The organism is Clostridium fungisolvens, from assembly GCF_014193895.1.
GTDB lineage: Bacteria > Bacillota > Clostridia > Clostridiales > Clostridiaceae > Clostridium_AR > Clostridium_AR fungisolvens.
The window spans coordinates 57,672-173,014 of sequence record NZ_BLZR01000001.1; the positions used below are offsets into that span (position 1 = coordinate 57,672).

The following is a 115,343-nucleotide window of genomic DNA, read 5'->3' on the forward strand; positions in this document are numbered from 1 at the left end:
TATCAGCTCTATCCCATATATCTATTTTTTTGCCAAACAACGAAGGTGAGCTAAGAATAGGTGCTATCAATTCGAGATTTGCCCAGCTACTTATAACAGATATAATATATTTGGGTATAGCAAAAGAGAACTTTGAATTAACAGAACACCATTTAAGAGAAACTAAAAAGATTGTGCAGCCTCTTAAGGAGTAGTAATATCTATACAAATGAAACAGCGTAGTTTTATAAAAGGTTTAAAACTTTTATAAAATTACGCTGTTTTTACCTTATAGAAAATAAAATATTAATACTAGCTAAACCTATGAATTTCAACATTACAATTAAACATACCATAAGTTTAAAAGAGTTCATGTAAAGGAAGATAACTCTACATTGAGAAGATATAAGGGGTTTTTAATTTTAATAATTAGTGCATACATAAATTGGAATAATATCAAAAATAGTAGTTTAAAAAAGATAAGTTAACAATAATTGAAATATTATTTCGTTTACATGAAGAAAAGATTGAAACAAAATTTCTTGTATGTATAATTATAGATATAAGGTAAATGTTTTGGGAGGGTGAGAAATGAGTCTAGATTTGGGAAGCTTGATTACAGAAACTAGAAATAGAAATACATTGGATATAGACAAGGTATCTACTATTGATATGTTAAAAATGATTAATGAAGAAGACAAGAAAGTAGCTTTTGCAGTAGAAAAAGAAATTGAGAACATAGCAATTGCTGTTGATTACATATCCAATGCATTACAATGTGGCGGAAGATTAATTTACTGCGGAGCAGGAACTTCAGGAAGGCTTGGAATTATAGATGCATCTGAATGTCCTCCTACTTATGGAGTAAAAGAAGATCTGGTACAAGGGTTAATAGCTGGAGGATATGGAGCAATATTTAAGTCAAAGGAGGGAGCAGAAGATTCAAAAGAATTATGTGTAGAAGACCTAAAAAACATAGGCTTTAGCGAAAGAGACATTTTAGTTGGTATTGCAGCAAGTGGAAGAACACCATATGTAATAGGTGGACTGGAATATGCTAACTCGCTTGGTGCCATAACCGTAGGACTAACATGTAATCCAGATTCAAGTATCTCACAAGTTGCTAAGGTGTCAATAGCACCTGTGGTAGGACCAGAAGCGATTACTGGATCTACTAGAATGAAGGCAGGGACAGCTCAAAAAATGGTGCTTAATATGTTGTCTACTGGAGCTATGGTTAAGAATGGTAAGGTGTATAGTAACCTAATGGTAGATGTTAAATCAACAAATGAAAAGTTGACAGAGAGAGCACAAAGGATATTGATAGAGGCTACAGGGGTAGCTAGAGAAGAGGTCATAGCTATGCTTGAGCACACTGGATATGATGTTAAATTATCCATACTGATGATTATGTCAGGATTGCAAAAAAAGGATGCTGAGTGTGTACTTGAGAGTAATAAAGGATATATAGCAAAAGCTCTTAAGAATTTAGAAGTTTAATATAAAAGAGAATGGGGGTAAGTTTTATGAATAATAGTATTGATGTTAAAAGTGTTGCTGAGCAAATACTAATAAATGTTGGTGGGAAAGACAATATATCTTCAGTTGCTCATTGTATGACAAGACTCAGACTAGGAATTAATGAGGCCTCTTTATGCAAAATTGATGAAATTAAAAAGATTGAAGGTGTTTTAGGTGTAGTAGAACAACAAGGACAGCTTCAAGTCATTCTAGGGCCTGGTAGAGTAAATAAAGTCACTGAAGCTTTTGGAGCAATTACAGGGATTAGTATAGGTGAAGTAGATGATGCTAAAGCCTTAAAAGAAGAGATAAATAGGAAGAATGCAACTCCATTTAAATTATTTTTAAAGAAATTATCTAATATTTTTATACCATTAATACCGGCTTTTATAGCATGTGGACTTGTAACTGCAATATTAAATATCGTCTTAAAGATAGATCCTAACTATGGCAATACAACTATTGGTGGAATACTAAAGATAACTGGTAATGCAGTTTTTTATGGTCTTAATTTATTTGTTGGTGTCAATGCTGCTAAAGAGTTCGGAGGATCAGCTATGCTTGGTGGTACTATGGCAGCTATAATATCACATCCGGACTTAGCAAAGGTTACCATAGGAGGCACAGCACTTCTACCTGGAAGAGGTGGAATAATTGCTGTTTTATTAGTAGTCGCATTCTCAAGCTGGTTAGAAAGAAAGTTGAGAAAAGTTATTCCGGAAACATTGGACTTATTTTTGACTCCTCTTACAGTAATACTTATTTCAGCCTTTGCTGCTTTATTTGCACTTCAACCTTTAGGTGGAATGATATCAGATGGAATTGGATATGCTGCTAAAACAGCTATATCTGGTGGTGGAGCAATTACAGGATTCATATTAGGCGGATTATTTTTGCCATTAGTTATGACTGGATTACATCAAGGGTTGACACCAATACATGTAGATTTGCTTAAAACTGCAGGTATTAACATATTACTTCCTATACTAGCTATGGCGGGTGCAGGTCAAGTAGGTGCTGCAATAGCAGTATATTTTAAGACTAAGAATAAAAGACTTAAGAAGACAATAATATCAGCGCTTCCAGTAGGAATGATGGGAGTTGGAGAACCCCTTATATATGGAGTTACTTTACCGCTTGGAAAACCTTTTATAGGAGCGTGCATAGGAGGAGCTTTTGGTGGTGCAGCACAAGCTTTATTTAAGGTTGGTTCAACATCAATGGGGCTATCAGGTATACCTCTTGCAGCAATAACTAATAAACCAATACTATTTATTGTGGGGTTAATCGTTGCTTATATTGCAGGGTTTATAGCTACCTATTTACTTGGTTTTGATGATCCTGTTGAGGAATAGAGTAATAATTTTAACATTGAAGTTTATCCATATATAATGTTTTATGTATAAGAAAGGGAGTAATCATGGGAAAAGGAATATCTGTATTTTTAGGTATGGAGTATTCTTTAGATAACATACTGCATAATATAAGATTGTCTAAAGAAAATGGCTTTGATAGAATCTTTACGTCTTTTCATATACCAGAAGCGAACTATGATATCGTATTAGGACAATTTAGTGAAGTATCAAAATTGGCTCATAATCTAAATATGAAGATAATTGCTGATATATCTCCTAATGCGTATAAGTTTCTTAAAATAGATGAGGATGAGTTAGCAAGAGTTAAGGATTTAGGGGTAGACGTCTTAAGATTAGATTTTGGATATTCTGAAGAATTTATAGCAAATTTAAGTAGGAATAACTTTGGACTAAAAGTAGAAATAAATGCATCAACTGTTACAGATAGGTTTTTTGATGAGTTAGAAAAGTATAGTCCTAACTATAAAAATATTCAAGCATGCCATAACTATTACCCCAGAAAAAATACAGGGATTTCTGAAACTTTACTTGTAAGAAAGAATCAGCTGTTAAGAAGATACGGAATTAGAATTTCAGCATTTATACCTTCGTTATCAGGAAAAAGAGGACCGATTTATGAAGGGCTTCCTACACTTGAAGTTCATAGACACTTATCTCCATATACAAGTGCCAGGCATTTAATTGCTTTAGGAGTAGATGACATTTTCTTCGGCGATGGGAATCCTACCAAAGATGAGATAATATCAGTAGGATCTATTAAAGATATTGGTATTGAATTAAGAGCAGTAGTTTCTGTAAGAGATTATATTACAGAAAGATATATGAAATTTCCTTGTTATACAAATAGAGCTGATTGCGCAGAAGATGTAGTTAGAGCAGTAGAAAGCAGGAGTTTGCTTATAAATAGTGAAATTATAAAAGCTGATAATTGCGTAAATAGAGAAAAAGGTTCCATAACTTTAGATAATGAAGGTTATATGAGGTATATGGGAGAACTTCAGATAACTAAGAAGGCACTACCTAAAGATGACCGAATTAATGTTATTGGAAAGGTGTTGAAAGAAGATTTATTTCTCTTAGACTATATAAATGAAGAAACTAGCTTCTATTTTAAGATTATAAACAATTGATTTTAAATATATTAATTTTAACCTCTAAAGCTTATTATTGGCCTTAGAGGTTTTTCATTATAATAAATTAGTTTAGATAACCTCAATTGGAATATGAATTTATATTTAAATATAAACTAATTGATTATGAAACTAAAAATAAAACTCTCTATGATATCATGAATTTCTATTGGTAAATTTATGTTTTTTTGTTTGTAAAAATTAATAACTAAAAGTTGACTTATAAATTGTAAAGAATTAAAATAGTTACATGCGAACTTATGTTCAAAAAGAATAGCATTAGCAATATTGACTAGAATATATAGATAGACTAATTTAGCATATAAAGTAGTTTACCTATAGATAGATTGTGTTGATAATTATTTAAGTTCATGCAATTTAGACATAAATGGATAGATAATCATAAGATAAATTTACGCACTGTTAAAGTGCTCTGTTTAAATTAATAATCGGATTCAATATATAAGTAAGGAGAAATGATATGAAGGATAAGATAGTAATAAAAGGTGCAAAAGTACATAATTTAAAAAACGTATCCTTAGAGATTCCAAGAGATAAGCTTGTGGTATTTACAGGTCTATCAGGATCGGGAAAATCATCATTAGCTTTTGATACACTGTATGCTGAAGGCCAAAGACGATATGTAGAATCTCTTTCAGCATACGCTAGAATGTTTTTAGGTCAAATGAATAAACCAGAAGTTGAGTCAATCGAGGGATTATCACCAGCTATATCTATTGATCAAAAGACTACTAGTAAAAACCCCAGATCAACAGTAGGGACTGTTACTGAGATATATGATTATTTGAGACTGCTTTATGCTAGAGTTGGTGTACCACATTGCCCAAAGTGTGGTAAAGAAATAACTCAGCAAAGCATAGATCAAATAGTGGATAAGGTTATGAGTTTTGAGGAAAAAACAAAGATACAGATATTGGCCCCTATAATTAGAGGTAGAAAAGGTACTCATGAGAAAGTTCTAGAGAATATAAAAAAGAATGGGTATGTAAGAGCAAGAATAGATGGTGAAATATATGATCTTTCTGAAGATGAAGTAACTTTAGAAAAGAATAAAAAACATAATATAGAAGCTGTAATAGATAGATTAGTTGTGAAGTCAGATATAGAAAGCAGACTTACTGATTCTTTGGAGACTGCGTTAAAGCTAGCAGAAGGATTAGTAATAGTGAATATATTAGGAGAAAGAGATATACTTTTTAGTGAAAAGTTTGCTTGTGCAGAATGTGGCATAAGTATAGATGAATTGGCACCAAGATTATTTTCATTCAATTCACCTTTTGGAAAGTGTGATCACTGTGATGGTCTAGGAACCTTAATGGAGATTGATGAAGATTTAGTTATACCTAATAAAGATTTAAGCGTTATGGAAGGTGCTATAGCTTCATGGGGGGAAGGAAGATTAGCAGAAGGAGCTTGGACTTATGCTGTCCTTAAAGCTTTAGAGAAAAAATATAAATTTGATTTAAATACTCCTATTAAAGATCTTCCTAGAAATATAGTAGAATTATTATTATATGGAACTAATGGAGAAAAGGTAGAAGTCGATTATACTAAAGAAGGAATTTTGGGAAGATATAAGCATGCCTTTGATGGAGAAATAAATTCATTGAAGAGAAGATATATGGAAACTGGTTCAGATATCATAAAAACTGACATTGAACAATATATGAGTAATAATCCTTGCCCTAAATGTAAAGGTGCTAGGTTAAAGCCAGAAGCTTTAGCTGTTACTGTAGGAGATAAAAATATAAATCAATTCACTAAATTAAGTATTAGGGATGAATTAGATTTTATAAACTCTATAGAGTTTTCAGAGAAAAATAAGATAATAAGCCAGCAAATAGTTAAAGAGATAAATTCAAGACTAAAGTTTTTAATTGATGTTGGACTAGATTACCTGGATCTTGCAAGAAACTCAGGAACTTTGTCTGGTGGAGAATCTCAAAGAATAAGACTAGCAACTCAGATAGGTTCGCAGCTTATGGGAGTGTTGTATATATTAGACGAACCAAGTATAGGGCTTCATCAGAGAGATAATGATAGGCTTATAGCAACATTGAAGCATTTGAGAGACCTGGGAAATACTCTTGTTGTAGTTGAACATGATGAAGATACTATGAGAGAAGCTGACTTTATAGTTGATATAGGTCCTGGTGCTGGAGAACACGGAGGACAGATAATTGCTGCAGGTCCTCTAGATGTTATAGAAAATACTGAAGAGTCTATAACTGGTCAATATCTCACTGGTAGAAAGAAGATTGATATTCCTACTGAGAGAAGAAAAGGTAATGGCAACTTTATAACAATTAAAGGGGCTAAAGAAAATAACCTAAAGAATGTAAATGCTAAGTTCCCTCTTGGAACCCTTACTATGGTTACAGGGGTGTCTGGATCAGGTAAGAGTACATTAGTCAATGAAATACTATACAAGGGACTTTATAAAATTGTAAACAAGTCTAGAGTTATTCCAGGAGAACATAAAGAAATAACAGGGTATGAAAACATTGATAAAATAATTGATATAGATCAAAGCCCTATAGGAAGAACTCCTCGTTCGAATCCAGCTACTTATACTGGTACTTTTGATATAATAAGAGAACTGTTTTCTAATACAACTGAAGCCAAGATGAGAGGGTATAAACAAGGAAGATTTTCCTTCAATGTTAAAGGTGGAAGATGTGAAGCGTGTAGCGGAGATGGAATCATAAAAATAGAAATGCAATTTTTATCCGACGTTTATGTTCCTTGTGAAGTATGTAAGGGTAAAAGATATAATAGAGAAACACTAGAAGTTAAATATAAGGGCAAGAATATAGACGATGTATTAAATATGACAGTTGAAGAAGCTCTTGATTATTTTGAAAATATTCCAAGAATACATAACAAACTTAAGACGCTTCACGATGTAGGACTTGGATATGTAAGGCTAGGTCAGCCATCAACTCAGTTATCTGGTGGAGAAGCGCAAAGAATTAAACTTGCATATGAACTTTCAAAGAGAAGTACAGGAAAGACTTTATATATATTAGATGAGCCTACAACAGGACTACACGTGGCTGATGTAAGCAGACTTATAGAGATACTTCAACGACTTGTTGATTCAGGTAATACAGTTGTTGTTATTGAGCATAATCTTGATATGATAAAGTGTGCAGATCATATAATAGATCTTGGTCCAGAAGGCGGAGACAAAGGTGGTACTATATTGTGTACTGGTACTCCAGAAAAAATAGCAGAAAATGAAGATTCGTACACAGGTAAATATCTAAAAAAATACTTATAATTATTACACTAAAGGGTTCAGTATTAATACTGAACCCTTTAATATATTAAAAGGAATGTAGACAATATCTTAGGCACAAGTTAGATAATCAATCATCTTGATTAAGCTCGATTAACATCGATACTTGATTCAAGTTCATAGGTCAGGACCCTCGAGGGTTTTGAGATATTTCATCGTCAAAGTGTTCATACTTCAGATCCATGTTTCAAATGACAGTAAGATCAATTGGTGCTTTTGAGTTTAACTGCAGTCAAAATCAACTTCAGTTTTTATATTGTCACATTCCTTATGATATTAATATAACCGCCCATAAAGAATTAATTCCTTTATGGGCGGTTTAATATATAGAAATACAGGAATTATATAACTATAAGGAGTTTAGATTAATCCTTTACGAAATGTAATTAAAAACAAAAAATTATGAAAACTCTGATATGAACAGATATAACCTTATATTGACAGAGGATAATTTTTATAGTAGTATTATTTTAATGATTTAGAGTTTTAATGTTTTACTTGGTTAAAGTAATGAAGTATTTAAAGGTGGGCTATAAAATGAATATATGGAGAAATTATGCTATTGAAGGAACTCAAGATCTTTTATTTGAACAGTGTGAAATAAAAAATGACATAATATCGAAAAGCAGAAAAGTATTTAAAAGATTTGGTTTTAACGAGGTACAAACACCAACCTTAGAATTCTATGATGTTTTTAATTTTTCAAATCATCCAATAGAGGATGAAAAGATATATAAGCTAATAGATTTTAAGGGAAGAATACTTACCTTAAGACCGGATTTAACAATTCCTATTGCTAGAGTTTATTCTACTAAAATTAAGAGCGGAACTGCTATGCTTAGCTATGTTGGGGATGTGTATAGGGCTAATGAGCATAATCATGGTAAAAATAATCAAATAACTCAATGTGGAATTGAAATAATAGGTATTTCAAATATCAAAGCAGAAATACTATTACTTATAACTGCTATTAATACTATAAAAGAAATAGGAATAGAAGAGTTTAAGATTGAGATAGGACAATGTAAGTTTTTTGAAGGAATACTTGAAGCCATAGATTTTGATAATGAAGAGATTAGTGAGCTTGAGAATTTGATAATGAATAAAAATCTAGGATCACTATATTCCTTTTTAAATAAAAAGAAAAATAAATTAAACGAAGATCAGTATAAAATCTTAAGAGCTTTACCTCAACTATTTGGAGGAAAAGATGTAATTGATGAAGCGCAAGAACTTGTAAAGTCGGAAAAAGCCATAAATGCGTTAAGAGATTTAAGTTATATATACAATACATTAGAATCCTTAGGATATTCAGAATATGTTTCAGTAGATTTAGCTATGATTCAAAGTTTTAATTATTACACAGGTGCTATATTTAAAGGTTATACAAAAGAAGTAGGTGAAGAAATACTAAGTGGTGGAAGATATGATGGTTTAGTTGGAGAATTTGGAGAAGAAAGTGCAGCGGCAGGTTTAGCTATAAATGTAGATGCTATTCAAAAGCTTATATATGAAAAAACTAAAACCGAAAAAACTGATGAGGTGACAGGCGTAATATTTTTTGAAAAAGACTCTTATGCTAATGCTATAAAAATAATGAATTTATTAAATAAAGGTAACGTAAATTGGCAGCTTAATATACAAGAAAGTTTTGAGGAAGTGGCTGATTATTGTAGGGGTAAAGGAATAAAAAGGATAATGAAAGTTAACAGAAATGAAGTTATTGAATATAGGTTAAGCCCTACAGGAGTATTTATAGGAGAGATGTTTAAAAATGGAAAATATTAGAATAGCACTTACTAAGGGGCGTCTAGAGAAGGATGCTATAGGGATTTTTGATGGTATTGGTATAGACACTACGGAGCTCAAGAATAAGGGAAGAAAGCTTATACTACGAAGTGATAACTACCCTGTGGAATTTGTTTTAGCAAAGGCACAGGATGTTATAACATACGTGGAGCATGGAGTAGTTGATATGGGTATAGTGGGGAAAGATACCATACTTGAAAATACACCTGATTTTTATGAAGTAATAGACTTAAATAAAGGAAAGTGTTTTTTTGCATTAGCATCATTAGAAAGCTTTAGATTTATTCCTAACTTTAAAAGAAAAGTTATAGCAACTAAATACCCTAAGGTAGCGCATGATTACTTTAGAGAAAAAGGTGAAGATGTTGAGATAATAAAAATTGAAGGCTCAGTAGAACTTGCACCAATTTTAGGGTTAGCAGACGCTATCGTAGATATAGTTGAGACAGGAACAACCTTAAAGGAAAATGGCCTTATAATTTTTGATAAGATTTGTGATATAAGTGCTAGATTAATTGTTAATAAAGCTAGTATGAAAATGAAGAAAAATATAGTTTTAGATTTAGTAGATAAGATTGAAAAGTTTTTGAATTCAAGTGAAGGAGAAGCTAATAATGATTAAAATATACGAAGATAATGATTCTATTGGGCTGTTTCTTCAATTAATGCAAAGAAGAAGTGAAGAGGATAGCAAAGATGCTTTAGAAGCAGTGGAAGGCATAATAGGTGCTGTAAGAAAAGAAGGAGATGCTTCTATCAAAGCTTTCACTGAAAAGTTTGATGGAGTGACATTAGAACAGTTAAAAGTTAATGAAGTTGAAATAGAAGATGCTTTTAGCAAAGTATCTAGCAATATAAAGAATGCCTTAGAAAAAGCAATAACAAATATAGAATACTTTCATAAAAAGCAAATAAGACAATCATGGGTAAGCACTGAAGAAAACGGAGTAATCATGGGACAAAAAATATCTGCTTTGGAGAAGGTGGGCGTATATGTTCCTGGTGGCAGTGCGGCTTATCCATCATCAGTTCTGATGAATGTAATTCCAGCAAAGCTAGCTGGAGTAAAGAAAATAGTTATGGTAACTCCACCAAAGAAAGATGGAAGTATAGATTCTAATATATTAGTAGCGGCAAAGTTAGCTGGGGTAAGTGAAATATATAAAGTGGGTGGGGCTCAAGCTATAGCAGCCCTTGCTTATGGAACAGATACTATTCCTAAGGTTGATAAAATAGTAGGACCAGGAAATATATATGTTGCTTTGGCAAAGAGGGTTTGCTATGGCAAGGTGGATATAGATATGATAGCCGGTCCTAGTGAAATAACTATAGTATGTGATGAAAAAGCTAATCCTAGGTTTTTAGCTGCAGATTTAATGTCTCAAGCGGAGCATGATAAACTTGCTTCATCTGTGCTAATAACAACTAGCAAAACTTTAGCAGAGGAAGTTAATAAACAAATAAATATACAAATTCAGAATCTAAATAGAAAAGAAATTATAGAGGCTTCGCTTAAGAATTATGGGGGAATATTAGTTGTTAAATCATTAGAAGAAGCTATAGATATGGCAAATACTATCGCGCCAGAACATCTGGAATTAATGATAGAAAATCCTATAGCATACCTTGGGAAAGTTAAAAATGCAGGCTCAATATTCCTAGGGCAATATAGCCCGGAACCTCTAGGTGACTATATGGCTGGTCCAAATCACGTGCTACCTACAAATGGTACAGCAAGATTTTTTTCACCTTTATCTGTAGATGACTTTATAAAAAAATCTAGTTATATATATTATACAGAAGATGCCCTTAGAGAATTAAGTGAAGATATAATGATTTTAGCTAAGGCAGAAGGTTTAGATGCTCATGGAAATTCCATAAAAGTGAGGGTTGAGAATGAATAGTTTGTTTAGAAAAGATTTAAGCGATTTTAAACCCTATGAAGCAGAAGTAAATAACTGCAAAGTAATTTTAAATGCGAATGAAAGTTTTATAAATATAGAAAAGCAACTAGAAGATGAAATAATTAGTGTAATCAAAGATATAGAGATAAATAGATATCCTGATCCAACTGGAGAAAAGTTAAGAAAAATTTATGGAAGCTACTCAGGGACGGATAAAGAAAAGATAATGATAGGTAATGGATCTGATGAGCTCATATCAATAATTTGCAACACTTTCGTAAATAGTGGAGATAAAATAGTTAAGTTAAATCCAGATTTTTCAATGTATAAGATTTATGGAGTTTTGCATGGAGCCGAGGTTCTTGAATATGATCTGAAGGAAGATTTTACTTTAGATATTGATGATTTTATTGATTTTATAAACTATGAGAAACCTAAGGTTGTGTTTGTTTCAGTACCAAATAATCCAACAGGTGGAATTGTTAAAAAAGAAGATATATTAAAACTTATAAAATCAGTGAATTCTATAGTTGTTATAGATGAAGCTTACTTTGAATTTTACGGAAATACAGTCATAGATGAGATAGACAATTATGACAACTTAATAATACTCAGAACCGCATCGAAGATAGGGTTAGCAGCATTAAGGTTAGGATTTTTAATAACTAACTCAACTTTATTAATGGAATTATACAAGGTAAAACCACCTTACAATGTAAATTCTATCACACAAGAAATAGGCGCTTTGATATACGAAAATAAACAGGTAATAGAAGATAATATATCAAGAATTCTAAGAGAAAAATCTTCATTGCAAATAAGTTTGTTAAGTTTATCTGAGAGAATAAACTTTAAGCTTTATCCTAGTGGTACTAACTTTATTTTAATCGAAATTTATGAGGCGAAAGAACTTTATGAATATCTTAAAAATAATGGGGTTTCAGTAAGGTTTTTCGGAAAAGGAAGACTAGAAAATTGCATAAGGATAACTGTTGGAAATAGAGATGAGAACAGACTTCTACTTGAGGCGATAAATAAATTTCTAGGGGATAGATAATATGAGAAAGTCAGATATAAAAAGAAAAACTGGTGAAACAGATATAGAGGTTAGTTTGACAATCGATGGAGAAGGTAAATATGAGGTGGACACAGAAATAGGGTTTTTCGATCATATGCTCACTTTGATGTGTAGACATTCTCTTATGGATATGAAGATAAAAGCAAAGGGAGACCTTTATATAGATGGACATCATACTGTAGAAGATGTTGGTATAACACTTGGAATGGCACTTAAAGAAGCACTAGGGGATAAATCTGGCATTAAAAGATATGGAACATCCTATGTTCCTATGGATGAAGCCTTAGCATTGGTATCCTTAGACTTAAGTGGCAGAGATTACTTGGTTTTTGATGCTCCAATAGATACAAGTAAGACTTTAGGTAATTTTGATGTGGAACTGACAGAGGAATTCTTTAGAGCTGTAGCAACGAATTGTGGAATAACCTTGCATTGTAAGGTGTTATACGGAAAGAATAATCACCATATGATTGAAGCACTATTTAAAGCCTTTGGAAGAGCGCTTAGAGAAGCAACCTCTTATGATGAAAAGATAAAAGGTGTTATGTCCACAAAGGGTGTATTGTAGTTCATAAAGATGAAACACTTCAATCCCAAATCTATTTTCAAAACTCCTCTGGGTTCTGAGAGGAGAGTTTGAAAATATAAGTTGAATTATGAAGTGGTTCATCCATAGATAAAATGAGGTGAAGATATGATTTCAATAATAGATTACGGAATTGGAAATTTAAGAAGTGTTGAAAAGGCTCTTTGGAGTTTAGGTATAGAGTCAAAGATAACTAGTAATAAGGATGAGATAAAATCTAGCAGTGGAATAATACTTCCAGGTGTAGGAGCTTTTCCAGCTGCAATGAAAAATCTTAGAGAAAGAGAATTGGATGAACTTTTAAAGGAAGAAGTGAAAGAAGGAAAACCTCTTATAGGGATATGTCTTGGGATGCAGTTGCTTTTTCAATCTAGTGATGAAGTTCAGTATACCGAAGGATTGGGTTTTATAGATGGACAGGTGAAAAAGTTTGAGATAAAAGAAAAGGTTCCTCATATGGGATGGAATAGACTTAAGTTCAATGTTCCAAGTGATACCTTAAAAGGAATAGATGAAGGTAGCTATGTTTACTTTGTTCACTCTTACTATGCACAGACAGGTAAAGAAAATGTAAATGCTTATGCTGAATATGAAGTGGATGTTCCAGCAGTAGTTTCAAAAGATAATGTAATAGGATTTCAATTTCACCCTGAAAAGAGTGGAGATGTGGGGCTTAATATATTGAAGAACTTGAAGGGGCTGATAAAGTGATAGTAATACCTGCTATAGATTTGAAAGATGGAAAGTGCGTAAGGCTTTATAAAGGTGAGGAAGATACAACTCATGTAGTTGCAGAGAATCCAGTAGAGGTAGCAAAGTCCTTTGAAAACAAAGGTGCAGAATTTATCCATATTGTTGATCTTAATGGAGCTTTTAGTGGTAATCAAGTAAATCTATCAATAATAGAAGAGGTTGTAAAAAGTGTAAGTATACCTATAGAGGTAGGTGGCGGAATAAGATCCATTGAAGCTATTGATAATTTGATTTCAATAGGGGTTAAAAGAGTTATACTAGGAACTTCAGCGATTAACGATAGTAAATTATTAAAATCAGCTGTTGATAAATACGGGGAAAAGATAGCAGTAGGAATTGATGCTGCTAATGAGAAAGTTGCAATTAAGGGCTGGGTTGAAGTAACAGAAAAAAACTATATAGATTTTGCTAAGGAGTTAGAAAACATCGGTGTAAAAACATTTATAGTTACTGATATTTCAAAAGATGGAACTCTAGAAGGCCCAAATATAGATATGCTGAAAGCATTAAAAGAAAATGTAGCTAATGCCAATATAATAGCTTCTGGAGGAATAAAAGATTTAGGACATATAAGTGAACTAAAGAAATTGGGGATTTATGGAGCTATAACAGGAAAAGCTATTTACTCAGGAAATCTTGACTTAAAAGAGGCTATAGCGCTTTCAAAAAATTAGGTTTTGTGATGTCAACATGGTACTTAACAGTACCTAGATTTTACGTAGAAAGGGGCTGGGATATTGATAACGAAGAGAATAATACCATGTTTAGATGTAAAGATGGGAAGAGTGGTTAAGGGAATAAATTTCGTTGGATTAAAAGATGTAGGCGATCCTGTTGAAATAGCTAAATTTTATAATGATGAAGGTGCAGATGAATTAGTCTTCCTTGATATAACTGCTAGTCATGAAGGTAGAAAAACAATGTTAGATGTAGTTGAAAGAACTGCAAATGAAGTGTTCATTCCTTTAACAGTAGGAGGAGGAATAAGTACAATTGAAGATATTAAGGCAATACTTAGAGCTGGTGCTGATAAGACTTCAATTAATTCTGCTGCTATAAAAAATCCTAAGCTAATTTCTGATGGTGCAGAACTTTTTGGTGAGCAGTGCATCGTTGTTGCTATAGATGGAAAGATGCGAGAAGATGGCAGTGGATGGAATGTATTTATAAATGGCGGAAGAATAGATACAGGTATTGATGCCGTAACCTTTGCTAAAGAAGTAGCTAAAAGAGGCGCTGGGGAAATACTTTTGACAAGTATGGATGCAGATGGTACAAAAAATGGATATGATATAGACTTTTTAAATACTATTTGCAGTACTGTCAATATACCTGTAATAGCATCTGGAGGTTGTGGAAATATGTCGCATATAAGAGATGTTTTTAAAAATACAAATTCTGATGCTGCGTTAGCCGCTTCAATATTTCACTATAAAGAAGCAGCGATAAGTGAGGTTAAAAAGTATTTAAGAGAAAATGAAATAGAAGTTAGAATATAGATAAAGTAAGCTATTTGGAGGAGTTACAATGGAACCTAATTTTGAAAAGGGCTTAGTACCAGCAATTATTGTAGACGCGTCTAATGGTGAAGTATTAATGCTTGCATATATGAATGAAGAATCTTATAAGAAAACATTAGAAACAAAAACTACTTGGTTCTTTAGCAGGTCTAGAAACAAACTTTGGAACAAAGGCGAAACTTCAGGACACTTTCAAATAGTGAAGGATATATATATTGATTGTGATGAAGATACTTTATTAATCAAGGTTGAACAAAAAGGAGCTGCTTGTCATACTGGAGAAAAAACCTGTTTTTATAGAAAACTTTTATAAACTGTCTTAGTGAATATTTGGTGTGTAACATTATAAAAAGTAATGAAGGTATAGTTCTATAATACTGATAATACAAAGTATGTGGCGGTGTTTCAGGTAAGGCTTATGTTTAAATAAAGGAGGGCTGAATTAGGTATGGAAGATGAATTAAAGCAACTTTACGAAGTCATAAAGTTCAGAAAAGAAAATCCTATGGAAGGATCATATACAAATTATTTATTTTCCAAAGGAAGAGATAAGATACTAAAAAAAGTTGGAGAAGAGTGTACTGAAGTAATAATCGAAGGTAAAAATGATAGCAAAGAAAATGGAATAAGTGAAATATGCGATTTGCTATATCATACTTTAGTTTTAATGGCTGATATGGGGATTGAAGTTGATGAAGTATATCAAGAGTTGAATAAAAGAAGCCAAAAGATAGGAAATTTAAAAGGTGAAAGAAAAGATATTGAAATCTTATAATACAAATTTAAATGATAGCATTAATAAATAGCTGATAAGATTTTTATCAGCTATTTCCTATTCGTTATGAAATTATATTTCAGATATATATAAAGATAAGCATGAGTAACAAACTTAAAACATAATATAAGTTAAAGAATAAAAGATGCAGATGCGTAAAAAAAAATACTGAAGAAATTCGCTTCAGTAATATCTTACTGTAAAGGTAAGTGTAAGATGTCAAATGTGACTAAAACTAGAGAGTTCAAGATTTTAAAATATCTTTTTAAATAGTACAGTAAGATAAAGAAATATATTCGCCTGCCAGATTTTCCTCATATGCATTCGGAAAGGCAGATGCGCAAAAAAAAATTACTGAAGAAATTCGCTTCAGTAATTTTTTTAATAAAAGGCATCAATATAATGTGTTACAAGTATATTATACAGTAAAAACACTAAATTTATAGGACTTTATTAAACAAAAAGGATAAAAATTTATTGTGAGAATTATATTTAAAGATTTATGTGTAAGTTAATTTAAGGGGTGGAAATATAAGTATAAAATCTTAAGAAAATATAAAATTTATCAGTGAAAACGTATGAATCATAATTTGTCATGATTTAAATTATAATTTATTGTATAATCAATATGGAGAAAGAAGAGAATAAAAGATAGGATAATCTTGGGTAATAAGGTTTGAGGTGAAAATATGGATTTTAAAAAGATAATGAGTGCAGTTTTTGGGGCTATATTTATAATAATACTTTATGTAATTATATACTACGCACTAAAAATAATGTACAAGGATGTTAAAACTGGTGGAAAGAGAAGAACTTCGACATCAAAGAAGACCCATGGGATTGAAGTTATAAAAGCTTTAGATAATCACCAACTTAAGCCAGGTTCAGTTATACCAGTGATGGATAGCATAACATTAGGAAGAAGAGAAGATAATTCAATAGTCTTAAATGATCAATTTGTATCAGGGCATCATGCAAAGTTATATTTAAGAAATGATGAATTTATTTTAGAGGATTTAAATAGTACAAATGGAACCTTTGTTAATGACAAGAAGATAAGTGGAAGAGTAAGGCTAAAGGTTGAAGATGAAATAAGATTCGGCAGTACTATTTTTAGAGTTATCGACTAAAGAAAATAAAGTTTTTAGGCTTGAGGTGGTCAAATGAGTTCAATAAAATATGAAAAGAGATTATTATTGATATCATATCTTTTATGTATAGCGCTATTTGTGGATTTGGCATTGTTAAAGAATCCTATTGATATAGGTGCGCTAGTAATGGGTGGTATAGTAATAATCTTAATTGCTTATGCGCATTTTATAATAAGAAGATTTTTTCCAGATGGAGATAAATTTTTACTGATTTTTTCGGCTATCCTATCTTTTATAGGTATAGCTATGCTATATAGAATAAATCCTCAATTTGCAGTAAAGCAGTTAATCTGGTTTATAGTAGGAATTACTGCTTATATATTGATAGTTGTTATACTGCCAGACTTAAGAAGTTTCACTAAGTATAAATACATATATCTTGGAATAACAGCTGTATTTATGCCAATGGCACTTTTTATAGGTACTGAAGTTTATGGAGCTAAAAACTGGGTTAAGTTTGGAGGCTTTGGTTTCCAGCCTTCTGAAATAGGAAAAATATTTTTTGTATTATACCTATCTGCAGCTTTATCTAACTATGAGGATAAAAAGAATATAATTCAAGATTTTAAGCAGCTTGTAGAGCCTGCCGCAGTTGTAATGGCTGTCATAGGTTGCATGGTACTTCAAAAAGACTTAGGATCAGCCTTAATATTCTTTGGGATATCAGTTACAATGCTTTTTATAGCAACAGATAAATTGAAATATGTTATAACATGTTTATTATTATTTTCAGCAGGTGCAGTGGCCAGCTATAATCTTTTTTCTCATGTGCGAAAGAGGGTTATAATATGGAAAGATATCTGGAAGTATGCAAATGATCAAAGCTATCAAATAGTTCAAGGGTTATTTTCAATATCTTCTGGAGGTTTTTTTGGGTCTGGGCTTGGACAAGGATATCCGGGTTTTGTACCGGTAAAAGAATCAGATTTTATCTTTGCAGTTATATGTGAAGAATTTGGAATTATTTTTGGTATAGGAATTATGTTACTTTATTTCTTACTATTCTATAGGGGCATGAGAGCTGCACTTAGCACTGATGATAAATTTTCCCAGTTAAATGCAGTAGGATTTAGTGCTATGATAGTAATGCAGGTGTTAGTTATAATAGGTGGAGTTTTCGCAGTAATACCTCTTACAGGAATTACTTTACCATTAGTTAGTTATGGTGGAACATCGATGATGACTATGTTTTTTGCACTAGGGATACTTCAAAAGATTTCAGAGGAGGGCTAAAAGATGAAAGATTTATCAAACAGTATAAAAAAAGTATTGGTTGTTTATCTGGTTTTGATCTTAGCCCTAATTTCATATATTGCATATTTTCAATTATTTAAATCTAGTGAAATTGCCGCTAAACCACAAAACCAGAGATTATGGGCTAAAAGAAATGAAGTTCTTAGAGGTACTATATATGATAGAAATAAGAACCCTTTAACAGCTTCATCTAAAAATGATTTACTCACTCAGAATAGAGAATATAAGGGTGGACAGTTATACTCACAAGTATTAGGATATGTAAATCCTAAGTATGGTATAACAGGTTTAGAAAGTAAGTATGATCAACAACTTACCAATTATCAAAGCGTTACACTTAAAACTTTTCTAAAATCTTTAAATGTTGTTGCAGCTTTTAATAACAGAAATAATGTGGAAAATAAAGTTGGAAACAGTATAGTTACTACTTTAGATGATAAAACACAAAGAGCTGCTTTCGATGCAATTGGTGATAACAAAGGTGCAGTAGTAGTTCTAAATCCTAAGACAGGAGAAGTGTTGGCCATGGTTTCAAAGCCATCATATGATCCAAATAACTTGGATGAGGTTATGAAGCAAGCAAATGCAGGAAAGTATGAGGATTCACCACTTATAAATAGAGCTGTCATGGGGATGTATCCCCCAGGATCAACTTTTAAGATTGTGACCTTAGCTGCAGCTATTGATAATTTACCAGGGGTAACTAATAGAACTTTTAATGATACTGGTAAGATAGTTTTTAATTCTAAGGAATCTTTAAGTAATCTGGATGGCCATGTGTATGGTACATTGAGCTTGAAGCAGGCTTTAGCGGTTTCTTCAAATTTCGTATTTGGTAATTTAGCGCTAGAATTAGGAAATGATAAGTTAAAAACAATGGCAGAAAAATTTGGTTTTAACAATGATATTCCAACAAATGGTATTGCTTTAGAGGATAGCAGATTCCCTTCTTTAAAAAGTAATGAAAAGGGAAGCATAGCTCAATCAGGTATCGGTCAAAGTAGTATCTTAGCTACGCCTATGCAAATGGCACTTGTGGCAAGTACTATAGCGAACAATGGAATAATGATGGAACCACAATTGGTTAACGAGGTTATAAATAAAGACGGAGAACTTATAAGTAAGACTTCCCCTAAGGTTGCTAGAAATGTTATTTCTCAAGATACATCAAACACCATAAAAAGTTATATGAAGTACCTAGTTGATGAGAGAATGCCTAGGGATCCTAGCTGGAAGACTGCTTTTGGAGGAACTGGAGCAGCAGGAAAAACCGGAACAGCAGATTATCAGTTATCAAATGGGCAGGATGGTGTTCCGCATTCATGGTTTATAGGGTTTGCGCCAGCTGATAACCCACAAGTAGCAGTTGCTGTAATTATAGAAGGTGGCGGTGCTGGTGGTGTAAAAGCAGCACAAGCAGCAGGTTCTATAATGAAGGCTGCATTAAATAAATAAAAGAAGCAAATAAGGTTTTAGGTAAACAATAATTTATATACGTATATTTGTTTATCTAAAACTATTTCTATATTTAAAATTTAACAACCATTTTGAAATTATCTTAAATAAAGTAAATACATAATTAGGAGGTACAATAAATGTTTGATTTTGAGCATCAGCTAAAAATACTTCCAGATAAACCTGGGGTTTATATAATGAAAAATTCCTTAGGGGAAGTTATATATGTTGGTAAAGCTAAAGTGTTAAAGAATAGAGTTAGACAGTACTTCCAAAACTCTAAGAATCACTCTGAAAAAACTAGGGCTTTGGTTAAAAATATTTCTGAGTTTGAATATATAGTTACCGATTCAGAAATGGAGGCTTTACTTCTTGAGTGTAATCTTATAAAGAAATATAGTCCTAAGTATAATATAGCTCTTAAGGATGACAAGTTTTATCCTTTTATAAAAATTACCACTAATGAAGATTTTCCGAGAGTGTATGTAACTAGGAATTATGCTAAGGATGGAAATAAATATTTTGGACCTTATACAAATGTTCCTGCTGTATATGAAACTATAGGAATGATAAAAAAGATATTTCCACTACGAACCTGCAAGAGAGTTATATTGGAAGATGGAGAAAGAACTAGACCATGTTTAAACTATCATATAAAGCAGTGTAATGCGCCTTGTGGAGGTTTTGTATCTAAAGCTGAGTATGGGAAGATGATTGAAGACATAACCAATATTTTAAGTGGCAAGGATACAGAGCTTATAAAGAATCTAAGAAGTGAAATGAATATAGCTTCTGAAAACTTAGAGTTTGAAAAGGCTGCAAAATTAAGAGATAAAATATTATCAATAGAATTTATAAGCGAAAAGCAGAAGATGTTTACTGCAAGGGAAGCTGATGAAGACTTCATTAATGTTTATAGTGATGAGAAGGACATTTGTGTTCAGGTGTTTTTCCTTAGAGAAGGAAAGATTACTGGAAGGGAACACTTTATGTTCCAAGATAAAGCAAATGATGATGTTTCAGAGATAATATCTGAGTTTATAACTTCCTTTTATGGAGGAACAGCTCAACTACCTAAAAATGTTTATGTACCTGACATACAAGATATTGATCTAATGGAAGAGTTTTTGACAATTAAGAAAGGGTCTAAAGTTTGGATAAAGATACCTAAAAAAGGCGAAAAGAAAGATATGCTGGAAATGGTTCAGAACAATGCTAAAATGACTCTTGAACAATTCAAAGACAAGATATTGAAGGATAAAGAAATAAATAGAGTATCACTTGAAGAACTTGCAGTTTTACTAAATCTTGAAAGTATGCCTATGAGAATAGAATCTTATGATATTTCTAATATTCAAGGGGTTGACTCTGTAGGGACTATGGTGGTTTTTGAGGAAGGCAAGCCGAAGAATTCAGATTATAGAAGATTCAAAATAAAGACAGTAAAAGGTGCAAATGACTATGATAGTATGAGAGAAATTCTTGAAAGAAGGTTTTCTCATGGTCTTGAAGAAATAAAAGCTATACAAGAAAGAAATTTAGAGTTTTCTAAGGGTAAATTTTCAAGCTTTCCGGATTTAATTATGATGGATGGTGGAAAAGGACAAGTAAACGTAGCTCTTGAAGTGCTGAAAAAGTTTGGAATTGATATTCCTGTTTGTGGTATGGTAAAGGATGATAAACACCAAACTAGAGGTTTGATATATAATAATGAGGAGATTATCTTAAGTAGAAGTTCAAACTTGATGCACATGATAACTAGGATACAAGACGAGGTGCATAGGTTTGCGATAACATACCATCGTTCTCTTAGAGATAAGAGGACATTGCATTCAGTACTAGAAGATATTCCTAACGTAGGTGGGAAACGAAGGAAAGAACTTCTTATGAAGTTTGGAAGTGTGGAAAATATAAAAAATGCTTCTTTTGAGGAATTGCTTGATACTCCTAGTATAGATAAAAAGGCAGCTGAAAGTATAAAAGGATATTTTGCATCAAAAAAATAATTTAAAAAGGAGAGTTTATTATATGAAGTATGTTTTAGATACACATACACACACAATTGTAAGCGGTCATGCATATACTACATGGTTAGAAAATATAAAATGGGCATCAGAAAATGGAATTGAAGTATTAGCAACTACAGATCATGGTCCTAATATGCCTGGAGGCCCTCATCTATTCTACTTCAATAATATTAAGGCACTTCCGAGGGAGCTTTATGGAGTAATCCATCTAAGAGGGTGTGAAGCTAATATAATTGATTTTGATGGTAATTTAGATATTCCTAAAAGGACACAAGAGAATCTGGATATCCTATTAGCTAGTCTTCATGATGTATGTATAACTCCGGGAACCAGAGAGGAAAATACAAGAGCATTAATAAATGCTATGAATAATCCTTTAATAGATATTATGGGACACATGGGTAACTCCTATTTTCCTATATATGAAGAAGCTGTAGTGAAAAAAGCCAAGGACGAAGATAAGATAATAGAAATAAATAATAGTTCTTTTAAGTCAAGGCCTGGTAGTGAAGCTACATGTATAAAGATAGTAAAACTTTGTGCTGAATATGGGGTCAAGATTGTCTTAAGCTCTGACGCTCATGTATCATTAGATATAGGCAAATTTCCTATTTCACATAAGATAGTAGAAGAAGCAAAGGTGCCAGAAGAGTTAATATTAAATACAGATAAAAATAAAATTTTAATTTACTTAAAGAAAAAAGGCAAACTTTCTGATTTAAGCCTTGATTAAAGGGCAATAATTACTTTATACTATTTAATTGAGCGTATTTAATAAAATCATGAGGAGTTTTAATAATGAATAAGTATTTGGAGTTTAGTAAGCTGCTTTTTAGTATTTATGATGAAAAAGATATAGAACTAAATTCTCTTATGAGTGAGCACATATATTTTAAAGTTGGAGGACCAGTAGATATACTAGTTAATCCTAACAATGTTGAACAAGTGAAAAAGACTATTGATTTATGTAAAAAACATAATGTCCCATATTTTATTATAGGTAACGGCTCTAATATCCTTGTTAAAGACGGGGGAATAAGAGGTGTAGTGATAAAGCTTTGCAAACTTAATAAGATAGCAGTTAACGGCACTGAAATAGAGGCAGAATGCGGAGCACTTTTAGCAGATGTATCTAAACAAGCCTTAGCAAATAGCTTAACAGGATTTGAATTTGCTTGTGGTATACCAGGAAGTGTCGGTGGCGCAGTATTTATGAATGCAGGAGCTTATGACGGTGAAATTGTATTTGTAATAAAAGAAGCGGTTGTTTTAGATGATAAAAATGAAATAAAGGTTTTAACAAAGGACGAGTTAGAACTTGGATATAGGTCAAGCATTGTTATGCAAAAAGGATTTGTAGTTATTAGTGCTACTTTTGAATTAAAAGTTGGTAACCATGAGTCTATAAAACGAAGAGTGGATGAATTGACTGCTAGAAGAGAAGAAAAGCAGCCTCTAGAATATCCGTCTGCAGGAAGCACTTTTAAGAGACCACCAGGGTATTTTGCAGGAAAGTTAATTCAAGATGCAGGTCTTAAAGGCTTTACCATAGGGGGAGCCGGTGTTTCTGAGAAGCATTCAGGTTTTGTTATTAATAAAGGAAATGCTACAGCAGAAGATGTATTAGCTGTTATACATTATGTACAGTCTACTGTAAAAGATAAATTTAATGTGGAACTTCATCCAGAAGTTAGAATTATTGGTGAAGAAGCTAAATAAGTTTTTCTAACCTAAAAGAGCTTATATACTATTGATAGTATATAAGCTCTTTTTTTAGGGAAATTTAAATGCAAATAATAGTATTTGGTGGTAGATATTATGAATGAGATTAGTTCTAAACTTCAAGAAAATTTAACTACCATAAAAAATGTACTTGGGGCAAGTAATGATTTAGTAATTAGAGAATTTTCAATAGGAAAAGATCAGAAAATTAGCGCATCAATTATATACATAGACGGACTCTCTAATGGTGATACAGTAAATAGTCTTATTTTAAAAACACTTATGCTAGATGTAAGAATTTCTGATTTAAAACTACCTAATAGTAGTAATAATATAGATTGGTTCGAACTTATAAAAAGATATTCACTAGCCTTTGGTGAGATTGATGAAGTAACCGATATAGAAAGGCTATATGAGAGCATATTAGCTGGAGAGACTTTATTACTAATAGATAGTAGTAATAAAGCTATTTCAGTGGATTCTAAAGATTGGGCTCAAAGAGGAATTGAAGAACCAAGTACTCAGACTGTAATTAAGGGACCAAAAGAAGGTTTTACTGAAACACTTAGAACAAATACAGCTCTTATAAGAAGAAGAGTAAAAAATAAAGATATAGTATTCGAAGAATTTAGTTTAGGTACAAATTCTAAGACAGATGTGTCATTAGTTTATATAAAAGAAATATGTGATGAAAAGATTGTGGACGAAGTAAGAGAAAAATTAAAAAAATTGGATATAGAATTTGTAGTTGGAACCTCAATTATAGAAGATTATCTAGAAGGTAGCAAAGTGTCGCCATTTCCGACTATATATAGCTCTGAAAGGCCTGATTTTGTGGCGACAGCTTTAATGAGAGGAAAGATTGCTATATTGGTAGATGGCACTCCATTTGTATCTGTGCTTCCAGCAGTATTTATTAATTTTTTTCAAACAACAGAAGAGCTTTATGTGAGGAATTATATGGGGAGTTTTATTCTCATAATTAGATTTATAAGTTATGTGATGGCTCTGTTAACTCCGGGAGTATACTGCGCAATACTTACTTTTCATCAAGAGATGATTCCAACTGCCTTATATATAAGTATAGCAGCACAAAGGCTAAGTGTTCCTTTTCCAATAGCCTTTGAAACTTTTATTTTGGAAATAATATTTGATATCTTAAGAGAAGCTGCTGTGAGAATGCCAAGAGTGGTTGGACCCACTATATCTATAGTAGGGGCGCTAATTTTAGGTCAGGCATCTGTAGAAGCAGGTATTTTTTCGCCAATATTAATAATTTTGGTTGCCCTAACTGCAATAGCAACTTATGTTTGCCCTAACTATATTATGGCAAATGCATCAAGATTACTGAGATATGCAATATTAATACTTGGAGCTGTGTTAGGGTTGCCTGGGATAATCAGTGGAATAATAATTATAATATTTCATCTATGTAGTATACAAAGTTTTGGAACCCCTTATATGGAACCTATGGCACCAAAAACTATGGCACCAAAAAATATAGCAAATGATTCTAAGGTAACTAAAGTTATAAAAAAAATAGTTAAAAATATATTTAAGAAGTGATGTCTATGAAATTAATTTTTAAACTAATAAGTGCAATTTTAATAAGTATAACTCTTGTAGGATGCTGGGGAGCTAGAGAACCTTCACAGATATCCATTGTAACAGCCTTAGGGATAGATAAAGAAGATGATAAATATTTAGTAACAGTTCAAATATTAAATCCTGGTTCTATTGCTTTAAATAAAAATTCAGAAGGTACTCCAGTCACAACTTACAGAATGGATGGTAAGACTATAGATGAGGCCGTAAGAAAATTAAGTTTGGAGGTACCTAGAGAAATATTTTTAGGACACTTAAGGTTGTTAGTATTCGGTGAAGATTTAGCTAGAGAAGGAGTTGGAAAAACTCTCGACTATTTGTTAAGAAATACAGAGATAAGAAGCGATTTTTATATAACTGTAGTAAAAGGGGAGGAAGCTACAAAGGCACTTAATATATTAACCCCATTAGAGAGAATTCCTGCAAATAAGATTTTCTTTTCTTTAGAGGTTTCTGAAAGAATATGGGCTGCAACTGCTACTATAAAATTATTTGAATTCATTGAGAGCTTGGAGAAGGAAGGAGCTGAGCCAATACTAACCAGTATATTTGTACATGGAAATAATGATATAGGAATGAATATGCAGAATATAGAAGATGTAGATGTACCCACAAATATACAAATTGGTCCAATAGCAGCATTTAAAGGAGATAAGTTAGTAGGTTGGCTAAATGACCCTCAGAGTACATTAATAAATATTTTATTAGGTGATTCAAAGGGATTCTTAATAATATTACCATGGGAGGATCCTAATGAATTTGTTAATCTTTCAGCTGAAAAGTTGAGTAGAAAAGTAATTGTTGAAGAAGTAATGGGGAAACCAAAGATAAAGGTAAATGTAAAGATAAAAGCGTCTATAACCGAAGCTATGGGAATTATACCTATTGATAAGCCGACTACTGTAACAAAAATAGAAAAAAAAACTGAAGAATATCTAAAATTAAGATTTAGTAAATCTACATCAGAGATACAAACTCAATTCCAAACAGATATATTTGGGTTTGGCGAAGTAATTAAGAATGAGAAAATTGATTTATGGAAGAAGATTTCAAAGGACTGGGATAAGCAATTTCCTACTGTTCCTGTTGAGTATAATGTTGATGTAGAAGTAACAGGAACTGGAATTACTACCAAGTCACTTAAGCCTTCGCATTAAGGAGCATGCTATGAATAATAAAATAAGTTCGAGACAATTTCTTAGGATGATGATCTTATTCCAACTTGGAAGTGCAATAGCCATACCTTTAGCCACAAGTGCAAAACAAGATGCATGGATTGTAATATTGCTAGGAATGGCTTTTGGTACAATATTGACCTTTACATATCTTAATATATTTAAGAAAACTGAAGGAAATGACTTAGGAAAGATATTAGAGGAACTCTTGGGTAGGCGTTTGGGTAAGCTTATATCATTATTATACATAGCTTATTTTTTATATACAGCAAACAGAGTAATAAATGACTTTAGAATTATTATAAAATCAACAGCATTACCGCAGACACCAAATATAATGATTATATTTATTATGAGTATTCCAGTTATATATTGCAGTTATTTAGGCATAGAAGCAATGGGAAGAGGTGCTGTATTACTGCACAAAGTTGTTCTGTTTACTATAGTTATACTTTTTGGGTTTGCATTTATAAATAAGCTTCCCAAAATAGAGAGATTGGAACCTGTGTTGGAATACGGATGGGGGCCAATTGTAAAGGTATTATTCCCATTAGCGATAGCAGTTCCTTATGGAGAAACCATAACTTTTATGAATATATACAGTAATGTAGCTGATAAAGATGCACATAAGATAAGAAAAACAGCACTTTTTTCAAACGTAATTAGCGGCTTAATATTAGCTTTGACATCAGCTATTAATGTGGCAATAATTTCAGCTACTATTGTAGAGCTATCTATATTTCCGGTATTAAAAACAGTAGGAAGTATACAGATTGGCACATTTATACAAAGGCTTGATGTTCTTGCTATATTACTTTTGATGCTAGGTGGATTTTATAAAATTCTTATATTTTTTTATTGTTCTGTAGAAATGTCAATGACTGTTTTTGAAGTAGATATGAAGCATAGAAACTTACTTACAGTAATTCTTGGTATGATACTGATATTCTTATCGTACTTCTTGATGGTTAATCCAATACAGCATTTTCATATAGGATTGGATATAGTACCTTTATATGTACATGTACCATTACAATTTATTATACCGGGAATTTTATTCATTCTTTCCGCTGCTGGAAAAAAGAATAGATATACCAAGAACTTAGGATGATTTATAAGAATTCTAGTTTAGGTGTGTGCTAATTAAAATATGTTGTTATAAAAGTTTTTCTTAATTCCAATAAAAATTTTAACAAAGTAGTATTTGAATAAGTTATTGCACATAATATATATTAAATATTAATTGAAATATATTTTACCTGTAATTAAAATACATCTTTACAACTTATAACAAGTGATGTATAATCAATAAAAATAAAATCGATGAAGAGAAAAGTAGAAATGTAATGGTAACTTAAGCGAGTTGGGGATGGTGTAAGCCCATGTTGAGTTGCATTTTGAAGGACATCTCTGAGATGCGATACTGAAAAGTTTACTTAGTAGGTTGAGCCGGGTAAAGACCGTTATATTGAAGAGATAGCTTTTGTTAAGTTAATTAGGATGGTACCGTGAGTATAAGACTCGCTCCTTTTGGAGTGAGTTTTTTTTATTCTTTAGAAAATTGGATTCGGCGATTTTTAAATTTTATTTGCGGTTAAACTTAATCATTGATTAGCTTATTATAAAGTTAACTAGGGTGGCACCACGTATTTAACGTCCCTTGAATTTATTCAAGGGACGTTTTTGCTGTATAGGAAATTATAAAACTTTTAGAGTAGTTAAACTCAAGTATTTCAATGATTTTAGAAGTTTTTTATTATATAGCAAATTTAAATAAAGAGGAGGAAGTATTAATGGAAAGAAAATTAATCAATGAACTTAAAAGCGGAGAGAGAGTTAAAATTCAAGGCTGGTTGCATAAAATAAGAAGCTTAAGTAAAGTGAGTTTTTTAGTGATTAGAGATCGAACTGGTATGATTCAGTGCGTGCTAGAAAATGATAAGTTTGAAATGCAAGGAATAAAGTTAGAATCAATACTAGAAATATGGGGAACTGTAGTAGAAGGAAAGAATTCTATCAGAAATATAGAGCTTCAAGTAGAAAAAGTTAATGTAATTAATTTAGTAGAAGAAGAGTTGCCGATAACAATTAATAGCAATAAAATTGAGAGCAATCTAGAAACTCAGCTAAATAATAGAGTACTAAGTTTAAGAAACGAGAATAATAACTATATATTTAAGGTTCAAGCGATGCTTTCACAGGGATTTGCTGAGTTCTTAATCAATGAAGGATTTACCCAAATATATACACCTAAACTTGTTGCTGAGGGAGCAGAAGGTGGAACTGCACTATTTAAAGTTAACTATTTTGAAAAGCAAGCTTATTTAGCTCAGAGCCCTCAGTTTTATAAACAGATGATGGTTGCATCAGGATACGAGAGGGTTTTTGAGATTGGTCATGTATATAGAGCGGAAGAGCATAATACTTCTAGACATATCAATGAATATGTTAGTATGGACTTAGAACTAGGCTTTATTGAGGATGAACAAGAACTTATTAACTTAGAAACAAAGATGCTCCAATATATTCTTTCTAAGATAGAAAGTAATTTTAGTAATAAGTTTAATATGCTTGGAATACAAATTCCAGAGATACAAGAAGAAATACCACAAATAACTTTATCAGAGGCTATAGAAATATTGAAAATAAAATATTCCCGTAATGACCTTACTACAGACTTAGACCCTTCAGCAGAAAAACAGATATGTGAGCATGCAAAAAAAGAATTTGACTCAGAGTTTATATTTATTACAGATTATCCTAGAAGCAAAAGACCTATGTATACAATGCCTAAAGGAGAATTTGGAACTAGAAGTTTTGACTTGCTATTTAGAGGAGTTGAGATAACTACAGGAGGTCAAAGGATTCATGAATATTCAAAGCTTATGGAAAATATTAAATATAAAGGATTAAATCCGGAAGACTTTAATTTTTATCTTGATGCCTTTAAATATGGGATGCCTCCACACGGAGGGTTAGCAATAGGGTTAGAAAGACTAACGGCCCAACTTTTAGGGATTAATAATATAAGAGAAGTTACTTTATTTCCAAGGGACAGAACAAGGTTAAAACCATAAATAAATTGTGGTGATTTTAAACACAAAGTTTAACTTGAAAATTGTATATCTATAAAAGTGCTAATATGTGATATAATTTAATATAGAAATATATATATATTAATAATTGAAGTTTGGCTCTTACGGATGTACCACTTCATAATAAAATTTATATTTTCAAATTCTCCTATCAGAAACCAGAGGAGTTTTGAAAATAGTTTTCAGATTGAAGTGGTACATATGTAAAAGATATAATTATTATGGTAAGAAATAAAATAATCAATGGATAAGTTAACATTTAATCATAATGTGCCGGGTAAGTAACTAAGTGATTTTCAAGCACTTCAATGTTTTCAAAAGAGACTAAGAAGATATAATTTTGCTTATAAAGTGGTACATCAAAAGATGTGCCACTTTAATCCTTAGATAATTTTAAAATTAGATTAGGTTCTCAGATAGGAGCCGAAGAAGTTAGCAAGGAGGATATTTATGAGATTTGTAATAGTGACTGGTCTTTCTGGAGCAGGTAAGACAGAAGCAACAAGAAGTTTAGAAGATTTGGGATACTTTTGCGTAGATAATTTACCTCCAAAGCTTATATGTAAGTTTGCAGAGGCGTGTCAGCAAAGTGACGGGAAAATTGATAAGATAGCTCTTGTAATGGATATAAGAGGTGGAATATTCTTTGATGATTTATTTGAAACACTTCATTCACTAAAGGAAAATGAACTTAAATATGAAATATTATTTTTAGAAGCTTCAGATGATATTCTTGTGAAAAGATTTAAAGAGTCAAGAAGAAGCCATCCACTTGCTCCAGATGGAAGAGTTATAAATGGAATTGAAGAAGAAAGAAAAAAACTCAGAGAAATAAAGGATAGAGCAGACAACATAATAGATACCTCTAAGTATGCAATAAGAGATTTAAGAGAGAAGCTAAATCTTTTATATGGTAGTGGTACTACAACTGAAAGACCACTGTCAATTACCGTAGTATCTTTCGGATTTAAATATGGTATACCTATGGATTCAGATTTAGTATTTGATGTAAGATTTTTACCTAATCCGTTCTATATACCAGAGCTTAAACCTTTCTCAGGAAATGATGAACCAGTGAAGAAGTATGTACTAGAAAAGGTTGAGACTAAAGAGTTTATGTCAAAGATAGAGGATATGCTTAAATTTCTAATCCCGAACTATGCAAAGGAAGGAAAAAGGCAACTTATCGTATCTATAGGCTGCACTGGAGGAAGACATAGATCAGTAGCTATAGCTAATGCAATCTATGAAACCTTAAATAATGACGGGTTTAAGGCTACTATTGAGCATAGAGATGTTAACGAAGATGTCAACAGAGGAGCTAAGAAGCTATGAGGCTAATAGATTGGCTAAAGCCAGGAATTAAACTTAAGAGATGGATAGTGTATGCAATACTAGGTATTCTGTTTATAGCCTTTGGTCTAAACGAGCTCGTACAACATAAGGTTTATAATATCCCCTATAAAGTATTTTTTGTTTTTTTAAATATAACAGGAATTTTTATAATTTATGTATCGGTAACAGAGGGTATAAGAGCTGTAATAGCATTAATGAATAAGGGATATATAAAGGTTTCTTTTGATAACGAAAAGATAGAAAATCTTATTTACGAAAAGAGGCTTTTAGTAAAGGGACCTAAGATTGTAGTTGTAGGTGGAGGTACTGGACTTTCTACTATGCTTAGAGGTTTGAAGTATTATACATCTAATATTACTGCAATAGTCACTGTTGCAGATGATGGTGGCGGATCTGGAGATTTACGTGAAGATTTAGGTATTCTTCCTCCTGGGGATATAAGAAACTGTATATTAGCACTTGCTGATACGGAACCGCTTATGGAAGATTTGCTTCAATATAGATTTAAAGATGGTAGATTAAAAAACCAAAGCTTTGGTAATTTATTTTTAGCAGCCATGGATGGAATATCTGATAATTTTGAAGATGCAGTTCAAAAAATGAGCTCAGTACTAGCGGTAACTGGTAAGGTTTTGCCAGTGACCTTGGAGAATATGCAGCTTAAAGCAGAATTAGCTAATGGGCAGATTGTTGAAGGCGAATCGATGATTCCTGAGATTGCCTATGAGAATAAAACTAGAATAAAGAAGTTATCTATAATACCTGAAGATGCAAAGCCGCTAGATGATGCTTTAGATGCAATAAGAGAGGCTGATGCCATTGTATTAGGACCAGGAAGCCTGTATACTAGTGTCATTCCTAATATGTTAGTAAAAGAAATAACTTATGCTGTTAAGAGAAGCAAAGCTTTTAAGATTTATGTATCTAATATAATGACCCAACCAGGAGAAACGGATGGATTTAAGGTATCAGATCATATAAAAATTTTAAATGACTATTGTGGAAAAGATACAGTTGATTGTGTAATTGCTAATGTGGACAATATATCAGACGAACTTAAGAAAAGATATTGGGAAGATGGATCAGAGATAGTTGAATTAGATTTAGCAGAATTACAAAAGATGGGGGTAGAAGTAGTAAAGGCTAACCTCGTAAATATTAATAAAGGGCTCATAAGACATGATTCAGAAAAATTAGCTGAGATAATTATGCAGACAGTAATGGAGAAAAAATTACTGTATGATAGAAAAAAGATATTAGAATATATGTACTTATCACAAAGACTAAAGGAAAAGTAGCAAGGAAGGGGTATTTATGTCATTTTCATCAAAGGTTAAAGGAGAAATATGCAGATATACTGATTTAAGCAAAGCTGAGGCCCTAGCTGAGTTATCTGCAATCATGAAAGTCAGCGGAACCTTGGCTTTTAGTGGCAGACAGATAAGCTTTAAGATAACCACAGAAAACCCAGCTTGTGCAAGACTTGTTTTTACAATTTTAAAGGATCACTTCACCATACATTCAAGACTTATGGTAAAGAGAAGTAATTCACTAAAAAAGAATAATATTTATATGGTTCTTATAACTGAAGAGATGGGAGTTAAAGAACTTTTAAAGGAAACTGGTATCCTAAGAGAAGTAGATGGCATGACTACCCTTGATTATAGAATAGACGAAGGTCTTGTTTCTGATGAAGAAAAAAGAAAGGCTTATGTTAGAGGGGCGTTTATCGGGGGAGGTAGCATTAGTAACCCTGAGAAAAATTACCACCTTGAACTTGTTACTCATTCTCTAGAATATGCAGAAGACTTGAGAGATGTAATCAACACATTTTCACTTAACTCAAAAGTTATTCAAAGAAAAAATAGTTATATTGTTTACATCAAGGAAGGTGAACAAATAGTAGACCTTTTAAATGTTATAGGTGCTCATTCTTCTTTACTAGAGCTTGAGAATATAAGAATCATGAAAGAAATGAGAAATAACGTAAATAGGTTAGTTAATTGTGAAACTGCAAATTTGAGCAAGACTGTAAATGCTGCAGTAAGACAAGTTGAGAGTATAAAACTTATACAAAGACAGATAGGTCTTGCAAGATTACCTAAAAATCTTAGAGAGGTTGCAGAACTTAGATTATCATATCCAGATGAATCACTGAAGGAATTAGGTGAAATGTTAGATCCACCTGTAGGTAAATCAGGAATAAATCATAGATTAAGAAAGATAGAAAAGATTGCAGATGAAATAAGATCTGGTCAAATTTAAAACAAGTAAGTTTTTTATAAAGGTGATGTTGAAATTAAGTGGTCATCCATCCGATGCTTTAATGAGCTTACGCAAAGAATTAATATGATTTTGTCATATTCCATAGCTAAAACTGTAAACTCACTACGTTCGAACAGTACAGTTTTACTTTTTAAAAATCCATGCATTCTATAAAAATTTTATATCTTAAATTTAATAAAATAAAAATGCTATGTGATTAAAAAGTAAAAAGTAAAAATATATCGCCTGCCAGAATTTCTTCACATACGTTCAGAAAAGGCAGATGCGTAAAAAAATCACTAATAAAGAACAATTAGCGATTTTTAGAGCCATTCCATCTGAAAAAATCATTTAATTCTAATAGCTCGCTCATATAGCATCTCCTGTATAACCACTTAATTTAAACAATAGTCTTGAACATATTTTTTATAAAATGAAAAATAAATAAGAAAATTAATAGGATTCGGTATAAAAGCAATAAGCTTTTTATACCGAATCCTATTTTTGTTGTACAGGAAAATGCAATGTTGAAGAAAATGTGAACTAGTTAATAAAATATTAATAAATTTTGGAATTATTGTGTCTTTATTAAAATAAAATCGTATATAGAAGTGAAATGACTTTATTGTGAGAATTTTCAGATTTAATTAACTAGAAGGTCTTTAGTCATAAATAAAATATAAAGGGGTAGTTTTATGAGAAAGAAAGTTCTTTTTAAAATCCTTGCAGTTTTAATTATAAGCTCATCAGTAATACTGACGTCTTGTTCTTCTTCTAAGAAAGATATGAGTACAACTAAATCAAGTAGTAGTGCACCTCAAAGCAGTAGTGATGGAAAGTTAAGTGTAACCAGTGATGAAGCAGCAAAGGCAAAAGATAGTACTGTGGGGCAGGCAACTGGAACTGGAAACGAAGCAAGTGGTGATCAAAGCAAGAGTAATGCAGATAGTAATGAAAAAAATGATGTTAAAGCTGCAGAACAAAGAAAGATAATAAAAAGTGGAGAGCTGACCATACAAAGTTTAAAGTTTGATGAAAGTATAAGTTCAATTACGAAGGCTGTTGAAAAATTGGGCGGGTACATTGAGAATTCTTCAATAGATGGTAAGCAAACGGTGGGGCAAGAACAGTTTGTAGCTAGAAATGCAAAGCTTCAAGTGAAAATCCCTAAAGATAAATTCGATGGTTTTATCAATGATTCAGGTAGTTTTGGAACAGTTATATATAAATCTATAAAGGGTGAGGATATTACATCCTCTTATTTCGATACAGAGGCAAGAGTCAATTCCTTAAAGATTCAGGAAGAGAGATTACTAGAACTATTAAAGAAATCAGGATCACTTAAGGATGTTTTTGAAATAGAGCAACAACTGGCTAATATAAGGTATCAAATAGAATCTTTAACTGGTAATCTTAAAAAGTGGGATAACCTAGTAGAATTTTCATCTTTAACTATAAATGTAAACGAAGTTGAGGAGATAAAAGTTGTAGACAAGGCTCCTAAAGGGTTCGGAGAAAAGTTGATTTATAACTTTAAACAATCAATTATATCCTTAGGAGGATTGCTTAAAGATTTTGTATTACTTTTAGCAAGTGCTTTACCATATCTAGTTATATTAAGTGGAATAGCTTTTGTTGGACTAAAGGTATATAAAAGAGTAAATAAAATTAAAGAAGATAAGGATATAAAATAAATACTTTAATTCATGAAAGTTGAGAAAATTGCTATAATGTAATAATAGCAATTTTTTCATTTTTTAAAGCATAGTGCTTAAATTAAGTGGTTATACATCCGATGCTTTAATGAGCTTACGCAAAGAATTAATATGATTTTGTCATATTCCATGGCTAAAACTGTAAACTCACTACGTTCGAACAGTACAGTTTTTAACGCCATTCCATCTGAAAAAATCATTTAATTCTAATAGCTCGTTCATATAGCATCTCCCGTATAACCACTTAATTTAAACAATAGTCCTAAAAATAACCTAGTTTTAGTAATGGAGATATATAGAAATGTTCATAATTATAAGGAGTAGGATTATATGAATGAGATAAGAATTGATAATATAACTGGGAAGCAAGTGATAATAGCTACCAATAGAAGATCGAGACCTATTGATAATAAGAATATACAGCAAAAGCAGGTTAATTCTAAATTACAATATAGCCATAGTGAATGCCCATTCTGCAAAGGGAATGAAGCGGAAACACCATGTGAAATATTAAAAATAGGGGATGAAAATTGGAGTGTTAGAGTTGTTAAAAATAAATACCCTACTGTGACAGAAGATGGAGATACAATTAGGGGGTATCACTATGTTGTTATTGAAACTCCAAACCACAACAAAAAGCTCTATAAATATAAGGCAGAAAAGTGGAGAGATATATTTACAGCTTATAAGGATGCAGCTTACAAATGTTTTAGAGATAAGGACATAAGGTACTTACAGATTTTTAAGAATTACGGTAGGCAAGGTGGGGCTTCGTTAGAACATCCGCATTCTCAAATTGTTGCGTTGAATTTTACGCCTCAAAGTAAGTTGATGGAGGATAAATATTGTAAGGTTTGCGAAGAAGTTGAATCAGAGTTAATTGAAGTAGAAAGAATTGTATTAGATAGAGGTAATTATATAGTCTATGCTCCTTATGGATCTACACTTCAATATCAACTAAGAATAGCACTTAAGCATCATAGAGGTTCTTTTGAAGAAATATTAAGTGAGGATGGAATAGATGAACTCTCAAAATTATTTGAAGAGGTATTTAAGATAATATATGAAAGTCTAGGGGATATACCTCTTAATATATGTTATTACATTTATAAGGATGGTAATTGTTACCAACATTTCTATGTTGATATATTACCAAGAGGAAGCTTTTTTGCGGGTTTTGAGATGAGCACTGAAGTATATATAAATGTTATTTCTCCTGAAGAAGCAGCAAATAAGTTTAGAGAAGTTACTGGTTATGTACAGGTTAGTAAAGTAGAGTTATAATAATTACACGATACTTTTAATAAGAATAGTTTTTCGTAAAAATAGATAAAATACAAGGTTAGACTTTCGTTAAATTAAAAAGTATTTATTTAAGAATTAGATAAAAAGTTATTTAGTATAAACAAAAAGGAGGGTGCTGTGTTGAGTGGTAAAAAATTTACTCATCTTCACCTCCATACTGGATATAGCTTGCTAGATGGATCAGGAAAGATAGATAAGGTAGTAGCTAAGGCGAAAGACCTTGGAATGGATAGTATAGCGATAACAGATCATGGAGTAATGTATGGATGTGTTGATTTTTATAAGGCAGCAAAGAATGTAGGGATAAAACCTATATTGGGCTGTGAAGTTTATGTAGTGCCTAAGTCAATGTATATAAAAAATATCGACTCAGATAATAAAACATATCATCTTGTACTTCTTGTAAAAAATGAAAAAGGTTACGAAAATTTGATGCAGATAGTATCAAAAGCATCTACTGATGGATTTTACTACAAGCCTAGAACAGATCACCAATTTTTAAGTGAACATAGTGAAGGATTAATTGCATTAAGTGCTTGCTTAGGTGGAGAAGTTCAATCAAATTTATTAAACGGGAATAAGGAAAGAGCAAAAGAAGCCGCATTATTTTACAAGGAAACCTTTAAAGATGGTTTTTATCTTGAAATACAGTATCATGGAACTGATGATGAACGAAAAGTTAATGATATGAATATAGAATTGGCTAAAGAGCTGGATTTACCTCTGGTAGCAACAAATGATGTTCATTATATAGAAAAAAAGGATTCTAGATCTCATGATGTGTTACTTTGCATACAGACTGGTAAAACTGTAGAAGAAGAGAATAGAATGAGGTATCCATCAGATCAATTCTACTTAAAATCATCTGAAGAGATGTGGGATATGTTTTCTTATGTTCCAGAAGCTTTAGAAAACACCCAGAAGATAGCTGAACAGTGTAATTTTGATTATGAATTTCATACCTCAAAGCTTCCTAAATTTCCATTGCCTGAGGGAACGGATCCCTTTGAATACATGAGGGAAGTCTGTTTTAAAGGATTGATTGAAAGGTATGAGGTGTTCAACGACTTTTCAAACAAGGAATTTGATTTAGATAAAATACTAGAGTTTGGACAAATAAATGAAGAAGCTAAGATTTATATAGATAGATTAAATTATGAATTATCTGTCATAAATCAAATGGGATATGTAGACTACTTTTTGATAGTTTGGGATTTTATAAGATTCGCAAATGAGAATGGAATACCTACAGGACCGGGAAGAGGTTCTGGAGCTGGTTCATTAGTAGCATATACGCTTGGAATAACAAAAATAGATTCAATTAAATACAGTTTGCTATTTGAGAGGTTTTTAAATCCAGAGAGAATAAGTATGCCTGATATAGATAGTGACTTCTGTTATGAAAGACGTCAGGAAGTCATTGATTATGTAGTAGAAAAGTATGGAATACAGAATGTTTCTCAGATTATAACCTTCGGTACTATGGCTGCAAGAGGCTGTATAAGGGATGTAGGAAGAGCCATGAACTATTCCTATAGTGAAGTTGATAAAATAGCTAAGATGATACCTACAATGCTTGGAATAACTATAGAGAAGGCCTTGAATTTAAATCCTGAGTTAAAAAGCGAGTATGATAATGATGCAAGAGTAAAAGAATTAATAGATATAAGTAGAGAATTAGAAGGACTTCCAAGACACTCATCTACTCATGCTGCTGGAGTAGTAATTGCCTCAAGACCTTTGGTAGAGTATGTACCATTGCAAAGAAATGAAGATAATATAGTAACACAATTTGATATGGGTACTCTTGAAGAACTTGGGCTTTTAAAGATGGACTTCTTAGGACTTAGAACTTTAACGGTGATGAAAGACGCTGTGGATATGATTAAACAAAACCGTGGTATAGACATAGACCTCGACAAAGTAAATTTCGAGGATAAAGATGTGTATAAGATGCTCGGTGAAGGGAAAACAGTTGGTGTATTCCAATTAGAATCAGCAGGTATGACTTCTTTTATGAAGGAACTTAAACCAGATTCTTTGGAGGATATAATAGCCGGAATATCACTTTATAGACCAGGTCCTATGGCCGAAATACCAAGATACATAGAGAATAAGAAAAATCCTGATAAGATAACATATCTGACTCCGCATCTAGAGCCGATATTAAAGGTTACTTATGGTTGCTTGGTATACCAAGAGCAGGTTATGGAGATAGTTAGAAAACTCGGTGGATATTCAATGGGACGTAGTGATCTTGTTAGAAGAGCTATGTCTAAGAAAAAACATAAGGTTATGGAAGAAGAACGTAAAAACTTCATATACGGAATTGTTGATGAGAATGGAGATATTGAAGTTCCAGGATGTCTTAGAAACGGTATATCTGAAGAGATAGGAAATAAAATATTTGATTCTATGATGGATTTTGCTTCTTATGCATTTAATAAAAGTCATGCGGCTGCATATGCGGTTGTAGGATTTCAAACAGCATACCTTATGAAGTACTATCCTGTAGAGTATATAGCTGCCATGTTAAATTCAGTTATGGGGATAAATGAAAAGGTAGCTTACTATATTAATTTTGCTGAAAGTCTTGGAATACAAGTATTACCACCGGATATAAATGAAAGTTACTCTAAATTTACTGTTAAAGGAGACACCATTAGATTTGGACTTGCGGCCATAAAAAACGTAGGAATGAATGTAGTGGACAGTGTAGTAAAATCAAGACACGAAAAAGGCAACTTTAAATCACTTATTGATTTTGCAAACAAAGTAGACCTTACAACAATAAATAAAAGAGCAACAGAAAGTCTTATAAAGGCTGGTGCTTTCGACTGCTTTAAGCTATTCAGATCAAGACTTCTTGCAGTTTATGAAAAAGTATTGGATAGCATAGGCAATCAGAGAAAAAGAAATATAGATGGGCAAATAAGTTTATTTGGAAATGAAGATAATTCTGTGTTCAGTACGCCAACAATAAAGTATCCTGAGATAAAAGAGTTTGATAAAAAATACCTTTTAGCTATGGAAAAAGAAATGACAGGTCTGTATATCACAGGTCATCCTTTAGATGAGTATGCTCAGAGTCTAAAACTTCAGACTTCCATGAGAATTGAAAAAATACTGCTTTCTCATAATCAGGTTTTGGAAGAGGATACTTTGGGAGAAGCAATAGACAATAAAATTATAGTGAATGGATCCGTAAGTGACGGTGAAAGAGTTGTTCTTGGTGGTATAATAGCTGAAGTTTCAAGGAAAGTAACAAGAAATAATACGATCATGGCCTTTATAAAACTTGAAGATCTTAGTGGCATAATTGAAGTAATAGTGTTCCCTAAGACTTTAGAGAAAGTAAATAGCCTTATAAATGAAGATTCGCTTGTTGTTGTTAGAGGACGAGTGAGTTTAAAAGAAGATGAGATGCCAAAACTAATATGTGAGGAAATACAGCCTCTAGAAAAGTTGAATTCTTCAAAGATATATATTAGAGTGCAGGATAATGAAAAAGCTAGAACTGTAAATAAACTTTTAAAAACAATACTAGAACCCTTTAAAGGAGACACGCCAGTTTATATTTTTTCTGAAAAAGAAAGACAGAATTTTAGATTAGGTAAAGATCTTTGGGTATCACTAGATGGGGATATATTATCAACATTAAGAGGATATTTTGGGGATGAAAATATAAAAGTTGTGGATTAATTTTAACAATATTCTTTAAACGACATTAAATGTGAATTGAATATATTTAATTGTTAAATAAATTTAACAGTCTAAGGAAGCTATAAATATATGGTGCTCCTTAGACTTTTTTTTATTAATTTTAATTTTAAGGTAAAGGATTTCATTTATTTTTTAACTAGATATAAAAAAAACACAAAAAGGATATAATAATTTGTATCAATCCCTAATGTTTCGTCAATTATTTCTATATTTCAACACAAAAACATTGAAAATTGTGAAAATATTAGTTAGAATTTACTTGGATGAATTTATTTGGAGTACAGATAATAATATTTATCAGAATATTCAAATGCTACAAGGCTAAACTTTATAAAGATATTTTGACTATTTTTCTAATTTTGACATTGAAAAATCTTCGTACTTTATGTAAAATTAATCTAGTTAATAAATGTGGGTAATATTTAGCACAGGTGGGACTTAAAGTGTCCACAATGTGTGGAGGAGGAAATATTATGAAAAAAATCGCTGTTTTAACAAGTGGTGGAGATGCACCAGGAATGAATGCTGCTGTAAGAGCGGTAGTAAGAATGGCTTTACATAATGGATTAGAAGTTATGGGTATAAAAAGAGGTTACGCAGGTCTTATAAATGGAGAACTTTTCAAGATGGATAGAAGTAGCGTATCTGACATTATCCAAAGAGGTGGTACAATCCTAAGAACTGCAAGATGTGAAGAGTTCAAACAAGAAGAAGGAAGAAAAAAAGCTGCAAACATATTAAAGGCTTATGGTGTTGATGCACTTGTAGTTGTTGGTGGAGATGGATCTTTCACAGGAGCTAAACTTATATCAAAGCTTGGTGTTAAGACAATTGGTCTTCCAGGAACAATTGATAATGACTTAGCTTACACAGATTATACTATAGGGTTTGATACAGCTTTAAATACAGTTATAGATGCAGTAAACAAGTTAAGAGATACTTCAACATCACATGAAAGAGTTTCTGTTGTAGAAGTAATGGGAAGACACTGTGGAGATTTAGCTTTATACGCAGGTCTTGCTGGTGGAGCTGAAGCTATAGTGGTTCCAGAAAAAGGTTTTGATAAAGACGAATTATGCAAAACAATACTTGAAGGTAAGGCTAAAGGAAAGATGCACAATCTTATACTTCTTGCAGAAGGTGTTGGTGGAGCTGATGAGTTAGCTAAATATATTGAAGAAGTTACAAGCCTAGAAACTAGAGCTACAATACTTGGACATATACAAAGAGGTGGTAGTCCATCAGCATCAGATATCGTTCTTGCATCAAGAATGGGCGCTAGAGCAGTTGAGTTACTACTTGAAGGCAAAACTTGTAGAGTTGTTGGTATAAAGAACAATCAAATAATGGATATGGATATAGATGAAGCTTTAGCTATGGAAAGAAAGTTTGATAATGAGCTTTATGATATAGCATCTGCGCTTTCATATTAAAATATATTTTATTTTAAGGTAATTATATGATAGAATGTAGTTTGCGTCTGTTTAGAGCTTTATTTAGGGTTTAAAGCCTAATATACGTAAATGAAAATATTATTTATATAATAAGTACTTATCGCCTGCCCAAATTTCGTAACATTTGTTCGGAAAAGGCAGATGCGCAAGAAAAAATCATCAATCATAAGCGCATTAGCGATTTTTTTAGAGTAATACTAAGAGTATATTATACATGCCAAATTGAAAATCACTTTTAGGGTAAGTGAATTTTTAATTGAGTTATCTATAATAGTTGGAGAGATTTCACTAACGTATAGGTAAGTCAATGTCATGTTTTAATAGATAGATCAGGGCGCTAAAGAAAAATTTAGATGTCACTAAACAACATGTATTTGGGGTTTAAAAAGAAAGAGGGAGTGTATTTTCATGAGAAAAACAAAAATTATTTGTACAATTGGACCAGCTAGTGAAAAAGAGGAAATTTTATCACAAATTATTGAAGCAGGAATGAATGTTTCAAGACACAACTTCTCCCATGGAGACCATGAAGAACATAGAGGAAGAATAAACTCAGTTAAAGATTTAGCTAAGAAGTATGATAAGCAAATAGCTGTTATGCTTGATACTAAAGGACCAGAAATAAGAACTGGAAAGTTTGAACCAAGCAAAGTTGAATTAACTGTTGGTTCAGAATTCACAATCTATGCAGGTGGAGATGTAGTTGGAGACACAACTCAATGTTCAGTTACTTATGCTGGACTAGGAAATGATGTTAAGCCAGGAAACATGATTTTAATAGATGACGGTCTTGTTGGACTTGAAGTAACATCTGTAGAAGGAAACAAAATAAGCTGTGTTGTTAAGAACACTGGTGTTGTTGGTACTCATAAGGGTGTTAACGTACCAGGAGTTGCTATAAAACTTCCTGCTATGACAGAAAAGGATATAGCTGACCTTAAGTTTGGATGTGAAGTAGGAGTTAATCTTGTTGCTGCATCATTCATAAGAAAAGCTGCTGACGTTGAAGCTATAAGAAAAGTTCTTGTAGAAAATGGCGGAAGTGATATCCAAATATTCTCAAAAATTGAGAATCAAGAAGGTGTTGACAACATAGATGAAATTATAGCTGTTTCTGATGGAATAATGGTTGCTAGAGGAGATCTAGGAGTTGAAATTCCAATAGAAAAAGTACCTTCAGTACAAAAGCTTATAATTGAAAAATGTAACACAGTTGGAAAGCCAGTTATAACAGCTACACAAATGCTTGACTCAATGATGAGAAACCCAAGACCAACAAGAGCAGAAGTATCAGACGTAGCTAATGCTATACTTGATGGAACAGATGCTATAATGCTTTCAGGAGAATCAGCAAATGGAAGCTGGCCAGTAGAATCAGTTCAAACAATGGCTAGAATCGCTAAAGAAACTGAAAAGAAATTAAGCTATGAATTAGCAGTTTCTACAGCTAAGAAGCATGTACCAGCAATAGCTGGTGTTATAAGCAGAGCTGCTTGTAATGCTGCACATGAATTAAAGGCTGCTGCAATAATAACTTCAACTCAAACTGGTGCTACAGCTATGAGAATTTCTCAAAACAGACCAGATTGTCCTATATTTGCAGTTACTCCAAGTGAAAGAGTTGCTAAGAAGTTAGCTTTAAGCTTTGGTGTATATCCAATAGTTGCTGAAAAAGCTACAACTACTGATGAGATAATAGAAGGTTCAGTTAAAACAGTTAAAGCTAGAGGTTTATTAAATAGTGGAGACACTGTTGTAATTTCAGCTGGAGTTCCTGTTGATCAAGTTGGAGCAACAAACCTATTAAAGATAAGTGTTGTTGAATAATTTTTAATATAAAAATGAGTGCAATTAGCACTCATTTTTTACTTTTTTAAGTTTTTTAGTTTAGGAAATATACTTATTTAAAAGAGAAAAATTTACAGAAAGGTATTAATTTGTTTACTTTGTTAACAAAAAATTTACAAATTTAAAAATAAATTTTTTCTTTTCGTCTGTATATTTTTTCTTTTATATGTGAAAATAATAATAGGGATATAATGGCAACTGATCCTGTAAATCTTGCACCTAAGTAATATAGGTGCGCTTTTTTTTACTGTTAAGAAAAGTGTATGATTTTTTGGTAATTAAACCTAGTAATATCAAGTGGTTAGAGCAGCTATTTAGGGTAAACAGTAAAAAGTAAAATTTATGTCGCCTGCCAGATTTTCCTCATATACATTCGGAAAGGCAGATGCGTTAAAAAAGCTCACTGAAGAAGGTCGCTTCAGCGATTTTTTTATTCTTTAGAAATTTATATCTTTCCGCATTTGTATAGGTCTTCTAATATAAACATCTTTTCGTTATATTCTTCCTCGGATAGTATTTTCATATCTTTTAATTTTAATAAAGCTTCTTTTTCTTCGTTTAGCTTTTTTTCACTTTCAGATTTTTTATATTGAGAAATTATTTCCTCTACTTGATTCTCAGAAAAAATTCCCTTTTCATTTAAGTTTTTATAAGCTGTGAAAACTCCATCTTGTTGGGTTATTGCAACTTCTTTTTCCTTTTGTTCGAAATATTTAAATAAGATAAAAATTTTTATAGCTAACGCACTAATCATCATTACTGCTGCTATACCTAAAATAAAAATAACCATTAATTATACTTCCCCCCCTTAATACCCTAAAGGATTTCGTATAGATTAGTTATATATATTTTTTAAGTGGTGAAATCCTTTACTTAGGTTTATTATACATCTTTTGGCAGTATATTAGAACCCTTAACCGTTATTTTTCAATAAAGAATGAAGTTTTTATTCTTTAGGAATTTATACCTCAATTATATCTGTAGCACATCCATAATTATGTGAAGTAGCTTAGGACATAATATAAGTTAAAGAATAAAAAAGAAAATATGTCAGCTGTAAGATTCTTTACATACGTTCAGAAAAGGCAGATGCGCAAAAAATCCACTAAAGAAGATTGCTTTAGCGAATTTTTAATAATATAAATGATAAAACTATAATTATATTAAACAAAGGAGAGATTAATATGGCGAAGCTTAGTTGTAATGCTGAAAATTGTGTGAATAACGTAACAGGTGCTTTTTGTACTGCTGGAGTAATCCACATAAAAGGGAATAATGCACATAGTTCAGAAGGTACAATATGCTCTACTTTTGCAGAAAAAAACTTCAAAAACGCAGTGGTGAGTATGACTAACACAAATTATACTGGAGAGCTCATGCAAATATTTTCTGGTAATGAGATAGCAGTGAGTCCTGGTATAAAATGTGGAGCCGTAAGATGCGTTTATAATGAAAATGAAAATTGTCATGCTCCTAATGTCCTTATTAATGGAGAGCATTCAGTAAGTCAATTAAGCACACAGTGTGAAACTTTTGTAGAAAGATAGAGATAATCTTGTATATATTATTGTAAGGTAAATCAATTGTTTAAGAATAAATTATATGTTTTTAGTTAGTAGTTAAATAGATATATAGATAAACCGCTTCATACTTATATTTCTATTTTCAAATTCTCTTCTCAAAATCCAGAAGAGCTTTGAAAATAGAGTTCAGATTGAAGTGTTTCATCTTTAATTATGGACTGAAGAAGATGTTAAATTAAACATCGTATACTCAGTCCTTTAATATTAAAATTTGTATTTATAAATTATATTGACATAATCCACTATATAAAGGACAATTTATAGGTATGTATGGTTAGAGTTTATAGAATAAAGGCTCATAAACTCTTTACTGTGAAAAAATAATGGAAATTATAAAGCAATTACACTGAGGTGAATTTTAATGATAGAAAAAAATAAAGAATATATTGTAGATATAGTAGCACAAGGTTATGAGGGTGAAGGCATAGGTAAACTAGAGGGAAACTTTACTATGTTTGTGGAAGGTGCTTTAAAAGGTGAGAAAGTAAAAGTAAGAGCTATAAAAGTAAAAAAGAATTATGCTTATGGAAAGATTTTAGAAACTTTAGAAAGTTCAAAAGAGAGAGTAGAGCCAGTTTGTCCTATATACAAGAGATGTGGGGGATGCAGACTTCAGCATACATCATATAAAGAGCAGCTTGAATTTAAAACTGAAAGAGTTAAGGATTGTATAACAAAGATAGGTAAGCTAGATGCTAGTATTGTAATTGATACAATAGGTATGGAACATCCTTATAGATATAGAAATAAGGTACAGCTTCCAATTGGATTAGAGAATGGAAAGTTAAGCATAGGCTTTTTTGCGCCTAGAAGCCATGAAATAATAGATATGGAAAGCTGTCACATACAAGATGAGGTTGCAGATAATGTAGTAAAACTAACAAGAAAATGGATAGAAGATCATAATATTAGACCGTATTTCGTAGATGGGAACTATGATGAAGGTGGAGTATTAAGACATATAATGATAAGAAGAGGCTTTAAAACAAATGAAGTGATGGTGGTAATTGTGACCAACGGAAAAGTATTGCCTCATAAAGAAGAATTTATAAATATAATAAAAAATAATGTATCAGGAATTAAAAGTATAATACAAAATATAAATAGTAAAGCTACTAATGTGATACTTGGACAAGAATCCATAACTTTATGGGGAGAAGACAACATAAGTGATTACATAGGTGAGTTTAAATTTAATATATCTCCACTATCCTTCTTCCAAGTAAATCCTGCTCAGACCGAAGTTTTGTACTCTAAGGCTTTAGAATTTGCAGACTTAAAAGGAGAAGAGACTGTCTTTGATGCTTACTGTGGAACAGGAACCATAACTCTATTTTTATCTCAGAAAGCTAAAAAGGTATACGGAGTAGAGATAATAAAAGAAGCTATAGATAATGCTTGGATAAATGCAGAAGAAAACTCAGTAAATAATGTACAATTCTTTACAGGTGAATCAGAAAAGGTAATACCTGATCTAATAGCTAAAGGAATAAAAGCAGATGTTGTCGTAGTAGATCCACCAAGAAAGGGTTGTGACAGAAAACTATTAGAAGCAATAACATCAATAGATGCAAAGAGGATAGTTTATGTATCCTGTGATCCAAGTACCTTGGCTAGAGATCTTGCAATAATTGAAGAATTAGGCTACAAGACTGTTGAAGTTCAACCTGTAGACATGTTTCCTCAGACTAGCCACGTGGAGACAGTTGTTAGGATAGAGAGAAAATAGGCTGATATCAAAGGCTTTGAAGGTTTTTTATTAAAAGTTGAATTGAGTTTTATGTTCCCTCGAACTGATTGAGGGGATTTTTACTTAAAGGGGCCTAATAAATACGCAGAATTAAAGGTATTTGAGTTAAGGTATAGGTTTTGCGTATTTCTATATGAATGATAGAGTTGTTTAGTAGTAGATATATAAATTTGAGGATACATAGTAATATCAGGTGGGTTTAATTCCACTCGCCTTATAATATTGATACAATAGAAAGCCCCTGATTTCAGGGGCTTTTGCTGTTTTTTGAGAAAAGTGAGTGGGAAATTTTAAGGTTTGCAGTTTAGATTTATTGATTTTTATATTGGTCATGCACACTCCTATGGATTTTTGATAAAGGGGTGTGCATATCAATATAAAATTAAATAATATTTTTATTTAAGGGATAGAATACTAATAAATACTAAACAGTTTAAAAAAATTATTAAAATATATTGACATTGTAATGAATAAGCAAAATAATAAAAATGTAAAATAATAATTATTAATAAATAATATATATGAAGTAAATTAAAGATATTCTAAAAAAATATTAAATTAGCAGGAGGAAAGTTACGAAAAAATTATTTAAATGTTCAGTTTGTGGATTTATATTTGAAGGTGAGGCTGCTCCAGAAAAATGTCCTAAGTGCGGTGTAGGACCAGATAAGTTTGAGGAGCTTAGCAGTGAAGCTGCTGAAAAGATATACCGTTCAGACAAGACAAATGCAATACACATGGAAATTATAACTTTATCTGAGAAGATAATAGCTCTTAGCAAGGAAGGTATAGAAGACAACCTAGATCCTAAATGTGTAGCTGCCTTTAATCAAGCTAAAAATGAAGCATGGATTATTAAGCAGATATCAAAGACTGAACTTTCAGGAAAATTACCTATTCCTGTTGAGCTTAAAAAGGGAGAAACTTAGTATTACTGTACATGTGAAAGGAGCGGCGAGCAGCCATTTTGTGATGGATCACATCAAGGCACTTCATTTACGCCTATGGCATTTACTGCTAAAAAGGATGGAACTGCTTATCTATATGCATGCAAGCAGACAAAGAATCCTCTATACTGTGGTGGTTCACACAAAGATGTTAAATAATTGGTTTTCAAAAGCCCATGTATTTTTTACATAGGCTTTATACAATTTTATTCGTTGAATTAATTGTAGGACAAATATTAAATAGCTAATTGTAATACTGTAGCTTAGTGAATAATGGAGGAGTATTTATGGATGGTCAACTTACATATAAAATTTATCTTCCCCGCAACATTAAAGAAGGAGAGAAATACCCAGTGATTTACGCCATGCATGGTATGGGAAGTGATGAAGAGGATATACTTAGTTTAATAGGAGAACTTAAAAATGATTTTATTCTTATAGGAATTAGAGGTTCTATAATCCAAGGAAGAGGTTTTGCTTATTTTTCTATAAAAGGTTATGGAAATCCGGACAGAGAGTCCTTTGATAAAGCAGTAAAAAGCTTGGAAGAATTTATACACAATGCGGCAGTAGCTTATCCCATTGATAATAATAGGCAGTATTTATTAGGATTTAGCCAGGGTTCTATTCTTTCGATGTCTTTGGCGCTTGTTATGGGTAACAAAATCAAAGGTATTGCAGCTTTAAGTGGATATATACCAAGATTTGTTAAGGAAGAATATAAGATAAAATCAGTTGAAGATGTATCAGTATTTATTTCACATGGTGAGTTTGATCCAATATTTCCTCTGGATATTGGTAAAGATAATTATGAATTTTTTAGAGAGAGAAGTAGAAATGTAAGCTTTAAAACATATCCTTCCGGACATGAAGTTTCTCTAAAAAATATAAATGATGTGATTAGATGGTTAAATGATGAGAGACAAAAGGAAGTGAAAAAATGATTTCTTCAATATTTTTATGCCACGGTGGACCGACACTAGTAGTGGAAAAAAACGATTATACTGATTTTCTTAAAGACTTAGGCAAAAAATTAACCCCGGAAGCTATAGTCATATTTACAGCACATTGGGAAAGCGAAATTACAACAATTTCATCTTTAAACAATACCTATGATATGATATATGATTTTTATGGGTTCCCAAAAGAATTATATTCTATAAGATATCCTGCTAAAGGTTCTTTAGAAGTAGCTGTAAAACTGCAATCTATGTTAAGGACTAATGGTATTGAAAGCAAGCTTGATGAAAACAGAGGTCTTGATCATGGTGCCTGGGATGTACTTTATTTAATGTATCCGAAAGCTGATATACCCATTGTTCAAGTATCAATAAATCCATTTTTCGCTATGGAAAAGCAATATGAAATAGGAAGAGACATCAGGGATCTGGGAAAAGAAGATATCTTAGTAATTGGAAGCGGTTCAACTGTTCATAATCTTGCTACAGTTAACTGGAATTCAGAAAAAGCAGAAGGATGGGCAGTGGAATTTGACGACTGGCTTATTGAAAAGGTAGAAAATAATGATAAGGAGACCTTGTTTAACTACAGACAGTTAGCACCCTATGCAAAAAGAGCAGTACCACGTGAGGAGCACATAGTTCCTATGTTTATAGCCATGGGAAGCGGTAACAGAGATAAGCCGAAGCTTTTACACCAAAGCTATGCATATGGAACTTTAAGTTATATATGTTTTGAGTTTTAACGTACAGAAATATGGATTGATCTACGACCCCCTTGATTTTAGGGGGTATATCTTTACGCAAAATTAATATTTCTGCGTATTAGTATCATAATTCTATGACAACACACGTGGATACGGTAGTCAAGCTGAAAAGGAAACTGTAGCCCTCTAAATATCCCCTGCTCTTTCAAATAATCTTCTGATTTTTAAAATAAACATTTGCTTTTGGCAAGCTTTAAGAGATTAGGAGAGTAGGATTAAGGGAGAATAGAGGCAAGGGTTAAAGCAAGACACCGCAACGCTTAGGCGAGGTTATAGAAAGAATAAATGTAAGAATGAGAAGCAAGACTTTATTTGAATTTAAATAAGGTTTTGCTTTTTATATTGTTTTTAATACGGGATAGGAGCAAGGGAAAAGCAAGAACTTTATTTTAATCGGTCACGAAGAAATGGGGGGGTGAGGGGTGTTGGGAAGCAAGAGATTTTTTAAAAGCTACAGAAACTGAATAATCACTAGTTTTGCAGGTTAGAACTCCATTTAGTGCAATAATATAATTACAAGTAATTTCCTTCTTTGTGAAGTGCAAGATATCACATATCTGACTGAGGTATACTCAACCCGTCCAACAGCCTATTTTAACTCGTAATATCAGTAACTTTTTACTATCTTATCGTAACTTTATACTATTCCTCTAAAAAGGTAGTTAATTTAATATAATTATATATTAATTGTCTGAAAAGTACTTGTTTAATAATTACATTAGAAATTAAAGGAGGTAAGTAAATGGAACAAGAGATATAAAAAATATTATATAAAAAGTCAAGAAAAGTTCAAAAGTCAAGAATAATTTCACCTTTCAGTGAGGTGGGTAGTGTAGCAAGTGCGATTCTAACGAGAAATGGAAATATTGTATGTAGTAGCAGGTAGATTAGATGTATTTATTAATTCTGTAAAATATGAATTAACCAAGGATGATTTAATGGTAATAAATTTAAATGAGGTGCATTCCACTCAAAATTTATCAATGAATAATGTTATAATGGGAATTCCATTTGTAAAATATTTAAATAGTCTAAGGTTAGAAAGTGCATATAAAGATTGGATTTATACAGATTATTCTATAACTTATATAGAAATTAATAATGGGTTTCCTGATAATAAAGCTTTTACTAAGACTTTTAGAGATATATATAAGGTTAATCCTAGGGAATACTGTAAAGGTTTTAGTAATCAGTGTAAAAATAAATTAATAGTTTGAGAAAAGTATTTAGAAGCTAAAAATTAACCTTTTTACATTAAAAAAGACAACGAATTCTTAATTTTATGAGGCTATAATTAAGATGAAATTACTTAAATTACAGAAGTTAAATTTAATAGTAGGAGGAAATAGGATGAATGATGAGTTGATTGTAAAGGATATCATCATTGGTGCTGGTGAATTTTTTTGCCATGATGTAGAAGAACATTTGCCAGATAATTGGCATGGAGAAGGATTTAGTATAGTACAAGCAATTCAAGATGTAGCATTATTATTTCTAAGAGGACAAGAAATTACTTGACATCATGCAATGAAGAAATTAGTTCCAAGGGTGTGTTCTCATATAGTTTTCTTGATGCACTAATTATTAATAGTAAAAGAATTCTCTAGTGCTTAATTCTGATAACGGAGCTCCAATGAAGTCTTATACATTAAAGGCTAAACTAGAGGTTCTTGGCGTTTTATCATCATATTCTAGACCTAGAGTAAGCAATGGCAACTCATTTTCAGAAGCTCAATTTAGAACTCTAAAATATAGATCTAATATAATGGCGTATAGTAAAAAAGCATAGTTTGATGAGAAGGGGGAGTAGATGTGTCAAAAATAAGTAAAATAGTAGCGGTTGTATTTTTATTTATGGCAACAATGACGATGAATGTATTTGCTGCTGAAGATACAAACAGACAGCCGGAATTGTCGGTGCAAACAGACAAATCTGGATATTCAGACGGTGATAATATCACTGAAATTGTCAAGGTGAATAATCTTAGTACAAATCCATTGACAAATATTGAAATCAAAGTACAGATGCCGGAAGGGTATGTAACAGAGGATGGGAAAGGTTCTTCGGGAGAGCGGATCTATACCATCGCACAGATTGCTGGAGGACATACATCAGAAACAAGCGTTGTATTAACACCGAAAAAGGCAGAAACAAGTGTTGTATTACCAACGAAAAATGGAGAAACAAGTGCTGTATTACCAACGAAAAATGGAGAAACAAGTGTTGTATTACCAACGAAAAGTGCAGAAACAAGTGTTGTATTACCAACGAAAAAGGCAGAAACAAGTGTTGTATTACCAACGAAAAATGGAGAAACAAGCGTTGTATTAACACCGAAAAATGGAGAAACAAGCGTTGTATCAACACCGAAAAATGGAGAAACAAGCGTTGTATCACCAACGGAAAAGTCAGACCAAGTGGAAGGGCTGAACGTAAATAATACAAAGATTGGCATCTTTGGTCATAAAGAATTGTGGGTAGGCATTGTGCTCATAAGTGCAGGCTTAATTGTTTTTGTTGTAAAGAAGAAAAAGGGTAAAAAATTATTTACATTTCTTTTAGTAATCACAATGATTGGTGCAGTGGTTCCAGATATTTGTATGAGCAGAGCCTATGCAGCAGAAACAGGCACAGCAACCAAGACAATCACAGCAACCAAAGACATTACAGTTGCTGGAAGAAATGTAACTCTGTTAGTAACGATGACATTTGAGAATCAGGGAGAGGTTGCACAAAAATTGTCTTATGAAGGTTATAAATTAAAGTGGCAGGATGATTTTAATGAGACAACACTAAACAGAGATGACTGGAACGTAGAAACACATGATGCCGGATGGGTAAATGCAGAAAAACAGAAATATGTTGATTCTGATAAAAATATCTATTTGGAAGACGGCAAATTAGTAATAAAACCAATCAAAACTGTTGATGAGAATGGAGTGACATCCTACACATCAGGTCGTATTAATACACAGAATAAAAAAGACTTTAAGTATGGTATTTTTGAGGCAAGACTCAAGGTACCTAAAGGACAAGGATATCTGCCAGCATTCTGGTTAATGCCTACAGATGAGAATAAATATGGTCAATGGCCAAGATGTGGCGAAATTGATGCGGCAGAAGTAATGGGACAAGATACATCGAAATTATATGGAACCATTCATTATGGTAATCCTCATAATCAATCTCAGGGAACCACTACATTAAGTAATGATACATTTTCTGATACGTATCATGACTTTGCTGTAGAATGGCTTCCAGGTAAGATCAACTGGTATATGGATGGAGTTATGTACCATAGTGAAGATAACTGGTATTCCAGAACAGAAGGTCAGGGAGAGATTACTTACCCGGCTCCATTTGATCAGCAATTCTATATGATATTAAATCTTGCAGTTGGTGGAAGCTGGGTTGGAAATCCAGATGAAACTACAGATTTTGAGAATCAGGCTTATAGTATTGATTATGTAAAAGTATATCAGAAGGATAGTTATGATGAAAATGTAACAAAACCTGAAAACAGTGTCACTTTTAGAGACCCGGCTGAAGATGGAAACTATATTATCAATGGTAATTTTGCAACCCAAGAAAATCTGACAGATGATAAAGATTGGAAGTTTCTTGCAGCTGTAGGAGGAGATGCAAAGGCGGAAATAAATAATAACAAGATTGATATTAATACCACCAATGGTGGAACTGCAGATTACAGTGTACAGCTGGTACAGCCTAATATTCCATTGAAAAAGGGTGGAACTTATCAGGTTACGTTTGATGCATGGGCAGATGATGCCAGAGCAATGAAGGTAGCCGTGACAGGACCAAATAATGGTTATGTCCGTTATATGGCTGATACAGGACTTAACTTAACAACAGAAAAGAGCCCATATACTTTTAATTTTTCCATGAAACAGGATGATGATGCAAACGGGCGTATGGAATTTAATATGGGTAATGCAGGTTCCACTGCGAGTATCCATATCACCAATGTAACGCTGAAGAAGATTTCACAGTCTGATGGCTCTAATGAAGCGAAAACAGTACTTGCAGATGGTAACTACGTTTACAATGCTAATTTCCAGGAAGGAACCAATCACCTGGGCTTCTGGAATATCAAGGCAGCGAATGGTAAGGCTTCTGTCACACCATTAGAGGATGGAAGAAGATTAAAGATTGAGGCTTTAGAAGGAACAACAGATGCGAATCCGGTTGTGATTTCACAGAACGGACTTGCATTAACAGCAGGTACAAATTATGCATTGAGTTTCAAAGCTGAGGGAGAATCTGGTAAGAGCATTCAGGCAGCAGTCGCAGGTAAGACTTTTGATGCTGCACTTGATGGAAAAAATAATCTCTATAATTATAAATTCAAAATGCCAGCTACAAGCGGGGTAAATGATATTGCATTTACAATCAACGAACCGGGCGTTTATTATTTAGATGAGATTCGTATTGTTGAGGATACACTGATTAAGAACGGAAGCTTTAATGCAGGATTGGCAGGATATGATCCATATGTTGATGGGAGTGCAGACGCAACTTATGTAGTAGACAGCCTAACAGAGCAAAATGCAGCAGCTTTTACCATTAAAAATACAGGAGATCAGGGTTGGAAGATTCAGTTAAAGCAGAATAATGTGGAACTGGATAAAGACCAGTGGTACAGACTTACTCTGGAAGCAAAATCAAGTTTGAACAGAAAGCTGATGTTTGCAATTCAGAGAGATGGCAGTGCTGATAATAACTGGGATCCATATTCCGGAGAGAAAATTGTAAATCTGACAAATGATTATCAGACATTTACAATTGATTTCCAGATGAAGAAACCAACAGATCTTAAGTCCATATTAAGTATCTCTATGGGTGCTGTAGGTGGAACTCAGATTACAACCCAGCATCAGATCTGTATTGATAATATTAATCTGGAAAAGATTGATGCACCAGCGGTACAGGTGACACCTGTTGGAGAAAATTTGTTGAAGAATTCTAATTTTGCAACTGGCAGCGATGGCTGGGAAAGTGCAATTACTGCACCAGGACAGGGAACATCAGCATTTACAGATAACAAGGCAACTTATTGTATAACCAATGTAGGATCAGCTGACTGGAATGTTCAGCTCAAGCAGAGTGGGATTACGCTGGAAAAGGGAGGAAAATATAAAGTAACCTTTAAGGCTAATTCAACAGAAGCAAGAACAATTAAACTGGCTATGCTTACAGCAACATATGGCTGGTATGGTGGAGCAGATATTGCTTTAACAAAAGATGTGACGAAAGATGTAGTAGCTGAGTTTACAGTGAATGATCCTACTGATACGAATATAACAATGGTAGTATCTATGGGTCTGATTGATGGGGCGACTACTCCTACATCAACTATAACTTTATCAGATTTTTCATTGGTGAAGGAACAGTAGTTTATTCATAAGGTAAGAATGGCATGTGGCAGCCTGGCCACATGTCATTTTTGCATTATTGGTATTTAGTCTGCTGAGCACATTTATACGAGTTTCTCAACAGAGAAACGAAGTAGAAAAGAAATAAGCCTATTTCAAATAATTTTATGACTTTTAATGATCACTTGATATAAAACTGAGTTAAAAAAACGGGCCGAAAGAGTGGACTTTTCTGTCCGTTTTTTACTTGATCTTCAGTGCATGGAGATTTTCTATTATTCTAATTTGAGATCTATGGGACAATAACTATCCTTTTACCATGTTCCTCCATGTGCCAAACTTTTTCAATATCTTTAAGCGGATACTTTACAATGTCCATGCTTAATTTACCCTTCTTTATCATATCCCATACAAGCTTAGTACCCTCAACAAGAGCATCAGGTGGGGTCTGTGCACCCATCATTCCATAAATCTCAAGGCCTGAAGTTATTAAACTTTGACCTGGGAGTTGTGCGGTCCATCCTGCTAATCCTCCGATGAGAACGAAACGAGTTCTTTTACTTGGAGCACCGAGTGCAGTTGGAGTAAAGGAGTTTATTATAACTTCTGCCGGGTGGCCCCAGAGATAATCAAGTATCACATCGTAGCCGTTTCCTGCTTCTTTTTTTAAGTCTTCTACTATGTTCTCATCCGGTTGATTAAGGTTAATAAAGGCATCAGCCCCTAACTCCTTAAGCTTTTCGCCTGATACTGGATTTCTTCCTGTTCCGATAACCCTTCCTGCTCCAAGATACTTTGCAATCTGTACGGCAAGCATACCTGAAACACTGGTAGCACCGTTAATTAGTACAGTTTCACCAGGTTGAAGCTTTGCGACATATCTAAGAGGCCCGAGAGAACTTAATGCTGCAGATGGAATAACTGCTGCCTGCTCTGCAGTCACGCCTTGTGGAATTGGAGTTGCGTAAGCCTTTGGTATCACAACCTTTTCTGCCATAGAACCATATGGAGGCTTTATGCCTCGAAAACTTACAAGTGTCCCATCTTCTAGAGAACCTACGCCACCATGGCCGACAACGGCTGGTAAATTTGGATAGAATTGTTTGCTAGCAAAGTGATCACCTGCTGCAAGAGCTTTCACTGCAAAATCCAATATTACAGCCTCTACTTTAACAGTAACGTCACCATCATTTAAAACAGGATCAGGGAAATCATCGTACCTTGGAATATCTCCTAAATTATTAATAACTGCTGCTTTCATATTAAACATCCTCCTTTATTATGAGCATTTGTGACAACTTACTTTCGATAGAACAAGTCATAGTAAGCATTTCCATTTACTATAAGCAGAACAATAAATCCATTTATAGCTACATTAAGTATTCTGAAACATATTGCATGGTTTGATTCATTTTTAAATCTATATCATTCTTTCAAATGTGTTATAATAAAAATATCTTTTTGATAATAAGCGGAGAGCTCTCCTGTTAATAATAAACGGAGAGGTCTCCTGTTGTCAATGGCCATTAATAAATTTTCAATCAGGAGGTGATAGAGTGAAAAGTGGAGAAGACACCAATGTAAGGACTGAACGTCGTGATGCTGCAGAAAACCGTAAGCGAATATTGGCTGCGGCACAGAAACTTTTTGAGCATTATGGTGTTAAAGAGGTTAGTATGAATCAAATTGCTATTGAAGCACAAATCGGTCCGGGAACCCTTTATCGCCGCTACAAAAATAAAAGTGAGCTATGTTTAGATTTAAAAAGAGATAATTTTGTTAAGTTTTTTGAAGATATTGATAAGTATTTGATAGAACACCATACCGATGCGCCTGGTCAGCGATTGAAAGAGGTTCTCAGATTATTTATTTGTTTTGGTGATAAAAATCATCAACTGTTGACAGAAATTGATGGTAGTGCAATTAACAATAGATCTAATTCCATAACGCAAACTCCTCTATACAATAAAATGCATGAAATAGTTGTTAAATTATTAAGTGAGATGACTGCAAGTGAACAGAACGAACCCAACAACGTCTTTAGGGCGGATATGTTGGTATATGCCTTATTAAAAGGTGACTCCTATATATTTCAAAAGGATGTACGTGGTTATTCACCCGAATCGTTTTTGGAACAGCTTTGCTTGACATTTTTACCGCAGAGATAGATACAGATTAACTTGATGGTAAGGTCCAAAATAGGATAAATTCCATCACGTTTTCTTCAAAAAAGCTAAAAGCCCTTGAAAATAAGGGCTTTCTATTGCATTAATATATCAGTTACTGACTTAACTCAAAGGGCGAATATAAACAGAGGAACCTTCTATATGCACTATGCTGACAAGTATGACTTGTTGGAGAAGATTGAAAATGAAAGCATACAGGAAATTGAAGATGAGACTAAGCATCTTGATTCAATCAACATGATGAACATAGATACCACAAATGAACCTCTTCCATTTATGGTAAAGTTTTTTGAATATCTTAGAGAAAATTCAGTAATTGTTAAATCTATTTTAGGTCCCAAAGGTGAACCTACTTTTGGTAGAAAAATAAACTTTATAGTTATTATCATATAGAAGAATAATAAATCCTAACATTAGTGTAATATAATAACATGGTTACTTTTATTAAGTTAGTGTGTTATAATAAAAATGATTCTCAATAGTATGTGATTTTATTAAAAACACAGATAAAAATAAGAGACTATATCTAAATCAAAAATTCTATTATATTTTGCTCTCACAAAAATCCTTAAAGTTTGGATGTTTTGCTCGGAACAATGTAAGAATTTTAATGATATGTATACTAATAGAAAAGTTGAGGTAGGACAAGGTGCTGTTTAATTTAAATGAATTTTTGATGGCTGTATCTTTTACATTGGATTTTGTAGAGATGGATATATTAGGTGTTACTTCAAACCACGGAAAGAGAACTGCCTATATATCTTTTAGGATTGCAAAGGAACTTGGTTTGGGCTTCAAAGAACTGCATGATATTGTTGCACTTGCGATGCTGCATGATAATGGAGTTAGTGAAAAGAGCCTGCACGATAGATATTTAAAGGTTGATTCGATAAATGTAAGAAGCCTTGAACGAGTTAAGGAACACTGTACAATTGGTGAAGAAAATGTGAGTAAATATCCATTTTTAACTGATGTTAAAGATGTTATAAAGTATCATCACGAAAACTATGATGGAACCGGATATTTTAACTTAAAGTTCGAAGAGATACCATTAATGTCTCAAATCATACATATGGCTGATGTTCTGGAGTCTAATTTTCATTTTGAAAATAATGATCATGAGATGCAAAATAGGGCAGTTGAATTAATTAATAAACAAAGAAATAAGATGTTCTCATCTAGACTAGTAGATATCTTTAACAATTTTGCAGTGGATGAGGAATTCTGGAGAAATTTAAAAGACAAGTATATACATAAAGTATTAAAAGAGGATGTACCACAATATAGTATGGAAATTTCCTTCGAAGAAATTAGAAAGATAACAGATGTATTTTCAAAGATAATAGACTCAAAATCTGAATTTACACAAAGACATTCAAGTGATCTATCAGAAAAAGCAGCTGTGATGGCTGATTATTACAAGATGAATGTTGATGAAAAGATGAAATTAATTATTGCTGCAGACTTGCATGATATAGGTAAACTGGCAGTGCCTAATAATATTTTAGACAGCCCAAATAAGCTTACAATTGAAGAGTTCGATGTTATAAAAAAACACTCATATTTTACAAGATTGGCATTACAGGAGATAAAAGGATTTGAAGATATTACTGAATGGGCATCAAATCATCACGAGAAGTTAAATGGACAAGGTTATCCTTTGGGGAAAGTTGCAGATGAATTAGATTTTAATTCAAGACTTATAGCCTGTCTGGATATTTATGAGGCACTTACTGAAGAGAGACCATATAGAAAAGCTTTGGAACACAAAGAAGCTATGGATATATTAAATGGCATGAAAGATGCAGGCTTTATAGATGCTCAGATAACAGAGGATATTGATTTTGTTTTCAGATGATAAAATAAAAATTCTGTGATAGATAATTTAAAATGTACTCTTTGATAAGAACATTAAAAAATCTACAATGATTTACTTAATTTATGGGATATAATATCATTTACTTAATAATAAGGACAAACGATGTAAAATATCGTTTGTCCTTATTAATATGTTATCTAAAATTTATTGGAAACTGGTTAATAATACCTTGTGTCATAGTATCAGCCATTTCTAAGGCTTGTCTTTCGAGTTCGTCATATACAGAGGCTTCAGCAGAATAGTTTTTAGTAAGTAAATTAACAGCTTCTGATTTAACTAGTCCAAGGTGTGTACGATACATCCTTCTCCAAGTTTCTTCGGACCAATAAGGGTTTATGCTTCCAAGAAAAGCAGCAATCTCATCGCCATTGGCATACCACTTTTTCTCAATTTCAGCCTCAGCTTTGTTATCTCCGTCTTTAGCTGCTTTCACAAGCTGTGCGGCAATTACCAGGTGTTCTTTTATCAGATCTCTAAGCTTTGAACCAATCTTGTCGCCGTAGTATACTCTAAAGGCATTTCCAAAGTCTTCAGGGTTTTGAAGAAGTCTGTTAGTAACAAAATTTACATCCGGTAAGTCAAATACCATACTGACGATGGTAGCTCTTGTCCACACAGTATGCTGTTCCCATAGTCCACGAATTTTGTTTGATAACTCTAATGCTGAATTAATTATTCCTGACGAGATGGAATCGTTTCTTTGAAAGTTGTTCCAGTATAAGGGATAGATAAAATTAGTATTGTTGTACCAAGGTGTCTGAAAATAAGAGTAATCAGATGGATAAACATTATTGTATTGGAAGAATACTTCATATGGGTACATAAATATCACCATTTTTATTATTTTATTACTATATTATGTTTATAGTATCAGCAGTGTTACCTATGTTTATAGCCATGGGAAAATGTGTTTTATGTTGCCTTATAAATAGACAAGTGCGTATTCAATAAATCTGCTGTATAATATAGCTTGTATAAGATTTAACATATATTGATAAGTAATCTGTATTTTACTAAAAAAGTTTGTGCTAAAATACAGGATATACAGCATATGACAGGATTATGGGGGGCTCTTTTAAATGAAGTTGGAAGAATTAGTGAACAAGTACTATGATGATTTAACGCCTAATGATTTTCACATATGGAGATATATCGCAAATAACAAAAAGAAATGCAGTGATCTAAGTATTGAGGGACTAGCCAGCTTGTGCAATGTGTCCAGGACGACTATATTAAGATTTGCTCAAAAGCTTTCTTTGAAAGGCTTTAGTGAATTAAAGGTGTATTTAAAGTGGGAGACTAGTGAGCATGTAGAGATGGAAACTGAGCCTGTTAAGGTGATATGCGAAGGCTATAAGAAAGCTATAAATGATATATTGAAAAAAGATTTTAGTGCAGTATGTAAATTGATATATGAAGCAAATAGAGTATTTGTACATGGTTCAGGGGATATCCAAATGGAGGTTGCTAAAGAACTAAAAAGGATGTTTTTACATGGTGGGGATTGTATTTATGATTTTGAGGACTTAAGTATTGATCCAGCTTTCTTTAGTTTAGTAAATCCAAATGATTTGGTTATTTTAATATCTTTAAGTGGTGAATCCAGTAGGGTTGTTGAACTGGCCAAAAAGCTAAAGCTTCTCAATGTAAAAGTAGTGTCTATTACAAAATTAAAGGATAATGCTCTTGCCAGTTTAAGTGATGAGAATATATATATTACAACATCAGTAGTGAACATTAATAGTGATCATAGATCCTATGAATCAACAGTAATTTTACGTATTATTGTTGAGATGTTGTTTGTTAATTATAATATTTATAAAAAGCTAAGAGAAAATAAATAAGTGAAATAATAGAGACAGTTTCGTTCATTTAATATGAAAGGACTGTTTTTTTACTGTATAGGAACTGTCCATGAAGGTAAAGTCTTCACAAAGCATAATGAAAAGAGATTATGCTTTTCGTAGGAAAATATAAATTTTTTGGGTTTAATAAACCTAGATACTTAAATGGGTTAGGAGATTTTTATTAGATCTCAGATAGCGCTGTGAAAAATCACAGATAATGTGATTAAACACAGGATTGATACATTGTACCTAAAACGATTACAAGTATTGAAAAGGAAATTTAATCTAGTTATTATATAGCTATCGGGCCTGAAAAAAATTTGAAGGGTGGTAATTCATAATGATGAAAAAAATTCAGCGTTTTGGTGGAGCAATGTTCACTCCTACGCTACTGTTTGCCTTTGCAGGTATTGTGGTTGGTTTTGCAATTCTATTCACTAATACAGCAGTTATGGGAAGTTTGGCTAATCCAGATGGAAACTGGGCTAAGTTTTGGAATATCATAGCTCAAGGTGGATGGACAGTATTCATGCAACTTCCACTACTTTTTGTAATCGGTTTACCAATAGGACTCGCAAAAAAACAAAATGCGAGAGCATGTTTAGAAGCAATTGTTATTTATCTTACATTTAACTACTTCCTATCACAAATTTTAACTTACTGGGGTTCAAGCTTTGGAGTTGATATGAAGGCTGCAACAGGAAGTTCAAGTGGACTAACAATGATTGCAGGCATTAAGACCCTAGATACTGGTATGATCGGAGCTTTAATTATTTCAGGAATCGTAATTTATATTCATGATAAATATTTCGATATAGAATTACCAGAAGCTTTAGGGATATTTAAAGGCTCAACCTTTATATACATGTTAGGATTTTTCGTGATGATTCCTCTTGCCTTTGCTTTCGCAATTTTATGGCCACAAGTGCAAATAGGAATGCGCTCTATGCAAGGATTCTTCATTTCCTCAGGAGCTGTGGGAGTTTGGGTATATTCCTTCTTAGAAAGAATACTAATACCAACAGGATTACATCACTTTATTTATTCACCATTTGTATACGATAACGCAATTGTACCTGGAGGTACAGCTGCTTACTGGGTAAAACATTTAGGGGATTTTGCTACATCCTCAAAATCTTTAAAAGAAATGTATCCAGTTGGATTCTCACTATCAGGTATGTCGAAAGTATTTGGTTCTATCGGTATAACTTTTGCATTCTTAAAAACTGCTAAACCAGAAAAGAGAAAAGCTGTTTTAGGATTAATGATTCCAGTTGCAACAACAGCAATATTAACTGGTGTAACAGAACCAATAGAGTTTACTTTCTTATTTATAGCTCCAGTATTATTCTTAGTTCACTCTTTATTAGCAGCAACAGTTTCTACAATAGCCTTTCAATTTGGAGTTGTTGGTGACTTTGGAGGAGGTATCATTAACTGGTTTGCAGTAAACTGGATACCACTAGGAAAATTCCACTTTAACACATATTTAACTCAAGTTATTATCGGAGTAATATTCTCATTTATCTGGTACTTTGTATTTAGATTCTTAATTGAAAAATTAAACTTAAAAACACCAGGTAGAGAGACTGATGAAGAAGAAACAAAGTTATATTCTAAAAAGGAATATAATGCTATGAAAGAAGAAGGAAAAGGTAAGAAATTAAATCAAAATGCTATAAAAGCCGCAAGTTTCCTAGAATTATTAGGAGGAAAAGAAAACATAGTGGATGTTACTAACTGTGCAACAAGATTAAGACTTACAGTAAAGGACCCAGCTAAAATTGCTCCAGCTACAGAATTTAAAAAAGCAGGTGCACATGGCTTGGTTAATAACGGAGATGCAATTCAAGTTATAGTTGGATTATCTGTTCCTTCTGTAAGAGAAGAGTTTGAAAATTTATTGACTGTATATAAATAAACTACCTTATTGAAGATATAAATTTAAGTAAGAAGTGATTGATCTATATAATAATACTATTAATGGAAGAAGGTTGAAAATATGAAGAAGAATTCAGTACTTATTGCAGGTGGAGGAAGTACCTATACACCTGGCATCGTAGCAACTTTGTTAGCAAATATGGAGCAATTTCCAGTTAGACAAATCAAATTATATGATAACGATGAAGAGAGACAAAAAGTTCTAGCTGAAGCCTGTAAAGTGATCGTTGCAGAAAGAGCTCCAGAGGTTAACTTTTCTTACACAACAGATCCTGAAGAAGCTTTTACAGATGTAGATTTTGTTATGGCTCAACTTAGAGTTGGAAAATACGCAATGCGTGAAATGGATGAAAAGATTCCATTAAAATATGATGTAGTTGGACAAGAAACCTGCGGACCAGGTGGAATAGCTTATGGTATGAGATCAATTGGTCCTATAATTGAATTAATTGATTATATGGAAAAATACTCACCAAATGCATGGATGTTAAACTATTCAAATCCAGCAGCTATTGTAGCAGAAGCAACTAGAAGATTAAGACCAAACTCAAGAATCATAAATATTTGTGATATGCCAGTTTGTCTTGAAGAAATAATGGCAAGAGTGTTGAAGCTAAAATCAAGAAAAGACATGGAAGTAAGATACTATGGTCTAAATCATTTTGGTTGGTGGACAAGTATTGTAGATAAAGACGGAAATGATTTAATGGAAAAAATCAAAGAACATGTAAGTAAGCGTGGTTATGAGGAAGATTATCCAGCTGGTCAACACAAGGAAGAAAGCTGGCTTGAAGCAATGAGAGCAGCAAAAGAGCTTTTAGAAATTGAGCCAACAACCTTACCTAACACTTACTTGAAATATTACTTATTGGCAGATGAGACTGTAGAACATGCTAACAAAGAGTATACAAGAGCAAATGAAGTTATGGATAGAAGAGAAGTAGAAGTATTTACAACTTGTAGAAAGATTGCTGAAGAAGGAACTTCAAAGGGTTACTTCGAAGTGGCAACAGAACACTCTTCTTATATTATTGATCTAGCGAGAGCTCTTGCATATAACACAAAGGAAAGAATGCTTCTAATAGTTGAAAATAAGGGTTCAATCGAGAACTTTGATAGTACTGCTATGGTTGAAATACCTTGTATTGTAGGAAAAGATGGATATGAACCTTTAGTAATGGGATCTATACCAACCTTCCAAAAGGGGTTAATGGAGCAGCAAGTTGCAGCTGAAAAATTAACAGTCGAAGCTTGGATTGAAGGTTCTTATCAAAAATTATGGCAAGCTATCACCATGTCAAAGACTGTTCCAAGTTCAAAGGTTGCAAAGCTGATATTAGATGATTTAATTGAAGCTAATAAAGGCTACTGGCCAGAGTTAAAATAAGCACGGTTTAAAATATAGGAATAAATTAAGGAGTATGTGGTATGCTTGATTTTTTTAAGAAGACAAGTTCAAATTGTGTAATTAAGGCGCCGGTTAGTGGCAAGTGTGTAGCACTAGAAGATTTGAAGGATGGCGTGTTTTCTGAGAAGATGCTTGGTGATGGTGTTGCTATCGATACAACAGGAGATGTGGTGTGTGCACCTTGCGATGGTGTGATTACTACAGTTGTACCTTCTAAACATGCCTTTGCTATGAAACTTAAGAATGGGTTGGAGATTCTTGTTCATATTGGTCTTGAAACTGTTTCTTTAAACGGTGAAGGTTTTACTATACTTGCTGAAGTTGATAAGAAAGTGAAAGTAGGAACTCCAATCATTAAAATAGACCGTGCCTTTATTGAATCAAAAGGAATATCACTTATTACACCGGTAATCATAGTAGGAGAGCAGCAGTGTGACCTTAATAAATGCGCTATTGGTGAGCAGGTAACTACAGCTGAAAGCAGCATTATAGAATGTAAGATTATATAATTATAAATAGAGACAGCAGGTAACGAAGTGGAAAAAAGTAAACAAAAATATTTATATGCATTTTCATATATACTTCTATATATGGCATTCTCATTTGCTATGACACAATTTACGCCGTTTTTATCTAAGCTTGGCTATGACTCTATGCAAAGGGGGATACTTTTATCCTCCTATGCATTTACCACCATTGTATTTCAGATGCTGTTTGGATTTCTTTGTGACAAGTATAGTTCAATAAAGAAGTTTGTAGTAGCGGCTTTGATGATTTATGCGGTTTCAACCTATTTGTTTTACAGAATGGAAACACAATTTTTCATATATCATGTGATTGTAATTGCATTTAGTGGTGGACTAGTAAATACAACCTGTGGCTTGTGCGATGCATGGGTACTTGGAGCTGATAAATATTTAAGAAAGAATCTTTCATTTATAAAGACTTTTGGATCAATAGGCTGGGCAACTGGTAGTATTATTTTATCCTCCATTATTTCAAGATTTGGTTATAATGGTGTAGGTAATGGAATCCTAATTTTATGTATAATCTCACTAGGAGTTTTGCATTTTATAAAGGATGTAGATAGACATACGGATAAAAGTACTGGAAAGCTAGGACTAGCTGATATAAAAGAACTTATTTTAAATAAAAGGTATAGCTTATTAGTTTTTATCCTTTTCTTAATGTACTGTGTCATTATAACCAATAATACAGCAGTTGTAGATAAAATGCTGTCAATTGGAGCTACAGATTTACAAATCGGCTATAAGTGGTCAATTCAATCTATGATAGAAATTCCAACATATTTATTTGGCAGTTACTTTTTAAGAAAGTTTAACCATTATTCTTTGTTAAAGGTTTCGGCTTTGGCTCTAACTATACAATTTGTTTTATTGGGAATGAGTAGCAGCATAACGCAGATTATTGCATTAAGTGCGTTTCAAATGTTAACAACCCCATTAGTGATGATTACCTCACAAACCTTAATATATGGATTAACCAGTGAAAAGATGAAAGCAACAGGTCAGCTTTTTGCGCTAAGTATTTTTACTGGGGTGTCATCACTGCTGGTTCCAGCAGGTGCAGGGGTTATGACAAGATATTTTAGCCCTAGCACCACGCTGTTTACTGCAGCTAGCTTGGGAGCTTTAGCGTTTGTTTTAATTAATGCTTTGAAAAAATGTGATATTGTTTATAAAGGGACTGTTGTAGAATGAGTTAGAAATTCGTTCTACGGCAGTTTTTTGCTGTATAGGAAACCTAAATGAATGATAAAGCTTCATAAAGTATAATGAAAAAGAGCTTGAGTTTTTATATGCATTCGAAAAGTCAGATGGGTTAAAAAAGCTTAGTTTTAAAATCCACTGTTAAAAATAAACTTAAACAATGAACGCACTATATTGACACTGGTACTACTACGTGATACTATATAGCTGTAGTAAGTAATACTGAATACCAGTAATACTAGATAGTGAAGAGGTGATGCATTTGGAAAATATTACAGAAATGCTGAAAGGTGTACTAGAAGGCTGTGTTCTTGAAATAATCAGCCATGAGGAGATATATGGTTACGAGATTACTAAGAGATTGAATGCACTTGGATTTTCAGATGTTGTAGATGGCACAGTCTATACAATATTGGTGAGGCTAGAGAAAAACAAGCTGGTGGAAACTACGAAGAAGCCATCCGATATGGGACCTCCGCGAAAGTTTTTCACTCTTAATGATGCAGGACGTGAGGAATTGAAGAAGTTTTGGGCAAAATGGGAATTTGTATCATCAAAAATCAATGAGTTAAAGGAGAGGAAATAATGAATTTTTGGGAAAAGATTACGGGAAGTGATATTACTAAAGAATTCAAAAGTTTTGAATCAAGAGCTAAGAAGCTACCAGATGATTATCAAGCTGCATGGGAAAAAATTAAAACTAATCTTTGGCAGCACTCAGATTTTACCGGCCGCAATTTAATGCCAATTCTTGATGGTGTGCTTGGTTTGCTGGAAGAAACTGCTGCGGACGGTCAGAGTGTACAAGAGGCTTTGGGTGATGATATCAAAGGCTTCTGTTCAGCGCTAGTAGGCGAAGAAGAGGCGAATTCATATCGTGATAAATGGCGCAAACAACTGAACAATAATATTGCTAAAAAATTAGGTAAATAGGAGGATAAAATGGGTATACAAGATATCATAGAAGGCAAAAAAGAGTGGAGAGCTCACGTGGCACGTGTCAAAGCGCTTCCAAAAGATTATCAGATTGTTTATAAAGAAATTCAAAAATATCTTTTTAAGGTGGGGCCTGTTGAACTAACCGACGGCATAGGGTTACTCTCTGGAATCATCGATCTTTTTGAAGAGGGTGCATCTTTTGGAAAAGACGTTCTCGAAGTAACAGGAAGTGATGTAGCAGCTTTCTGCGACGAACTAATTAAAGATTCAAAAACTTACGCTGACATCTACCAAGAATCTGTTGACCAAAAAGTTAGCAAGGCCATGAAAAAGGCTACGGATAAAACAAAGTAAATTAGAAGCAAAATACTGTTTGTAGCATTTAAATTAGGTGGTGTTAAAGCACTGTGTTAAAATTAATTGGTTAATCATCCGACGCTTTAATGAGCTTACGCAAAGAATTAACTTAAACAATATTCTTAAACATATATCAAGTAAGGGGATGTTAGAATGTGTGAATACCAGTGGATATTATGTCCGGTATGTGGCAACAAAACAAGGGTCAAGATAGGTGCTGATACAGTGCTTGAAAAATTTCCGCTATTTTGCCCTAAGTGTAAACAGGAAACAATAATCAATGTAAAGCAACTAAAGGTATCAGTTATTAAAGAGCCAGACGCTAAGACGCAGAGCCGATAACATGTGAGTGAAATCACAGTTATCGGCTCTTTTTTATATGGAAAACTATAAGATTTTTGAGTTAGCTAAACATAGATATTTCAACAGGTTAGAAGTATTTTATGATAACTACTCAAACTGCATTGAAAGGACTAGATGCAGACTTTAGTAAGGTTAATATATTATAGAGGGAGAAAAGGAAATGAAGAAAAACATAATAGAAATTAAAGGTATGAAAAAATCTTATAAAGATATACAAGTACTCAAGGGAGTAGATTTAGAAATAGAGCAAGGAGGGATCTTTGCACTACTAGGATCCAATGGAGCAGGAAAAACAACAATGATTAGAATCATGGCTACTTTACTTAAAGCAGATGCTGGAAGTGTTGTGATAGATGGTTTTGATATTGAAAAAAATCCAGCAAACATTAGAAATTCTATCAGTCTTACTGGCCAGTTTGCTGCTATTGATGAAGTTTTGACAGGACGTGAAAATCTTGAAATGATAGCAAAGCTTAGACACCTTAAAAACCCAAAACAAGTAGCAGAAGAGTTAATTAATCGTTTTGGAATGTTAGAGGCAGCAGACCGCAGAGTGGGTACTTACTCTGGAGGCATGAAAAGAAGAATTGATATAGCTATGAGTCTTGTGGGAAATCCAAAGATTATTTTCTTAGACGAGCCAACAACAGGTCTTGATCCAGAAGCCCGTTTAGAAGTTTGGAAGATTGTAAAAGAGTTATCGGATAGAGGAACTACAGTATTCTTAACAACTCAATACTTAGAGGAAGCAGAACAACTTGCAGATAAAATCGCTATTCTTCATGGGGGGAAAATAATTGCCCTAGATACACTAGAAGGATTGAAAAAATTATTCCCACCTGCAAAAGTTGAATATGTTGAAAAACAGCCTACATTAGAAGAAATATTCCTAACAATCATTGGTAAAGGGGAGGAGAAATAAGTGGAATCTACAAATAGATATTTTTTAAAAGATATAAGTGTTATGTTTGGACGTTCTATGCGTCATATTTTTAGAAGTATGGATACAATTATTACAGTATGTATTACTCCAATTGCCATGATGTTATTATTCGTCTATGTATTTGGAGGTGCAATTAAAACTGGTACAGAAAATTATGTTGATTATCTATTACCAGGAATAATGTTAATGACTATTGGTAGTGGTATTGCATATGTAGCTTACCGCTTGTTTATAGATAAACAACATGGTATCTTTGAACGTTTCCACTCTATGCCTATAGCTCGTTCTACAGTATTATGGGGGCATGTATTAACTTCATTAATTTCTAATGGAATTTCTGTAGTAGTGATTATACTTGTTGCGTTATTAATAGGTTTCCGTTCTTCGGCAGGAATGTTAGGGTGGCTCGCGGTTTTTGGGATTCTTGGGATATTTACACTTGCTTTGACCTGGATTGCTGTAATTGCAGGACTTGCTGCAAAAACACCAGATGGTGCAGGTGCATTCGCTTACCCAATTATCTTCTTGCCATTTATCAGTTCAGCCTTTGTACCAACAGATACTATGCCGTTAGCAGTACGTGTCTTTGCAGAAAATCAACCTGTAACTCCTATCGTAGAAGCTATTCGTAATTTATTAGCAAATAAGCCGGTAGGAAATAATATATGGGTTGCCTTAGCTTGGTGTATAGCGATAATAGTTGTTGCTTATATATTTGCAATGAGGAGTTATAAGAAATTATAAGTTATGTTTATACTGAGCATAAATTAAAATTCTTTAGGCTCCTTAGGGCTTATAAATTACCATGTTACTTATATTGTTCTTAATTGCCATACTCATGAAAGGTTTGGTATTTAAAAGTTGATAATGGATTATACTGACTAAGTAAGAATAAGATAGTTATATTGACATATTTATTTTACTATGATAAAGTTAGGCTGTAAAAATTAAATATATCTTCAGGGCAGGGTGTGATTCCCTACCGGCGGTATAGCCCGCGAACCGTAAGGTTGATTCGGTGAAACTCCGAGGCCGACAGTAAAGTCTGGATGGAAGAAGATGAGTAGTATATTCTTGATGCATAGATCTATGCTTTTTACTGTAAATGAAAGTATAAAATTTTCAAGGTAGTTAAACTTAAGAATTTCAATTAGTTTAGAATTATTTTATGTCTATACAGTAAAAAATAAAACTTATTCGCCTGCCAAATTTTCCTCATGTTCATTCGGAAAGGCAGATGCGCAAAAAAGTTCACTGAAGAAGGTCACTTCAGCGACTTTTTTAACATAGTATTTATAATCAAGATATTTTGTGGATTGTTAGCGCCCTGAGAATTATTTCTCAGGGCTTTTTTAATGTATAGTGACACAATTTCTATGGTAATCAACCCTAGTATAAAGTTTTTAATTTAGATAAGGCTATATATTTCAATGGGGTTAGAAGTGTTTTTATGCCTATACATTAAAAAATAAAGTTTATTCACCTGTAGGTTCTTCCATATATAAATTTATAAATGCAGATGCATTAAAGGGTCGCTGAAGAAAATTACTTCAGCGACCTTTGTCATTTTTTATAACTGATTGGAGTGATGATATGGATATTAAGTACATGAAAAGAGCGATTGAACTAGCTAAAAAAGGGGCTGGATACACAAATCCTAATCCGATGGTAGGTGCGGTCATAGTAAAAGATGGCAGAGTAATCGGTGAGGGATATCATGAGGTTTATGGAAGTCATCATGCGGAGATTAATGCCTTTTTAAATGCTACAGAGGATGTTAAAGGTGCAACTATGTACGTTAATCTTGAACCTTGCTCTCACTATGGTAAGACCCCACCTTGTGCCAGGGCAATAGTGGAAAAGGGGATAAAGAAAGTAATTATAGGGATGGAGGATCCTAATCCGTTAGTAGCTGGGAGAGGAATAAAGATTCTTAAAGAGGCTGGTATAGAGGTAGTCACTGGAATTCTTGAAGAGGAAGGAAGAAAGCTTAATGAAGTATTTATTAAATATATAACAACAAAGATTCCCTTCTGATTGAAGGATATATTGAAGAGGAGGCTTAGTTTTTGATGTTTACTGGATTGGTAGAAGAAATAGGTAGAGTTGAGTCAGTTGTTAAATCTGCAAAATCAGCAAGGATAGTTATTAAAGCTAAAACTGTTCTAGAAGGCGTAAAGTTAGGAGATAGTATCTGCACCAATGGTGTATGTCTTACTGTAACCTCCTTTGACAGTTCTAGCTTCACCATAGATGCAATGGCAGAAACCATGAGACGAAGCAATTTGAAAAATCTTTCACCAGGTGATGAAGTCAATCTTGAAAGGGCTTTAAGGGTAGGAGACAGACTGGGAGGTCATATTGTAAGTGGTCATATTGACGGAATTGGAACTATAGAAGATTACCAGCGGGAAGACAATGCAGTATGGATTACAGTTAGTGCTTCATCAGAACTTGTAAGATATATTGTCCAAAAAGGTTCTATTGCAATGGATGGAGTAAGTCTTACAGTGGCATATGTAGATTATTCAGTATTTAAGGTTTCTATTATTCCCCACACTAAGGACATGACTACATTGCTTCGTAAGAAAATTGGAGACGAGGTAAATCTTGAGTGCGATATGATAGGGAAATATATTGAGAAGTTTATTGGTGCTAAAGAGCAGTCAGCAGTTAAAAAAGATATAGATTTTAATTTTTTAAGTGAAAATGGATTTGCATAAATATTAAAGGAGGATTGAAAATAATGAAATTTAATTCTATTGAGGAAGCAATTGAAGATATCAAGGCAGGAAAAATGATTGTTGTAGTTGATGATGAAGATAGAGAAAATGAAGGAGACCTTATTATAGCGGCAGAAAAGGTAACACCAGAGGCTATAAACTTTATGGCGAGGTTTGGTAGAGGGCTTATCTGTATGCCAGTTACTGGAGAGAGATTAAGGGAACTGAACATTCTTCCTATGGTGGAGAAAAATACAGATTCCCATGAAACAGCCTTTACTGTATCAATAGATGCTGCGGAAACATCTACTGGAATATCAGCTTATGAGAGAGCTGCAACAGTACTCAAGGTTATTGACCAAAATTCGTCAGAGATGGATTTTAAGAGACCAGGGCATATGTTTCCCTTAGAAGCTAAAGAGGGTGGGGTATTAAAAAGAGCTGGACATACAGAGGCAGCAGTAGATTTAGCAAGAATGGCAGGCTTTAGTCCAGCAGGAGTTATATGTGAAATAATGAATGAAGATGGAACTATGTCTAGACTTCCACAACTTATGGAGTATGTAAAAGAGCATGATCTTAAAATAATAACAATTGCTGATCTCATCGCTTATAGAAGAAAAAATGATTCATATGTAAATAGAGTGACAGAGGCAAAGCTTCCTACAAAGTATGGTGAATTTAAAATGATAGGCTATGAAAACACTCTAAATAGTGAGCATCATGTTGCTTTAGTAAAAGGTGATATTTCAGATGAGGAGCCAGTTCTTATAAGAGTTCACTCTGAATGTCTCACTGGTGATGCCTTTGGATCCTTAAGATGTGATTGTGGAGAGCAGTTTGCAGCAGCTATGAAAGAGATAGAAAAGGAAGGCAGAGGAATACTCCTTTATATGAGACAGGAAGGAAGAGGTATAGGGCTTATAAATAAGATTAAGGCCTATGCATTACAAGATTTAGGGATGGATACTGTAGAAGCAAATCTTGCCTTGGGATTTCCGGCAGATTTGAGAGACTACGGTATTGGAGCTCAGATTCTTTCAGACCTTGGAGTAAAAAAAGTAAAACTTATGACCAATAACCCAAAGAAGGTTTCAGGACTTATAGGGTATGGGATAGAAATTGTAAGCAGAGTACCAATACAAATGAATCATAACGAAAAAAATGAGTATTATTTAAAAACTAAAGAGAAAAAACTTGGACATATATTGGATTTCAGTGAAAACAATTAAGTTAAATATAGATAAATCAGTTCCAAGTAAAGATTTCGATGGTTCTACGAATCTTTATTTGGATAAATCCTAATATGGAGTAGTTTATCTACAGTCAATTTATATAAAAATTAATAGTTTATAAATTTAATAAAAAGATTAAAAAATGGAGGAATTTAAAATGAAAATGTATGAAGGAAAATTAGTAGCAGAAGGATTAAAGTTTGGTATTATTGTAGGCAGATTTAATGAATTCATCGGAGGGAAACTATTAGGAGGTGCTTTTGACGCTTTAAAGCGCCATGGTGTAGAAGAAAATGAAATTGAAGTAGCATGGGTTCCAGGAGCATTTGAGATTCCGCTCGCAGCAAAGAAAATGGCTAAATCAAATAAGTATGATGCAGTTATCTGTCTTGGAGCCGTAATAAGAGGGGCAACACCTCACTTTGATTATGTAGCAGGTGAAGTATCAAAGGGGATTGCAAGTGTATCCTTGGAAACAGAGGTGCCAGTAATATTCGGTGTAGTAACCACTGATACAATTGAGCAGGCAATCGAGAGAGCAGGAACAAAGGCAGGAAATAAGGGATACGATGCAGCAGTTACAGCAATTGAAATGGCAAACCTGTTTAAACAGTTTTAATATCAGGGAGTGTTAAGCCTGATTGCTGATTATTTGAGGGAATTTTTTTAAAAATAAATCAATGTAGTTAGATAGTACTCTAAGTGATTGCATTACTATTTCTATCTTTTATAACAAAATAATTATTTTCCAACAGGTGTTTTATTTGAAGTTGATCTTTATGAGGAGCATCGATATAAGAATCATAAAAAGCAATTTTTAACTAAATAATATTATAAATGTTTTTAATCCATCTGCTTCAGAATAAGTAAGATGCAGCTTTATAATGTTGTTTTGGATGACAAAGGAAATAATAAATTCGTTATCGTAAAAGCAAAGTGTATAAACTGAAGAATCATGAATTTTCGCTATTGGATTGGTGGTATATACAGATGGAATATCCTTAAAATGTAACTTGAAAATATAGTTGACATTGATATAACTCTAAGTGCTAACATTTATATAAAGTACAATCAAAGAACTTTTAAAGCGCTTTATAAAGTTAGAAAGAGTACGAGATGTATATAAAATACATGATGCAGATAATTTGAATAGTTATAAGATGATAGGAGTTGTTATTATGGCAGAAGGAATAAAACGAAATTGGACTGCAGCTGATATCCCATCACAAAAAGGTCGTAGGGTAGTTGTTACAGGAACTGGTGGAATTGGATATGAAACTGCATTGGAGATGACTCGAGCAGGAGCAGAAGTTATAATGGCTGGTCGAAATAAGGACAAGGGAGCAGAAGCAATCAGAAAGATTAAAGCATTAAATCCAAAAGGGAATATACGCTTTGAAAAACTTGATCTTGCAGATCTTTCTTCGATTGAATCGTTTGGGAAAAAGATGAGAGCAGAACTTAAAAGCTTGGATATTCTTATAAATAATGCTGCGGTAATGAATCCACCTAAGCGTTTGGTTACTAAGGATGGATTTGAACTGCAAATAGGTACAAATTACCTTGGACATTTTGCATTGACAGCTCAGTTACTCCCTCTTTTAAAGCATGGTAATAAACCGAGGGTAATTAGTTTGGGCAGTATTGCTAATCGTTCAGGTGTTATAGATTTCAATAATTTTCAATCAGAACAAGATTACAAACCAATGGTAGCCTACTCTCAAACAAAGCTTGCATGTCTAATGTTTGCATTTGAATTACAGCGTAGAAGTGATGTAGCTGGATGGGGAATTACCAGTATTGCAGTACATCCGGGTATATCAAGGACTGAATTGATTCCAAATGGATCAGGAAAGAATAGTGCTGCAGGAATTGCCCGTCGCTTATTTGGACCAATATTGTTTCAACCAGCAGCTCATGGGGCTTGGCCGTCACTTTATGCGGCAACAGCTCTTGAGGCAAAAGGCGGAAGCTATTATGGACCATCTCGAATGAATGAAATGAGAGGATATCCTACCTTTGCGAAAGTTCCTCCACAGGCAGAAGATACTCAGGTTGCGAAAAAACTTTGGGAAGTATCTGAGAAGCTTACAAATGTAAAGTTTGTTTAAGGTAAAACATAAATTTTTAAATACATCAACATTAAATATATATTAGTACTCATAATTAAATTACTAAAGCAAGGTATACTACATTGAAATTTCGTAGAATGCCTTGCTTTTTTGCGTTATTATTTTTCATCTTGTTTTGAAAATATATCAGAAAAAGATGAACCATCATCTGAATCATAAAGAGCAATTTTTAAATCTATAATATTTAAATTTTTCTTTAAACTATCTATTTGGTTTAAAACATCTTTTCGATGGTCAATCATAATTTGCTTTCTTTGTGAATTAGTTTTGGTTCCTTGCATAGCTAAATCAATATAATTTCTAATATCCTTAATTTGCATTCCGGTATTTTTTAAACAGCAAATAAGTTTAACAACATTTAAATCTGAATCACTAAACTGTCTACTTCCAGAACTACTTCTTGAAACAAAAGGTAATAGACCTTCCTTATCATAAAATCTAAGGGTATGAGGTGAAACATTACAAATATCAGCAACTTCATTTATTGAATACATTGATTTATTCTCCTTACAATGATTATATATAGATTTTCGAAAAGTACTTTGAGTTAGATTGAACTCTAAGTGTTAATGTTAGTATAAAATTAATACTTAAAATTTACAAGTAGTTAGTATGAAGAAAAGAAGACATGGTGATTTTAGATAGTCTTAAGATAATTGTGAATTGAAAAATTAGAAATAAAGGGTATCTTGATGTTCTTATTATAGGAATATTACTTAAATCTGTAAATTATAAACGAAGTGATATATTTATAATTTATTTTATTAAGTTAACAAAAAACTCATAAATAATTCTGTAATCCCGCCTCCTAAAGCATATATACCTTTTAGAACAAATAATAAAATATCAGGGAGCATGAGATTTATGAGAGAAAGAAAATATGTAAAGTTCAGAGTTGATATGTATGAGGATACTAAATTTAAAATAATAGACATGAAGCCAGAAAGAGATGTTATTCATTATATATGGAACAGACTGGTTTTGCTTGCAGGAAAGGTTAATTTAGAAGGTGACTTGTTCTTTTCAAAAAATATTGAATATACAATAGAGACTTTAGCGATAGAATTTAATAGAGATGCTTCTCAAATTAAGCTCGCACTAGAAGTTTTTATTGAATTAGAGATGATTGAATTAACTGATGATAAGGTATATAAAGTGAAAAATTTTGTTAAGCATCAAAATATTAAGGTGAAGAAAAAAGGGATATACAAGAATGAAGGTATTGAAATAAAAAATGTTGCAATTGAGTTAAATGAAGATTGTAGTGATCAAGTAAAAGATTCTAAATATGAAAGTTTCAGACAACAGGTAGGAAAGGCTAAAGATAAGAATAACAACGAAGACAATGGTAAAGATAATGACAATATAAGTATTAATAGCAGTGCAGAGGCTGAGGAAGAGTCTAACGGAGAAACCTTAGAATGTAAAAATAAAGAGGTTATTTTGATTGACGAGGGTAAAGAGCATACGGATGAGAGCAGCAATTTACTGGAATCTAGCTCTAAACAATTAGAAACCAAAAAGAGTGTACGGATAAATAAAAAGAAGAAAAAAAGTAAATCGAGAGCTAATCATATTGATGAAATAGTTAGCTATGATGAAATTGCTGTTGACGTAGAAGATGGTTTTGCTGATAGAACAAAATCTTTAGGAAAATATGAAACAAGTATTGCGGAATGGTCCTTTGGATGATAAAGATGTACCAGTTTGAATTGAAAAGATATTTACACAAATTTCAAAATATGATATTATAAAGAAAAAGTTATTGAAAGGGGAAAGTAAGTTATGACACCAGCTAATTGCTAATATTAATTTGATTAAAAATTAATAGTTATTTTGTAATGAGTTTTAATTTGCCTAATTATAGTTAGGTCTTGTTGTTGTACTCTTTATGGAATAAGGCATTTGGAAGGTAGCTTACTTTACTGAAATAGATATTTTAATTTATTTGTTTAATATTTCAATAATGTTTTGGGATATTTATAAACTTCTTTAGGAAGTTGATGATTAGAAATTTAAGCTTAATAAGATAATGATTGTTAGAATATGGATCTAGTATGAATATTATTTTGCTTATTATATGTATTGATTTATGGTTATAGCTGTTTTTATGGTGTAAGGTTTGGTCTTATATCTTGAAAAACTAGCATAACTGTGAACTGTGTATGAATCTAATCTGGATAAATTATAATAAAAGCAAATTTTGGACTGTAGGAGGAATTATCTTCTTACAGTCCTTTTTAGCGTTTAGTAAAAAGTAGTTTTTCTAATTATAACTCTTTGCCTAAGCATCATTAAAGCATCGGATGAATAACCACTTAATTTTAACACAGTGCTTTAACAGTCATTTAGACTAAAAAGAGATATTGTATATGCCTATTCATAGAAAGAGTAATCTAGATTATAGATGAAAGAAGGAATAGTTATGTTTGAATTATCATTAAATGGTGTAAAGAAATATATGGAAGCAACTCAAGTAACTGAAAATATAACTTTTGAAGTTTATTCAGGAGAAAAGGTTGGTATAGTAGGAGCAAATGGAAGTGGAAAGAGCACTATCCTAAAATTAATAGCTGGGATTGAACCAATGAACTACTATCCTGGTTATCCTCAAACTTCAAGTTACGGATATGATGAAGGCTTTATTAATTTACCAAGAGAAGCTACCGTTGCATATCTTGAACAAATTCCTCAATATGATAATGGGCTAAGGGTTATTGATGTGTTGAACTTAGCCTTTAAAGAAGTTCATGATATAGAGGGGAAAATGCGTAAGCTTGAGGAAGAGATGAAAGTGCTCAGTGATTATGAGCTTGAAAGAGCATTGAAAAAATATAGTGCTTTAGTACAGCAATTTGAAGTTAAAGGTGGATATGAGATAGAAGAAAAGTTAGGAAAGGTATGCACAGGATTAAAATTTAATGAGAGCTTCTTAAACAAAGAGTTTAGTTTGTTAAGTGGTGGAGAAAAGACTACAGTGGTACTTGGAAAGCTTCTAATAGATAACCCAGATATACTGCTTTTAGATGAGCCCACAAATCATTTAGATATGGACTCTATTGAATGGCTAGAAGGCTATCTTAATGGATATAAGGGAATTGTAATTATTGTTTCTCATGATAGGTATTTCTTAGACAATGTAGTAAATAAGATTGTAGAGATTGAAGATATGGAATCCATGACCTACAAGGGTAATTATTCATCCTATGTAAGACAAAAAGAAGAGAATATGAGAATACAATTTGAGCAGTTTAGAGAACAGCAAAAACAGATAAATGCTATGGAAAAACAAGTGAAGGATTTGAGAGATTGGGCCATGAGGGCAGATAATAACAAATTCTTTAGAAGGGCTGAAAGTATACAAAAAAGACTGGATAAGCTAGAGAAAATTGATAAGCCGGTGTTTGATAAGCAAAATATGAAGCTAATCTTTAAGGCTACTGGAAGATCGGGTAATGAAACTATAAAGGCTGAAAAGTTGTCTAAGAGTTATGAAGACAAGGTGATTTTTAATAATGCAGAGTTACTGATTAACTATGGTGAAAGAGTAGCGCTTATTGGACCTAATGGATGCGGAAAAACTACTTTTCTAAAGATGCTTTTAGGAGAAGAGGTACCAGACTCAGGTAAAGTAGAGCTTGGAGCTAGTGTAAAGGTAGCATACCTGCCTCAAAACATTATTTTCGAAAATGAAGAGCTAACAATACTTGAATGCTTTAGGGATGATATCTATATACTAGAGGGAAAAGCAAGAGAATATCTCTCTAAGTTTATGTTCTATGGCAATAGCGTATTTAAGAAGGTTAAACATTTATCTGGTGGAGAAAAAATCAGGTTAAAGCTTGCTAAACTGCTTTATGAAGATATCAACCTTCTAATATTAGATGAACCTACAAATCATCTGGATATTGATTCTATAGAAACCTTTGAGGAAGCTCTAGAAGACTTCAAAGGAACTATATTCTTTATTTCCCATGATAGATATTTTATCAATAAAATTGGAGAAAAATTAATTGCTGTTGAGAATAATGGATTTAAGAGCTATCTAGGAAATTATGATTATTATAAAACTGAAAGAGGGAAGTTTAAGCAGCAGATTGTTGAAGTAGTGGTAGTAAAAACCGATAAGCCGAAGAAGGTAAGAAGTATAGATGAAAACAAGAAAAGAGAAGTGGAAAAAGAGAAAACTCTGAGAAAGCTTGAAAGCCTTGAAAAAGAAATAAATGATATTGATTTAGAGATGAGTAGTTTAGGAGTAAACTATGATGAACTCAATAAGCTTTATTTGAGAAAAGAAGAACTTAATAGAGAATTGGATGAGATCATGGAAGTGTGGCTAAGCTTTGAAGGTTAATTAAATGATAGATGTTGTGGTATAATATGGATAATGACTATAAAGAATAAGGCATTTGCAAAGATAGGAGAAATATTTGATGGATTCTATTCTGGTTATTGAAGATAATGAAGATGTAAATCATATGTTGGCTGAGTCACTAATGGATGAAGGTTATAATACGCAATCAGCTTTTACAGGTATAGAAGGACTTAATAAAATTAAAGATTTTAACTTTGATTTAATATTGCTTGATATTATGCTACCTTACAAAAGTGGAGATGAAATACTAAAGGAAATACGAAAGTTTTCTGATGTTCCTGTCATCATTATTTCTGCAAAGGATATGATTGGTACTAAGATAGATTTTTTGAGATTAGGAGCAGATGATTATATCACAAAGCCTTTTGATTTAGGAGAGGTAGTGGCTAGGATAGAATCTAATTTGAGGCGCTTTCGCAAGCAGATAAATGAAGCAAAAGTGTTTAAATATAAAGGAATATTGCTTGATGATAGTGCAAAGCGTGTTTGTGTAAATGGTGTTGAAATTGAACTTACTGCAAAAGAATATATGATATTAGAAATGCTTATAAAGCATCAAGGTAAGGTTTTTACAAAAGCAAATTTATATGAATCAATTTGGCAGGAAGAATATCTAGGTGATGATAATGCGGTGAAAACTCACGTTAGTAACTTACGTAATAAGCTTCATAAGGTAGATTGTGATGAGAAGTATATTGAAACGGTGTGGGGACTAGGGTATCGATTGTATAAAGAATAAATTATCTATTTCTTTATAATTAAATGAGGCTTCTTAACCTTTTCTAAACCTTTGAGCCTTAGACTTGAAGATATAGGGTTCCTAGCTCAACTATTAATTTATGCATGCCCGAAAATCTCCAGAAGCCGAGATTTTCGAACAAGTATAAATTAAGTTTCAACACAGGAACCATTTAGAAAGGACGTGTGAATAGATATGAAACAATTTGTTTTAAAAACAAATAACCTGACAAAAGAATATAATGGCGTTAAAGCCTTACAAGATGTATCGCTAACCTTAGAAGCAGGAAAAATATATGGCTTAATTGGACAAAATGGTGCTGGAAAATCTACCTTTATGAGACTTATTACAGGACTAGCTTTTCCTACTAAAGGAAGCATTGAGCTTTTTGGGCACACTGGAGAAGAATCTTTGCAAAAGGAAAGAAAAAGGATTGGAAGCATGATAGAGTATCCAAGTCTTTCTGAAAATATGACGGCAAAAGAGAATTTAAGGCTTCATAGGATTATGAGAGGCATTCCTAACAAAGAAGTAGAAGAGGAACTGTTAGCATTGGTGGGACTTAGTGGCACTGGCAAAAAGAAAGCTAAGGACTTTTCTCTTGGTATGAAGCAACGTTTAGGAATTGCTATTGCCCTTCTAGGACAGCCTGAACTGCTTATTCTGGATGAACCTATAAATGGACTTGATCCCCTAGGTATTGTTGAGATACGAAATCTGATAAAAAAGCTATCTGAAGATAGGCAAATGACCATATTGATATCAAGTCATAATCTTCCAGAGCTATATCAAACAGCAACAAATTATATTATTATACATCAAGGTGAAATTAAACAGACCTTAACCCTTACACAACTTGAAGAATGCTGTAGGCATCATCTTCTTATAAGTGCTTTAGAGCCAGAAAAGTTAGTAAGCACTTTAGAGATGAAACTAAATACTCAAAACTATAAAGTAATGCCTGACAAATCTGTTAAACTGTATGATTATGTAGATCAAAAAGAACAGGTTGCAAGAGTTCTATTTGAAAATGGAATGATAATTACAAATTTTTCAAGTGGAGGAGATACTCTAGAAGATTACTTTATCTCTATTGTTGGGGGTGGCAAAAATGTATAATCTAATCATTGCTGATTTATTTAAAATACGTAAGTCCAAGTCAATAAAAGTTCTATTTGGTATAACAACATTAAGTGCTGTTACCATGGTTACGATGGCATATTTAATACAACAAGGCAAAATTGATAAAACTATGAACGGAATAGGGTTCTTATTCTCTGATGTAAATATGATGAGCATTCTTGGAGCAACCATAGCAGCAATTTTTATTTGTGGAGATTTTGATAATAAGATAATACACGAAGCAATTGCAACTGGAAATAGTAGGATTACTGTATTGTTTGGAAAGATAATTGTTTTTTGTTGTTCTTTGTTATTTATTTTACTTCCATATATAATTGCTGTAGTTATTGCTATGAGTACAGGCTGTAAATTTAGTATGGGCTCAGTAGGAGTGGGGTTTTTGAATTTGCTAACAGTAGAGGCTGGTAAAAGTCTTTCTGAAGTAGTTTTATGGAAGCTCGTTGCTGCTATAGTAACGTTGATAATCATATATTTGTCGCAACTAAGCATATGTATACCACTAGCACTTGTGATTAAGAAGCCTGTTTTAGTAGTTGTTATTTATTATGGCTTTACGATCTTGTCTGCACAGCTTGTAAGATTAGGCGATAATTCTAAGGTATTCCATAATATCTTAGCCTGCACCCCATATGGAGGAAGTTACTCTTTTGTTGTATCAAGTACAGCATATACTGAACTTTTTAAGGCTATTTGCGCTAGTTTTATGTTTATGGCGGTGATGTTTACTATTGCATATTTGGGGTTTAGAAAATCAGAAATTAAGTAAAGATGAACCACTTCAATTTGAAAATATAAATTTAATTATGAAGTGGTTCATCTAAATATAAATTGGTGGTGAAAATATTGATAATTGCAGTTGTAATATTAAGCATAGTAGTTCTGTTATTAATTTTATATATAGTGTTTTTGCAACTGCAATTAAAAAATATTAACTATCAGTTGGTCAAACGATTAGAAGAGGATACTCATCAGAGTATTAGCTTAGAGCTAATTAATAAAGAATTAAATACATTGGTTTCTAATATTAACAGATGTCTAAAAGAAGATGAGACTCATCGTGTTGATTTGATCCAGAAAGAAAAATATTTTAAGGATATGATTGCAAATATATCACATGATTTGCGGACACCACTTACTGCTATTAAAGGTTATCAGCAGCTAATAGGTAAAGGAACTCTATCAAAAGAGCAGCTTCAGAAGCTTCAAATAGCACAAAAGCATGCAGATGAACTGGGGAGATTGATTGAAAACTTCTTTGAATATAGCTATCTTGTGAATACGGAACCGATTTTTAAATTGGAGAAGATAAATGTTACGAACCTGATGTCTGAGTGTCTTGTAGAATCCATAAATCTTTTTGAAGAAAACAACTTGGAAGTTCAGTTTGACGAAAAGTTCCCAATGTTTATTTTTGCTGACAAAGAAATGACTGTAAGAATCATACGAAACTTGATTAAAAATTGTATTCAACATTCTGCTAGTAATATACAAGTGGAAATACTAAGTGGAAAAACTGTAAGCATATCTTTTAAAAATCTTATAAAGAATACTTCGGGAATTGATGTGAAAAGACTCTTTGACCGATTTTATAGTGTAGATGAAGGAAGAGGTAAAAGTACAGGACTTGGACTAGCGATTGTAAAACTCTTAGCTGAGCAGATGGGCGGGAGTGTAGAGGCATTTTTACAAGATAAGATGCTTGAGATTCGAGTGAATTTACCAGGATTAGAAGAGTTTTGCCCCTAGTTAACGGTAATATAAAAGGTTATTGGTATGTTTAAAAATTGGATAGCTTACTATAAATTAATATAATTAATCTGTAGTATAAGAAAAGGGATGTCGCATTAGTATTAAAAAATACTGATGCGGCATCCTTTATTTATGCAGGCATTCACCATTAGTCTCAATTATATTTTTATAAGCGTAGTAGGACTTTTTCTTTTTACGCTCTAAAGTACCGTTTCCTAAGTCATCCATATCTACATAAATAAAACCATATCTTTTTTTCATTTCACCAGTTCCAGCTGAAACTATATCTATTGGCCCCCACCAAGTATAGCCCATTAGATCTACGCCATCAACAGTCACGGCTTCATACATTTCTTTAATATGCTTTTCTAGATAATCTATTCTGTAATCGTCATTGATGGAGTTATCATCTTCCATGGCGTCAACATTTCCCATGCCATTTTCAACTATGAATAATGGCTTTTGATAACGATCATACAGTTCATTTAGAACAAATCGAAGACCTTTAGCATCAATTGGCCACCCCCATGGAGTTTCTTCTAAATAAGGATTAGAGTCGCCTTGCTGTCCTCCAGTGGTAACTGTTTTTGCACCATTTCTATTGTAAGTTGTAGTACGGTAATAAGAGAATGCAAAGTAGTCACTAGGGAAATCTCTAAGAATTTCATCATCACCGTCAGCTTTTTGCAAGGTAAAGTTATACTCATCAAAGATAGCCTCACTATAGCTTGGATAATAACCTCTTAGCATTACATCTGCATATAAATAAGCTCTTCTTCTAAAATCATAGGCTCCAAATACATCGTCAGGATGGCAGGTTGCAGGATAGATACCGCTTAAAGCTAACATACAGCCTATTTTGAAATCAGCATTAATCTCATGTCCTATTTTATTTGCATAACTACTAGCTATCATTAAATGATGTAAGGCCTGGAATTTAGCACGAGCTTCTTCGTCAGGTAGTTTTATATGTATTCCTGCGCCTTTTTCAACATTAACATCTGTCAAATCTTCACTTGCTGAATTGAGACCTAATGTCCAATAACCACCAAGAACATTAATTTCATTGATTGTAATCCAATACTTAACCTTATCTTTATATCTTGTGAAAACTGTTTCGCAATATTTTGTATAAAAGTCAATTAATCTACGATTAGCCCAACCACCGTAAACATCTGCCAAATGCTTAGGCATGTCAAAATGAAGAATAGTTACAACGGGTTCAATATTATATTTTAATAGTTCATCAAATACACTATCATAGAATTTTAATCCTTCCTCATTTGGTAAAGCATCATCACCATTAGGAAATATTCTAGTCCAAGATATGGACATTCTATAGCATTTAAGCCCCATTTCAGCCATTAATTTAATATCTTCCTTATAATGATGATAAAAGTCAGTTGCCTTATGACTAGGATAATATTGATTCTCTTTTAATATACTTTTAGCACCTTTAGGCAAAGACATTCCTAAAATAATACTATTTTCATTTCCCTTCGTATCCATATAGTAGATTTTTCTAGGTGAAGAGTTGCTACCGTTAGTTATTAAATCACTTAAGGCTAAACCTCTGCCACCTTCATTATATCCCCCTTCATATTGGTTAGCTGCAGTTGCGCCACCCCACAAAAAGTTTTTTGGAAATCTCTTTTTCATGTTTACCTCCTTTTAGAATAAGCATTTCTATAACATTGCTATCTTTTTACAACAATATAATTTAGTTTATTTACTCATGAGAAAAGTATATAGCAGATTATAGGTTTTGGGTTAAAAGTTTCAGAATATGAAAAACGATTGCAAAATATTAAACGTAAGAAAATTAAAATTATAAGGCAGTTTCAACGCTAATCCATCTGAGAAAATCATTTAATTCTAAATAGCTCGCTCATATAGCATCTCCTGAATAAGAACTTAATTTTACTAATATTTTAAACGTAGCTAATTATTAATAGAACGTAAAAGTTTAAATTGGAAATTAACATATTTGTATATATAATGTTAATAAAATTAAATGATTGATTCGTAATTATATAATGGTTGATATAATAACTTCAATAAAAAGATATATAGTTTCATATTGACGAAAAAAGTGTGTAGTATTACAAACCAATTAGCATAATAGTCTACTTTTTTTAGAATATAGAAAATAGTATAGTAATGTTATTAAATCGTTTACTGAAACTTGAGATATGCTTATGTTTTAAATATAAAAGTACAATTCTGCAATACTTCTAACGCTCTCTATATTAAATAACAAATCATATACTTTCGCAGCTTTATATAGATGTACCACTTCGAACCGAAATCTATTTTTAAAACTCTCACGGCTTCTGGTGAGAGAATTTAAAAATAACAAGTTTTATTTCGAAGTGGTACATCCATGGATGTACCAGTTCAATCTGATAAATTAAGAAACCTGGATTAAATCTCATGAGTTGAAACTAATATTAAATTGCTAATTTTTAAATTTATAGTTAGTTGAGCGAATTTCATGTAATTATAAATTTAATTATTAAGATTAAAAATTTAAAATGGAGGTAAAAAAATGAGAAGAGTCTTTAAAAAGTTAGCGACTATCTTTTTAGCAACCACTGTAGTGCTTGCGCAAGGTTTAGTACTTTCAAAGACATCTTATGCTGCAGATGCAGCAAACTTAGCACTTGGGAAATCCATAGTTGCGAGCAATTATACTCAAACCTATGTAGCTACCAATGCTAATGACGGAAATGTTAATACTTATTGGGAGGGGGCTTCATACCCTAGTACTTTAACTGTTGACCTTGGAACAGTTCAATCTGTAAATAAGGTGGTATTAAAACTGAATCCTGATAGTGCTTGGGCAAAGAGAACTCAAACCCTATCAGTACTAGGAAGCACAGACAATTCAACTTATAATACGCTTGTTGCAGCCACTACTTATACCTTTGACCCTGCAACAGGTAATTCGGTAACAATAAATTTCTCTAGTACAAGCCAGAGATATATTAGATTAAATATTACTGCTAATAGTGGTGCTACTGGAGGACAAGTAGCTGAATTTGAAGTTTATGGTGCTGGAACAACAACAGGTACTCCTGATTTAGTTGTTACAGATATAACTTGGAATCCTGCAAGTCCTGCAACAAATAATGAAGTTACTTTTAGTGCAGTAATAAAAAATCAAGGAACTGGTGCAACACCTGCTGGAGTTAAGCATGGACTTAGTATATTTGTAGATGGAACTCAAGTTAATTGGTGTGATACCTTTAATTCTTCTATACCAGCAGGAGGAACTGCTACTTTAACCTGTAACGGTGGACCAAGTTCTAAAGCTACTTGGACTGCTACAAGTGGAACTCATACTGTTAGAGCATTCATTGATGATGTAAGTTTAATAGCCGAATCAAATGAAAGTAATAACAACTTAGAAAAGAGTATTACAGTTTCTACTACAACTATACCACCAAGTGGAAATAAGTATGAAGGTGAAGCAGCTACACTTTCAGGCGGAGCAAAAATAAATACTGATCATACTGGATACTCAGGAAGCGGATTTGTAGATGGAATTCAAACAGCAGGAGCATCACAGGCATCATTTAATGTTAATGCTGCATCAGCAGGTTATTATGATGTAGATTTAAGATATGCAAATGCATACAATGGTAATCCAATGACATTAAGTGTTTATGTTAATGGTACTAAGGTAAAACAAACCTCTCTTCCAGCCTTAGCTGATTGGAACACTTGGGGAGATAAAATAGAAACTCTATCCTTAAATTCAGGAAATAATACAATAGCTTATAAATATGATACAACTGATACTGGTAATGTAAATATAGATTATATCACTGTAAATTCTTCAACATCAGCTAAAGCAGACTTAGTAGTAACAGGTTTAACCTTTGCTCCAACTAACCCAACTGCTGGACAAACTGTAACCTTTACTGCAACAGTTAAAAATCAAGGTGCTGCAGCTACTACAGCTGGTCTAAACAATGTTGTTGGATTCAACATTGGAAGTACAAAGGTGACTGGTTCTACTACTGCATCAATTCCAGTTGGTGGAACAACAACAGTTACTGGAACTTGGACATCAGTTGCAGGAACCTTTACACCTTCTGCTAATGTAGATGATACAAACGTTATAATTGAAAGCAATGAAACAAACAATTCTTATACAAGCTCAACACAATTAGTGGTTACAGCACCAACTAAACCGGATTTAGTGGTTACAGACGTATCATGGAATCCATCAAATCCTCAAACAGGAAATATAGTTACTTTAACTGCAACTGTTAAAAATCAAGGCGCAGCAACAACTGCAGGTGTAGCAAATGTTGTTGGTTTTAATGTAGGTAGTACAAAGGTAACTGGTTCAACTACTTCATCTATAGCAACTGGTGCAACAGCTACAGTAACTGCAAGTTATACAGCAGTAGCAGGAAGCTACACAGTTTCAGCAAATGCTGATGATACCAATGCTTTTGCAGAAATTGACGAAACAAATAACTCTTATACTAGCGGAACTCAAATGGTAGTAACAACTCCACCAGCTCCAGGAAGCCGTGGAGCTACAGTTCCTTATACAAGATATGAATCAGAAGACGCTTCAATAGGAGGAGGCGCAGTATTACGTACAGCTCCAACCTTTGATTATTCCCTTACTGCTTCTGAGGCTTCAAATCAGAAGTATGTAGCTCTTCCAACTAACGGTTCCTATGTAGAATGGACTGTAAATCAAGGCGGTGCAGGGGTTGATATGAGATTTACAATGCCTGATACAGCTGATGGAATGGGGTTAAGTGGATCCTTAGATTGTTATGTAAATGGTACAAAGGTTAGTACTATTTCACTAACTTCATATTATTCATGGCAGTACTTTACAAGTGATCAGCCAGCTGATGCTCCAAATGGAGGTCAAGCAGCCTTTAGATTTGATGAAACTCACTTTAAACTTCCTACAGCCCTTAAAGCTGGAGATAAGATAAGAATCCAAAAGACAAATGGCGATAGTATTGAATATGGAGTGGACTTCTTAGAGATAGAGCCAGTTCCAGCTGCAATTTCAAAACCAGCTAATTCACTTTCAGTAACAGATTATGGCGCAACACCAAACGATTCTACTGATGACCTTACAGCTTTTAACTCTTGTGTAAGTGCAGCAGCATCTTCAGGAAAAACTGTATATATCCCTGAGGGTAAGTTTAACTTAGGTGGTATGTGGACTATAAATGCAAATAATATAACTATCACTGGTGCTGGAATGTGGTATACAAACCTTCAATTTACATCACCAAATTCAGCAAGTGGTGGAATATCCTTAAGAGTTACAGGAACAATTGATTTCAGTAATGTATATATGAACTCTATGCTTAGAACTAGATACAACCAAAATGCAATTTACAAAGCATTTATGGATAACTTCGGCACAAACTCTCGCATCCATGATTTCTGGGAAGAACATTTTGAATGTGGTTTCTGGGTAGCAGATTATGCTCATACTCCAGCTATACCAGCAGATGGATTAATAATATCCAATGGACGTGTTAGAAATAACTTAGCTGATGGTATAAACTTCTGCCAAGGTACTAAAAACTCTACAGTTCAAAACTGCAGTGTAAGAAACAATGGTGATGATGGATTAGCAATGTGGCCAGACAGCACAATGAATGCTCCAATGGAAGTAAACAATACCTTTAGTTATAATACCATCGAAAATAACTGGCGTGCAGCTGCAATAGCTATTTTCGGAGGCTCAGGACACAAGGCAACTAATAACTATATTAAGGATTGCTTTATGGGATCAGGTATAAGATTAAACACAGTATTCCCAGGATATCATTTTGAAAATAACACAGGAATTACTTTCTCAGACACTACAATAATAAACTCTGGTACAAGTAAGGATTGTTATAACGGAGAAAGAGGTGCTATAGACTTAGAAGCATCAAATACAGGAATTAAGAACATTACTTTCTCAAATATAGATATTATCAACGCTCAAAGAGATGCAATACAATTTGGATATAGTGGTGGTTTCTCTAATATTAACTTCAATAATATTACTATAGATGGAACAGGAAAAGACAATATAACTACTTCAAGATTCTCACAACCGCATTTAGGTGAAGCTATCTACACTTACACAAATAACGGATCAGCTACCTTTACTAATCTAACCATGAGAAATATTGAAGCAACCGATCCTTATCTAATCCAGAATGGATTTGTCCTAACAGTAAAATAAACTAAATATATATAATCAAAAAGGATATGTGAATCATTGATGAATCACATATCTTTTTTGCCATTTTAGTTAGAAGTGAAAAGTTAAGCAGCTCTTTAAATTAACTAAAAAAAGAACCCTAATCCAAATAAAAGCTACTTTGGTTAATAGGAGATTATTAATATAATTATGTTGTTGAAGTTAATAGGCTTTGATATACATTGAAGTTAATTACTATAGATAAACTACTTCACGTTGAAAATTATGAAAGCAAATATTCGCAGAATAATCAAAGTTTTTATTTTGAATCTAGAGACTGAAGCAGTTTATCAATTCCCCGTATGAAAACAATTACGATTTAAAATTCAATTTATACATACTAAGGATATTTATAAAGTTCCTAACTCAACTATTAATTTATACATGGCTGAAAATCCCCAGAAGCCGGGATTTTCGAACAAGTATAGACTAAGTTTCGATATAGGAACTCTTATTAGTAATATTTTTGCAATACAAGGAGAAATAGATATGAACGAAAAATTTAGCAGTAGCAGAGTAAAAGGTTTTTTGAGAGCAGAAGGCAAATCCATAGTAAATGAAGATGGAGAGGAAATCATACTAGCTGGATGGGGACTTGGAAATTGGCTTCTTCAAGAAGGATATATGTGGAAGGCTAAAAATACCAGGTTTGATAGACCACACCGTATAGAAGCGGTAATAAGAGAATTAGCTGGAAGTAAATATTCAGAAGAATTTTGGAAGAAGTTTAGGGAGAATTATATAACAAAAGAAGACATCAGACTTATGGCAGAACAAGGATACAATTCTGTAAGAATCCCTTTTAATTGGCGTATTTTTATGGAAAGTGAGCCAGGACTAGTATGGAAAGAAGAGGGTTTTAAACTTCTAGATCAATGTATAGATTGGTGTGAGGAATATAAGATTTATGTTTTCCTAGATTTGCATGGTGCTCCGGGTGGACAAACTGGTGCAAATATAGATGATTGTATTGATGATATACCTAGATTATTTATAGATAAAGACAGCTGGGATAAGGGAATTAGCTTATGGAAGAAGTTAGCTGAGCGATATAAGGATAGATGGATTGTTGGAGGTTATGATTTATTAAATGAGCCAATAAGACCAGGCTCTCAGCAGGTTAAGAATGTAGACTACTTATTGCCAAGATTGGTTAAGTTCTACGAGGAAGTAATTGTAGCCATTAGGCAAATAGATACAAAGCATATGCTATCTATTGAAGGTCATCATTGGTCCACTGATACAAGTATATTCTATAAAAAGTATGATGATAACATGGTTATACATTTCCATAGATATGCCTGCTTACCACAAATAGATTCCTTAAAGGAATTTATAGAAGTTTCTCATAGATTAAATGTTCCTTTATGGCTAGGTGAAACTGGTGAAAATATACATCAGTGGTACACAGCCTTATACCCATTATGCGCAGAATTAAATATCGGCTATAATCTGTGGCCTTGGAAAAAGATGAGTTGCACTAACTCTCCATATTCTATAGAATGGCCCGAGGGCTGGGATAAGATAATCGGATACATTGAGGGGGAAGCACATCCAGGCTACGAAAAAGCTGCTGAAATATTAAATGTCTATTTAGAAAATATAAAAGTTGAGAACTGCAAGTATAATTCTGAAGTTAGAAGTCATGTGTTTAGAACTCCAGGGTGTACAGTTCGTGCCACTGATTTTGATGAGCTTCCTGGAAAGGGAAAGTCATATAGCGGGCTAAGTAAAGAAGGAAATATGTATAAGTACAGAGATAACACAGGAATGAAAATAATAGAAGAAACACCAGTAGAACAGCTTGAAAGAAGATTTGTTTTTGACTGCCTGTGGGACAGATTTATATTAGAGCTAAAAGATGATGAATTTGTGACGTATTCAATAAATGATACCTCAAATGACAGCAGTATTTCATTTGTGTATCGCTGCGACGAGCCTGTAAATATGTCCATAATGCAGGATTCCAGAGAATTATGTACGCTAGATTTAGGCATAACTAAGGACAAGAAGACAATAGAACCAATTTCCATTTCAGAAGCTAGTGAGTCTAAAATTAAGATTATTGTAAATAAAGGTAGGTTGTATTTAGACGAAATTAATTTTATTTAAAATAAAAGATTAGTTTTAAAGATGTACCACTTCAATCCGAAATCTATTTTTAAAACTCTCACGGGTTCAGGTGAGAGAATTTAAAAATAATAAGTTTCAATATGAAGTGGTGCATTTAAAGATGTACCACTTCAATCCGAAATCTATTTTTAAAACTCTCACGGGTTCAGGTGAGAGAATTTAAAAATAATAAGTTTCAATATGAAGTGGTACATCTATATAAGGGAGTAAAAAGAAATTTTTACTCCCTTTTTTATGGGCTTATTATTTTAGCTAAAGCAAACATAAAAATTTATGCAAAATAAATCATCTTATGATAAATTTTGATATAATATACATATTAATGACAAAGCAAGTGAAATATGTTTAGTAATATATAGAGGTTAAAAAGCCGCTTTATATAACAATATAACATATGACAAATAAGGGGATGAGAAATTATGGAAGAAAATTCAATGAAAAACAACGGTCAAGAGTTTATGAAGGATCACTTAAAGAAAGTAAACAAGGTAGTAACAGGTATAATAACTTTACTATCTGTAGCTTTGATTTCTTTAGGGATATATCTAAAAACTCCAGCACTTTTCGCTACTGCAGGAATTATAGTAGTGATTTTAGTATTTTCTGTTTTATCAATTATTAAAAAGAAATATGAGATTTTAGTAGCGTACATAACAATCATTATTATGAGTATATCAACAGCTAACTCTACAACAGATGCAAATTCTGTATACTTAATTCTTTTGCCTATAAGTATTTCTGCTTTGTATCTAAATTCAAGTATATTTGTAATAAGCACTGTTTTAGCTAATTTAGCTGTAGTTGGAAAACTGGCATTTATAGGACAACTTAATACTACTGGAATACTACAAATAGTAATTGTTAATTTTATAGCTTTAATAATCTATTTCATGACTAAATGGGGAAAAGATCTAATTAAGTTAGCTGGTGTGGAAGCAAAGAAGGCAGGAAGTTCTTTAGAGGACTTAAAAGTTACTATGGGAGTGATAAACACTAATACAGTATCTTTAGGTGAAGATATATCAAGCTGCTTTACTAATCTACAATCTGTAAAAGAAATAAGTGAAACAATGGTTGACACAGTTAATGAAGTAGTTACTGGAGTGACAGGACAAGCTACAGCTATAAATGAAATAAGTAATATGATGAATACTGCGGATTTAAAGGTTTTAGAAACCCAAGAGATTTCAAAACAATTAGGAAATATTTCACATAAGACAAGCGAATTAGTATCTAAAGGTTCTGAAAAAATAATACAGATGGATAAGCAGATGAATATAATAAGTACTGCTGTAACTGAATCCGTTGCTACAGTAACTGAGTTGCAGGACAATATGGACATTATAAATAACTTTTTATCATCAATCGTACAAATTGCAGAACAAACAAACTTATTAGCATTAAATGCTGCAATAGAAGCAGCTAGAGCAGGAGAGTCAGGTAAGGGGTTTGCAGTAGTAGCAGATGAAGTAAGAAAGCTTGCAGAGGAAAGTGCTGATACTGTAAAGCAAATCAATGAAGTTATAAACACAATAAATAATAAGACTAAAAAGGTTTTAGAGTCAGTGCAAAATGGAAATGAAGCTGCGCAAATTGGAGAAACAATCACAAAAGAGGTAAATGAAAGCTTTGAAAAGATCCAGAAAGCATTTATAGAAATTGATAAAAACATATCAACAGAACTTAAAGCTATAGAAAACACTAAGGTAATATTTGATAAAGTAAGTAGAGAGTCTGAAAGCATGGCAGCTATCGCACAAGAGCATTCAGCAGCTACTGAAGAAATGCTTGCAACTATTGAAGAGAATAATTCAAATGTAGATAATATATTTAATTTAATGAATAAAATTAATGATTCAAGTGAGAACTTGAGAAATACAATGAAGCAAGAATAGAGATATACATATTAACTGTAATTAAGTGGTTATGCATCCAATGCTTTAATGAGCTTGCGCAAAGAATTAATAAGATTTTTTCATATTGCATGGCTAAAACTGTAAACTCACTACGTTCGAACAGTACAGTTTATTAACGCCATTCCATCTGAAAAAATCATTTAATTCTAGTTGCTCGCTCATAGAGCATCTCCTGCATAACCACTTAATTTTAATAATAATATTAAGAATATTTCAAAATTAAAGAGTAATATAAGAAAGTATTATAAACCAGATGGTTATAAATTTTTAGAATAAAAGCTATGCATAATAAGGAAAATAATTTTCTTATGTGTATAGCTTTTGTATTTGTATACATCTGAAATAGTTCCTTATTATTATTTTCTACATTTTTATAATAGCTGTACTTAGGTGTTTGTAAGTGGTTTACTAAGGTTGGTATAGGGAAGAAGAAATTACTTCTGTGGTAGCTAAAATAATTTTAGAAACAAAAAATTAACATATGAAAACCTATACCTATATATACAAATTGTTTTTAACCATAATAAAAGGAGTATAATAATGTGTGGAATTTAGATTTGTTTAAACAGTGTACGAATATCTTTGAATATGTACAAATTAACTATTTAAGTTTGAACTCTATAGATGAAAGAAGGTATATATTTAATGAATTTATACAGCAAGTATTTTAAAAAGTACAAGGCTCCTTTTTTGACTGCTGTTTTTTGCGTTGCCCTTGAGGCTGTATGTGATTTGCTTGGTCCAACCCTTATGTCTAATATAGTTAATACGGGTATAGAGCAGGGTTCTCTTTCAAAGGTTTATTATTGGGGAGCACTTATGGTTTTAGTCACAATGATTGGTGCATGCTTTGCTGTAACTCGAAACATTTTGGCAAGTAAGGTATCACAACGTATGGGAGCAGATTTGAGATATGATTTATTCGAGAAGATTGTTCATTTCTCTGAATTAAGTGCAGATAAGCTTGAAAGTGGATCACTTATAACACGTATGACTAATGATACATCACAAATTACTCAATTTGTAAATGGAATCATGAGGATTTTTCTAAAAGCACCGATAACCTGTATTGGAAGTATTGTGCTTGCAAGTTTACTTAATTTTAGACTAAGTCTTATTATTTATAGTGTGGTTGCAGTGGTAGCTATACTTATTATAGTAAGTATGCAACTGAGCTACCCACGTTTTTATAAATTGCAACAAGCTATGGATAAAGTTAACTCAGTAGTTCAAGAATATCTTATTGGAGTACGTTTAGTTAAGGCTTTTGGAACTTATGACAAGGAAACAGAGAAATTTGAAATTGCAAACACAAACCTTATGAAAAAAGGTGTATCTTCACAGATGATTGTAACTTTAACTTCACCACTAATTACCCTTACTGTTGGAATTGGTACAGTGATTGTAATCTTAATGGGTAGTAAAATGTTTGTTTCAAAACTTGCTAATCCTGGAGATATCGCAGCTTTCACTATTTATATGGCTCAAATTCTCACATCTTTAATTATGATAACAAATATATTTAATACTTTTGTAAGAACGAAGGCATCTACTGTACGTATAAAAGAAGTGCTTAATAGCGAGGAAGATTTTAATCATAGTGGTGAAAAGAAAGAACTAAATGGGGACATAGAGTTTAAAAATGTTACCTTTGCCTATCCTAGTGGTAGTGGGGTGCCAGCTATAAAAGATTTATCTTTCTCAGTTAAAGATGGACAAAGTTTGGCTATAATTGGCCCAACTGGTAGTGGTAAGTCAACTATAGCTTGGTTACTTTTGAGATTCTATGATATAAATAGTGGATCCATATTAATTAATGGTAATGATATCAAGAGGTTAGATATTGCTTCTGTTAGAGACAATATTTCTATAGTTCCTCAGAAGCCAATGCTTTTCTCAGGTTCTGTAACTGACAATATTAGATGGGGAAATAAAGAGGCTAGTGATGAATTAATATATGAGTCTGTAGAGAAGGCACAAGCAAACTTTATTGAAAATATGCAAAATGGTTATGATAGTATTTTAGGAAGTGCTGGTGTTAATATTTCTGGTGGACAAAAGCAACGTCTTTCAATTGCTCGAGGAATACTTAAGGATTCTTCAGTAATTATATTAGATGATGCAACTAGTGCCTTAGATGCAGTAACTGAAGCGAAGGTCAGAGAAAATCTTAATCCTGAAATAACTAAAAAGACTGTAATTACTATTACTCAACGCTGCGGAACAGCAATGTTTGCAGATAAAATTTTGGTTATGAATAATGGGGTTAAAGTTGGATTTGGAACTCATGCTGAACTTATGCAGAATTGTGAGATATACCAGGATATTTATAAGACACAAATAGAAAGCAGCAAGGAGGTGTAGACTATGGCACAGCAAATTTCTAGACCAGAAGTAAAGGCTCCATCTATTGGGGGTAGACCAGGTGGTGGTGGGCCAAATAGATTTGCACCTACTGCAAAGCCTAAAAATGCAAAAGGTACCTTAAGTAGAATCATAAAAATATATATGAGGTGGGCTAAGACAATATTTGTAGCAATGGTACTTACTGTATTCTCATCAGTAATTTCAGTTGCTATACCATATTTTACAGGCAAAACCTTCAATACCTTCAGGATTTCTAATAGAACAGTAGATACAAAAACACTTGTAGGATTTTTATGGATAATTATTGCTTTGTATATAACCAATTGTATTATATCTTGGATTAATGGAGTTATAATGCTTAAGGTCTCGCAAAGATTAGTACTAGTATTACGTACAGAATTTTTTGAGAAGATGCAAAAACTTCCACTCAAATTTTATGATACACGTTCCCATGGTGATACAATGAGTAGAATTACAAACGATGTGGACAATATCAGTTCTACTATTGCTCAGACAACTACACAGCTAATTTCAAGTGTTTTAACTTTAGCAGGTTCCTTTGTAGTTATGATTACATTAAATGTTCCACTGACTTTTGTGGTTTTGTTATGTATTCCGCTGGTAATATTTTTAACTCGTTTAATTGCATCCAGAAGTCGCTCTTACTTTTTAGCTCAACAGAGAAGCCTTGGCTCACTTAATGGAGTTATTGAAGAAAATATACTTGGGTTAAAGATGGTAAAAGCCTTTGGGAAGCAACAAGACGTATTGGAACAGTTTAAAGAAATAAATGAAAAATTATTTGAAAGCAGCAGTAAAGCTCAAACCTGGGCTGGGTATATGATGCCTCTTATGAATGTTATCAACAACTTTATTTTTGCAATAGTAGCTATCGTGGGAGGAATATTGTCAGTAGGATATGGATTAGCTGTTGGTACTGTTGTTAGCTTTTTGAGTTATTCAAAACAATTCGCTCAGCCTCTTAACTCTGTTGCGGGTATGTTTAACACAATTCAATCAGCACTTGCAGGAGCTGAACGTGTTTTTGAGATTTTGGATCATGAAGAAGAAACTGCAGATATAGAAAATGCTTTTGAAATAGTAAATCCAAAAGGGGAAGTTGCTTTTGAAAATGTATGTTTTTCATACAACAAAAATACTCCTATTTTAAAAGATATTAGCTTTAATGTTAAAGCTGGAGAGACAGTGGCACTGGTTGGTGAAACTGGAGCAGGTAAAACTACAATTGTTAACCTTCTTACTCGCTTTTACGATGCAGATAGTGGAAATATCTTAATTGATGGTGAATCAATAACTAATTTAAAGAGAGATAGCCTGAGAAACTGTTTTTCTGTAGTACTTCAAGATACATGTTTATTTACTGGTACTATAATGGATAATATAAGATATTCACAAAAAGATGCAACGGATGAACAAGTTATAGAAGCAGCCAAAATAGCACATGCTCATGATTTTATTGATAAACTTCCAAAAGGCTATCAAACAATGGTGTCTGGCGCTACAGATAATCTAAGTCAAGGTCAAAGACAGCTTATCTCCATTGCAAGAGCAGTGTTATGTGACAGTCCTATTCTTATACTTGATGAAGCAACAAGCAGCGTTGACACAAAGACTGAAAAAGATATACAAAGAGCTTTAACAAAGCTTATGAAAAACCGTACTAGCTTTTTAATAGCCCATCGTCTATCTACTATTAGAGATGCAGATCATATTATGGTTATCGGTGGTGGAACTATACTTGAAAGAGGCGATCACAGAAGCCTAATGGAGAAAAAAGGACGATATTATGATATGGTTATTAGTCAGATGGGAAAATTGCCACAGTTACAGGAAGCTGATAAGTAAAAGGTAAGTTAAGCATTGAGCTATAAACCTTAAAAGTGGTTGTATAAAAAATATACGACCACTTTTGTTATTTATGGTAAAATTATATAAAGATGCGCCTAATTAATTGAAAAACTTTTTTTAAAAACTACTATGAATTATAAGAGGAAAGTTTGAGAATATAAAGAAAATAAAGTGGTGCGTTTATTGAGATACACAAATTACTAATACACTTTAAGGAACATAAAGGGGAAATAAACTTTGAGGGGTATAATAGCAAAGATTGCAGATAGCTATGGATTAAGCGGTTTGCATAAAGAATACAGTAAAACAGATCAATTTTACTTTAATGAAGAAGAGTTTTCGTTAATTGATGGTGATTACAATAACTTTTATATTAAACCAGCTTTACCTAAAATTCATTTCGAAGAAGATAGAATTGAATACGGATATTCCAAAGGAAAATTAAAGTTTTTAAGTGAAATAGATAATGGAAGGAGTAATTCTGATTCTATCTTTTATTATAACTTGTGTAAAGATGAGCCTAAAAATACAAGTGTTATATTGATACATGGCTGGAGATCTGAAGAACTAAACAGGTTAGAAAATGTGTTTTTAAACAGTTTTATTGAGGAAAGCTATGATGCTTATAGCTATATATTACCTTTTCATATGGAAAGGTGTCCAAATGAGTCTCTATATAGTGGAGAATATTTTTTTAGTGCTAATGTAAATAGAACGCTTAAATCAGTACAGCAGTCAATTAGCGATATTAGAGCTTTAATAAGATACATAAAAGAAAAAAGAGAAGGTAAAGTCATTGTAATTGGTTTAAGCTTAGGTGGTATGATATCTAATCTACTCTGTGAAGTAGAAGAGAACATTGATCTATTAATTTCATTATTTTATGCCAATGACTTGCATTTTACAGCTTATGAAACTATAGTAGGGAAATTTGTTAAAGAAGATTTTATAAAAAATGGTTTCGATAGAGAGAGGTTGAAAAGAAATTGGAGTATTATCAATCCAAGTTTGAAGAAACCTTTGATTGATAAAGATAAAATATTTCTTGTTTCAGGTTATTATGATAAATACATAATGAATAAAGATAGTGATATATTATGGACTAGTTGGGATAAACCAAAGAGATATGTATACAAATGCGGTCATTCTGGGATTGTATTGAATAAAAGTAAAATCAGAAATGATGTATTAAGCTTTATACATGAAAGAGATCTATGATATTTAAATTTTCTCAATTTGAAAATCCATTGACCACGTTTGGACAACTATGATAGCATATATACAAATACAATATTGTTGTAGGATTGTAACTGTTAAGCAGGCAAAACCTAAATTGATATGAGGTATCTTATTAAGAGATCTGATATTAGTTTAGGTTTTTTACTTTATAGGGGAGTATACAACTTTTGAGTCAGCTAAACCTAGATATTTTAAATCAAGTAATAATAGAACTATTTATAAACAATATAGAGTGTTAATGTAAAACTCATACTTAAAAAACAGGAGGAATATAATATGGAAAGCAAAATTAAGTTCCCAGAAGGATTTTTATGGGGAGGAGCTACTGCTGCAAACCAATTTGAAGGCGCATACATTGAAGATGGTAAAGGTTTATCAACACAAGATATAGCACCAAGAGGAATTATGGGACCTCTTACTGAAGAACCTACAGAAGATAACATGAAGCTTATCGGTATTGACTTCTACCATAGATATAAAGAAGATATCAAGTTATTTGCTGAGATGGGCTTTAAGACTTTTAGATTATCAATTGCATGGTCAAGAATATTCCCAAATGGTGACGATAAAGAGCCTAATGAAAAAGGGCTTCAATTTTATGATAATGTTTTTGATGAATTAGCTAAGTATGGAATAGAGCCACTTGTTACGATATCTCATTACGAAACACCACTAGCACTTGCTAAGAATTATAATGGATGGGTTAATAGAAAGCTTATAGGCTTCTTCGAAAATTATGTAAGAACTATCTTCACAAGATATAAGGACAAGGTGAAGTATTGGCTGACTTTTAATGAAATAAACTCAGCGCTTCATGCACCTTACATGAGTGCTGGAATATGGACTCCAAAGGAAGAGTTAAGTAAGCAAGACTTATATCAAGCAATGCATCATGAGTTAGTTGCTAGTGCTTTAGCAGTAAAAGTTGGACATGAGATAAACCCAGAATTTAAGATAGGATGCATGATTCTTGGAGTTCCTAACTACCCATTGACTTCAAAGCCAAGTGATGTGCTTAAGGCTATGGAACAAGATAGAGAAAATCTTTTCTTTGCAGATATACATGTAAGAGGAGAATATCCAAGATACATGAACAGAATATTCAAGGAAAACAACATAGAGATTAAGATGGAACCAGGCGATAAAGAGATATTAAAGAATACAGTAGATTTTATTTCTTTCAGCTATTACATGAGTTCTTGTGCAACTGCAGATCCAGAAAAGAATAAAAAGGGAGAAGGAAATATCCTTTCAGGAGTTCCAAATCCATATTTAAAAGCTTCAGAATGGGGATGGCAGATAGATCCAGAAGGATTAAGATATATCTTAAATCAACTATATGATAGATATCAAAAGCCATTATTCATAGTTGAAAACGGCTTAGGTGCAGTGGATGAATTAATAACTGATGAAAATGGAAATAAGACTGTAAATGATGATTATAGAATCAATTACTTAAATGATCACTTAGTTCAAGTTGCAGAAGCCATTGAAGATGGTGTTGAGCTTATGGGATACACTACTTGGGGATGTATAGATTTAGTAAGTGCATCAACTGCTCAGCTTAAGAAGAGATACGGCTTCATATATGTAGATAGACATGATGATGGAAGTGGTACTCTAGAAAGATACAAGAAAAAGAGTTTCGATTGGTATAAGGAAGTTATAGCTACTAATGGAACAAGCTTGAAGAGATAGGATAAGTAAATATAATTAATTTATAGTGAAAGAGCTTATAACTTAGTGTAGTTATAAGCTTTTTTTTTACTGTAAAGAAAAATATGAAATCTTTATGCTGTCTAAATCTAGAAGTTTCAAATGTTTATCATAACCTTTTAAAGAGTATAGTAAAAATAAAACTTATTCGCCTCCTATATTTTCCTCATATATATCCGGAAAGACAGATGCACAAAAAATCACTTAAGAAAGTTACTTCAGCAATTTTTTTATCAATATCATATAAGTGAAGAATATATTAAAACAGCATTTAACACTATAATAACTACTGCTATTAGCCATCCTAGATATTTAACAATAGGCTTATTAACAAAGGCACCCATTAAGTCTTTTCTACTAGTGATTATTAGCATACAGATGATTGTAACTGGTAGTACAAAGCTTAGACATACCTGACTCATTAATAATGCTTTCATAGGGTTTACTCCAATTAAGATTATAAGTATACCCGGAAGCATGGTAATTATTCTACGTATGATTGCAGGCATTTTCACGTCCACAAAGCCATCCATGATTGTTTCACCTGCCATTGCTCCTACAGAAGATGATGAAAAACCAGAAGCAAGTAGTGCTGCACCAAAGGCACCACTTGAAAGTGTACCTAAAAGTGGTTCTAAAGATCTATGAGCTTGCTCTATGGAATCAACAGTTATATCTCTACTGTAGAAAACCGAAGCAGATACTATAACCATAGCTGCATTTACGATAAAAGCAATGTTCATTGCAACGAAAACATCAATCTTTTCCATTTTTAGATGAGTCTTTTTTTCTTCAAGGGTTTCACTGTTACGGCTTTGAACTAATTCGGAGTGAAGATATATAACATGTGGCATGACAGTAGCTCCTAACATGCCTACTGCAATTAAAAGTGATTGGCTATTTGGAATAGAAGGAAGTAAAGTATGGATTGCAACTTGATTCCACTCAGGCTTTGCAAGGAATAATTCAATGGTGTATGAAACGCAAATAATAGCTACAAGTATTGTTATTACAATCTCAACGACTCGCTGACCGTATTTTTGGAGGTAAGCTATCAGTAAGGTAATTATTGCTGTCAATAGTACCGAATAGTTTAGTGGTATTCTAAACAGTAGATAGAGGCCTAGCACACCACCGATGAATTCAGCCATGGTTGTAGCCATTGCTGCAAGAGTTGATACTATATAAAAGAACCAATTCGCTTTTTTAGAGAACACGTCTCTACACATTTCTGTTAGATTTTTACCTGTTGCAATACCTAATTTTGCTGACATGATTTGAAGAAATATTGCCATTAGGTTACTCCATAAAATAACCCATAAAAGGTTATAATTAAAGATCGATCCACCACTAATATTGGTAGCAAAGTTACCTGGATCAATATATGCAACACTGACAATAAAAGCAGGACCAAAAAACTTTAAGACTCCTCTAAGTTTTTTTAGTATGATCAAGGAATTATTTATTCTAGGCCTTGTAGCTTCAATACTACTAAGGTTTTTTACGAAGTATTCTTTGTTCATATTTAATTCACCTTCTGTATGAAATATGATAAATAATGATTTAAAAAATGTATTGATTATAAAAATTAGCCTATGCTAAAATTTTTAACCTAATTTAAGTTATGAAGAACTATATAAAAATGTTACTCTAGGGTAATTTTTTTACCATCTAGTGCATATAATTTACTAAGGCTTTTTAAACCTTAAAAGTAGGTGAGTAATTTTGGACAATAACTCTTTTCATACCTTTAGTGAATATATGAAAAATGAAGAAAATTTGCTTACAGCCTCTATGGAAGATTATTTAGAAATGATATATAGATTATCCATTGATAAGGGGTTTACTAGAATAAATGAATTATCTGAAGCTCTCAATGTACATCCACCCTCTGCCACTAGAATGGTTCAGAGGTTAGGTGAATTGAATCTGTTGTTATATGAAAAGTATGGAGTAATAATACTGAAAGATGAAGGTAAGAAATTAGGAGAGTTTTTACTGAAAAGGCATAAAACCATAGAAGCCTTTTTAAGAGTACTTGGTATAACTGAAGAAAAAATATTGAAAGAAACAGAAAAAGTTGAACACACATTAAGTGATGAAACCACTAGGTGTTTTGAAAAATATATTTGTTTTATAAAAGACAATCCAGATGTGATTAGCAGATTCGATGACTATAAAAGGTCAAAGTTATAGACATGAGGCAATATTAATCATAAAAAAGATACTTAATAAGTTAAGATATATTCTAGCTTATTAAGTATCTTTTTTATTCTTTAAAGGTATGTTTATTTTTATGGCCATCGTTAAGAATATTGTTGAAGTTAATTTCAGCACTGTGCTTTAACAACACCATTTTAATATATTTATAGATTGATTTTATAAGTTTTTAAATGTTCCTTTAAAAGGTTTGGATCTTTGAGTAAGATCGTGTTGATACCCAGGTTTTTAGCTCCTTCAACATTTTCTTCAACATCATCTATAAAAATTGATTCCTCAGGGGTAAGATCATATTTTTCTATTAATCTTCTGTAGATAGCTTCCTCAGGTTTTATAAGTTTTTCTTCATAAGACACAATTCCACCATCAAATAGTTTGAAGAAATCATATTTTTCAAGTATATGCTCAAAGGCAAGTAAATGAAAATTTGATAAGAAGTAAACCTTGTAATTTGAATTTTTTAGTGATTTTAAGACTTCCACTGATGGCTCAATTGGAGTAAGAATGTCATACCAATTTTCGAAGGAAAGCTTTATTAAATCTCCATTATTTATGCTCCTGGTTATTATAGCATTTTTTGCGTCTTCTTCTGTAATGGTACCTCTATCAAGCATTATCCATTCTTCGCTCTGAAATAATTCTTTATGAACCTCTAAAACTTTTTCAGGCTGCTGGATTTTTGAGTTTAGATACTCAATAGGATTGAATCTCAGTAGTACATTTCCTATGTCAAATATAATATTTTTATACATTATTAATACCACCTTATGAATGTTATAGATTATAATTAATTGAAGCTAGTTGTTTTTATGGAAATTAGTAGATAATGACATAATTATATATTTTTAAAAGAGAAGTGTAAATAAAGATGTGGCACTTCAGTCTGAAAACTATTTTTAAATTGGAGGAATAGATGCTTGGAGGATAAAAATATAAGAATATTTTCTGTGACAATGAATGTGATAAATTTACTAGTTGCTGTAGTTATCCTAAATAATAATGCTACAGAAAATCGAGCAATAATTAATCATCTGCAGCATCATTACTTTAATATTCTTACGAGTAAAACTTATTTTACTGCAAGATCTCTTAACATTATATTAAGAAAAAGTGCTACTCAAAAAACTCACTCAACAATACATATTCAATTAGTTTTTTAGGCTAAAAGTATTTGTTAAATAAATGTTGGTAATGATTAAAAAATTTGATATGTGGCAAGCATTAAGAGGATAGCCTAATTATTAAAATTTTCTTTGAGAGGTGTTTCTTTTGCTACAGCACGATGTTGAATTGAAAAAATTTGATCTCCATACTAACAAGGTTCTAAAAAGAGATTTTTATAAAGATAGAGTTGTAACTGCGTGTCCACTTTGTGGATCAACTTGGCATATTAAATATGGCTTTTATAATGGAATTCAAAGATATAAATGCAAAGTGTGTGAAAAAACTTTTTCGCGTACAACTAATTCACTATGGAGTTATTCAAAAAAGAATACTAGAACTTGGCTGGAATTTACTGAATTAATGACGGAAAATAAAACCTTGAAATTTTGCGCAGAAAAGCTAAACATCAGTATTGGCACAGCTTTTTATTGGAGACACAAAATACTTAAGGCGTTGAGCATAGACTCAATTCCAGATAGTCTATCAGGAGTTGTACATATAGGAAAAGTTATTGTAAAAGAGAATTTTAAAGGGTGTAGAGATGCAGAAATACTAGCCGAAGCAACTCCAAGAGAGAACATTTGGGTTATTGGTGCAAAAGGACAAGAAGACACTATGTTTATAAAACCAATATTTAAGCATCACTGGAATAAGGTGGCTTTCAATGAAAAAGTTTATTCTAAAATAGAAAAAAACTCATATATTGCTGCATACGGAGACAGCAATATAAACTCAGTAGCGATGAGACATAATAAAAGTAAATCTATTAAGGTTGAGAAAGAGTATAGAATAAAATATATTTGGCCAAATTTGAAAAAATGGCTATCAATCTTCCATGGAGTGGCCTCAAAGTATCTTCAAAGATACCTTAGTTTTTTCATATTAATGAATTTGGATAAGGTACACGATTATATGGACTTGATATATGATAGATTATCTGAAGGAAATAGATTTATAAGAACTGAAGAAATAAGAATTATGAATTCACCTTTTTAAAAAATTACAATTTAATAGATATAAGCTCTAATAGGTTCATAAGCCAATAAAGCAACAACTGTTAACCAAAAGTAATTAAAAACATATAATTTTATCCGAAACTGTTTTTAACAATGTCCTAGTTTTAAAGAAGCAGATTTAGAATATAAAGTTAATCATAGGGTTGTCCATCGGCGGGTATAAATATTTACCAACATTTATTTAATAAATAACTGTATATAAAAAAATAGATTAAGGATATAGAATAGATTTTTCTCACAGCCTCCTATAGTTAGTCTATTGGAATAAGAAACACATTGACAACAATACTTGAAGAATTTAAAATGGAAACCAAGAAGTATATTTTGGTTTCTTTGGTTTACCTGTAATATAAAGATATGTTGGTGGAGTGATTAATATGGAAGAGATGAATATAAATAAAAAGAGAATTTTGCAGGCGGGGCATGAGCTTTTCGATAGTAGAGGATATAAAAGTGTCACTGTAAAGGATTTAGCAGATAAATTAGGAATGAGTAAAAAAACTATATATCAATATTTCTCTAGTAAAGAGGAAATTGCAACAGCAGTAGTGGAAGAGTCTATGTTAAGACTGAATCAGGCTACAGATGTAGCGGAATATTCTAGTTCGGATCCTTTAAGTGTTATTAAAGCAATTTTTAATAATTTAAGAGATGAATCCATGAGATTTGGGCCATTATTCCTAAATGATATTGAAAAATATCTTCCAGAGTTATCATATAAATATAAAGTGTTTAAGAGTGGGAAAAGAGAACACATAAAAAATATATTAAAAGAAGCTCAAGAGGCGGGCATTGTAAAAGATGTTCCTATAGATCTAACTACAGAGATACTTGGCGTATGTTTAAAGGCAATTGTTAAGTCTGATGAAGTTTATAAACATGGCTATTCAAGAGAAGATGTAATAAATCTATTTTTAAATATTTTTTGTAATGGAATTGCAGACTCTGAAAATTCTAAAGCTTAGTTTAGGGGGATTATCATGAAGAATTACGTATTAAGATTTGAAGAAATTGATAAAACGTACTTACCTTATGTTGGAGGAAAAGGTGCTAACTTAGGTGAAATGACTAAAGCTGGTTTTCCTGTCCCTCAAGGATTTTGTGTTACGACCTATGCTTATAAAACTTTTACTTCAAAAAGCGAAGAGATGAAAAGGTTTTTCCGCGAGCTTGACAAGCTAAATCCAGATGATTTAGATCAGATTAGTAATTTGGGGAAGAGCATACGTCAGCATTTGAATTCAATTGAAATGCCAGAAGATATAAAATCCTCTATTTTAAATGCTTGGAGAGGCAACGGAAGCAATAAAGCATATGCTGTACGTTCAAGCGCCACTGCTGAAGATTTGCCTACAGCTTCATTTGCAGGGCAACAGGATACGTATTTAAATATATGTGGAGAAAAGGAACTTCTCAAAGCAATACAAAATTGTTGGGCTTCATTATTTACAGACAGAGCAATCTCTTATCGTGCTAAGAACAAGTTTGACCATAGATTAGTGCTGCTTTCAGTTGTGATTCAAGAGATGGTTTTTCCTGATGTATCTGGTATTGCTTTTACTGCTGATCCTATTACAGGACGTAGAAAAACAGTTTCTATTGATGCGAGCTTTGGCTTAGGAGAAGCTCTGGTTTCAGGCTTAGTAACTGCTGACTTGTACCAAGTTAGATATGGGAAAGTGATAAAGAAGCAAATATCAAAAAAGAAATTAGCCATATATTCTGTGCCTGAAGGTGGAACCATACAAAAAGATATTCCACTGGAAAAACAGGAGATGCAAGCTCTACCTGATGATAGAATTGTAGAATTAGCAAGTCTTGCTCAGAAAATTGAAGCTCATTATGGCTTAGAGCAAGATATAGAATGGGGCTTTGTTCAAGATAAATTTTACATTCTTCAAAGTCGTCCTATTACATCTTTATATCCGTTGCCATCAGTTTCAGATGAAAGGTTTCATGCTTATATTTCCTTTGGACATATTCAGATGATGACTGATGCTATGAAACCATTAGCTATATCTCTTTTGAGTAATGTAGTTAACTTTATTAGAGATAATCCTTATTCTTCGGAAAATAATATTATTATAGCTTCTGGAGGACGAGCTTTTGCAGATATCACTGCGCCTCTTTTATTAAAACCTTCAAGAAAATTACTTTTGAAAGTGTCTAAAGGTATGGATGAATCAATGTCAGCGGCTCTGTCAGAGGTTACTAGACGTGAGGAGTTTCTTAAACTTTCTTTACAGAGAGATAATGTGCTTAAAACTTTTAGAAAGGCTGCACCAATAATTATACCTGTAATGTTAAGAGTAGCTAATAATTTATTTATTAAGAATCCAGTTAAGGCTAGAGATAATGTTAATTTGCTAATTGAAGAAATAGTAAGGGAAAATGAAATAAAAATATCAAATTCAAAAGGTACGGATAGAATTCGTAATATAAGGCAGGGGATGGGAAACATGATGCCTGCAGTGCTTTCAAAGGTTCCTGTTTACCTAATTGCAGCAGTTCTTGCAGCAAAAGCTTTAGAAGAAAGTCTCAATAAGCAAGTTGGAGATAAGAGAAGTGCTTATTTATTAAGTAAGTTAAATAAGTCATTGCCTGGTAATGTTACAACAGAGCTTGGGCTTGAATTGGGGGATATTGCAGACAACATAAGGAAATATCCAGAAGTAATAGAATATTTGCAAAGGGCAAGCAAATTTAATTTTTATGAGGAGCTTGTTAAAGTAGATGGAGGGCCTGAGTTTCAGGCACAATTTAATAGTTTTCTAAAAAAATATGGCATGAGAGGCTCAGGAGAGATTGATATAACAAAACCTAGATGGAATGAAGATCCTACACAACTTATTCCATCAATTATTAGTCATGTACGAACTACGAGACCAGGTGAGCATAGAGAAAAATATAATCAGGGCATTGTTGAAGCAACACAAGCTGAAGAAGAGATTCTTATGCAATTTAAATCTTTAAAAAGGATTAAAATAAAAAGATTAGTTAAATTATATCGTAACTTAATGGGCATGAGAGAACATCACAAGTTTGCAGTAGTTAAGCTATTGAATATATATAAACGTGCTATTTTAGAAGAAGCTCGAAGCTTTGTACAAAGAGGAATACTGGAAGATGAAGAAGATATATTTTATTTAACCTTGGAAGAAATCATTGAGTTAGAAGAAGGAACTTTTTCAAACAATATTAAAGACTTCATAGTGGAAAGAAAAAAACAACACGAAGTGAATAAAGATAAGAATCCCCCACGGGTTATGACAAGTGAAGGTGAAATAATTGTAGGTAAATCTAGAGATGTGATAGTTCCAGAGGGGGCTTTAAGTGGAACACCTGTATCTGTAGGTGTTATTGAAGGCATAGCAAGAGTTGTCGTTAGACTTGAGGAGGCAAAACTAAATCCTGGCGAAATATTAGTAGCGCCATATACAGATCCAGCATGGACACCTCTATTTACTTCTGCAGTTGGTCTAGTTACAGAAGTTGGTGGAATGATGACTCATGGTTCAGTAGTTGCACGTGAGTATGGCATTCCAGCTGTTGTTGGAATTGAAAAGGTTACAGAAATCATTAAAGATGGAGATTATATTAGAGTCAATGGAACAGATGGATTCGTTCAGATACTTAAAACAAAGAAAAGGTAGATTAAGAATTCAAGTATTGTTGTTATGAAGTTTACCTAATATAAAAAGTTTGTACTTTGACATACAGTAAAAAAGATTAAGCTCTAATATGGCTTAATCTTTTTTTTTGTAGGCTATATTTAAGCTATTGTTTAAATTAAGTACTCATGCAGGAGATGATATATGAGCTAGTTATTATAATTAAATAAATTTTCCATATGGAATGGTATTATTTCTGCTTATATACACCAAATCCAGTGATGATTAATTTATTCCAACCAGTTACCTCATCGTCAATCCATCTGAACTCAATATTAAGTTCCTTAAGCCATGCATTAAGTCCGTTACTTTTCTTACTTACATTTGGCGATTGTCTTCCAAACTTTTCTTTAATCATTTCAAGTAATTCAGCTTGTTCCTCTTGAGCTAATTCCTTACCTAACATTTCCTTGATAATTTCGCGACATTCTGAATAAGATAGATGATCTTCAGAATATATCTCGTTAGCTAATAATTGTCTCTTATTATTTAAGGTAGCAATTACTTCATTTATTTCAGCTGTATTTGATAAATATTTTTTAGCTACATTTATAGCTACTATATCATTGTCTATTCTATTTATTGATTTTTCTAGTTTTTCATTTCTCATTTTAGTATTCTCACTTTACTTTTTTATTTGTAAGTTATTTTGATTCATAATAAAACTTATATTTTCAAGGTAGCTCATCACAATCTATGAGTTTTTTGAAAAAAGTTTCAGGTGGAACTTATGCATCTTTTATAACAATAAGCAATTATAGCACTAAATCAATAATCTTACAAAGTAAAGTATTAAGTATAGATTAGAACGTAATATATATTCAAGTAAAATCAACTGATGAAAATAGATTAAAGTATATTTCATTTTACAATTTGTGGCTAACGTCAAAAAAACAGACACTTTTAATCTTGTGTATGTTTTTTAGACAAACTTTAAAAAGTGATTATTCAACATCTTTTTAATAAGAATTATATTAAAGATGTACCAATTGAAGCAGAAATGTTTTTCAGGATTCTCATAGATTTTTCTAAGAGAAATGGTACATATATAAACTTTAAAAGTAAGTTAAGTGCACTTATAAAAAATGGGATAAAGAGAGGTTGATAAAAGATGAGGTTTAATTTTGATAGGAATTTAGAGGTAGACAAAGTACAGGCTTATTTAGTTGGGGGAGGAATTGCATCTCTTTCTGCAGCTGTATATCTAATTAGAGATGGACACGTTCCAGCAAAGAATATCCATATACTTGAGCAAAGCAGTATAACAGGGGGAAGCATGGATGGTAATGGCAATCCTGAAACTGGTTATATAATTCGTGGTGGAAGAATGTTTGATGAAGAAGCATATGAATGTATCTTTGGAATAATGGAGTGTATTCCTTCACTAACTGATCCTAACGTTTCAATTATGGATGAGTTCAGAGCATTTAATAAAAAAATTCATACATCATCAAAGGCTAGATTAATAGATAATGATGCGAAAATATTAGAATCATCAAAGCTTGGATTTAATCGCGAGGATAGATTAGCATTAATAGATATTTTAATGCAATCAGAAGAATCATTGGGGACTAAAGATATTACATCATGTTTTCCAGAATCATTTTTCAAAACTAACTTCTGGTATCAATGGACTACAACCTTTGCATTTGAACCTTGGCATAGCGCAGTAGAATTTAAGAGATATCTTCATAGATTTTTCCATGAGCTACCAAGAATTAGCGATTTATCCGGAGTACGTCGTACACCATACAATCAATATGATTCAATAATACTACCTATGACTCAGTGGCTAAAGGCTCAAGGTGTAGATTTTCAGTATGAGTGCTTAGTTACTAACTTAGAGTTTAAATCACAAGAAGATAAAAAGACTGTTGTAGGAATTGATTATAAAAAAGGTAATAAAGAAGATAGAATAATTGTTGAAGATGGAGATTTTGTTTTTGTAACGATTGGTTCTTTAACAGCAGGAGCTAGTCTTGGTTCTATGACAAATGCTCCAACATTAAATGACAAAACTGTTGGTGGTGACTGGGAGCTTTGGGAAAAGATTGCGAAGGAATCGCCAAGTTTTGGAAAACCACAGGTCTTTAACCAAAGAGTAGAGGAGTCAATGTGGGAGTCCTTCACAGTTACCCTTAAAGATCCTACAATGGTGGATAAAATAGTAGAATATACAGGAAATCAGCCAGGTACAGGTGCCCTTATGACATTTAAGGACTCAGGTTGGTTTATGTCGATAGTTCTACACAATCAACCTCATTTTCTAAATCAGCCGGATAATGTGCAAGCTTTCTGGGGTTATGCTTTATTCCCATATAATGAAGGTGATTTTGTAAAGAAGAGAATGATAGATTGCACTGGAGAGGAAATATTAACTGAGCTTTTATATCATCTTAATTTTAAAGAAGATATGGAAAAGATTATGAGTACATCAATTTGCATCCCTTGTATAATGCCATTTATAACTAGTCAGTTTTTAACAAGATCAAAAGGTGATAGACCACAAGTAGTACCAGAATGTTCAACTAACTTAGCTTTCCTTGGACAATTTGCTGAAATACCAGATGATGTTGTGTTTACAGTAGATTACTCAGCAAGATCTGCACAAATGGCTGTTTATAAATTCTTAGACTTAGATAAGGAAGTTACTCCTATATATAAAGGGCAATATGATGCTAGAGTGCTTCTTAATTCAGCAATGGTTATGATGAGAGACGATAATTTGAGAGAAGAGATTATGGCACTTAAATCAATGATTATGAAATAGTTTAATTTTAAGGTTTCCAAGCAGTCTATAAAAAAGAAGGCTTGGAAACCTTTATTATTAGCCTATGTTTAAGAGCATCGGATGTATAAGCACTTAATTTTCAACACAGTACTTTAATTTCTAGACAATGCTCCAAGCATACTACCTTCAACTATATTTTTAACTTGGTCTACTAAGGTTTGGCAAGATTCCTTCATTCCAGCTTTAATCCATTGAACTATTATACCAACAAAGGCATGGGTATAAAAATCACAGATAAATTTTTTGTTGGTATCAGAGACTTTCATCCCTAGGGATATATCATTAACAACTCCCATTATTAATTCATAACTAAACTCAAAGAAATAACTATCGAAAGCATTTTGTCCAGGAGTATTAAGTGCGTTAATATAAAAGGATTTATTATTAGCTAGATAACATAAAGTTCTATACATACCATCAGTCCAGTTATCATAATGTCTGTAGTTTGATATACTTTCTGTGACTTCAGTATAATAGATCCAATTTACAAGATCGAATTTATCTCTAAAATGATAATAGAAAGTTTGTCTGTTTAACCCGCAGTTGTCTGCAATTTCTTGTATCGATATCTTAGATAGTGGAATAGTTTTCATTAATTCCTTAATAGAAACAGCAAGAGCTTTTTTGGTTATCAATGATTCTGACATATTAATCTCCTATAACTGTAGTTATATATAACAATGTAGTTTATCGATATGGAGTGATTATAGATTATATTATAATAAACTATAGTCAATGATTCAATTCTATACTTTAACATGACTATATTAAGAATAGAATTATCATTGTTTTTTCCTCGAACATTTAATAATATAGTTAATAGAGTCTTTTTAGTACTTTTACCTAGAGAGTTAATGGGTGGATGTATATGAATGATGCAAGGAATCTAATTAATAGGAGAAGCAAAATGGATAAAAAAAGATTTTATACAAATAGAAGAAACATAATATTGCTAGCGACTCTATGCTGTATTTTATGGGGAAGTGCATATCCATCAATAAAGATTGGATATAGTTTGTTTAATGTAGGAGCTAATGATGTTGGTTCAAAGCTGACATTTGCAGGATATAGATTTACAATGGCAGGAGCCTTTGTCTTGTTATTAAGCATAATAATGAAGAAAAATATATTTAATTTTACTAAAAAACAATTTGGACAAGTTGCTTCTCTTGGTTTTTTACAAACAGCGCTTCAATATATATTTTTCTATATTGGAATGTCATACACTACAGGAGTTAGAGGGGCTATTATAAATGGAACAGGCACCTTTATAAGTATTTTATTAGCTCATTTTATTTATAAAAATGATAGGTTAAATGTTAATAAGGTAGTTGGTTGTATTGTTGGGTTTGCTGGAGTTATAATTGTAAATCTTAATGGTCAATCAAGTAATGGAGCTTCTTTTTCTTTTAAAGGAGAGGGGTTTATCTTGATTTCTACATTTATTTTTGCCATATCTGCAATATATGGTAAGAAGATAACGCAAAAATCAGATCCATCCATAGTTACAGGTTATCAGCTACTCATAGGTGGAGTTATATTGACAGCATTAGGATTTATTTTAGGAGGAAGGTTACAGGGATTTACTCTTAAGTCTACTTCTCTTCTAATATATATGGCTTTATTGTCCTCTGTGGCTTTTGCACTGTGGACGGAACTACTAACATATAATAAAGTTGGTTTAATATCGGTATTTAATTTTTTAATACCTGTATTTGGAACCTTATTATCAGCAGTATTCTTAGGTGAAAATATATTCGATATAAGAATTTTAATTGCTCTTATACTAGTATGCTATGGAATATTTTTAGTTTATAAGGTCAAAAGGTAGGATAGCTGATATTAGTTATTGATACTATTTTGAGTATTTTAACAAGTAAGGTTTCATTATAAGAATATCTTAGGAACTCTATGTTTTGATAGTTAGATTTCCTAAGATATTTTTTACTATATATGAAATTGTAGAAATTTCATATTACTAAACCAACTAAAATAGAAGGCTACTTATAAAGATTCTCACAAATATAAAGCCATTCGCAATTTATGCAAACCTCTTTAAGCTTATTAGGTTCCAATATTGAAGTTTGTATTTTTTTCTTAAACTCTTCCCAATATAGAGTGTCTCCAAAATTTAAACCACAGAGTTCAAGGCAAGCCATGTCATAGTAATCAGGTTTTTGGCCGGATAAACATTTATCATCTTTATTATTAGGACAGGAACTACAAATATTATCTCCGCCAGATACTAAAGTGATTATAGAAGTATCACTACTCTCTAGTTTATTTATTATATTTTTCATATTAGAGATAAAGGTATCACTATACCCTTTTCCTATAAAGTGATGTATACAAAGTCCATGGTGGGGTCTTAGGTAAATCATTGTTGCATATCCTCCAGTGTTTCAACAGTAATTGCTTAATAAATCCATTATAATATAAATTTACTAAAGATGAATTGCTTTAATTCGATAATAAATGATATATAATGTTAATATAATACCTATTTTGTTAACAAATGAAGTTGTCATATTTATAGGCTGTAATAGGAGGCGACACATATGAGTGTAAAATTGAAGACTTTATTTATATCTACTGTAAGCTTTTTGCTTTTTCTTACTATTACAATTTGCTTATCATATTTAATTTTTTTTAGATTTATAGCTAATATAGAAAATACAGGTGTCAATAACTCTTTTCGTACCTTTGACTCTATACTCGATAGAGAAGAGCAAGCAATTAAGAGAACGTCTTTAGACTGGGCACACTGGGATGATACATATAATTTTATGACTGATAAGAATGAAGAGTATATTAAAAGTAATCTGGTAAATCAGTCGCTGCAACAACTTAATTTGGGTTTTATAATACTTCTTGATAAAAACAATAAAATCTTCTATGAAATAGATGGTGATATTAAGGATCGAGAAAGAAATATCTTAATAGATAAAATAACTAATATAAGATATAGGAAGTTTTTTAATCCAGATAGAATAGATGCTGAAACTGGGACAATCTATGCTTATGATAGGTTGTTTATAGTGTCAGAAGCTCCAATTACCACTTCTGATGAGAAAGCTAGAAGTAATGGAACATTAATAATGGGACGCTATGTTGACAAAGATTTAATGAGCTACATAGACAAAACTTGCAAGGCTAATATATCATTTAAAGGATTACCTGGAAATGGTCATTCGTTAAGTGAAATTTCCATTAGTAGAAGTTATGACAATATAAATGCTTCTAGGAATACAAAAGATATAAACGAAGAAAGCAGTATACTCGTATCGATGTCTATTGAAAGAGATGCACAGATACTTGCAATAAATTACCTTAAGGTATTTGGTTTACTATATATAGCAGCCGTGATAATGATTTTACTTCTAAATAATCGCATTTTAGATAAATATGTTTTAAAAAGATTGAAAGTATTAGATGATTTTATTGAAAGGGTCAGAAAGACTAAAGATACAAGCTTAAGGCTTATATTAGAAGGTAACGATGAATTAAGTAAAATAGCAGGTTCTACTAATAATATGTTAGCTGAATTAGCAGTTGCTAATAATGATGTTAAGGAGATGGACGAAAGATTTAGACTTATAATGGAGGCTACTAAAGACGGATATTTAGATTTAGATTTAGCAGCTAAAAAATTATATCTAAATAAAGAGTGGAAACAAGAATTAGGATATAGTTCAAAGGATGAAAGCGGATTATTTTACGAGCATTTTTCAAAAATTCATCCAGAATTTATTGAGTACTTGAATGATAACTATACTAATATCATTAATAATAATGATGAACTTTTTGATATAACCTACAAGATGATTAAAGATACTGGAGAAATAATATGGGTTTCAGAAAGAGGTAGAATAGTAAACAGAGACAGTAGTGGGAAACCAACTAGGATTTTAAGTATAGTTATGGATATAACAGAGAGAAAAAAGTATGAAGAAGAAATTTTGTTCTTGAGTTATTCTGATAAATTAACGGGCCTAAATAATAGAGCATACATGGAAAAGCAGTTTGAAGAGCTTGATAAAGATAAATATAGCTCATATTTTATAATTATGGGTGATGTAAATGGATTAAAGCTAATAAATGATGCTTTGGGACATAAGATGGGAGACAAGCTGATATATAATGTAAGTAATGAAATGAAGAAGATTTGTGATTATAAAGATGTGATTTCCAGGTGGAGTGGAGACGAATTTATAATATTAATAAGGGATAGAGAAAAATATTATGTGGAGAATTTGATTGCAAAGATTAAACAAGCTTGTGATAGTATAAAAGATTTCCCTATAAGCATTAGCATTGCATTAGGTTATGCTGAAAAGGATGATGACAATAAAGAGTCTGAAGCAGTTATGAGTGTAGCAGAAAAAAGGATGTATAGAAATAAACTTATAGAAAAGAAAAGTACAAGAAATGCAATTACCAGTTCTTTACTTAGAACCTTGCACGAAAAACATAGTGAAACAGAAGAACATACTATGAGAATTAAGAATATGAGTTTTAAGTTAGGCAAGAGATTAGGGTTATCTCAAGATAAGCTAGATGAATTAGAACTTCTGGGTCTATTACATGATATTGGCAAGATAGGTATACCGGAGCAAATTTTATTAAAACCAGCAAAGCTTACAGATGAAGAGTGGGTGATTATGAAATCTCATACAGAGATTGGATATAGAATAGCCAAATCAACTCTTGAATTATCACATATAGCTGATGAGATTTTATCACACCATGAAAGATATGATGGCACTGGTTATCCTAATGGATTGAAGGGAGAAGATATACCATTACTTGCTAGGATTATTAATGTAGTCGATTCTTTTGATGTGATGACACATAAAAGAGAGTATAAATCGGCTAAAGATATGAACTATGCAATTGAGGAACTTAAAAGATGTTCTTCTACTCAGTTTGACCCATATATCGTTGCAGAATTTCTTAAGTTGTTACAAGAAGATAATAAGGGAGGACAGCTCTAAGCCTTGCA

Annotated in this window: 90 protein-coding genes, 3 pseudogenes, 1 riboswitch and 1 other annotated feature (1 of these 95 only partly in view); of the genes and pseudogenes, 83 read left to right on the forward strand and 10 right to left on the reverse strand. The window is 32.5% G+C overall.

The features are described 5' to 3' along the window. The 33 genes from bsdtw1_RS00255 to pyk all read left to right on the forward strand — a co-directional run. Positions 1-194: the 3' portion of a MurR/RpiR family transcriptional regulator gene (locus bsdtw1_RS00255; RefSeq protein WP_183275605.1), read on the forward strand. It extends 649 nt beyond the left edge of the window; the window shows 194 of its 843 coding nt (coding positions 650-843); the start codon falls outside the window, past its left edge; the stop codon is at positions 192-194. 376 nt (positions 195-570) lie between these two features. Beyond that, positions 571-1,479, forward strand: coding sequence for an N-acetylmuramic acid 6-phosphate etherase (gene murQ / locus bsdtw1_RS00260; protein WP_183275606.1), 909 nt, complete (start codon positions 571-573; stop codon positions 1,477-1,479). Positions 1,480-1,505: 26 nt separating this feature from the next. Further along, positions 1,506-2,855, forward strand: a complete 1,350-nt coding sequence (locus bsdtw1_RS00265) for a PTS transporter subunit EIIC (protein ID WP_183275607.1) — start codon at positions 1,506-1,508, stop codon at positions 2,853-2,855. Between the two features lie 65 nt (positions 2,856-2,920). Beyond that, positions 2,921-4,006, forward strand: coding sequence for a DUF871 domain-containing protein (locus tag bsdtw1_RS00270; RefSeq protein WP_183275608.1), 1,086 nt, complete (start codon positions 2,921-2,923; stop codon positions 4,004-4,006). Positions 4,007-4,487: 481 nt separating this feature from the next. Further along, complete coding sequence (uvrA, locus tag bsdtw1_RS00275; RefSeq protein WP_183275609.1) at positions 4,488-7,310, forward strand: excinuclease ABC subunit UvrA; 2,823 nt, start codon at positions 4,488-4,490, stop codon at positions 7,308-7,310. Positions 7,311-7,865: 555 nt separating this feature from the next. Then, positions 7,866-9,116, forward strand: a complete 1,251-nt coding sequence (gene hisZ, locus bsdtw1_RS00280; RefSeq protein ID WP_183275610.1) for an ATP phosphoribosyltransferase regulatory subunit — start codon at positions 7,866-7,868, stop codon at positions 9,114-9,116. Beyond that, on the forward strand, positions 9,103-9,759 hold the full coding sequence (gene hisG, locus bsdtw1_RS00285) for an ATP phosphoribosyltransferase (protein ID WP_183275611.1): 657 nt from the start codon (positions 9,103-9,105) through the stop codon (positions 9,757-9,759). The genes hisZ and hisG overlap by 14 nt, the downstream gene beginning before the upstream one ends. Next, positions 9,752-11,041 (forward strand): histidinol dehydrogenase, encoded by a 1,290-nt coding sequence (gene hisD / locus bsdtw1_RS00290; RefSeq protein ID WP_183275612.1) that lies wholly within the window; start codon positions 9,752-9,754, stop codon positions 11,039-11,041. The genes hisG and hisD overlap by 8 nt, the downstream gene beginning before the upstream one ends. Then, a complete protein-coding gene (hisC, locus tag bsdtw1_RS00295) occupies positions 11,034-12,098 on the forward strand; it encodes a histidinol-phosphate transaminase (RefSeq protein WP_183275613.1) in 1,065 nt (354 codons plus the stop codon). Before hisD ends, hisC begins: the two co-directional genes overlap by 8 nt. Before the next feature lies 1 nt (position 12,099). After that, positions 12,100-12,687 (forward strand): imidazoleglycerol-phosphate dehydratase HisB, encoded by a 588-nt coding sequence (gene hisB, locus bsdtw1_RS00300; protein WP_183275614.1) that lies wholly within the window; start codon positions 12,100-12,102, stop codon positions 12,685-12,687. A 126-nt stretch (positions 12,688-12,813) separates the two neighbouring features. Beyond that, entirely contained in the window at positions 12,814-13,416 is a 603-nt protein-coding gene (gene hisH, locus bsdtw1_RS00305) for an imidazole glycerol phosphate synthase subunit HisH (RefSeq protein WP_183275615.1), read from the forward strand. Then, on the forward strand, positions 13,413-14,132 hold the full coding sequence (gene hisA, locus bsdtw1_RS00310) for a 1-(5-phosphoribosyl)-5-[(5-phosphoribosylamino)methylideneamino]imidazole-4-carboxamide isomerase (RefSeq protein ID WP_183275616.1): 720 nt from the start codon (positions 13,413-13,415) through the stop codon (positions 14,130-14,132). Before hisH ends, hisA begins: the two co-directional genes overlap by 4 nt. A 63-nt stretch (positions 14,133-14,195) precedes the next feature. Then, positions 14,196-14,957, forward strand: coding sequence for an imidazole glycerol phosphate synthase subunit HisF (hisF, locus tag bsdtw1_RS00315; protein WP_183275617.1), 762 nt, complete (start codon positions 14,196-14,198; stop codon positions 14,955-14,957). Positions 14,958-14,985: 28 nt separating this feature from the next. Next, the gene (gene hisI, locus bsdtw1_RS00320) at positions 14,986-15,291 is read left to right on the forward strand and encodes a phosphoribosyl-AMP cyclohydrolase (protein ID WP_183275618.1); all 306 of its coding nucleotides are present in this window, start codon (positions 14,986-14,988) and stop codon (positions 15,289-15,291) included. Between the two features lie 135 nt (positions 15,292-15,426). Continuing rightward, positions 15,427-15,753 (forward strand): phosphoribosyl-ATP diphosphatase, encoded by a 327-nt coding sequence (gene hisE, locus bsdtw1_RS00325; RefSeq protein ID WP_183275619.1) that lies wholly within the window; start codon positions 15,427-15,429, stop codon positions 15,751-15,753. Between the two features lie 689 nt (positions 15,754-16,442). Beyond that, positions 16,443-16,883 carry an FHA domain-containing protein gene (locus tag bsdtw1_RS00330; protein WP_183275620.1) on the forward strand — a complete coding sequence of 147 codons (441 nt, stop codon included), beginning with the start codon at positions 16,443-16,445 and terminating at the stop codon, positions 16,881-16,883. A 33-nt stretch (positions 16,884-16,916) separates the two neighbouring features. Beyond that, the gene (locus tag bsdtw1_RS00335) at positions 16,917-18,137 is read left to right on the forward strand and encodes an FtsW/RodA/SpoVE family cell cycle protein (RefSeq protein WP_183275621.1); all 1,221 of its coding nucleotides are present in this window, start codon (positions 16,917-16,919) and stop codon (positions 18,135-18,137) included. Positions 18,138-18,140: 3 nt separating this feature from the next. Then, positions 18,141-19,613: a peptidoglycan D,D-transpeptidase FtsI family protein gene (locus tag bsdtw1_RS00340; RefSeq protein ID WP_183275622.1), complete on the forward strand. Its 1,473-nt coding sequence runs from the start codon at positions 18,141-18,143 to the stop codon at positions 19,611-19,613. A 140-nt stretch (positions 19,614-19,753) separates the two neighbouring features. Next, complete coding sequence (gene uvrC, locus bsdtw1_RS00345; protein WP_183275623.1) at positions 19,754-21,619, forward strand: excinuclease ABC subunit UvrC; 1,866 nt, start codon at positions 19,754-19,756, stop codon at positions 21,617-21,619. Between the two features lie 22 nt (positions 21,620-21,641). Beyond that, the gene (locus bsdtw1_RS00350) at positions 21,642-22,373 is read left to right on the forward strand and encodes a phosphatase (RefSeq protein WP_183275624.1); all 732 of its coding nucleotides are present in this window, start codon (positions 21,642-21,644) and stop codon (positions 22,371-22,373) included. A 65-nt stretch (positions 22,374-22,438) separates the two neighbouring features. Further along, the gene (gene murB / locus bsdtw1_RS00355) at positions 22,439-23,359 is read left to right on the forward strand and encodes a UDP-N-acetylmuramate dehydrogenase (protein ID WP_183275625.1); all 921 of its coding nucleotides are present in this window, start codon (positions 22,439-22,441) and stop codon (positions 23,357-23,359) included. Between the two features lie 99 nt (positions 23,360-23,458). After that, positions 23,459-24,928 carry a spore germination protein gene (locus bsdtw1_RS00360; protein ID WP_183275626.1) on the forward strand — a complete coding sequence of 490 codons (1,470 nt, stop codon included), beginning with the start codon at positions 23,459-23,461 and terminating at the stop codon, positions 24,926-24,928. A 5-nt stretch (positions 24,929-24,933) separates the two neighbouring features. Further along, positions 24,934-26,124, forward strand: a complete 1,191-nt coding sequence (locus tag bsdtw1_RS00365) for a Ger(x)C family spore germination protein (protein WP_183275627.1) — start codon at positions 24,934-24,936, stop codon at positions 26,122-26,124. A gap of 10 nt (positions 26,125-26,134) precedes the next feature. Beyond that, on the forward strand, positions 26,135-27,253 hold the full coding sequence (locus tag bsdtw1_RS00370) for a GerAB/ArcD/ProY family transporter (protein WP_183275628.1): 1,119 nt from the start codon (positions 26,135-26,137) through the stop codon (positions 27,251-27,253). 203 nt (positions 27,254-27,456) lie between these two features. Continuing rightward, positions 27,457-27,674 (forward strand) — a binding site (T-box leader). Between the two features lie 261 nt (positions 27,675-27,935). Beyond that, positions 27,936-29,219: an aspartate--tRNA(Asn) ligase gene (aspS, locus tag bsdtw1_RS00375; RefSeq protein WP_183275629.1), complete on the forward strand. Its 1,284-nt coding sequence runs from the start codon at positions 27,936-27,938 to the stop codon at positions 29,217-29,219. A gap of 468 nt (positions 29,220-29,687) precedes the next feature. Beyond that, positions 29,688-30,572: an RNase adapter RapZ gene (rapZ, locus tag bsdtw1_RS00380; protein WP_183275630.1), complete on the forward strand. Its 885-nt coding sequence runs from the start codon at positions 29,688-29,690 to the stop codon at positions 30,570-30,572. Next, positions 30,569-31,891 carry a gluconeogenesis morphogenetic factor MgfK gene (gene mgfK, locus bsdtw1_RS00385; RefSeq protein ID WP_183275631.1) on the forward strand — a complete coding sequence of 441 codons (1,323 nt, stop codon included), beginning with the start codon at positions 30,569-30,571 and terminating at the stop codon, positions 31,889-31,891. The genes rapZ and mgfK overlap by 4 nt, the downstream gene beginning before the upstream one ends. Positions 31,892-31,907: 16 nt before the next feature. Beyond that, complete coding sequence (gene whiA, locus bsdtw1_RS00390) at positions 31,908-32,858, forward strand: DNA-binding protein WhiA (protein WP_183275632.1); 951 nt, start codon at positions 31,908-31,910, stop codon at positions 32,856-32,858. 695 nt (positions 32,859-33,553) lie between these two features. Then, the gene (locus tag bsdtw1_RS00395) at positions 33,554-34,552 is read left to right on the forward strand and encodes a DUF4349 domain-containing protein (RefSeq protein ID WP_183275633.1); all 999 of its coding nucleotides are present in this window, start codon (positions 33,554-33,556) and stop codon (positions 34,550-34,552) included. 351 nt (positions 34,553-34,903) lie between these two features. Continuing rightward, a complete protein-coding gene (locus bsdtw1_RS00400; protein WP_183275634.1) occupies positions 34,904-35,857 on the forward strand; it encodes a galactose-1-phosphate uridylyltransferase in 954 nt (317 codons plus the stop codon). 141 nt (positions 35,858-35,998) lie between these two features. Then, complete coding sequence (locus tag bsdtw1_RS00405; protein WP_183275635.1) at positions 35,999-39,580, forward strand: DNA polymerase III subunit alpha; 3,582 nt, start codon at positions 35,999-36,001, stop codon at positions 39,578-39,580. Between the two features lie 494 nt (positions 39,581-40,074). Further along, a complete protein-coding gene (pfkA, locus tag bsdtw1_RS00410; RefSeq protein WP_183275636.1) occupies positions 40,075-41,034 on the forward strand; it encodes a 6-phosphofructokinase in 960 nt (319 codons plus the stop codon). Between the two features lie 429 nt (positions 41,035-41,463). Then, positions 41,464-42,882, forward strand: coding sequence for a pyruvate kinase (gene pyk, locus bsdtw1_RS00415; RefSeq protein WP_183275637.1), 1,419 nt, complete (start codon positions 41,464-41,466; stop codon positions 42,880-42,882). A gap of 466 nt (positions 42,883-43,348) precedes the next feature. On the opposite strand, the gene bsdtw1_RS00420 is transcribed toward pyk, so the two are convergent. Next, positions 43,349-43,693 carry a hypothetical protein gene (locus bsdtw1_RS00420; protein WP_183275638.1) on the reverse strand — a complete coding sequence of 115 codons (345 nt, stop codon included), beginning with the start codon at positions 43,691-43,693 and terminating at the stop codon, positions 43,349-43,351. A 394-nt stretch (positions 43,694-44,087) separates the two neighbouring features. Between bsdtw1_RS00420 and bsdtw1_RS00425 the strand changes: the two genes are divergently transcribed. From bsdtw1_RS00425 to bsdtw1_RS00465, 10 genes and pseudogenes are all read left to right on the forward strand, one after another. Then, positions 44,088-44,450 carry a DUF1540 domain-containing protein gene (locus bsdtw1_RS00425; protein ID WP_183275639.1) on the forward strand — a complete coding sequence of 121 codons (363 nt, stop codon included), beginning with the start codon at positions 44,088-44,090 and terminating at the stop codon, positions 44,448-44,450. A gap of 397 nt (positions 44,451-44,847) precedes the next feature. After that, entirely contained in the window at positions 44,848-46,215 is a 1,368-nt protein-coding gene (gene rlmD, locus bsdtw1_RS00430; protein WP_183275640.1) for a 23S rRNA (uracil(1939)-C(5))-methyltransferase RlmD, read from the forward strand. Between the two features lie 578 nt (positions 46,216-46,793). Then, complete coding sequence (locus tag bsdtw1_RS23385) at positions 46,794-47,165, forward strand: rubredoxin-like domain-containing protein (protein ID WP_205245296.1); 372 nt, start codon at positions 46,794-46,796, stop codon at positions 47,163-47,165. A gap of 3 nt (positions 47,166-47,168) precedes the next feature. Then, positions 47,169-47,342 (forward strand): annotated as a pseudogene (locus bsdtw1_RS23675) (CDGSH iron-sulfur domain-containing protein); the annotation flags it as partial. Positions 47,343-47,470: 128 nt separating this feature from the next. Continuing rightward, positions 47,471-48,127, forward strand: a complete 657-nt coding sequence (locus tag bsdtw1_RS00440) for an alpha/beta hydrolase (RefSeq protein ID WP_183275641.1) — start codon at positions 47,471-47,473, stop codon at positions 48,125-48,127. Then, a complete protein-coding gene (locus bsdtw1_RS00445) occupies positions 48,124-48,888 on the forward strand; it encodes a DODA-type extradiol aromatic ring-opening family dioxygenase (RefSeq protein WP_183275642.1) in 765 nt (254 codons plus the stop codon). Before bsdtw1_RS00440 ends, bsdtw1_RS00445 begins: the two co-directional genes overlap by 4 nt. A gap of 878 nt (positions 48,889-49,766) precedes the next feature. Beyond that, positions 49,767-50,126, forward strand: a complete 360-nt coding sequence (locus tag bsdtw1_RS00450; RefSeq protein ID WP_183275643.1) for a helix-turn-helix domain-containing protein — start codon at positions 49,767-49,769, stop codon at positions 50,124-50,126. A 133-nt stretch (positions 50,127-50,259) separates the two neighbouring features. Continuing rightward, positions 50,260-50,427 (forward strand): hypothetical protein, encoded by a 168-nt coding sequence (locus tag bsdtw1_RS00455; protein ID WP_183275644.1) that lies wholly within the window; start codon positions 50,260-50,262, stop codon positions 50,425-50,427. Between the two features lie 76 nt (positions 50,428-50,503). Further along, a pseudogene (locus bsdtw1_RS00460) lies at positions 50,504-50,665 on the forward strand (IS3 family transposase); the annotation flags it as partial. 56 nt (positions 50,666-50,721) lie between these two features. Continuing rightward, positions 50,722-54,324: a carbohydrate binding domain-containing protein gene (locus bsdtw1_RS00465; protein ID WP_183275645.1), complete on the forward strand. Its 3,603-nt coding sequence runs from the start codon at positions 50,722-50,724 to the stop codon at positions 54,322-54,324. A gap of 271 nt (positions 54,325-54,595) precedes the next feature. Here bsdtw1_RS00465 and bsdtw1_RS00470 read toward each other — a convergent pair whose 3' ends face one another. After that, positions 54,596-55,564 carry a quinone oxidoreductase family protein gene (locus tag bsdtw1_RS00470; RefSeq protein ID WP_183275646.1) on the reverse strand — a complete coding sequence of 323 codons (969 nt, stop codon included), beginning with the start codon at positions 55,562-55,564 and terminating at the stop codon, positions 54,596-54,598. A gap of 295 nt (positions 55,565-55,859) precedes the next feature. Here bsdtw1_RS00470 and bsdtw1_RS00475 point away from each other — a divergent pair, with 295 nt between their 5' ends. The 3 genes from bsdtw1_RS00475 to bsdtw1_RS00485 all read left to right on the forward strand — a co-directional run bounded on the left by bsdtw1_RS00475 (position 55,860) and on the right by bsdtw1_RS00485 (position 58,347). Further along, on the forward strand, positions 55,860-56,471 hold the full coding sequence (locus bsdtw1_RS00475; protein ID WP_183275647.1) for a TetR/AcrR family transcriptional regulator: 612 nt from the start codon (positions 55,860-55,862) through the stop codon (positions 56,469-56,471). A 159-nt stretch (positions 56,472-56,630) separates the two neighbouring features. After that, positions 56,631-56,882 (forward strand): hypothetical protein, encoded by a 252-nt coding sequence (locus tag bsdtw1_RS00480; RefSeq protein ID WP_244638237.1) that lies wholly within the window; start codon positions 56,631-56,633, stop codon positions 56,880-56,882. Between the two features lie 256 nt (positions 56,883-57,138). Next, entirely contained in the window at positions 57,139-58,347 is a 1,209-nt protein-coding gene (locus tag bsdtw1_RS00485; RefSeq protein ID WP_183275648.1) for an HD-GYP domain-containing protein, read from the forward strand. A gap of 154 nt (positions 58,348-58,501) precedes the next feature. Here the strand turns inward: bsdtw1_RS00485 and bsdtw1_RS00490 are convergent, their stop codons facing one another. Continuing rightward, entirely contained in the window at positions 58,502-59,191 is a 690-nt protein-coding gene (locus bsdtw1_RS00490) for an acetylglutamate kinase (protein ID WP_244638082.1), read from the reverse strand. Between the two features lie 256 nt (positions 59,192-59,447). Between bsdtw1_RS00490 and bsdtw1_RS00495 the strand changes: the two genes are divergently transcribed. From bsdtw1_RS00495 to bsdtw1_RS00570, 16 genes and pseudogenes are all read left to right on the forward strand, one after another. Continuing rightward, entirely contained in the window at positions 59,448-60,212 is a 765-nt protein-coding gene (locus bsdtw1_RS00495; protein ID WP_183275649.1) for a MurR/RpiR family transcriptional regulator, read from the forward strand. A 343-nt stretch (positions 60,213-60,555) separates the two neighbouring features. Beyond that, a complete protein-coding gene (locus tag bsdtw1_RS00500; protein ID WP_183275650.1) occupies positions 60,556-62,136 on the forward strand; it encodes an alpha-glucoside-specific PTS transporter subunit IIBC in 1,581 nt (526 codons plus the stop codon). 81 nt (positions 62,137-62,217) lie between these two features. After that, positions 62,218-63,543 (forward strand): 6-phospho-alpha-glucosidase, encoded by a 1,326-nt coding sequence (locus bsdtw1_RS00505; RefSeq protein WP_183275651.1) that lies wholly within the window; start codon positions 62,218-62,220, stop codon positions 63,541-63,543. 41 nt (positions 63,544-63,584) lie between these two features. Next, on the forward strand, positions 63,585-64,073 hold the full coding sequence (locus tag bsdtw1_RS00510) for a PTS sugar transporter subunit IIA (protein ID WP_183275652.1): 489 nt from the start codon (positions 63,585-63,587) through the stop codon (positions 64,071-64,073). A gap of 27 nt (positions 64,074-64,100) precedes the next feature. Further along, complete coding sequence (locus bsdtw1_RS00515) at positions 64,101-65,285, forward strand: MFS transporter (protein WP_183275653.1); 1,185 nt, start codon at positions 64,101-64,103, stop codon at positions 65,283-65,285. Between the two features lie 271 nt (positions 65,286-65,556). Further along, on the forward strand, positions 65,557-65,880 hold the full coding sequence (locus bsdtw1_RS00520) for a PadR family transcriptional regulator (RefSeq protein ID WP_183275654.1): 324 nt from the start codon (positions 65,557-65,559) through the stop codon (positions 65,878-65,880). Then, a complete protein-coding gene (locus bsdtw1_RS00525) occupies positions 65,880-66,227 on the forward strand; it encodes a DUF1048 domain-containing protein (protein ID WP_183275655.1) in 348 nt (115 codons plus the stop codon). The genes bsdtw1_RS00520 and bsdtw1_RS00525 overlap by 1 nt, the downstream gene beginning before the upstream one ends. A gap of 9 nt (positions 66,228-66,236) precedes the next feature. Then, positions 66,237-66,587: a DUF1048 domain-containing protein gene (locus bsdtw1_RS00530; protein ID WP_183275656.1), complete on the forward strand. Its 351-nt coding sequence runs from the start codon at positions 66,237-66,239 to the stop codon at positions 66,585-66,587. 156 nt (positions 66,588-66,743) lie between these two features. Next, positions 66,744-66,932: a cysteine-rich KTR domain-containing protein gene (locus bsdtw1_RS00535; protein WP_183275657.1), complete on the forward strand. Its 189-nt coding sequence runs from the start codon at positions 66,744-66,746 to the stop codon at positions 66,930-66,932. A 181-nt stretch (positions 66,933-67,113) separates the two neighbouring features. Continuing rightward, entirely contained in the window at positions 67,114-67,875 is a 762-nt protein-coding gene (locus bsdtw1_RS00540; protein ID WP_183275658.1) for an ABC transporter ATP-binding protein, read from the forward strand. Between the two features lie 42 nt (positions 67,876-67,917). After that, on the forward strand, positions 67,918-68,640 hold the full coding sequence (locus tag bsdtw1_RS00545; protein ID WP_205245261.1) for an ABC transporter permease: 723 nt from the start codon (positions 67,918-67,920) through the stop codon (positions 68,638-68,640). Positions 68,641-68,847: 207 nt separating this feature from the next. Continuing rightward, positions 68,848-68,961, forward strand: a riboswitch (FMN riboswitch). A 528-nt stretch (positions 68,962-69,489) separates the two neighbouring features. Then, positions 69,490-69,930 (forward strand): annotated as a pseudogene (gene ribD / locus bsdtw1_RS00550) (bifunctional diaminohydroxyphosphoribosylaminopyrimidine deaminase/5-amino-6-(5-phosphoribosylamino)uracil reductase RibD); the annotation flags it as partial. A 38-nt stretch (positions 69,931-69,968) separates the two neighbouring features. After that, positions 69,969-70,619 (forward strand): riboflavin synthase, encoded by a 651-nt coding sequence (locus bsdtw1_RS00555; RefSeq protein ID WP_183279689.1) that lies wholly within the window; start codon positions 69,969-69,971, stop codon positions 70,617-70,619. 23 nt (positions 70,620-70,642) lie between these two features. Beyond that, positions 70,643-71,851, forward strand: a complete 1,209-nt coding sequence (locus bsdtw1_RS00560) for a bifunctional 3,4-dihydroxy-2-butanone-4-phosphate synthase/GTP cyclohydrolase II (RefSeq protein WP_183275660.1) — start codon at positions 70,643-70,645, stop codon at positions 71,849-71,851. A 160-nt stretch (positions 71,852-72,011) separates the two neighbouring features. Further along, positions 72,012-72,473, forward strand: a complete 462-nt coding sequence (gene ribH / locus bsdtw1_RS00565) for a 6,7-dimethyl-8-ribityllumazine synthase (RefSeq protein WP_183275661.1) — start codon at positions 72,012-72,014, stop codon at positions 72,471-72,473. 559 nt (positions 72,474-73,032) lie between these two features. After that, a complete protein-coding gene (locus tag bsdtw1_RS00570) occupies positions 73,033-73,965 on the forward strand; it encodes an oxidoreductase (RefSeq protein WP_183275662.1) in 933 nt (310 codons plus the stop codon). Positions 73,966-74,084: 119 nt separating this feature from the next. Here bsdtw1_RS00570 and bsdtw1_RS00575 read toward each other — a convergent pair whose 3' ends face one another. Next, complete coding sequence (locus bsdtw1_RS00575; RefSeq protein ID WP_183275663.1) at positions 74,085-74,480, reverse strand: MerR family transcriptional regulator; 396 nt, start codon at positions 74,478-74,480, stop codon at positions 74,085-74,087. A 370-nt stretch (positions 74,481-74,850) separates the two neighbouring features. On the opposite strand from bsdtw1_RS00575, the gene bsdtw1_RS00580 reads away from it, so the two are divergent. The 6 genes from bsdtw1_RS00580 to bsdtw1_RS00605 all read left to right on the forward strand — a co-directional run bounded on the left by bsdtw1_RS00580 (position 74,851) and on the right by bsdtw1_RS00605 (position 81,989). Beyond that, entirely contained in the window at positions 74,851-75,678 is an 828-nt protein-coding gene (locus tag bsdtw1_RS00580; RefSeq protein WP_183275664.1) for a phage replisome organizer N-terminal domain-containing protein, read from the forward strand. Positions 75,679-76,411: 733 nt separating this feature from the next. After that, positions 76,412-78,340: a ribosomal protection-like ABC-F family protein gene (gene abc-f / locus bsdtw1_RS00585; protein WP_183275665.1), complete on the forward strand. Its 1,929-nt coding sequence runs from the start codon at positions 76,412-76,414 to the stop codon at positions 78,338-78,340. A 79-nt stretch (positions 78,341-78,419) separates the two neighbouring features. Then, positions 78,420-79,100, forward strand: coding sequence for a response regulator transcription factor (locus tag bsdtw1_RS00590; RefSeq protein WP_183275666.1), 681 nt, complete (start codon positions 78,420-78,422; stop codon positions 79,098-79,100). A gap of 195 nt (positions 79,101-79,295) precedes the next feature. Beyond that, positions 79,296-80,219 carry an ABC transporter ATP-binding protein gene (locus bsdtw1_RS00595; RefSeq protein WP_183275667.1) on the forward strand — a complete coding sequence of 308 codons (924 nt, stop codon included), beginning with the start codon at positions 79,296-79,298 and terminating at the stop codon, positions 80,217-80,219. After that, positions 80,212-81,009 carry an ABC-2 transporter permease gene (locus bsdtw1_RS00600; protein ID WP_183275668.1) on the forward strand — a complete coding sequence of 266 codons (798 nt, stop codon included), beginning with the start codon at positions 80,212-80,214 and terminating at the stop codon, positions 81,007-81,009. The genes bsdtw1_RS00595 and bsdtw1_RS00600 overlap by 8 nt, the downstream gene beginning before the upstream one ends. 68 nt (positions 81,010-81,077) lie before the next feature. Beyond that, on the forward strand, positions 81,078-81,989 hold the full coding sequence (locus bsdtw1_RS00605; RefSeq protein WP_308463787.1) for a sensor histidine kinase: 912 nt from the start codon (positions 81,078-81,080) through the stop codon (positions 81,987-81,989). Between the two features lie 129 nt (positions 81,990-82,118). On the opposite strand, the gene bsdtw1_RS00610 is transcribed toward bsdtw1_RS00605, so the two are convergent. Next, positions 82,119-83,651 (reverse strand): glycoside hydrolase family 1 protein, encoded by a 1,533-nt coding sequence (locus bsdtw1_RS00610; RefSeq protein WP_183275670.1) that lies wholly within the window; start codon positions 83,649-83,651, stop codon positions 82,119-82,121. Positions 83,652-84,540: 889 nt separating this feature from the next. Between bsdtw1_RS00610 and bsdtw1_RS00615 the strand changes: the two genes are divergently transcribed. From bsdtw1_RS00615 to bsdtw1_RS00645, 7 genes are all read left to right on the forward strand, one after another. After that, positions 84,541-88,221 carry a CARDB domain-containing protein gene (locus tag bsdtw1_RS00615; RefSeq protein ID WP_183275671.1) on the forward strand — a complete coding sequence of 1,227 codons (3,681 nt, stop codon included), beginning with the start codon at positions 84,541-84,543 and terminating at the stop codon, positions 88,219-88,221. 507 nt (positions 88,222-88,728) lie between these two features. Next, the gene (locus tag bsdtw1_RS00620; RefSeq protein WP_183275672.1) at positions 88,729-90,351 is read left to right on the forward strand and encodes a glycoside hydrolase family 5 protein; all 1,623 of its coding nucleotides are present in this window, start codon (positions 88,729-88,731) and stop codon (positions 90,349-90,351) included. 440 nt (positions 90,352-90,791) lie between these two features. Continuing rightward, on the forward strand, positions 90,792-92,267 hold the full coding sequence (locus tag bsdtw1_RS00625; RefSeq protein ID WP_183275673.1) for a methyl-accepting chemotaxis protein: 1,476 nt from the start codon (positions 90,792-90,794) through the stop codon (positions 92,265-92,267). A gap of 666 nt (positions 92,268-92,933) precedes the next feature. After that, positions 92,934-94,652, forward strand: a complete 1,719-nt coding sequence (locus bsdtw1_RS00630) for an ABC transporter ATP-binding protein (RefSeq protein WP_183275674.1) — start codon at positions 92,934-92,936, stop codon at positions 94,650-94,652. Between the two features lie 3 nt (positions 94,653-94,655). Further along, positions 94,656-96,521, forward strand: coding sequence for an ABC transporter ATP-binding protein (locus bsdtw1_RS00635; protein ID WP_183275675.1), 1,866 nt, complete (start codon positions 94,656-94,658; stop codon positions 96,519-96,521). A gap of 240 nt (positions 96,522-96,761) precedes the next feature. Beyond that, positions 96,762-97,742, forward strand: coding sequence for an alpha/beta fold hydrolase (locus bsdtw1_RS00640; RefSeq protein ID WP_183275676.1), 981 nt, complete (start codon positions 96,762-96,764; stop codon positions 97,740-97,742). 297 nt (positions 97,743-98,039) lie between these two features. Next, positions 98,040-99,461, forward strand: a complete 1,422-nt coding sequence (locus bsdtw1_RS00645; RefSeq protein WP_183275677.1) for a glycoside hydrolase family 1 protein — start codon at positions 98,040-98,042, stop codon at positions 99,459-99,461. Between the two features lie 257 nt (positions 99,462-99,718). On the opposite strand, the gene bsdtw1_RS00650 is transcribed toward bsdtw1_RS00645, so the two are convergent. After that, positions 99,719-101,002: an Nramp family divalent metal transporter gene (locus tag bsdtw1_RS00650; protein WP_183275678.1), complete on the reverse strand. Its 1,284-nt coding sequence runs from the start codon at positions 101,000-101,002 to the stop codon at positions 99,719-99,721. 202 nt (positions 101,003-101,204) lie between these two features. On the opposite strand from bsdtw1_RS00650, the gene mntR reads away from it, so the two are divergent. After that, positions 101,205-101,675: a transcriptional regulator MntR gene (mntR, locus tag bsdtw1_RS00655; RefSeq protein ID WP_183275679.1), complete on the forward strand. Its 471-nt coding sequence runs from the start codon at positions 101,205-101,207 to the stop codon at positions 101,673-101,675. A gap of 170 nt (positions 101,676-101,845) precedes the next feature. Here the strand turns inward: mntR and bsdtw1_RS00660 are convergent, their stop codons facing one another. Continuing rightward, the gene (locus bsdtw1_RS00660) at positions 101,846-102,451 is read right to left on the reverse strand and encodes an HAD family hydrolase (protein ID WP_183275680.1); all 606 of its coding nucleotides are present in this window, start codon (positions 102,449-102,451) and stop codon (positions 101,846-101,848) included. Between the two features lie 165 nt (positions 102,452-102,616). On the opposite strand from bsdtw1_RS00660, the gene bsdtw1_RS00665 reads away from it, so the two are divergent. The 4 genes from bsdtw1_RS00665 (at position 102,617) to bsdtw1_RS00680 (ending at position 107,532) form a co-directional block, all read left to right on the forward strand. Further along, positions 102,617-102,859: a hypothetical protein gene (locus bsdtw1_RS00665; protein ID WP_183275681.1), complete on the forward strand. Its 243-nt coding sequence runs from the start codon at positions 102,617-102,619 to the stop codon at positions 102,857-102,859. Positions 102,860-102,968: 109 nt separating this feature from the next. After that, positions 102,969-103,859 carry an IS1/IS1595 family N-terminal zinc-binding domain-containing protein gene (locus bsdtw1_RS00670; RefSeq protein WP_183275682.1) on the forward strand — a complete coding sequence of 297 codons (891 nt, stop codon included), beginning with the start codon at positions 102,969-102,971 and terminating at the stop codon, positions 103,857-103,859. A 397-nt stretch (positions 103,860-104,256) separates the two neighbouring features. Beyond that, entirely contained in the window at positions 104,257-104,844 is a 588-nt protein-coding gene (locus bsdtw1_RS00675) for a TetR/AcrR family transcriptional regulator (protein ID WP_183275683.1), read from the forward strand. 15 nt (positions 104,845-104,859) lie between these two features. After that, positions 104,860-107,532 (forward strand): phosphoenolpyruvate synthase, encoded by a 2,673-nt coding sequence (locus tag bsdtw1_RS00680; protein WP_183275684.1) that lies wholly within the window; start codon positions 104,860-104,862, stop codon positions 107,530-107,532. Positions 107,533-107,740: 208 nt separating this feature from the next. On the opposite strand, the gene bsdtw1_RS00685 is transcribed toward bsdtw1_RS00680, so the two are convergent. Continuing rightward, positions 107,741-108,160: a hypothetical protein gene (locus bsdtw1_RS00685; RefSeq protein WP_183275685.1), complete on the reverse strand. Its 420-nt coding sequence runs from the start codon at positions 108,158-108,160 to the stop codon at positions 107,741-107,743. Positions 108,161-108,661: 501 nt separating this feature from the next. Between bsdtw1_RS00685 and bsdtw1_RS00690 the strand changes: the two genes are divergently transcribed. Further along, positions 108,662-110,320: an oleate hydratase gene (locus tag bsdtw1_RS00690; RefSeq protein WP_183275686.1), complete on the forward strand. Its 1,659-nt coding sequence runs from the start codon at positions 108,662-108,664 to the stop codon at positions 110,318-110,320. Positions 110,321-110,433: 113 nt separating this feature from the next. Here bsdtw1_RS00690 and dhaS read toward each other — a convergent pair whose 3' ends face one another. Then, the gene (dhaS, locus tag bsdtw1_RS00695) at positions 110,434-110,988 is read right to left on the reverse strand and encodes a dihydroxyacetone kinase transcriptional activator DhaS (protein ID WP_183275687.1); all 555 of its coding nucleotides are present in this window, start codon (positions 110,986-110,988) and stop codon (positions 110,434-110,436) included. A 260-nt stretch (positions 110,989-111,248) separates the two neighbouring features. Between dhaS and bsdtw1_RS00700 the strand changes: the two genes are divergently transcribed. Beyond that, positions 111,249-112,172 (forward strand): DMT family transporter, encoded by a 924-nt coding sequence (locus bsdtw1_RS00700; RefSeq protein WP_183275688.1) that lies wholly within the window; start codon positions 111,249-111,251, stop codon positions 112,170-112,172. A gap of 169 nt (positions 112,173-112,341) precedes the next feature. Here the strand turns inward: bsdtw1_RS00700 and bsdtw1_RS00705 are convergent, their stop codons facing one another. Continuing rightward, complete coding sequence (locus bsdtw1_RS00705) at positions 112,342-112,722, reverse strand: DUF1284 domain-containing protein (protein WP_183275689.1); 381 nt, start codon at positions 112,720-112,722, stop codon at positions 112,342-112,344. 177 nt (positions 112,723-112,899) lie between these two features. Between bsdtw1_RS00705 and bsdtw1_RS00710 the strand changes: the two genes are divergently transcribed. Next, entirely contained in the window at positions 112,900-115,335 is a 2,436-nt protein-coding gene (locus bsdtw1_RS00710) for an HD domain-containing phosphohydrolase (RefSeq protein WP_244638083.1), read from the forward strand. Positions 115,336-115,343 lie beyond the last annotated feature (8 nt).

What these genes read in the sequence shown, in the direction of transcription:
- bsdtw1_RS00360 (WP_183275626.1), top strand. Translation starts at nt 23,459, where the DNA reads ATGAATGAGATTAGTTCTAAACTTCAAGAAAATTTAACTACCATAAAA.
- bsdtw1_RS00535 (WP_183275657.1), top strand. Translation starts at nt 66,744, where the DNA reads ATGTGTGAATACCAGTGGATATTATGTCCGGTATGTGGCAACAAAACA.
- bsdtw1_RS00270 (WP_183275608.1), top strand. Translation starts at nt 2,921, where the DNA reads ATGGGAAAAGGAATATCTGTATTTTTAGGTATGGAGTATTCTTTAGAT.
- bsdtw1_RS00440 (WP_183275641.1), top strand. Translation starts at nt 47,471, where the DNA reads ATGGATGGTCAACTTACATATAAAATTTATCTTCCCCGCAACATTAAA.
- bsdtw1_RS00580 (WP_183275664.1), top strand. Translation starts at nt 74,851, where the DNA reads ATGAGAGAAAGAAAATATGTAAAGTTCAGAGTTGATATGTATGAGGAT.
- bsdtw1_RS00400 (WP_183275634.1), top strand. Translation starts at nt 34,904, where the DNA reads ATGAATGAGATAAGAATTGATAATATAACTGGGAAGCAAGTGATAATA.
- bsdtw1_RS00675 (WP_183275683.1), top strand. Translation starts at nt 104,257, where the DNA reads ATGGAAGAGATGAATATAAATAAAAAGAGAATTTTGCAGGCGGGGCAT.
- bsdtw1_RS00350 (WP_183275624.1), top strand. Translation starts at nt 21,642, where the DNA reads ATGAAGTATGTTTTAGATACACATACACACACAATTGTAAGCGGTCAT.
- bsdtw1_RS00505 (WP_183275651.1), top strand. Translation starts at nt 62,218, where the DNA reads ATGAAGAAGAATTCAGTACTTATTGCAGGTGGAGGAAGTACCTATACA.
- bsdtw1_RS00265 (WP_183275607.1), top strand. Translation starts at nt 1,506, where the DNA reads ATGAATAATAGTATTGATGTTAAAAGTGTTGCTGAGCAAATACTAATA.
- bsdtw1_RS00595 (WP_183275667.1), top strand. Translation starts at nt 79,296, where the DNA reads ATGAAACAATTTGTTTTAAAAACAAATAACCTGACAAAAGAATATAAT.
- bsdtw1_RS00555 (WP_183279689.1), top strand. Translation starts at nt 69,969, where the DNA reads ATGTTTACTGGATTGGTAGAAGAAATAGGTAGAGTTGAGTCAGTTGTT.
- bsdtw1_RS00560 (WP_183275660.1), top strand. Translation starts at nt 70,643, where the DNA reads ATGAAATTTAATTCTATTGAGGAAGCAATTGAAGATATCAAGGCAGGA.
- hisH (WP_183275615.1), top strand. Translation starts at nt 12,814, where the DNA reads ATGATTTCAATAATAGATTACGGAATTGGAAATTTAAGAAGTGTTGAA.
- bsdtw1_RS00395 (WP_183275633.1), top strand. Translation starts at nt 33,554, where the DNA reads ATGAGAAAGAAAGTTCTTTTTAAAATCCTTGCAGTTTTAATTATAAGC.
- bsdtw1_RS00510 (WP_183275652.1), top strand. Translation starts at nt 63,585, where the DNA reads ATGCTTGATTTTTTTAAGAAGACAAGTTCAAATTGTGTAATTAAGGCG.
- bsdtw1_RS00490 (WP_244638082.1), bottom strand. Translation starts at nt 59,191, where the DNA reads ATGTACCCATATGAAGTATTCTTCCAATACAATAATGTTTATCCATCT.
- bsdtw1_RS00455 (WP_183275644.1), top strand. Translation starts at nt 50,260, where the DNA reads ATGAATGATGAGTTGATTGTAAAGGATATCATCATTGGTGCTGGTGAA.
- pfkA (WP_183275636.1), top strand. Translation starts at nt 40,075, where the DNA reads ATGAAAAAAATCGCTGTTTTAACAAGTGGTGGAGATGCACCAGGAATG.
- hisI (WP_183275618.1), top strand. Translation starts at nt 14,986, where the DNA reads ATGGAACCTAATTTTGAAAAGGGCTTAGTACCAGCAATTATTGTAGAC.
- uvrA (WP_183275609.1), top strand. Translation starts at nt 4,488, where the DNA reads ATGAAGGATAAGATAGTAATAAAAGGTGCAAAAGTACATAATTTAAAA.
- bsdtw1_RS00705 (WP_183275689.1), bottom strand. Translation starts at nt 112,722, where the DNA reads ATGATTTACCTAAGACCCCACCATGGACTTTGTATACATCACTTTATA.
- bsdtw1_RS00370 (WP_183275628.1), top strand. Translation starts at nt 26,135, where the DNA reads ATGAATAATAAAATAAGTTCGAGACAATTTCTTAGGATGATGATCTTA.
- bsdtw1_RS00570 (WP_183275662.1), top strand. Translation starts at nt 73,033, where the DNA reads ATGGCAGAAGGAATAAAACGAAATTGGACTGCAGCTGATATCCCATCA.
- bsdtw1_RS00365 (WP_183275627.1), top strand. Translation starts at nt 24,934, where the DNA reads ATGAAATTAATTTTTAAACTAATAAGTGCAATTTTAATAAGTATAACT.
- bsdtw1_RS00620 (WP_183275672.1), top strand. Translation starts at nt 88,729, where the DNA reads ATGAACGAAAAATTTAGCAGTAGCAGAGTAAAAGGTTTTTTGAGAGCA.
- bsdtw1_RS00630 (WP_183275674.1), top strand. Translation starts at nt 92,934, where the DNA reads ATGAATTTATACAGCAAGTATTTTAAAAAGTACAAGGCTCCTTTTTTG.
- whiA (WP_183275632.1), top strand. Translation starts at nt 31,908, where the DNA reads ATGTCATTTTCATCAAAGGTTAAAGGAGAAATATGCAGATATACTGAT.
- rlmD (WP_183275640.1), top strand. Translation starts at nt 44,848, where the DNA reads ATGATAGAAAAAAATAAAGAATATATTGTAGATATAGTAGCACAAGGT.
- bsdtw1_RS00500 (WP_183275650.1), top strand. Translation starts at nt 60,556, where the DNA reads ATGATGAAAAAAATTCAGCGTTTTGGTGGAGCAATGTTCACTCCTACG.
- ribH (WP_183275661.1), top strand. Translation starts at nt 72,012, where the DNA reads ATGAAAATGTATGAAGGAAAATTAGTAGCAGAAGGATTAAAGTTTGGT.
- bsdtw1_RS00540 (WP_183275658.1), top strand. Translation starts at nt 67,114, where the DNA reads ATGAAGAAAAACATAATAGAAATTAAAGGTATGAAAAAATCTTATAAA.
- bsdtw1_RS00625 (WP_183275673.1), top strand. Translation starts at nt 90,792, where the DNA reads ATGGAAGAAAATTCAATGAAAAACAACGGTCAAGAGTTTATGAAGGAT.
- bsdtw1_RS00335 (WP_183275621.1), top strand. Translation starts at nt 16,917, where the DNA reads ATGAGTTCAATAAAATATGAAAAGAGATTATTATTGATATCATATCTT.
- bsdtw1_RS00645 (WP_183275677.1), top strand. Translation starts at nt 98,040, where the DNA reads ATGGAAAGCAAAATTAAGTTCCCAGAAGGATTTTTATGGGGAGGAGCT.
- murB (WP_183275625.1), top strand. Translation starts at nt 22,439, where the DNA reads ATGAATAAGTATTTGGAGTTTAGTAAGCTGCTTTTTAGTATTTATGAT.
- bsdtw1_RS00650 (WP_183275678.1), bottom strand. Translation starts at nt 101,002, where the DNA reads ATGAACAAAGAATACTTCGTAAAAAACCTTAGTAGTATTGAAGCTACA.
- bsdtw1_RS00480 (WP_244638237.1), top strand. Translation starts at nt 56,631, where the DNA reads ATGCACTATGCTGACAAGTATGACTTGTTGGAGAAGATTGAAAATGAA.
- hisE (WP_183275619.1), top strand. Translation starts at nt 15,427, where the DNA reads ATGGAAGATGAATTAAAGCAACTTTACGAAGTCATAAAGTTCAGAAAA.
- abc-f (WP_183275665.1), top strand. Translation starts at nt 76,412, where the DNA reads ATGTTTGAATTATCATTAAATGGTGTAAAGAAATATATGGAAGCAACT.
- bsdtw1_RS00530 (WP_183275656.1), top strand. Translation starts at nt 66,237, where the DNA reads ATGGGTATACAAGATATCATAGAAGGCAAAAAAGAGTGGAGAGCTCAC.
- hisG (WP_183275611.1), top strand. Translation starts at nt 9,103, where the DNA reads ATGGAAAATATTAGAATAGCACTTACTAAGGGGCGTCTAGAGAAGGAT.
- bsdtw1_RS00700 (WP_183275688.1), top strand. Translation starts at nt 111,249, where the DNA reads ATGGATAAAAAAAGATTTTATACAAATAGAAGAAACATAATATTGCTA.
- aspS (WP_183275629.1), top strand. Translation starts at nt 27,936, where the DNA reads ATGGAAAGAAAATTAATCAATGAACTTAAAAGCGGAGAGAGAGTTAAA.
- bsdtw1_RS00660 (WP_183275680.1), bottom strand. Translation starts at nt 102,451, where the DNA reads ATGTATAAAAATATTATATTTGACATAGGAAATGTACTACTGAGATTC.
- bsdtw1_RS00635 (WP_183275675.1), top strand. Translation starts at nt 94,656, where the DNA reads ATGGCACAGCAAATTTCTAGACCAGAAGTAAAGGCTCCATCTATTGGG.
- bsdtw1_RS00425 (WP_183275639.1), top strand. Translation starts at nt 44,088, where the DNA reads ATGGCGAAGCTTAGTTGTAATGCTGAAAATTGTGTGAATAACGTAACA.
- bsdtw1_RS00615 (WP_183275671.1), top strand. Translation starts at nt 84,541, where the DNA reads ATGAGAAGAGTCTTTAAAAAGTTAGCGACTATCTTTTTAGCAACCACT.
- hisC (WP_183275613.1), top strand. Translation starts at nt 11,034, where the DNA reads ATGAATAGTTTGTTTAGAAAAGATTTAAGCGATTTTAAACCCTATGAA.
- bsdtw1_RS00420 (WP_183275638.1), bottom strand. Translation starts at nt 43,693, where the DNA reads ATGGTTATTTTTATTTTAGGTATAGCAGCAGTAATGATGATTAGTGCG.
- bsdtw1_RS00685 (WP_183275685.1), bottom strand. Translation starts at nt 108,160, where the DNA reads ATGAGAAATGAAAAACTAGAAAAATCAATAAATAGAATAGACAATGAT.
- rapZ (WP_183275630.1), top strand. Translation starts at nt 29,688, where the DNA reads ATGAGATTTGTAATAGTGACTGGTCTTTCTGGAGCAGGTAAGACAGAA.
- pyk (WP_183275637.1), top strand. Translation starts at nt 41,464, where the DNA reads ATGAGAAAAACAAAAATTATTTGTACAATTGGACCAGCTAGTGAAAAA.
- murQ (WP_183275606.1), top strand. Translation starts at nt 571, where the DNA reads ATGAGTCTAGATTTGGGAAGCTTGATTACAGAAACTAGAAATAGAAAT.
- bsdtw1_RS00680 (WP_183275684.1), top strand. Translation starts at nt 104,860, where the DNA reads ATGAAGAATTACGTATTAAGATTTGAAGAAATTGATAAAACGTACTTA.
- bsdtw1_RS00330 (WP_183275620.1), top strand. Translation starts at nt 16,443, where the DNA reads ATGGATTTTAAAAAGATAATGAGTGCAGTTTTTGGGGCTATATTTATA.
- dhaS (WP_183275687.1), bottom strand. Translation starts at nt 110,988, where the DNA reads ATGTCAGAATCATTGATAACCAAAAAAGCTCTTGCTGTTTCTATTAAG.
- uvrC (WP_183275623.1), top strand. Translation starts at nt 19,754, where the DNA reads ATGTTTGATTTTGAGCATCAGCTAAAAATACTTCCAGATAAACCTGGG.
- mgfK (WP_183275631.1), top strand. Translation starts at nt 30,569, where the DNA reads ATGAGGCTAATAGATTGGCTAAAGCCAGGAATTAAACTTAAGAGATGG.
- bsdtw1_RS00690 (WP_183275686.1), top strand. Translation starts at nt 108,662, where the DNA reads ATGAGGTTTAATTTTGATAGGAATTTAGAGGTAGACAAAGTACAGGCT.
- bsdtw1_RS00445 (WP_183275642.1), top strand. Translation starts at nt 48,124, where the DNA reads ATGATTTCTTCAATATTTTTATGCCACGGTGGACCGACACTAGTAGTG.
- bsdtw1_RS00710 (WP_244638083.1), top strand. Translation starts at nt 112,900, where the DNA reads ATGAGTGTAAAATTGAAGACTTTATTTATATCTACTGTAAGCTTTTTG.
- bsdtw1_RS00575 (WP_183275663.1), bottom strand. Translation starts at nt 74,480, where the DNA reads ATGTATTCAATAAATGAAGTTGCTGATATTTGTAATGTTTCACCTCAT.
- hisZ (WP_183275610.1), top strand. Translation starts at nt 7,866, where the DNA reads ATGAATATATGGAGAAATTATGCTATTGAAGGAACTCAAGATCTTTTA.
- bsdtw1_RS00450 (WP_183275643.1), top strand. Translation starts at nt 49,767, where the DNA reads ATGGAAATATTGTATGTAGTAGCAGGTAGATTAGATGTATTTATTAAT.
- bsdtw1_RS00495 (WP_183275649.1), top strand. Translation starts at nt 59,448, where the DNA reads ATGAAGTTGGAAGAATTAGTGAACAAGTACTATGATGATTTAACGCCT.
- bsdtw1_RS00600 (WP_183275668.1), top strand. Translation starts at nt 80,212, where the DNA reads ATGTATAATCTAATCATTGCTGATTTATTTAAAATACGTAAGTCCAAG.
- bsdtw1_RS00470 (WP_183275646.1), bottom strand. Translation starts at nt 55,564, where the DNA reads ATGAAAGCAGCAGTTATTAATAATTTAGGAGATATTCCAAGGTACGAT.
- bsdtw1_RS00340 (WP_183275622.1), top strand. Translation starts at nt 18,141, where the DNA reads ATGAAAGATTTATCAAACAGTATAAAAAAAGTATTGGTTGTTTATCTG.
- hisB (WP_183275614.1), top strand. Translation starts at nt 12,100, where the DNA reads ATGAGAAAGTCAGATATAAAAAGAAAAACTGGTGAAACAGATATAGAG.
- bsdtw1_RS00590 (WP_183275666.1), top strand. Translation starts at nt 78,420, where the DNA reads ATGGATTCTATTCTGGTTATTGAAGATAATGAAGATGTAAATCATATG.
- bsdtw1_RS00610 (WP_183275670.1), bottom strand. Translation starts at nt 83,651, where the DNA reads ATGAAAAAGAGATTTCCAAAAAACTTTTTGTGGGGTGGCGCAACTGCA.
- hisD (WP_183275612.1), top strand. Translation starts at nt 9,752, where the DNA reads ATGATTAAAATATACGAAGATAATGATTCTATTGGGCTGTTTCTTCAA.
- bsdtw1_RS00545 (WP_205245261.1), top strand. Translation starts at nt 67,918, where the DNA reads ATGTTTGGACGTTCTATGCGTCATATTTTTAGAAGTATGGATACAATT.
- bsdtw1_RS00525 (WP_183275655.1), top strand. Translation starts at nt 65,880, where the DNA reads ATGAATTTTTGGGAAAAGATTACGGGAAGTGATATTACTAAAGAATTC.